Source organism: Pseudomonas sp. O230, from assembly GCF_045447035.1.
Lineage (GTDB): Bacteria > Pseudomonadota > Gammaproteobacteria > Pseudomonadales > Pseudomonadaceae > Aquipseudomonas.
On the sequence record NZ_JBJGXN010000006.1, the window covers coordinates 173,015 to 288,357 of the forward strand.

Here is a 115,343-nt window from a genome sequence, read left to right on the forward strand (position 1 = left end):
GGACCAATATCGGGTAAGGACTCTAATTCAATGGAGACGACACCATGATCATGTCCCGACTGACCGCCCTCGCCCTCGCTACCCTGCTGTCCTCTGCCGCCTTCGCCGCGAACACCGCCTCCGGTACCGGCCCGACCGACCCGGTCGAAAAACCCAAAGCCCCCGCCACTCAAAGCGCACCCGGCATCAACACTAATGGCACCGGCGTCGACAGCAGCCTGCCGCCATCCACGGGCACCGACCCGCGGACCCAGGGCAACGACGCAGGCCGTCAAGGTGGGATGAACATGCCGGACACCCAGACACCCGATAACGCCGGCCCCGGCATCGGCTCGAAAACCACCACCGGTGGCTCGGGTTCCGAAGGCGGCACCAGCCAATAAATCGCCGACGCGAGTGACACCGCAATACCTGTCCACATCCATGAAGAGGTAACCATGAACGTCGATAAAAACCTTGAGAAAGAAGTCCTGACCCGTCTGTTGCACGCCCACCCGAGCGGGCTGGGCAAAGAGGTTCTGGACAATTACCGGGGGGAGAAAGTCGTGGCCAGCGCCCTCGCCACGCTGCAGGATCGCGGGTTGATTCAGCAGGGGCATGTGACCTGCAACGAGGCCGGTGAACACTCGTTGAATTTGCCGATCAAGCTAAGTGCGGCCGGGGTTGAAGCGGCGCGCAAGCTGGACGTGTAAACGTTTGGGGGCCTATCGCCGGCAAGCCAGCTCCTACAAGAATTACGTGATTCCTTGTAGGAGTTGGCTTGCCAGCGATGGCGTCCCGTCAGGCGCCGAAATTCTTGCTGATCAACGCATCCACCTCTGCCACTCCAGGCGAAGTCGCCGGCCCCCAGCGCGTCACTGCCAAAGCAGCAGCCGCATTCGCGCGCCGTGCCGCCTCACGGGCCGACAGACCTTGCGCCAACCCGGCCACAAACACCCCGGCATGCGCATCCCCGGCGCCATTGCTGTCCACCGCATCCACTTTGAATCCCGGCACCTGCTGACGCTCGCCGTGTTGATTTATCCAGCAGCCTTGCGGCCCATCGCGCACCACCATCAACACCTTCGACGGCAGATGCGCGGCCAATCGATCCAGCGCCTCGGCAATGTCCGACGCCCCGGTAAAACGCAGCGCTTCGACGCTGTTGCTGGTCCACAGGTCAATGCGCGGCAACAACGCCTGCATCAACGGCGCATCCGGCGAATCCACCAGCGGCCCCGGGTCGAACACTACGCTGATCCCGGCAGGCAACGCCAGCACCCAATCCACCAACGCCTGAGCCTTGCCGACATGCAACAGGCTATAGCCGCTGACGTAGACATAATCGCCCGCCTCGACCGGCACGCTCGCCAAGTCCTCGGCAGTCACTTCGCCTTCGGCACCGATATAGGAAACAAAACTGCGTTCGGCCGAGGCGTCCGTGATCGCCACGCACAATCCCGTGTCGCGTTCAGCGCTGTGAGCAATGCCGATGCGAATGCCTTCCGCCTTCATCGCTTCCCGCGCCAGATCACCGAAACGACCGGTGCCATGACGGCCGAGGTAAACCACTGGCAAGCCATTACGCTGCGCCGCAGCCATCACATTGAAGCCACCGCCGGCTTCGAAACTGGCGGATTGCGCCAGTACATCGCCGCCGGGCTGCGGCAGTTTATCCACGGCCATGACCAAGTCGATGATGACCTGGCCGGTGTGCAGCAATCTAGGCATGAGCACCCTCGGTCAGCGCGGCGCGGCGATCCTTGGCGCCACCGAGTACGAAGTAAATCCCGCCGGCGACCAGGAACGTGACGATCCAGCCGAGGCCGTTATGCCCCAGCCACGAGTCGGAGAGGAACCCGCGGAACCAGACGGTTTGTTCGGTGGTGCCAATGGTGGTGAAGCTGAAACCCAGCACGATCGCCACGGCCCACGCACCGAATGCACGCCACTCGACGCCGCCGCGATACCAGTAGGCACTGCTCGGGCTGACGTCCAGCAAGTCTTTGGGGCTGTAGTAATGACGGTGAATCAGGTCGACGACGAAGATCCCGACCCACGCCGTGATCGGCACCGCCAGCAGCGAAATGAAGGTGATGAACGGGCCGTAGAAACTGTCGGCGATCAGCATGAAGTAAATCGAACCGGCGAAAATCGCAACGATGTCGACCACCACGGCGTAGACGCGTTTGACCTTCAAGCCGAGTGTCAGCGTGGTCAAACCGGCGGAGTACACCGACAGGTTGTTCGACAGCAGCAGGCCGCCGAACGCAGTGATCAGGTACGGCACGGCCATCCAGGTCGGCAACATGTCGCGGATCGCGATGATCGGGTCAGTGGCCGACGCCAGGTCGTTGTTGCCCACCGACAACAAGCCGCCGAGGGTGATTAGCAACACCAGCGGGATCCCCGCACCAAACGCGGCGGAAGCCACCAGACGCGCCGCTTTGACACTGCGATGCTGATAGCGCGACATGTCCGCACCGGCATTCGCCCAACCGATCCCGGTGCCGGCGGCCATGGTGCCGACGCCGATGATCATCGCGCTAAGCGGCGCAGGCGTGGCGTTGAACACAGCGCTCCAGTCGATGGTGGCGCAGAGGAAACCGCCGACCAGAATGTTCAGCGCGCCGAACACATAAGTCGCCCACTTCTGAATCACCAGCAACGTCGCGTGACCGAGACCGGACACCGACAACGTCAGCAGCACGAAAATCGCGATGAAGATCAGGGTCAACACCGGCGCACTTTTGGCCTCCACCGGCGAACCGAACAGGATCGAGCACAGCGACAGCAACACGAACGCAGCGGTGGTGGTGTTGACGGTTTCCCAACCCAGCCGCGACATCAATGAAACCAGCGTCGGGCCGATGTTGCCGCGCACACCGAAGATCGCCCGCGACAGCGTCAGGCTCGGTGCCCGACCACGGCGACCGGCGATGGAAATGATCCCGACCACCGCGAAGGAACCGGCGGCGCCGAGGATCGCGACGATGATCGCCTGCCAGATCGCCAAGCCGCGAAACGCCACCAGCGTGGCGCCGAGCGGCAGGCCAAGGATGGAAATGTTGGCGGCGAACCAAACCCAGAACAGCTGCAGCGGATGACCGTTGCACTCCGCTTCCGGCACCGGCTCGATGCCACGGGTTTCCAGTTGCCCGGCGCTTTGCCCGGCATTCGATGAACTCATGTGAAATGCTCCTGTTGCCTTTGTTGTGGTTATGGGCAATGACGGAAGACGAAAACAACAGCCCGGCTGTCCTGGCCAAGTCCGTGCGATCCATTGCGGGTGAAAAATTCAAATAAGCGGTGCGCCTATCGCGAGCAAGCTCGCTCCCACAGCTACGGCGTGTGCCGTGAGGTTTGCACTATTCCTGTGGGAGCGAGCTTGCTCGCGATGGCGTCAGCCCAGTCAACGCAAAGCCAACAGCCCCTGCACCAACGGTTCAAGCTCCAACGAGTTAACGGCTTTGACCTTGTCGATCATTTCAACAGGCCAACTCTCCAGCCCCAGACAGGCCCCAAGCATGGCCCCCAGAATCGCCGCGATGGTGTCCGTGTCACCGCCTAAACCTGCGGCCATGCAGACAGCTTCGAACGCATTCATCTTAGCGATGGCCACTTGTTGCGCCAGGGCAAACGAAACCACCACCGACTCCTGTGACGCCACCGAGGTGCCGATCACGTCGTACAGCAGATCCGCGAGCAACGCCTTGTCACTGTCGACGCTGATGGTCCGCGCCCAACTGATGCGCGAAGCGATGCGTCCGCCCGCAACCCAGTGGCCGTGGCTTTCCGCTTGCAGGGCGATTTGCTGTCCGAGGTTCAACGCTTGGCCCAGGTCCATGCCATTGATGCCCGCCGAGACCACTGCCGCCACCGCCGCGGCGCTGGAAATGCCCAGCGTGGTGTTGTGGGTGACCTGACAGGCCTGGACCACGGCGTTGATGAAATGCTCGGGATCGCTGACATCCGCCGAAATCCCGACCGGCGTGATGCGCATCGCCGCGCCATTGGTGGTGCCGTAGCGCCCCGCTTCTTCCGGCGAATGGCCGGCGAGAATCATCTCGATCGCCCGTTTGGTCGACGGCCCGAGCAAATCCTGTGAACCCTTGGCCTGCATCGCGGCTTCCCATTCGATCAGCCGCTGCGCCAGCACCGAAGGTTCGATCTTGCCTTCGCCGTCGATCAACAACTGACCGACCAGAATCGCCTGTTCGGTGTCGTCGGTGATCGAGCCTTTGGGCATGTTCGCAGCGATCGGTTGATCGGGGCCGGCGTCTTGCAGATCGCTGATTTCACCGAAACGCGCCTTGATCTCGGCGCGGCTCAGGGATTGGGTCGGCATGCCCAGGGCATCGCCCAGCGCCAATCCGAAAAACGCGCCCAGCGCACGATTGAGCGCGGTCATTGCGGGTTTCCAAATTGCAAATGCAGGCGAAAGTGCACGGGATCAAGCAGGCTTTCGACCTGTTCCATGAAGCGGTTCTGCCGGTCGTAGGTGGTGCGCAAGGCTTTGAGAAACACCGTACCGACCGGACGACCCAGCAGCTCGGCGTCTTCGGCGTTCAAGGGTTCGGCGCCGATCCATTGATCGCCACGCTCGCCGATGTAGCCGTACGCGGCCAGGGTAATCGTCAGGGAGTTGTCGATCAGGCCGACACGCGGCAGGCTTTCCAGGCCTCCGGTGGCGGGCATCAATGAGCGTTCGAGGGAAACCAGCTTGCCGTCGGTGGAACGGCGGCGGCGGTCGAGGGTGATGAACTGGTCGGTGCCGAAACGCGGCAGCAGGTCAGGACGGGTTACCGCCTCGAGCCGCAGCACTTCGGTATTGATCAGCGCCCCGCTGTCGGCCAGGGCCTGCGCCCAACCACTGCGCTGATCGAGCACCACACCGTCAAAGGTGACGATGGAACCGACACCGCTTTGCGTCGCGATGTAGTGGCGCCGTTTCAACTCGGCCAGAGCTTCACGCAGCGTGCCGCGGCTGACTTTGAATTCCTGAGCCAACTGATGCTCGCCGGGCAACAGAAAGCCGTCCTCCATGAGGCCGCTTTCGATGCGCCGGATGAGCTCGTCGACCACCCGTTGTTTCTTGTCAAATCGTACCTGTCTAATCATGTACAAATTGATAACCGAAACTGGGTTGGGCGAGCAAGAAATATTTCAGGGAGGTGACGGGAGGATGTGGAGTTCTTGATAACAAGGTGAATCAGATACACCGCCATCGTGGGCAAGCCACGCGCCCACAGGTTATGCAAAACCCTGTGGGAGCGGGATCGCCCGCGAAGACGTCAGCCCAAACAGCACAAATCTCAGCGTTGCTTGAGACGGTCGATGACCACAGCCAGCAGCAAAATCGAACCGCGAATCACGTACTGGTAAAACGTATCGATATTCTTCAGGTTCATCGCATTTTCAATAATCGCCAGAATCAACACCCCGGCGATCACGTGCCGGATCATGCCGATCCCGCCGCTCAACGACACGCCGCCCAGTACGCAAGCCGAGATCACAGTGAGCTCGAAACCCTGACCGATCATCGGCTGACCGGAAGTCATCCGCGACGCCAGAATCACCCCGGCCAATGCACCGATCACGCCGTGCACGGCGAAGATGATGATCTTGGTCCGGTCAACGTTGACCCCGGCCAGCAACGCCGCTTCCTGGTTGCCGCCGATGGCCATGGTGTTGCGCCCGTAGGTGGTGTAGTTCAGCAGCCAGCCGAAAAACAGGAAGCAAACGATGGTGATCAGAATCGGCACCGGCACACCAAACAACTGGCCGTTACCGAAGACGAAGAACGACTCCTGCGACACGCCCACTGCTTTGCCATTGGCAAAAATGTAGGCCAGACCGCGAACGATCTGCATGGTCGCCAGCGTGGTGATCAGCGCATTGACCCGCAGCTTGGCGATCACGATCCCGTTGATCAGCCCGACAATCAGCCCCATGAACAGCGCCGCCGCCACGCCGAGAAACACACTGTCGGTGTCGCGCATCACCACCGCTGCGACCACGCCGGCACAAGCAATCACCGAGCCCACCGACAAGTCGAAATGCCCGGACGCCAGGCAATACAACATGGTGCACGCCGCTATCCCGGTGGTGGAAATCGCCAGCCCCAAACCGCGCATGTTCAGCGGCGAGAGGAAGTTGTCGATCAGCAAGGTGCAGAGCACAAAGATCCCGACCGCTGCGAGCAGCATGACCCAGTCATCAAGGAAGCGCCGCAGGTCCAGGGGTTTGCGCTGGGTGGGCAGAGCGTTGTTTTGGCTTGTCATCATAGTCACCTCTCAGTTCGCCACGCCGTCAGCGCGTTGGCGCGGCAAAGCCAGTTGCAGCAGATTGGATTCGTTGGCCTCGTCACGGGACAGTTCGCCGCGCATCGCGCCTTCACAGAGCACCAGGATGCGGTCGGAAATACCCATCACTTCCATCAGGTCGCTGGACACCACGATCACCGCAATGCCGCTTTCAGCGAGGTTATGGATGATCTGGTAGATCTCGGCTTTGGCACCGATGTCGATGCCGCGAGTCGGTTCGTCAAGCAGCAGGATCTTCATTGGCATCGACAGCCAACGGCCGAGAATCGCCTTCTGCTGATTGCCGCCGGACAGGTACATGATTTTCTGCGCTGCGTTGGGCGTCTTCACTTTCAGCGCCTTGATCTGCTTGTCGGCGTTGCCCTTCTCCCACAGGCCGCGCAACAGGCAACCGAAGGTGGAATGAGCGCCGCGCGCGCTGATGTTGATGTTCTCGGCGACGCTGGAGAGCGGCATGATGCCCTCCTTCTTGCGGTCCTCGGGACACAGCAGAATGCCGGCGGCAATCGCATCGCGGGGTGAACGCAGTTTCAGTTCATGCCCGCGCAATTCCAGGCGCCCGGCGGTGTTGCGCTCAAGGCCGCTGAGTATGCGGAACAGCTCGGTACGACCGGCACCAACCAGACCGAACAGCCCCAGGATCTCGCCTTTGTGCGCATCGAAACTCACCGGCTCACGCAAGCCCGGCCCGAGCAAACCGTCGACCCTCAACGCCACCGCACCGCGCTTGCGCGGGCGGTAATCGTAGATGTCCTGAATGTCGCGACCGACCATGCACGTGACCAATTGATCGTGAGTCAGCTCGCTCATGTCCTCGAAGGTACGCACGTAGCGGCCGTCCTTGAACACCGTCACCGCGTTGCAGATACGGAACACTTCTTCCATGCGATGGGAGACGTAGAGCACCACTTTGCCTTCGTCGCGCAGGCGCCCAATGATCGCCATCAAGCGATCGATCTCGCGCGCCGAGAGGCTGCTGGTCGGCTCGTCGAATGCGATCACATGCGCGCCACGGGACAACGCCTTGGCGATTTCCACCAGTTGCCGTTGACCCAGAGACAGGCGCCCGACTTTCTCCTGCGGATCGATTTCATCGGCCAGGCCCTTGAGGCAGGCCAATGCTTGCTGTCGCAGTGCGCCGCGATTGATCAGGCCAAAACTCGCGGGCAGATGACCGAGGAACAGGTTTTCCGCCACGGTCATTTCCGGGACCAGGTGCAACTCCTGATGAATCACCGCGACCCCGCTGCCGATGCTGTCGGCGGTGGACTTGAATGCCATGCTCCGCTCGCCGATCTGCAGGTCGCCACTGCTCGGCGTGTAGGCGCCGCCGAGGATTTTCAGCAGGGTCGATTTGCCAGCGCCGTTCTCGCCCATCAAGGCGTGAACCTGGCCCGGATGGGCGACGAAGCTGATGCCGTCCAGCGCCTTCACCCCGGGAAAGGTCTTGCCGATCCCGTTGAAACGCAGGCTGCCGCCAACGCTGTCGTGTTGTGTCTGTACTTGCGCGTGCATAACCCACCTCATCAACAGATCAGGCAGCCCCGTCGCCGGGGCCACCGATGAAATCAACCGCGCCTCAGTTCCACAGGCCGATCTTTTCCAGTTCCTGCTTGAAGTTCTCGCGGGTGATCAGGGTTACGTCATCCATCGCCGTGTATTTCGCTGGTTCTTTGCCGGTGGTGACCCACTCGAACATCATGCTGGCGGTGTTGTAGCCCTCGATGTGCGGGCTCGGCAGCATCGAGCCGAAGAAGCCGCTGTTGGGCTTTTTCAGTTCGCCGATAGCGTCGGTGCCGTTGATGCCGATGCCGATCACGTTGGCTGCGGCAAACCCGGCGCTCTCGGTAGCGCGCACGCCGCCCAGCACGGTGTTGTCGTTCATGCCGCCGATGATCAGGTTTTTTGCCGCACTCGGCAGTTTCACCAGTGCCGAGTTGGTGGCGTCCATGCTGCCCGGTACGTCGAGGGTTTTAAGGGCCGAGAACAGGATGTGGTCTTTCGGCATGCCGGCGTCTTCCAGCGCCTTGACCGAACCGTCGGTGCGCTTCTTGCCGGTGTCGAGTTCGTTGTAGGTGTTGATGACCGCGTAGGTGTCTTTCCAGTCCCAACCGCGTTTTTTCGCTTCGGTGGCCATCGCCGCGCCCTGCTTCTGACCGACTTCGAACGCCGCCATGCCGAGGTACGGAACCTCTTCCATGAACTTGCCGCTGGCATCGACAAAGCGGTCATCGACGGCAATCACTTTCAAACCGTTGAGTTTGGCTTTGGCCATGATCGCCGGGCCGAGGGACACGTCCGGCGGGCAGATCACGAAGCCCTTGGCGCCGTTGGCCGCCAGGCTGTCGATGGCGGAGAGCGTTTTCTCGCCGTCCGGTACGGCGATCTTGATGACGGTGAAGCCTTTCTCTTTACCGGCCTTTTCGGCGAAGGCCCACTCGGTCTGGAACCAGGGCTCTTCAGCCTGCTTGACCAGAAAACCGATCTTCACTTCCTCGGCCGCCAGCAGCGTACTGCTCAGACTGACCGCGGTGACCGCCAAAGCGGCACAGCACAGGGAACGGATCCCACGACGACGATTCATAAGCTGACTCCTTGTTATTTTTTTTGAGCGTTATTTTTCAAAGCCGGTACAAACGTTGAAGCAAATAGTCATATCGTATGATGATTGGCTTTCAGGCGTAATTCCGCGCCTGAAAGCCCGGTTATTCAGTCGTGGTACATCACCGAGCGCCCGCCATCGATGGTGATGCATGAGGCGTTGATAAACGGCGCCTCATCGCTGGCCAGAAATACCGCCGTCATCGCCACTTCAATCGGCTGGCCAATGCGTCGCGGCGGATGCAGATCGAAAGCCCGCTGGCGTTCGGCATGCGGGTCGGCAAAACCGTTCCAGTAATCGACGTTGAGCTGGGTTTCGATGTAGCCCGGCGCAATGGCGTTGACGCGAATGCCCTTCGGCGCGTATTCGATGCCCAGCGCGCGGGTCAGGCCGAGCAAGCCGTGCTTGGCCACCGGGTACGGGAAGCAGCCGGGGATGATGTGGGAAGAATGGGTCGAGGCGATGTTGATGATGCTGCCGATACCTTGCTCGATCATCTGCGGCAGAACCGCCTTGCAACCGAACCAGGCGCCGTCGAGGTCAATGGCGAAGCAGCGGCGCCAGTCTTCTTCAGTCATTTCCAGCGGATCGCGGAACACGTTGACGCCGGCGCAGTTGACCAGCACGTCGATGCAGCCGTGACGTTCCATCGCCAGATTGGCCATAGCGTCGAGATCCTGCTGCCGGGACACGTCAGCCGTGATCGCATGAACGTTGAAGCCTTGATCACGCCACCGCGCCGCGACTTTTTCGACTTTCTCGGTCTGGATATCACTGATGATCAATTTGGCCTGTTGATGGGCGAAGGCAGCGACGATCGCCTCGCCGATGCCTTGGGCGGCGCCGGTCAGCATCACGACCTTATCTTTCAGGCGCTTGCCCTTGGGCGGTTCGGCCAGCGCCGGCAAGGAGAGTCGTTCAGCCATGCATCAAACTCCCTTTTCCAGGCACGACAAAAACCGGGCATCTGTCGATGTCCGGCCGAAAAAAGTTCTGGAAAATCGCTGCATCACTTCACCTGTTTTGTTTTTTTAAGTGTGAGTGCGTGTAACTGATGGAGCCGACTATAAACCCGACCGCCAAATAATCTCAATATATAATTTTACATCCCATATTTAGGGATTTATCCGGCAAATCTCGTACAGGGTTTTCCGGGCACATCGACCTGAACAGCCAACACCGCGCCGTCCAGTGGATGCTTGAGCGGGCTCGCGGCGCTGGTGATGTAGAGGGTTTTCAGGTCGGCACCGCCGAACACGCAGCTGGTGGGTCGGCTGACCGGCAGTTCGAGCACCCGATCGACATGACCGTCCGGCGTCAGCCTGAGCAGGCAACTGCCGTCCCAACGCGCATTCCAGAGGTAACCCTCGGCATCCATCGCCGAGCCGTCGGGGCCGCCACGTTCATGCGGGCCAAACCAGACTTGCGCGGGCTCGAGGCCGCCGTCGGTGCGAATAAAATACTCGTAGAGCGTGCCATCCAGGCTGTCGGCGAAGTACAGCGTGGTGGCGTCATCGCTCCACAACAACGTGTTTGGAATGCCCAATCCGCGCAGCAGCGGCGTGACCCGGGCATCGCGGTCGATGCGAAACAAGCCACCGGAACGCTGCACAATGGGCAGGTCTTCGCCGTTTTCGCCGATGTTGTTCTGCATGGTGCCGAGCCAGAGTCGGCCCAGGGCATCGCAACGGGCTTCATTGCCGCGATTGCCGGGTTGCGGATCAGCGACACAGAGCAAGGTCAGCCGTGGCTCAAGGCCGGGTGAATCCAGATCGAGCCGATACACGCCACTGTTCAACGTCACCAGCGCGTCGCCGCTTTCGCAGGGAATGAAGGCTGATACGTGCTCCGGCATCTGCCAGATCTGCACGTTGGCGCCGATCAGCCGCAGGGCCTGTTTGCCGGCGATATCGACCCAATAGAGTGCCTGCGTCGGCGCATCCCAGAATGGGCCTTCGCCCAGATGCGCACGGTGTCCGGTAACCGCCTGCCACGCCATGAAACCTCCTTTCTTTTTGCTTTTATGTGGGAGCGAGCCTGCTCGCGAAAGCGGTGGGTCAGGCGAAATCAATATTGAATATGCCGGCCTCATCGCGAGCAAGCTCGCCCCCACAAGGGGCCTGTGTTTTTAGCCGGCTTTTTTGTCGGCCATGACTTTTGGGTAGAAACGTTTGATGGCCAGGTCAGCGTTGTCGATCAGGGTCATGCAGGCCCACACGCCGCGGGCGGCATCGCGGGCGGCGATGGCGTCGGCCATGTCTTTGTGAATCGGTAGCGTACGGCGCAATTCGTCCGGATCGGCGGCGGAAACCTCGAAAGAAACTGCCAGGAGTGCGCCAAGGGCCGGGACCATTTGTTCGATGAATTGATTGTGGCTGGCCGCGAGGATGCACTCGTGGAAGAACTGGTCGGCGCGGTTGTAATCGATCCCGCTGTCCACCGCCCGTTCCAGCGCGTTGTAGGCCTGAAGCACCGCTTGCACCTGCTCGACACTCGCCCGTTCGCAGGCCCAGCGCACGGCCATCGGCTCGATGGTGCGACGCAGGTCGAGCAGGTCGTCGACGAAGTTTTCCGGCAAGCCGCTGCGCGACAGCCAGCCGACGACTTGCGGGTCGAAGAGGTTCCAGCGCCGCACCGGCAACACCCGCGTGCCAACCTTGGGCCCGACTTCGAGCATGCCTTTGGCGACCAGGGTTTTGATGGCTTCGCGGATGACGGTGCGACTGACCCCGAGTTGCTCGCCCAGATCGGCTTCGACCTTGAGGGTTTCGCCGGGCTTTACCTGGCCCGCCGCAATCCAGCAACCCAGCCAATCGACCGTCGATGCGTGAAAGCTGCTGGACATGGGCACCTCGAGGCTGGGACGGCACAACGCCGTTCGCAATGGTTGCCCACGCTAATCATCATACGATTGGGTGTCAATTTGATTTTTCGAAAGAATTCACAATCCCAAATGTGGGAGCGGGCTTGCTCGCGAAGAGGCCTTAACATTCAACATCATCGTCGACTGTCAGGCCGCTTTCGCGGGCAAGCCCGCTCCCACAGGGTTATGTGTTACGGCTCCAGGCCGATGGGGAAGAAAATGCCGCCGCTCCATACGCCCAGCCAGCGTTGCCCATCGATCTCGCGGGTCACCGCCAACTCCACCAGTTGGTAGAACACATTGCGGTGAATCAGCGCTTCAAGGTTGGTGCGCACATGCACGTAGGGCGCAGGCTCTTGTGTCACCGGATCAATCACCACGCGTATCGCATGTTCGGCACCCGCCTCGGCGGTTTCATCGACGTTGGTGGTGAAGCGCAGGACTTGAGCCTCACCCTCGCCTTCCACGTCGACAGCAATCGCCACGAACGGTGTATCGTCGACCTTGATGCCGACTTTCTCGACCGGGGTAATGAGGAAATAATCATCGCCGTCGCGGCGAATGATGGTGGAGAACAGTTTGACCATCGGCTTGCGCCCGATCGGCGTGCCCAGGTAATACCAGGTGCCGTCGCGGGCGATGCGCATGTCGATGTCGCCGCAGAAGTCGGGGTTCCACAAGTGGACCGGTGGCAAGCCTTGGGTCTTGGGGATTTGCCCCAACAGGTCGTTGGCTTTTTGCGGGCCACTCATGGCGTTCTCCTCGGGATTACTGGTCGCTGAGCCCTAGCAGGCTACGCGCGTATTGTTGCAGCGGCGGGCCCATCAGGTCTTCTGGCTTTTTGTCGTGGAACGTCAGTAAACCGCCACGACTCTTGATACGCGCAGTATCAATCAAATACTGGGTGCTGGTCTCGATCAACATGATCTGAATCACTCCGGAGTCGATACCGAGACGATCCAAGGCTTCCTGGTCGAGCCATTCGTCCGAGTTGCCGATACGGTCGTCAGACTTGGCAAAACGGGTGTAAAGCAGGTAATGCGCACCCGCCGCACGGGCTTCGCCCATGGCCTGGTCGAGACCTTCCGGCGCACGTGCGCGGCGGACCATCGGGAAGTATTCGATAAAGCCGTCGAAGGCGACTTCGGCGATCACGTTAGGTCGCGGGTAAACCGCACTGCCCGGCGGCACAAAAGCGCCTTGGGCGATATAGACGAACGAATCCGGCTGAATGCGCAGGTTGTTCGCGCGGCGGCTGTCGCTGTGGTCGAGCAAACCCGCGTCGCTCAAGTGGTAGCGAGTCCCTTCAGCCAGATCGCTGACATTCATGCAGCCACCAAGCGCCAAAACGGCCAGCAGCAAAACCAGGCTACGCATCCTACCCTCCAGAGGCCGGTGACGGAAAACCGGCGAATGGCCATGGGATGCAGCTTCCGCGCCAGCTCAAGAACGTCGCTGCCTCATAGATCGCAATCGCGAACAGGCTCGCTCCCACAGGACTTGCACAAAACCTGTGGGAGCGAGACCGGCTTGCCGGCGATGGGGCCCGATCAGCCGCCAATAATTTTCATGACGGTCGCGCCACCAGAGAACGCTACCTCCTGCTTGTCACCCAAGGCTTTCACCAAGAGTCGCTGCAAGGCCGGCAACGCCTGATGACGCGGTTTGTCCAGCAGATCGCCGACATAGTGGCGGTTGCTCGACGACAGGCAGCCATGCAGCCACCCGGTTGAAGACAGACGCAGCCGCGAGCAGGTGCGGCAGAACGGAACGCTTTCGTTGGCAATTACACCAAAATAGCCCTGACCTGGAATCTCGTAGCGCACCGCAGTGGCGTCAACCGGCGCATCGGCCTGGAGGTACTCATAACGATCACCGATCAGGCTCAGCAGTTGCTGAAGGCTGACGAACTGTTGCAGGAACGCGTTGGAATCGCTGGCCAGGTGGCCCATGCGCATCAGCTCGATGAAGCGCAACTCGTAACCGCGCTCCAGGCAGTAATCGAGCAGCGGCATCACCTGATCGAGGTTCTGTCCGCGCAACGGCACCATGTTGACCTTGATCTTCATGCCTGCGGCGCTGGCCTGATCCATGCCGTCAAGCACCGTCGCCAGATCGCCGCCGCGAGCAATACTGCGGAATGCGCCGGCATCCAGGGTATCGAGGGAAACGTTGATGCGACGAATGCCGGCATCGACCAGCAGGGGCAGCTTTTTCGCCAGCAATTGACCATTGGTGGTCAGGCTGATGTCCTGCAGGCCCATCTGCCCGACGGCGGTCATGAACGCTTCGAGCTTGGGGCTGACCAGCGGCTCTCCGCCGGTGATGCGCAGCCGCTCGATCCCCGCAGCCTCGATCAGATAGGCAACGCCGCGTGCCATGGCGTCGGCCGATAATTCATCCTGCGCAGCGACCAAACGCTTGCCGTTGGGCACGCAGTAGGTACAGGCGTAATTGCAGGCTGAAGTCAGGCTGATTCGCAGATTGCGGAAACGCCTGCCTTGACGGTCAACGATCATGGTCACTCCGGCACTAGGAAATCGAACGGCGTAAAACTTGACTCACAAATCAAGTTTTAGCAAGTCCCATGCCTGAGTATATTCCGGAGGTACTGCGCCATATAGCAAAATCATGGCGCAATAAGGCTACTGAATGGTTCAGGTGCCAGGTGGGATGTCGGTATCGCGCTTGCGCTTGTTGCCCATGCGTACGCCGATGTCCATCAGGAACTGGAAAAAGCCTTCCTGATCTTCCAGCACATTGCTCCAGAACGGCGAGTGGTACAGCGCCACGGCGCCGTGCACCAGCGCCCAGGAGGCGCAGTAATGGAAGTAAGGCGGCACGTCTTCGAGCTTGCCTTCGCTGATCCGGCCCTTGATCAGCAGGGTCAGGCGTTCGAAGTTCGAGGCGCGAATCTTGTGCAGCTCCTCGATCATCTCCGGCACCTGGTTGCCCTTGACCACCTTTTCTTCCAGGCGATCGAACAAGCGGTAACGTTGCGGATCGCGCATGCGGAATTCGAAGTAGGCCCGGGACAGTGCTTCCTTGTCCTTGTCGACGTCGGCCGAATGCAACAGCTCGTTCAAATCGCGCTCGTAATCGAGCATCAGGCGCAGATAAATCTCCGCTTTGGATTTGAAGTGCTTGTAGATCGTGCCTTTGCCGATACCGACGGCATCAGCAATCATCTCGACGGTGACACTGTCTTCACCTTGGTCGAGGAACAGCTTGAGCGCGGTATCGAGAATTTCTTGCTCGCGGCGACGAAACTCACGGACCTTACGAGGTTCTTTATGCATAAGAAAAGGTCTGTCGGGGGTCAAAATTCGAAGCCGCGTATTATGCCTAACTTGCGCCAAAATGCACGGATCATCCGACCATATCTGTGTTTCTTGATGATTTCTCACCGGGTCGCCAGTTGATGAGAACGCTTCCGAAGCGCCCGTATTCCAAAATTGTTTAAAAACCTGGGCCGGTAAACTGGACTCGGCGCAATACTGATCAATACTTCAACTGTCGGCGGGGCATCTCCCCCAAGTGCCGCGCCGATATTGGTACCAACGGACCGCGTACCATTGTTTTACTCCTAATGGTCTTAACCCGGATTCCCCCCCCAGAACCCGGGTTTTTTTTGCCTGCGATTTAACCTTTCACATGCGCAAGCGGGAACAGTCGCTTGAAGTTCTCCGTCGTCTGCTCGGCAAATCGCTCGTAGGATTCACCGCGCAACATCGCCAGGAACTCTGCCACTTCCCGCACATATTGCGGCAGGTTCGGCTTACCGCGATAAGGGATCGGCGCCAGGTACGGCGAATCGGTTTCCACCAGCAATCGCTCGGCAGGCACTTTACTGGCCACGTCGCGCAGCGCATCGGCATTGCGAAAAGTGACGATGCCGGACAAAGAGATGTAATAACCCATGTCCAGCGCCGCTTTGGCCATCTCCCAATCTTCGGTGAAGCAATGCAGGACGCCGGCCTGAGGCAACGCCGCCTCGCGCAGCAGGCTCAGCGTGTCGGCCCGAGCACCACGAGTGTGAATAATCACCGGTTTGCCGGTCTGCTGCGCGGCTTGCAGGTGCAGGCGGAAGGATTCTTGCTGCAGCTCCGCCGCTTCAGGCTCGTAGTGATAATCCAGGCCGGTTTCACCAATCGCCACCACTCGCGGGTGGTTGAGCTCCTGCAGCAGCCAATCCAGCGCTGGCGCAGCGCCCGGCTGCACGTCCAGCGGGTGCACGCCGACCGAACAGTCGACATCGTCATAACGTTCGGCCAGGGCCTTGACGTCGGCGGCGTTGTCGACACTGACGCCGATGCACAGAAAGTGCCCAACCCCGCGCTGGCGGGCCGCATCGAGAGCGGCATCCAGCGAGCCGTCGTGGGCGGCGAGGTCAAGGCGATCAAGGTGACAATGGGAATCTACGAGCATAAAAAGGGCTGCAACTTACATCGTATGAGTGGGACGGTCGGACTTCAGGGCTCCGGCCAGGTGGGTTTCGATTCGACTGCGCGCGGTGTTGTCGCCGTCGTTGAACTGCACGCCGACGCCGGCGGCCCGGTTGCCTTGCGCGCCTTTGGGGGTGATCCAGGTGACCTTGCCGGCGACCGGAATTTTCTCCAGTTCATCCATCAGGTTCAGCAGCATGAAGACCTCATCGCCCAACTTGTAGCTCTTGTTGGTCGGGATAAACAGGCCACCGTTGTTGATAAATGGCATGTAGGCCGCGTAGAGCACGGACTTGTCCTTGATGGTCAGGGACAAAATACCGTTGCGCGGCCCCGGGTTGACGGCTTCATTCATGCTGACCTCCACTGCTGATGTTCAGAGGATAGGCCCAGTCGGTCACTTCTGGGTAGGCAATGACGCCCATTGCACCAGTAATGCTTCCAGCAACAGGACCCGATTGAGGTTGGCCTTGCTCATGACTTTCTGGCGTTGGGCGAGGATCCAGTCCTGGATGTTCAGGACTTTATCCTGAGCACTTTTCTGCGCCAGGTATTGAATCACCTTGCGCATATCGGCCAATCCCAACCCGTCTTCATCCTGAGTCAGCTGATAACGCAGGATCAGGCTCGACCAGTCGCAGAACCAGTCGAACAGCAATAACAGCGGAATCGCGTTCCAGCCTTCGGCCAGTTGCGTCGGCGATTGCTGTTGCTTGAGCAATTTCTTCACACCGTCGACCACCAGCGCTCGCTGTTCGCGCACGCCCTGGGCCTGCAAATTGACCGCGGCCAGCGGCGAGCCGGCGGCCAGGGTCAGCAGTTCGACGCGTTCTTCTTCCGAGCTGTCCGGCAACGCCTTGGCCAGCCACGCAAGACTCATCGCCTCACTTGGCAGTGGACAGGCTTGCTGCACGCAGCGGCTTTTGATGGTGGGCAACAGCCGACTGGTCTGGTGACTGACCAGCAACAACACCGTATCGCCGGACGGCTCTTCAAGGCTTTTGAGCAAGGCGTTGGCGGCGTTGATGTTCATCGACTCGACCGGCTCGATCAACACCACTTTGCGCCCGCCCATCTGCGCGGTCTGGACCACGAAGCTGACCAGTTCACGGACCTGATCGACCTTGATCGCCTTGTCGGCTTCTTCCGGTTCGAGGATGTAGTTGTCAGGGTGGCTGCCGGCTTTGAGCAGCAGGCAGGATTTGCATTCGCCGCAAGCGTCCTGTGCGGTCGGACGCTGGCACAACAGGCTGGCCATCAGGCGCTCGGCAAGCGCTCGCTTGCCGATTCCGGCGGGGCCGTGCAGCAGATAGGCGTGCGCATGTTGTTTGCGACCCGCCAACTGCTGCCAGAGACTGTCCTGCCACGGATAGGCTTCAGGCACGGGTCAACTCCAGCAGACGCGGCAGCAAGGCGTCCAGCGACTGTTGAACCTGCGCCAGCGATTGACCCGCATCGACCAGCACATATCGCGCCGGATCGGCTTCAGCGCGTTTGAGGAACGCACTGCGCACCGCATCGAAAAACGTCCGGCCTTCAAGTTCGAAGCGATCCAGTCGACCGCGAGCGCTGGCGCGGGCCAGCCCCACTTCCACCGGCAAATCGAAGATCAGCGTCAGGTCCGGGCGCAACTCACCCTGAACGAAGCTTTCCAGAGTCGCGATGCGCTCCAGCGACAAACCGCGACCGCCGCCCTGATAGGCGTAGGTCGAATCTTGTTTCGGAATAGATGGCAATGTAAACATCATGATATACTTCGTAATACCTTGATATGTAAACTAACTAGATAAGCGCCAGAACCCAATGGATCCGGGCCATTCAGGAGATTCACCGATGAGAAAGATCCTCGGCCTTGCCGCCAAAGCCCGCTCGGGAAAGGACACTGCAGCCGCCCTTCTGATGGCCCACCCAGAGGTAGCGACCTATGCGTTGGCAGATCCCTTAAAGGAAGGTTGCAAGGCGCTATTCGGCCTCACGGAAACAGAGACTTGGGATGATAACGCAAAAGAGGGAGTTCTTAGCTCTTGGGCCCGGTCACCTAGGCAACTCTTTCAACATGTAGGCACTGAGTGGATGCGAGAGCGTGATCCGTTGCATTGGTTGAAGCGTGCTGACCGCGAGATCAACCATCCGCCTGTTATCTCATCTGAAACGGCCCCAGCCTCCTTAGAGTCCCCGCTCTCCTCGAACATAACGGTTACGCCGAATAATCCCAACTGCCCCTTCATTCTTGCTACTCAAGCGATTTTCGGTCTGTCTGACTCACAGTTGAAGGAAGCCAAGCACATTGAGGACAAGCTGTGGAAGGCTACTCCTGAAGAGCTGGTAGAACAAATCAAGGCACTGGCTCTTCGGGACTTTCCTAATTTCGACGCACAATACCAGGCACACGTGAATCCTCATAATAACACTCAAAACACTAAACCTCATCTTAAAGATGAAAACCAACTAGCCAAGCACCTTATACGCACCACAGAAAAACACATCTACAAAAGTAAGATGAACCTTAATGGCAAATCCTTAATTATAATTAAAGATATTCGATTTGAAAACGAGGCCGATTATATTCGTCAACTCGGCGGTGAAATTTGGCACATAATTCGCCCAAGCGCAGAAGCAGTTAACCCACACCCCTCAGAAAGCGGGATTGCTATCAAAGAGGGTGACCTGACTATTTACAATATAGGCACACTCGACGAGTACGAAATGGCAGTTAACACAGCCTGGCAGGCCATTAAACCTACCCTCTGACGCGGCTGAACCTAATGAGCGAAATAGCGATACCAATAAAGCCACGAAGCGTTCATGGCCAATTTCAGCCAATTACTGAAAGCCCGTACGAATTGGTTACAACCATTGACGGCTTTAATATTGAGTGCAGTTATCAGGGGCACTATTTTTGGGATGAAAACAAGCATATTTGCCTAGCGCTGCACCTTGTGATGACTGTTTTTGCAAGGACTCACAGACGCGGGGTAGCATCGGCGCCTCGTGGTGGCATTAGTATCTTTTTTGATTTCGCTGTAGAGTACAACGAAACTTGCTCAGAACCTTTTAAGCTTTGGCATTATGGGCAGATCACGCACAGCTTGTTTTCTCGATTCCGTAGTTGGGCCATTGAAAATGGGCATCCAGACTCGATAGCCAGCAATCTTGGATCAATGCTTCATGCTGCTGGAAATTTGGGACTTGATTTACCTCAATTGAATTTGGGAGTGGGCCGAACCGAGGCGCGAAACCCGAAAGTAACCAGACCCCTGATAGACGATACGTATGATGCGGTTAAATGCGCACTTACAACGCATGTGGATAAACTGTACGAAAAAATTGAGTTTCGCAAACGTGTCGAGTCCGCTGAACCCTACACAATGGAAGAGGTTCTCGCTCCCGTTTACAAAAAATACTCGCGAGCTGAGTTTTTCGAATGGGTACAAATGCGCCTTGATAACGAGCTGCCGCTTCTGAACTTGCCAATTAGATGGCGCATCAAGGCTAGCAATGATGAAGAACTCCAGGGTCTCCTTCAAGGAAAGCAGATCCGCTCGAAGATCATGAAGATCTACGAAGCCGAAGGCTCGAAATACATTGTTGAAAATCCAAAGGATCATTTCCAATCTAGATTATTCCACCATTGGAACCCAGACCCAGCGAGACTGATTAAGACATTCCTTGATCACGGCTTCCCAATGTATATATCGAAGGAAGAGTTAGCTTCAAGATATACCTTTGAAGCCAATATGTCCTTAAAAACATGCGAAAACATTGTTGACGTTATACTGCTTCGCCTTACGCATTTTCGCCATAAGAAGTATCCTATCCAAGTCAGCAACACTGACGAATTTCTTCGAATGTACTATCCGTCTATCGTTGACATGGCTTGTATAGTCATGTTCATCATGCTGCAATCTAACTGGAACAAGGAAACAGTCCTTGCCATTGATTTTTCGAATCTTGAACACCCATTAACAGGTGCGGTGAAAGAAGCGGTAGCTGTCATTCAGTCAGAAAAAAACCGTTCGCAAGGGATCGGCAAGCCATTTTATGCCCCAAAGGAGATCATCGCGGTCAGCAGCAAAGTCGATGCATACTCCAGCTACAATCTTGTGAAGCTTGCGAACGAGTTGTCAAAGCCATTAGCTGGATTGGCATTTGATGCCATCCCCTTCATTATGGACGAGGATGAGCTTAACCAGTTATTTCTTTGCATTAAGGAAAAGAAAAACTGGGGAATGAGAGGTGGAAGGCATACATCGATTGCTTACAGCAAAGCGTTTAACCAAGGCGTGACTGAATTTTTGCGTGAATATCCCATCTATGAGCGAGGCGAACGTTTAATCAAGACCTCTCAACTAACTAAACGGTTGAGAGCTACCTGGGCGTATCAGCAACAGCAGGCGCACGGGGCGAGCCTGGGCCTGCTCGCGCTCCAAATGGGGCACGCGGATCTATTGGTAACAGATGAGCACTACACCAGCTCCCCAGAAGCCTTGAGGGCGGCTAAGCAGCGGCTACGGTCGGAGCTGGAAACGCTCTTGGATCTATTCCGTCAAGGTCAATATCAGGGATTGCTCGGATACGCTGAAGTCAAGGCAGTAGACCTACCTATGAAGGTTTTTCATATTCCAGGCATGGAGAAGGCACTTTGGGCTTGCATGAATCAACGTAACCCAACGTGGCCTGGAGCACGAAATTATGTGAAACCTGGCGAGCGCTGTTACAGCATCAGGAACTGTCTGCATTGTAAGCAGTGCAATATCTTCGATGACTCCGCTCCATTCCTCATCCAGCGCCAGATCCACCTGGAGGAAATTTTGGACGACCCGCAAGAAGGTGAGTCGGACTATAGCAACACCTTCAGCACGGAACTCACAATCATCAACTCTATCTTGGACAACTGGGATGATCCAGAGCTAATAAGAGAGGCCTCTAGGTACCAACGGCGTAACTCCCCTCTGCTGCCCCGCGACCTTGAAATCCTGCAAGTTATTTTTGAAGAGGAGGACATGCAATGAATCATCCTCCGAAGGACTTTGATGCCAAACACTTACCATTAAGACAAGCTCGGAATGGCGAAAAGTCGATTTCTGCAATGAGTCCCAATGTAGATCACCAAACAGTAGACGGATCCGCTGGATCGACGGGGCATATTATGTCAGGTCATGGAGCAACACCTGAATGTTCACTGAACGCACCAGAGGATCAGCTCGTGACCGCTAGGGACGTTGAAGAGCACTTCGATGATGATGCAATAGATGACAGCGACAACGAAATTGATTACTTCGAAGATGATGAACTTGAAGCCCAACTAGCACTCGAAGAGCTCCTAAAAGACAGTGAGAAATTCGACACTCCTATCAATGATACTCTTGCAGAGCGGCTTCGACACGACCCGGGAGGCAATTTCCCCGTCTCCGCTTACTCACTCTACTGCGAAAACATTTGGGTGCTTTTCAAAGACGAATGGGGCATTGCAACTAAAATTTTATTCAATCAGCCCAACGAGCACCGAGCAGCACTTAAAAAGGCACTAGCATGGTATTTTTTGCCCGAGAATTCACCTTTCCATAACACTAGAAGTTACAACACCTCTAAAACTAACATTAACGCATTTTCGTTACTTTCACGTTATGTGCTAGAGCCAAACTTTCTTAGCGGCGATCCAGAATCGCTTCAAATTATCAATAGCAGAATGCTTGATGCGTCGCTTGACAAGCTGAAAGATGAAGGCTGGCAAAAGTTTTCCGAACTTTTCAGAATCTTAAAGACATGGAGCACGCTGAGCTCTCAAAACCTCCTCCCTAAAGACCTGCACCTCGGCGTAGGCTTAGAGTGCATCAATACAACTGAGCGTCGAAAGCAAGTCGCGCATGCGTTTACCGGAAGGCTTTCAAGCTGGATACCTTATACCGAGTCAGAGCTAGGCAAGCTCCTCGACTATGCGTGCTTTTGGACAGAAAAAGCGCTGCCGTGTCTCTTGCGAGCTAATGCATTCATTATCGAAAACAGGTTGGAAACTTATCATAAGAAGTGTGTCTCCCGAGGGAAGACTGATTCGTTAATCGAGCAAGAATTAAATATCGAGATCGAAGGCCGCACCGTCATGAAAACGACGTGCAAAGATGAAACCGTACTACGGAACGGCCGTCCAGAGCGGAGCGTCTCATATTGGTGGGCGAAGTCCTATGCCGATGGAGTAGATCACGTAAGGAATGCCGTTTTTATTCTAATAGGAATTCTCACGGGCCTGCGCGCCAGTGAAATTCGCATGGTCAAATTTGATGATGTTTATGCGGATCCCGACTCCCTTGAAGATTATGTGTTGCGTGTGACTCGCTACAAGACGGCAAAAGATCCCAACTTCGGTGAGGTAGATGAGCTGCCCCTGCCCCGTTTCCTTGCCCTGAGCATCCTAGGACTTAAAAACCTTCGAGCTATAACGACTTCTCAAGATAACCCTTACGTCTTCCGGTCAGGGAGATCATTCGGCCGCTCCCACCCGAAACAGTCAACCACTGTGAAGTCGATAGGAAAAATCATCAGCCAGATCGAACTGCACACGGGTGTCGATCGGATTCATGTTCATCGCTTCCGGAAGACCATTGCAGAGATCCTTATCAATCGCAATGAACGTAACATTGACATCATTCGGCTACTTTTTGGTCATAAAAGCTACACGATGACCCTCAAGTACATTGGCAGAAACCCATATCTTGTCCGTACGGTGGCAACAGCAATCGAGCAGAATTATGCCGCAGAATTTGCTGACTTGATTACTGCGATTCAGACAGGCACTTCCTCCGGCCCTGGCGCTGAACGCCTGCTTGAACGCATCAATGCTAATAAAGGCGCATTTGAAGGAAGGCATTTAAGACTCACCATTCTTACTTATGTAACGCATCTGTTGTCATCTGGCCAGCCTTTGTTTATCCATCGAACGGCTGTTGGTAGCTTTTGTGTTAGTACGCAAACCTATTCTTCGCCGAACCTACCCCCTTGCCTTTTACATCGAAAAGGCAATGTACAAGGGCTTCCACCAAACCCATCAAGCTGTGACCCAAGTTGTGAGCACGCGGTGATCGTCCAAAAGGCCCAACGTGCCATGGAAGACAACATTAAATTTTATACGAATATCCTTGAGAAAGGCGGTAATTCCCTTAGTGAGAAATCCAGAAAGGCAATACTTGTAAAGATTTCGTCCAACACTAACCATCTCAACAAACTCAGCCAGCAAGCTGAATTAATCCCGGTCATAGAGGTTCATTTATGAGTAGCCAGGATACTCGGAATCGGCTGATCTACCTCATCAAGGAGCATCAGCTGGAACATGGGCTGACGAAAATCCAGATTGGCGTTCTATCGGAGCGCGCCGGCATCACGCGTCAAGCTTTCAACCGTTTTTACAACGATCTCAAGCCCTACAGCCAAGGTCAATCGATTGCGCCTCTGCTAGCCGGTGACAATGGAGCTACTCAAGACCTTCTTGCACGACGTGAACACGATCTAGATCAAATGCGGGCTGAAATTAAAGCAATGAAAATTCAGCATCCGAAAGACATCGAGTCTGCCGTAAGCAGGCATCTAACTACGCTAATGAACAGCGACCTGATGATGTTCGAAGCCAAAGGGATGACTGCCACACTTGAGAACCAGAGTAAACATAATGAAATGCTCAAGCGTCAATTGATGGTAGCGCAGGTAGAAAATACGAGACTAACGACCGATCTCGCAGCCCATCAAATATCAAGCAGCAGCCCTGCCACGCGCCTAATCAAAAACGCAAAAAATTTCTTGGCGCTGACTATAAACTTTTCTGATACAGGCTTGAAAAGTAATGATTATGATGCATTTGAAGACGCCAAGGATAAGCAGTTAGATACCCATATCAAAACCCTTAAAAAGTTTCCAGCCCCTGAACAAATAGAAATCCATATTTTTCAGGAGCGTTATATTTCAGCTTTCAAAATCTTCTGCAGCGAGCTTCCAGAAAAAGAAGACATGCTCATAGTCGCAATTCAGGCACCGGTTTACGCCCAAGCTGAACTTAAAGAACTGCTCCGTAAATTAACAGCATTCGCCTCCGTTACGTTGCACATTCCGTTCTCGAAATCCCTGGCTTCTGCGGCTGCTTTCCAGAAATTTAATTTTAGAGAGGTTCCTGCTCAAGAATTTGAAGAAGCGTCTAAAGCTCGCATCCCTCAGATTGACTGGGGTTTTGACGGTATCCAAGTATTCAGGGCCGAGTGATATGCTAAAAATTAAGATACAGCGCATGACGTACGTAAGTTCGATACTCAGCACAGAGGTTACGCATTACGTTCTCGCTGCCCACCTAAATTCGAAGATTTTTTTGATTAGTATGGTCAATTACTACCTGCACTCGGTGACCCGCTCCTCCGAACAAACTTCTAAACGCTATGCCACCGTGATCGCTGCGTTTTATCGCTTCCTCTCTACGCAGAACAAGTTTAAAAGCACTGACCTAGGCGATTATCACGCCATTGTTTCCAATGTTGATATCAAGAAGTGGCAGATTGCGAGAAAAATTAAAAGGGTAAGTGCTAACAGTACGAAGCCTCACTCAGCCACCATTCTTGAAGATGCAACTATTGTGTACACCTATTTTGCGTGGCTGAAGAAACATGAATTTTCCACACTCGTTAACGTTTCCTACAAAAACTGGATCGCTAACTTTAAGAGCGAATCCCTTTTGAACTATGTAAAGAAACGGGCCAAAATCGTACTTGACGTTGATCCGATCCGTGTTTTAGACAGGCAGCACAGGCAAAAAAGGCACAAAAGTTTGATTACAGACGATGAGATCAAGCTTCTAATTACATCCTATCCGGATAACGTTTACGCGACCCTTTTCTGCTTTGAGCTGGCAACTGCCCTCAGGCCTATGGAGCTTTGCGAATTCCCCTATGCGGGTAAGGGCCCTAATCGACACATCATGCCGTATGACTCCATGCCCAAGGAGCAAAAAAAGTTTGAATACACACTGGTGGGGAAGGGAAGTAAGCCTCGTACTATCCACATCCCGGCGTATGCACTGTCCGACATTTATAAGACCTACACCGAGAAGGAATATCCAGCCCGCAAGAGGAAATTTAAGGAAAAATACGGTCGTCCTTGCCCTCCGGATGTTCTGTTTCTTACAAAAGCAGGGGTGCCTGTGACCGAGAAGATGATCTCAGACGCAACAACATATGCGGTGGAGCTTGCACACAAGCAGGATCAGTCGTTCCGTACGACGAACAATTTTTATCAGGCGCGTCACTGGTGGCCGACTATGATGATGATCCAACACCGAGGAAAGGATTTGCTCAATCCAATTTCCGATGTTTTAGATGCGGCATTCGCGCAGGTGCTGGTCAATCAGATGGGGCATGGTGATATTAGGACGACCTACAAGCACTACCTAGATTTTGCTCGGGTACTGGTGATAACCCAGCAAGGTCGACTGAACGACATCATCACTGAGGAATTCAACATCCATCGGCAGATCGAAGAGTTCGGTAAGATGTCTATTCAGCCTCCTGATGGAGTAAATGATGATGAAGCTGAATAGGTAACGGAATCTTATGCTGGCTCCAGTCTGTTATTAAAAGTGTCGACTGCTCGAGGATCTCTGAAAGATGACAGACGGCATGATGCCTTTGTTCTCTTCGGATTACTCAGTTCGAGCGGCCGCTTCACATTGGCGAATGTCTGAGGTTGCGTCACACCTCCTCGCCACACATTTCGAAGTAGTCAGTGGGCAGTCGATACCCTGATGCTACTCGAGAACGGCTATGCACACTCCAGTCTACCCAGACGATCTGAACCCAGCGCATCTTTAAAAGGTCAGCCAAGAAAATGCAATGAGATTAGCCAGACCAACAGCCAGTCGAACTTGCCGTTGCATGCGGGGTACTTTACAAGGCATTAGGCTTTTACTGCCATCACGACGCGGTGATAGTTGCGGTAGCCATGGGGCACCTAAAGAGTTGAACAGCCCATCCATGTTCTGAGATATCTGGCGGCACGTAAAGCGAGCCGGGCCTCTTCGGCCCAAAATGACGACTTTTCATGGAGCGCGCGTTGAGCCAGAATACGCCCAACTCCCGATCTATGATCAGATGGTGACATCCATTAAAGCGTTGTGAGCATCCGCCAAGTCACTTTGCGCGGCTCAGGCTGTCACCCAATGATACGGCTGGCTACGTCGGTAGCCGTCTCAGCCCATCTTTCAGGTAGACCTAAGAGATTTCGTTGGCGCCTTGAAATCAAAGGTGAGAATGCGTGCGTTCAGTGCAATGTGTAACGAAGTTAGGGAGTTTATGTCTTCAATATTAACTCTCCAATTCGAACTTTGGCCGCGTGACAGAGCTGCTCCTGTCGACATATTGATTGTACGGGAGCGTGAACAGCTCTTACGTTTGCTCGCTGCGCTCTAAGCCTGCACGCAAAAGCGCGTTACCATTGCCCGCTCAAAAGCAACGAAGACCACTCGTGAGAAAACCACCTATGAAAATCATCATCGAAGAATGGGATGGTGACGGTGCGATTCGAATTCCCGATGAAGCATTGCAGGAATTGGAACTGGATGTCGGCGACGCCGTGTACCTGATAGAAGAATTTGTCGGCAACACGAGCTGCCTAGTCATATCAAAAACGCCTCAAATCGCGAATCGAATAGACGAACTCACTGGGGCCTGGAACAGCGGACAAAAATGATGACTGACGCGAATCGTCTCTGGCAACGCGAACGCAAAGGACGCTACGCCATTTGGGATTTAGGAAGACTGCAACCTGGATCTGATCGGGCGATTCAGTACCTTGCGATTCTTGATGAAATTGAGCGCCAAGATCGAGATGACCCAATTGGCGATGCAGTCGCCATGTCGGTTGATCAGCTACGAGAATGCGTTCCAGAAACCGAAATCGTGGGAGTCAGCGGATCCCACTTTGTAGTCGTGCTTGACGAGCACATACCAGAACCGTGGAAGACTCGTTTCGAAGAAGCGAGTACTGGGTCGACCCGTTTACGAGAAGGCAGTTATGCGGGAGATTGGCGCCGATTTTTACGGCTATGGGATCAGCAGATGCAGCATCTCGCAGCACACAGAGAGATGCGTTAAGCCCTGGCCTGACATCTCATACAAGTACCGCCCTCTCCAGTCGACCGATAAGGTCGATAACGGCCTCCGTTTCCGCCCTCGTCCTCATCATGTCCAGAGGACGCTTCGAACCAAGTCCACGCACCGGCGTACTCATCCATTTCGCTGCAGCGGCGACATCGTTTTCGAACAGGGTCAAGGCGTGCTCATAAACAGTGATCAATGCGACAAAGCGGTCGCTTTCTATTGTGTTGAACCGCCCTGCTTTCGCCCTACGGGCCATCGTTGAGGGAGATACACAAATAGCCTTGGTGATATCCCCTCGCTGCATCTGCAGAACGCTCGCTATCCGTTCGAGGCATCCGAAAGGCAGCCCTTCGTGAACCAGGTCATGAAGGCCGGTGCCGCGTGACGGCAACCCAAGGGTCATCCAAATGCTCTTAGGGATTGATGGCCCAGGCTGATACTCCTTGATCGATAACAGCACTTTCACCTCCATCTAAAAAACCTACCAGCAAGCCGGGCCGGGAGGCCGGAACCAGCGACTTCTTCATTGCCTGCAGCACAGGATCTATCAGACCAAGAAGACGTGATATAGATAGTGAGTTCATCCTAGCCTGTGAGCTTTCGTGATTTCCACGAAATGACATGCACTGCTTCGCTCGTTTCGAAATCTACACTTGTTGCATGACAAGCGCTCCAAGCACGGATAGTGTCAGCGCCATGAATGTCTCAAGCCTGGCCCTCCCCGACTCGATTTCTCCGTCAATACTGGCGAGCGCAGACTTGCTTGTAACGAAGACAGCTTACCTGGCCGGCATGATCGCGCCTGAAACCGCAGCGTGTGTGAGCAAGCTATTGATGGACTCTGACGCCCATTATTCCAGGATCATCGACGGGCACCTCACAGAGCCCGAAGTGCTGAAGAATGCACAGAACTCAGCGAACCAGCAGTCCACGCTTCAAAAGATTCCTGAGCTTCGTCGACGTATCGTTGCAGCGCTAGTCCACCACTTTCACCTTCTCCAAACTCAAGCGTCTCCCGAGGCTAACGGGGCTGTTGCGAGAGTCGTCATTCACCAGCATTTGGCTCACCTGGGGTTGCATCCCCACCTGTGGTCGCTTGCTCGGGGCTTGGCCCTTAGGCACGAGGAATATTACGCTTTTGCTCCGATTGATCGAACGCAAGTGAGCGAGCCTACTGGTGGTGTCCAACCGTCAGGTAAATCCACTCTCAGCTTTATTGAATTCATGCTCGAGGTTTGCCTTGGAGAAGTGGATTACGTGACTACTGCGCTGAATCGCCATGGGCTTCGGGAAGCTGTGATGCATGGCTTTAGAACGGACTCGCAGTTAATAGAGGCGGGAATCAGTTCGCAAACAGGGCCGGCAATCCTTGCACTGCTGATTCAGGGCGCACTACCGCGTACCGAGTTTGAAACCTTTACCGGACTTCAGCCTAGCGAAGCATGTGATCAGCTCAGCAAGCTGGTTAATGTTGGCCTGGTGGTGAGTTCAACACCTAATTCCCATACGCTGCGGGTGCGCTTACCGACCTGGTTTGCGCAGAATATTTTTCCTGATTTCTCTTTAGCAGAAAGCGAAATCAAGCCGGGCTAGAAGCCCGAAGGGTCGATCGTTTTTTGGGTTGTTGATGCGGTCGATGTGTTGAATGTCTGGTGATTTGTCTCTTGGTTTTTTGCGCATCTACCCACTGCGCCAAGGTCGAACGGGCGATAGGCAACCCGGCGCGGCCGAAAATCTTTTCCTGCCGATACAGCGGTAAATGGTCGGCGAATTTGGCCACCATGACGTGCGCCAGCAGGCCCGACGTCGGGATGCCTTTGTCGATGACGTGCGCTGGCACCGGTGCCTGGATCAGCGTTTCGCATTGCTCGCAGACCCATTTCCCACGGATATGCCGTTCGACGGACACACCAGGCGTGTAGTCGAGCTTTTCGCTGGCACGGCCACCGGTTGCTGCCTCAATTGCTGAGGCAAAACCCAAGCATTCAATCCGGAAAGGTCAGCGACGAGCAGTGCGCGCCGAGCGGCCCTCTCGCAGAGACTTGACCGACACCCCCTCGACATATCGGTATTTTTTCCTGGCGACCTTCACTGCCTGACCTGACTGTTGGGGTTACGGCTACTGGTACGATCCGGATGCCGGAAAACTGCGTGAATGCTACCTCTGAGGAAGGTAGCGCGGACTGAATCTAGACGTCGGTTTAAAGAGGAAACGCGGCACCTGTTTGGCTACTAGATTCAACACCTAGCGCCATTGCATCCGCTCGAGTATCAAGCTACCCGTTGATCCGCCGCTATAGAGACTCAGCCATGCTCGCTATGGTGGATAAGTGTCCACATAGACGCCTTGATGGCCATTTGATATTGTCCGACTATTCAGCCCTCTTCAAGGACGATCAGTGAAAAAAATCTTTCAGCAGCATCTTGAGCAAGCCGAACTTCTTACGAATGCCTCAGAAAAGCTAACGTTTCTGACCTCGGTGCTCCGGTCTATCCTGCAATTATCAGTCGTAAGCTGCTTTGAGATCGTAAAGACGTATACGCCACATGAAGAGAGTGATCTTGCCGAACTGGCGCAGCGCTTTCAGCGGCCTGCTGACGGGATGCCGGTGCAAGTGATAGATAGTCTCGCTCCTTTTATTCGCGCCTATGTAGATAAGGGTCTCCTGCAAGGATGGTTTGAGCCAACCAAATCGGTTGCCATCCCTCTTTCCAAACAGCTTATTGAATGGGTTGAATTCCGGAATAAACGCACTGGGCATGGTGTACTCGACGCCCCTCATACAATAGCCTGGGCTGAGAAGACTGCCAGCCTGATCAAAACCTGCCTGCACGTATTCACGCCTTTGATTCCGACGGTTACCGAAGCTGAAAGCGTCAGGCTAACGAAGATGCCAGGCGAGCCTCTCTTCGGCACGCCAATGATGCACAAAGGGCAAGCGATCGTTCTTACAAGCGTTACGGCAAAGAAAGGAGTATGGAAGTTAAAAGGCCAAGTTCTCTCCCATAGTAATGCTGAAGAACTCAGCGTTACCTTGCCTGATGACAATGTCTTCTCAACCAGAAATCTCAAGTCCGCAGGGGACTATGACCTTTCATCAATTGTCTCGAAGAATAATGACTATTCTTTCTATCACAACATTCCGGTCAGACAAACCGATACCTTCGAGGGCCGAGAATCCGAATTGGATTTGCTCCATGAATGGTTCGACGATAAGGACTCGAGGTATTGCGGGGTCTACGGCGATGGAGGGTATGGCAAGACGACATTAGTGCTCGAGTTCCTGAATAGGATTCTGGAAAGCGAATACGATCTTGCTGAACCTATCCCTACTATCATCAGCTATCATACTGCGAAGATGACGAAATGGTCTGAAAGTGGTCTCGTCCACTTTACCGGGATATCACCAGTCATGGACGAATGTCTCAGGGACTTGGTGAGGTGTGTTATACCAGTCCTTCCGGCAGACTGGTACGGTGTCAGCGGCCGCCAACTGGTTGATAAGACTGTCACGGAATTAGCCAGCCACAAGCTCAGCCGTGATGACATCCTGCTCGTCATAGACAACACGGAAACCTTAGCGACGACTGCGCAGGAAGTACGAGATCTTGGCGCATTCTTCAAGCAGGTTGGCAAGCTCGTCGGCCGGATGATTATTACCTCCAGGCGCAGAGAATTCCTTCAAGCCGAACCCGTAATGATCGAAGGCCTATCCGAAAGCGAATCTGTGAGCCTCATGCGTCGGTTGGCAGAGGAATACAAAGCAGCTTCGATTCTGCAGGCTGGTGAGCCAAAACTTCGGCGTGTTTCCAATCAGCTCATGCACAAACCAATCCTCTTGGAGGCCTTGGTAAAATACATCGCGCATTCTGGTCTAGGTATCGATCCAGCAATTGAAAATGTTTTCAAGAAATCGAACGAAGACCTTCTGGAGTTTCTATACGAAGATGCCTGGCTTCGGATCAATGAACTGCAGAAGCAGGTGTTCTTGGTCATCATCAATATCACCTACCCGCTTGATAAAAACACCATCAGCAAGGCGTGCCAGGAAGTCGGCATCCAGCACTCCGAGTTTCAGTCGAGCCTGACGGAAACCCATTTCGCAACGATCACCGACTACGGTCGAACCTACTCCATTGAGTTGGTAGAACTGGCTAAGCGATTCTTTCTACATCAATTTGGACGCTTGCCTGACGACGAGAAGGAAAGGCTCAAAGCAATAGCCGCAAGTGCGGACAAGTACGTTGAAGAGCGCGCAAAAATCGAGAAGGAGTACCGAGAAGATCGAGTAGCAGAGGCTTTCCGTAGCGAGTTTGCAAAGGCGGCCAAAGTCCACGCTGACAGAGGGGATATCCCTGGTGCTATCGAGATGTACGACTTAGCCCTTACCGACGATCCGCTGAACTCGGCACTGCATGACCGATTCTCCTGGCTCATGCTCAACAAGGGGCGTGACATTGAGCGGGCGAAAGAACTCTCCGAGCGTGCAGTGGAGCTTGATCAAAACAACAGCGACGCACTCGTTGGGCTGGCGTTGGCAAACTACCGGCTCGGGGACATCGCTCAAGGTGACATTAACATTGACAATGCTGGCCGTAAGGGCCGCGGCCCATCTTTTTGCCACTTGCGCAAAGCGATCGCTCGTTATCATAAAAGCCCTGATGAGCACGATCTCAATGCGCAGATCACCATACTGGAAGAGTCCGAGCTGATGCTTGTCCAAGCACAACGATTCGCCTCCAAAACCGATGCTTATCGCGGGAAAACGCAGCGTGAGATACTGAAATATCAGAGCCTCACCAAGTCTAAACTTGCCACCCTTCGTGGAAAGCGGACGAAACTTTCGAACGCACCATGACCTAGCCTTCCTCACGAGAAGCCGCGAGACTCGACTGGCTTCTCATTTGCTAAGCCGCAACAAACGCTGGCCACCTCATCACATTGCCCCTACGAAGGTCGCGACATGGATGAGCCGAAACTTTGTCTACAGCCGCGGCCCCTAAAAGCGTGGCCAGTGCTAACCCTATAGCGAATGCCCTTTACGTAGACGAAAGATGGCCATGTAGTATCATTCGCCGAACTTCACTCACACCATCAAGGGATTGTTGAAATGATCTGGGTCATTCTGATTGCCGTCGTAGTCGTCGCAGTTTGGTGGGCTCACGCCCAAGAAAAGGCAAAGACAGAAGCACGAGAGGCCTACCAGCGCTCACTGGCGAATCTCAAAGCCGACCCTCGCAACGCAGATTTACGCCAGCAGACCTTGGCACTAGGGCGCGCATATTCGAACCTTATTCGCGACAAGAAAGGCCAAACGGTCTTTGACGAAGTCGCGTTGATGAACGACATCAATGCCGCATGTGCTGGCGCCAGTGAGCGCTCCCTGGATGTCCATGTAGCAGCGCCGCCTGTGAACGACATTGAAGCGCGTCTACAAAAGCTGTTGTCTCTTAAGGAGCGCAATCTCATTGACGCGGACGAATACAGCAGTCGTCGTAGAGAGATCCTTGAGTCGATCTGAGTAAGGATTTGTTATTGCACTGTATTGAGGACGGGCGGCGATTGGATTTCAGAATTCTGGCCGCCTATCCCGTGCCGATCAGCTTCGGTCTGACTCACTAGACGCCATTCTTCAGGCCCTATGAAGCACTCCCCTCAGGGCGGCAAAAGGTTGCCGGCTTCCAATCGCGATGCTGTATGAAATTCCGGAAAACCACATGAATGCAGAGCATCACACCGGCAACGACGCTAAAGCCGTCGTTTCAGGACTAGCATCAGGAATTATAGAAAAGATATGGGACTTCAACTGGTGCTTGAAAGCAGTCTACGTGGGCCTGTTTGCTGATATCTCATTGATTGTCTTAACGGGCCACGACCTAGCCAGTTCCTCTTTTGATACCGAAACCGTCCTCACCAACGCCGGCAAAATACTGTGTGCGTCACTCGTATTCATGTGCTTCGTTTCACTAGTTGTACCGTCCATCGTCCACGTTCTTAATGTCTTGGCGCAGCCTACCCCGGAGCACCATCCGCTCCCACTTGACTGCGTGCGGCCGAGGGACTTGAAAAGGCTGGCGCTTGAAGAGAAAAGTGATTTCCTGCTCAAACTCTGTGTACAGCACAGTTTGGACGTCAGGGAGGGTCAAGTTAAAAAAACCGATGCAAGAACTCTGCTCACAGGGCTGACGATACTGGTCGCGAGTGACTACATTTTGGGCTACCTGCATCACACCCCATCAATCATGAGGCTGCTCCAATCGCACCTGACCTGGGGGGTTGTTGTGGTATCTCTGCTTGCTCTGTACTACGGGATTGTCTGGACGTATGAACAAGAAGTGAAGGATCGATGGATTTGGTATCCGCCCCTCGCCGAGCAACAACGCCAAGCCCAGAAGGAAAATGAAGATCGCCAGCATGACGCTCATAGAAAGTATCAGGAGCTGCAGCGTGCTTTGCACCAGTCTGATGATTGACCCAGATTGCAACTTTGACTATCCCGTCTAGTCGTTACGCTAGCCGGCTGGCGCTTTGCCATATCCGCACCGTCGGTTTTGGGCTCAGCACCCTTGTTTGAGTTTGGCGACGTCAGCAGTCACTGGATCGACTTAACAGATTGAAAAATCCATTCACGATGCCAGGCAAGATAGTACTCATGCCGCTTCTCGATTTGGGACAGCCGCTGGCGTACGTCAAGATTGAGACGTTGGGCGTCCTCAACGCTCAGCATCGGACTGATGACCAGCTCCCCCGACGCCCCGAAAGTAATCAATCCTTGATCGAAGGCAACGTCTAAGTGAGGAGCAAGCAGCAAGCCGTTGAAAAGATCTAGCCGCTCTTCATCATTGGCTCTACTCCAAGGCTTAATATGGGACGCCCGCAGTAGGGATACCTCGAGACAACCTGTGACCGCGCAACCTTTCCAGTAGCTCAAGAGGGCATTTCGATAGCCGCCCTGCCCTATACGCACCTTAATTAGCGCATTACGCTCAGTGTCATTCCGGGCAACCGGGTCTTCAATAGATTGCTGGTCTAAATTTGACGCTAGCTGTGGAGTGCCAGCTTCTGGCCCCGCTGCATTAGCCTGAGACGCCAGCAAGACTTCGAGAAATTGTTTCAGAGCCCCTTCATGGTGAAAACCGAGCGCAATCCCATACGATATTTCCTTTAGGCCTTCATGGAGTCGGGTAGGAAACTCCGATAATCCAGAGTTGTGGTACAAGGCTTCAGTCCCAATTTCCAGTCCGTCTATTCCAAGCCATGAACCCGTGAGATCTTGGTAGTCCGGGTGGACTATCAACGGAGCTCGCATTCTTGGCGCGTTAGCAGTGCTAGTTTTGACGTACACCGGATGCTCGAGCGCAGCGTGTCGAAAAAGACTCGCTTTGCCTCCGGGAGGTTCACCGCCAATGAAACCTGCCTTCCTCAATTCGGAGGTAACGGCGCCAATACCGATCACGCTTGGTTTCTTCGGCTCCTTTGCGCGCTTCAGCGTCCTGTCTACGGGCAGTGCTGTGTCGACCAACCATCCTAGCGCCGTCAACGCCTCTAGTAGCGGAGGATGAATCAGGCCCCTCCGCCGACGCTCATCTGGATGGTCGTCAAAACTGGCCAAAGTGTGGACTTTCCATTTCGGGGAGGGAATAGCGAGAGCGTTGGTAAGTAACGACCCCAAAGCTCCGTAGTGGATGTTTGCAAAACCAAATTTCGCCTGGCCAGCCGCTGCTGCGACCTCTTTCATCGTCAACGCTTCAGGGTAGGCCTTGGCGTGATGTATTAGCATTGCCATCTGAGGCTCCGAAACATCAGGTCTGATTTCCTTCAACGCGCGGGCGTACTCATCGACGGTCGCGGGGTAATTGCGGATCTCTCCTCCACTCTGCTGGTACTCCGCGGTCATCTGCGCCAATAAATCCATGAACTTCGCTTTGTCTTGCATCAACTTTTCCTTAATTGTCGCTCTGCCCGACCTTTCTAAGGCGTTCTGAGTGCAAGAATGCGTAGCACAAGTCACTCAGGAATGTGGTGAGTGCCCCAGCCTGGCGCTTGCTGTAATGGTGAACGATATCCCATCAAATCGCTAAAATCTGACGCCACACCGGCTTAGGTTAGCTCAAACGCACAGGGTGGAAGGCATCCGTCGAACAGGCCTTTTATGTAACTCCTTAGGCGGCACTATCAACCAAGTGCAAGCGACGGTAGTGAACGCCTCTATCGCTTCAATCGGTGCTTGAAAGCCTACCCCGGGACGAGCGACGTCTAGCACACCATTAATCGGCCCCAAATCATCGAAACTGATGTCTGCTCCTAGGTTATGCCCGACTTGGTTACGAAGCGAGTTCAGCTTTAAAATTCCAGGTTTAACAAACGCAGCACTAGAAGCACGGCTAGGAAGAAGCTCTACTTTATTGAAAAAGCCAAGCTTTGCGGCTCGGATATTTTCAATCCCGTAGTGCTCGGCAAGGAAGCGTTCAAGATAGTGTTCTACGACCAGATGGTATTTTAGGAGGCGACCAATAATGTCATGTGGTCTATTCATGAGGTTAATGTAGCTTTCATTTTCCGCATGGAAGCGTGCTTCAATATCCGCCATATGCGGCTGAAGGTAGGCGACAACTTTTTCGATGCCTTCGATTTCTCTCATATCCGTTCCCTACCCCTTCTTCAATTAGGGCCTAAGCATAGTCAACTCTTTCTTATTTTGATCGAGAATGTCTGTAGGTAAAATGCTGCTTGGAAGCCGACCTGCAAGATATGCTTGACCTTCAAACTAGTCAAAATGCCAACAGTGCTTCGCCCCAGCGCGAAGCCAATCAACGCCAAGGAGTACGCCATGCCGGCCAGCTACCCACCAGAATGGTTCCAGATGGCGGACGTCAGGCGGCGTCGATTATCGGCAGCTATCTGGATTCCCTTGCGTCAATCCGAAGTGATTCACAAAGGTGGTGCAGATAGAGAGCTCGGCGCATTCGAAGAATCGCTTTGCGTCGGCTCGCTGGCGGTATACGCAGATCAGCGTGAGATAGGCGAAACACTGGGTTGGAACTCAATTGGGTTGATACATACCCCAGGGCCTTATGCCTTTGGCGACGGCCGCTACAAGCCAGCAGATCAGTATCTCCATGAGGATGAAGAGCCGCCGGTGGGAGTGGAGCTCGTTCTTCTGAACCATTTCAACAGTGATCACGATACGGAATGGCTGGTAAATCAGGATCTACTCCTTGCACTACGATTGATGCAGGAAGGTGACTCATGGGTAAGCCCCAACGAAGGTTACATAGAGGTTATCCGGCAGCGCAGGAATGAAGATGGTCGAGTGATCGCCATCGAAATTCGTGCTGAACATTTGCGAGATTATTTATGTGCACGCGGTCTGGCCCTCAGGCTGGCGCAATACCGGGAGCGTAAGCAATATCTCGCTGATGCTTCTCATATCCCGTGGCATGGTGCTCCTGTCGAAGAGAAGAAGGTCAACGAGCTCTTCAAGTTGCATACCTTTAGTATCAGGGCCGATGGAGGGTTGTTGGGCCGCACGTCGGTCATGAGGGTCTGGCGTACAGATGTTGACCCCGAAGAAGACGTCCCGGCATTCACAGCCGAAAACAACAGCAACACTGACTACGAGCATTTTGAATTCGAACACAAAGGGCTCACCTATGAGCAGGTTGACGGCAGGCTCTGGCGGGAAGAATGGGTAGAGCCCGCATCGAAAAGTGAGCGTGTTCGTGGCGACCTACCTGAAGAGCAGCTGTATTACGCGACGGGAGCCGCCGGCGAAAGACTGCCGGCAAGCGCGCTCGACAATGAAGATGTCGGGCTCTACCTATGGTTTAAGGCAGAAGTGATTGAAGCCCTGTTGGCATTCAAGGGTTCGGCTTTGAAGTGGTACACGTCGGACACTGGCTCGATCAAATGCTCACCAGACTACGAGGTTCATTTTGGAGTCAATGAGCTGAGTCACATCAACGCGTACGCCCACGACATTGCCAAGCTTCCACTTTGGCAACAAAAGATATGGCATGGGTTTAACGTCTCGCCAGACGGCCGCCCCTCGCGCGAGCTCCTTGGATCCCAATTCGAAAGCAATCCCGCGAACACGATGGCGCCGGAAGAGCTGCTCGAAATTGTGATTGCCAAACTCAACTCGTTTTTCACTCAGAACTTCGAGGCTCCGCTATTCAAACCCCATGACAATTCGGCGGACATCCTGCGAAATTGTCACCGCTTCCGAGCTCTCAGCAAAAATGGATTGCTGGCCTTGGCCAAGGACATTGCCAGACTGACTGTGGACTCCATCGATATAGGTCTTCTGAAGCAGAATCTGGAGGTTGACCCTAAGGAAAAACTGGGAAGCCTTAAACTGCTTGAGCGTCTGCTGTTGAAATACTGCGAGAAGGATGCTGCTCGCAAGATGATGATGCCGCTTCATATCGCTTATGGCCTGCGCCTGGGGGATGCTCATCTACCCTCGAAGACCGATCTGGAGGACGCACTGCGTGATCTAAATGCACCCGTTGGCGCTCATCCCGTCACAATCGGAGCAGTTCTCTTAAGCCGGGTCGGCATCAGCCTCTATGAGATAGGGGATACCATTCACGCGGGGCTGAAAGCCGTCAATTCACAGTCCTAGCCTGCCAGGCCAGCCTCCGCTCTGCTGGGCCCCCTGTCGTGTTGTGTCATCGGCGGCTTCATTATCATGAGCCGTACCGCCCCTCTGATGGAGCTTAAGAATGGACGCCACCACATCTGGCCAACCTCGCGTGCTTAACCTCGATGAGCTCGCTGCTCACATCCGCAAAATGCGCGAGGTCTTCCAGTGCGCACTAGAAACCCTCGCCGAACCTGTAGGTTTGAACTTTTGGACAGTCACTCGTAACCTGCTGGCCCGACCTGGGCCATACGATGGTAGCGACTGTGTAATTGCTGCTCAGCCATATTGCCCCCTACAGTTGTGGAGGAGGCCCACGCGCAGTGGTATTGATACGCGGTCAACGACTATTGAGCAGAACGTCAGCGGAGATGATGAATGAAGCATCCAGGCCACCCCACTGATGAGGCTCCGCCGTCGTGGTACCACGATCGCGGCCCATCCTACATCGAGCAGGAGTTTCAGAACGCGATTGAGGATCTTGCTAGTGCCATAGAAAGCGAACATTGGTTCGGTGACACTGAAAAACATCATAGATACAGGGTCGACTTCATTCTCAAGGATGCACGTCTCATTGTTGAACTCGATGGACACGCCTATCACTCGACGAAGGAACAGCTCGAAAAGGACGCGATCCGCCAGCGGTATCTGACCCGTGCTGGTTACTCCGTGATCCGCTTCACGGGACGTGAAATCAACCGTGATGTGCGCCAGTGCGTTGCGGATGTTAGGCAAATCTACCTTGAGCGCATGCAGCTCGCCCCAGCGAAATATCGCGTTATGTACGTCGATTACGCATTCGTGATGAAGCAGATGCACCTGGCACTGAAGTTTTATCGAGAGACTCACCCCCAGAAAACGTTGGAGCCACAATCGATCGAGAGCATCATTCCCCATGCGATTACATGGCTTCAGGAAAAGTCGTTCATCACTGCGTTCGCCTTTTGCTCAAATGATGACCAACATGAAATCGATCACCTAAACACTTTGGTGATTGAATATGAAGCCGGAGAGGTCAGGTTCAATACACTGGCAAGCGACTGGTACACCCTTGATCTAGGTGAGCACATGGAGGCCTATGCTCACCTGTTCGATGAGTTCATCCTGGTCGCAGATGACCCGGTTTACGCGGCCCCGTTCCGAGCTGTCCTACCTCAACAGCTCAGCGATCAAGGTGTAGGTACTTACACCTACACGTATTTGGCCAATGGAAAGCTCCTGCGCCTAGGAAATCATGAGACTCATTTCGTCGGCACCGACCTGGTTCAGGTTAGATGGCAAAATGTCTGGTATGCCATTGGGTCATCATTCGGGCTTGATCCCTATGAGCTTTAACTAGCGTACGGCCGTGAAACACTTACTGGCGGCCCTCAGACTCGAAGCGCTGAGGGCTAGTACCGGCTTGAATGGCGGACTGCCATCGTCCCGACCCTAATTCCATCCATGCCCCTAGCAACGCTACTGATTTCGTTCGTCGGCGAAACGACAGGTAAGTCAATGAAGAATGTCAGGTTAGTGCGTAATGGAGAAAGCGCGGCCAATGCCGGTGCAGCTACCCTTGATCACGCAAATATTCCGCTCACCGAAAAGGGCATCGCACAAGCTAAACGAGTGGCTCAGTCCGTCGGCCGTGCACCTGAATTAATCGTTGCCTCCCCTTTCTCTCGGGCTCGATCGACGGCGGATACGACCATCTCCGTATTCCCTGATGCACCATTCGAAATATGGCCCATCGAGGAATTCACCTACCTAGATCCGACCAGGTGTGTGAACACCACCGTAGGGCAACGGAAGGCATGGGTCGAACAGTATTGGGCGAACGCGGATTCGTCCTACATTGATGGAGGAGGTGCTGAGTCGTTTCTGGAGTTTGTTGGCCGCGCACGATCGTTCCTAGATCGCCTCGCCACACACCCGGCGCAAGACATCCTAGTCTTTTCGCACGGACAATTTCTCAATGCGGTAGCTTGGCTTATCGGGCGCAAGCCACTCCAGGTTGATGCCCAAGCGATGATCGAGTGGCGCAGGTACGAGATCGATAATCACGTCCCTAATGGTTGTGGGTATGTCGTGACCCGTGCTCTATGCGATTCGTCGTGGGCAGTGAGCAATTCAATCGACATAGATGGGGCGGTTAATCTCAACAAGCTCCAAGCAAGGTCTCCCATGCCATGAGCATCCAAGCAAAGTTCCTTCCTCCAAGCAATCCATAACCTCCTCGCGCCATACCGCTACCTCTATTGCGTTGACCTTGAGGCAACCTGTGATGAGGTTGATGATTCGGAATCACCAAGGCCGCTTGCCGTCTTCCCGGATCAAATGGAAACGATCGAAATTGGCCTGGTGGTGATCGATTTGGAAACACTTGAGATCGTCGATGAGTTTCAGCGTTTCGTCCGCCCTCAGATCAATCCCATCCTCACCGGCTTCTGTAAAGAGCTGACATCCATTCTACAAGCGGACGTCGACAGTGCAGGAACCTATGTGGAGGTTGGCGAGGAGATAGGAGCGTTTATTGCGCGATATCCAAACGCTGCTTGGGCATCGTGGGGGGACTATGACGCAAGGCAGCTTGAGCGAGACGCAGGGTTTGCTGCGTGCCCTTCGCTGCTCGAAGGCTTGCCCCATTTCAATACCAGGAAATGGCATGCAGGCATGTATGACAATCGACCGAAATCACTTAAGCAAACGGTAGAGTCGTTGGGCTTAGTTTGGCAAGGTACCTATCACCGAGGGATAGACGATGCGAGAAATGTCGCTTCCATCGTAAAAGAGATTCTTGCCTGACTGCGTTAGCCGGGCCCAGGTGCCCGAAGAAGCGATGTCCCCATCAACAGCATTGCATCAGCAGAGCTGGGTGGTGCTCGAGCTTACTCCATGCTTGATCGTAAGCCGATAAGAGCTGTCAACAGCAGCAAGTTCAGCCTCTTGCACCTAGTGCAAGACCTTTTCTGTTCGATTACCACTATACGACGACATTGTCCGATGATCCTCGGATGATGCTGCGGTTGGCGCGCCGAGATAGTGTCTTCGAAGCACTTTGATAGTCGTGCCTGCCCCGATCCCAGTGATATCATCTTGATGCCGTTTGCTACGCCAAGCCTCCTTACCCAGTAAAGGGGGCCTCAAGGCACCGTATCGGACTGCATTTCGTACGAGCATTGAAGGGAAAAATCAAGCTAGCGTGTACATCGGAGGTATGCTGTGAGTAGCTCAATGGATCGCTTTTCCGCGAGCGAGCAGGGACTTGGCTATATTTACCAGCCTAGATTTGCCCTATTAAAAATGCTGGAAATGCCTGAAAGCACATCTGTACTGATCGAAAAAGAAGATGACTTGGACTTCATTGACGCAAACGGTGTAAAGACCCTCGCGTCACTGAAACACAAGGCCATAGGGGATCGAATTACTAACCTTTCGGTCGACTTCTGGAAGTCGGTTAACATCTGGATCCATCGGTATAATGACCAAGATAGGATCCAGTCCGATCTGAGATTCTTCTTGTTCAGCACGGCCACGGTGTCATCCGACTCATTTCTGCGCCATTTCTCGCCGGACGCCTTGCAGGCTGACCTAGAGCCCAAGCTATGGGTGACGGCTGTTAATGCGTTGGAAAGCAGTAAGTCTCAACTACTGCTACCTATCCAAGAAGCCCTGCGGGACTTTTCCGACTCAGAGAAAGAGGACTTCTTCGCGAGGATCACCATCTTTGATGAAAGCCCGAGGATCGTCGATATACCCCGGATTATCAAAAGTAAAATGAGAACCGTTCGCCGCGAGATCAGGGACGCTATTTACGAGCGACTTGAGGGGTGGTGGAACGATCTGATCGTCCGAATGCTATCAGGCCTGCAGGACGCTCCGATCTACAACCATGAGATATCCGACAAGCTTTCTTCGTATTGTGAAGAGTACGCCTCGGACAACCTGCCGATCACATTCAGGAATGTATCCCCGGCTGAAGAAGTCGATGTGGAGTCTGATTCCAGGATGTTCGTTCAGCAGATCCGAGCTCTGGGCATCAGCTCAATCCGAATCCGAAATGCCATCTTGGACTACTATCGCGCTTTCGAGCAGCGATCTGCATGGGCACGCGAGAATCTTCTCGTTTCGCAGGAAATTGAGCTCTACGAAGATCGCTTGGTTGACGAATGGGAGCGGTACCGCGAGGTAGTCTTCGAGGGATTGAGCGAGAACAGCGCAGACTCAGTCCTTACTGACGCCGGCAAGAACCTCTACAAGTGGGCCGAACTAGGCAGCGGCAGCATGGCCTCATTGCAGATCCGAGCCCGCGTTACCGAGCCGTATGTCCTGCGCGGGGGCTTTCATATTTTAGCCAATCACCGCCCTACCCCTAGGGTCTATTGGCATCCGTCTTTCCTCGCCGGAGTTCAGCGAGTCGTGGGAGTTAACCCATGAAGCGTTGGGACTTGAGGCCATTTGAAACGAAGAACCTCTTCAATCCAGCCTTTTGCGCTCTGCTAATGATGCGCTCGCTTGAGGCTTTTGAGCTCGAAGACGCAAGGGGTATTCCCTTCTCGTTATCCCTATTGATACTACCGTTGTCACTTTACAAGGGCAGCCGGGACGTCCTCGCCCCTAGTAGTCGAAGCTACTTACTCAAGACCATAGAGGATAATCCCCAGCTTCTCATTGCGTTAGCTGAGCGGGTAACCGAGATGCTTCCGTTTACCTTTGAAGCATTCGGGCTGGCCATGCAAATGGGCTGCTTTCAGGTCACGCCAGAAGGTCGACTAATCGGAACGCCCAAAACGACCAAAAAAGCGATCACTGGAACTGAGGAGTCGATTAGTTGCCAGCGAGTGGCCCGCCTTCTGGGCCGCGAATTTGCACGCATTGGCGACAGAGCGACGATATATACAGCATTCGGAATCAGACCATGAAGATCAGCTCCATCCATGTGTATAGCCACGACGGTCAGCGTCGAGATCTCAAATTCAAGGTCGACGGACTGAACGTCATTACGGGGAGATCCTCAACCGGTAAATCCGCACTTTCGGACATCATCGAATATTGCATGGGGCGATCCACGTTCAACGTCCCGGAAGGGATCATTCGTGACAAGGTGTCTTGGTTTGCAGTGATCTACCAGCTGCCTGGTGTCCAGGTGATGATTGCAAAGCCCACCCCCCCGACGGGAGGTGTGAGCTGTAGCACCGCGATGGTGAGATATGGTGACCAGGTAGTTGCGCTGCCCTTCGGCGAGCTAGCAGTTAACGCTGATGACGATACCGTCACGTCCCTGCTCTCACGTTTAATCGGGATTCCGGAAAACCGTACCGACGTCGACGCTGAGCATAGCCGTGTAAGCTTTGACGCGAATATCAAGCATACGTACTACTACATGTTCCAAAAGCAGGGTTTGGTCGCAAACAAAGACCAGCTGTTTTACCGACAGAACGAGCAGTTTCAGCCACAGGCCATTCGAGACACCCTTCCAATTTTGCTAGGCGTGTCGACAAATGAACGGTTTGAGCACGAAGCAAAGCTACGAATTGCAAAGCGAGACCTGAGGCTTCAGGCGAAACTGCTCTCGGAAGCACAGCAGACCCTGGACACCTTTCAACTCAAAGCCATCTCGCTGTACTCAGAGGCCAAGGCTGTTGGCATCATCAGTACCAATGCTACGCCTAGCGGTGAGAATGGATTGATTATGGCCCTGCGCGAGGCTGCTCAATGGATACCTCTAAAGCGGGTGGTTGACGACGGCGACAGGGTGACAAAATTAGAGGCTGAGCTCGCTAATCTGCGTAAGACGCGTCGGGAGATAAAGAGCCGGATCGATGCTGGTAAGCAGTTTGAGAAAAGAGCTGGCGGCTTTTCGAATGAAGCTAGCCAACATATCGATCGCTTGGCCTCAATCAAATCGCTTCCCAAAAACGTCGCTACTGGCGAGTGGCAGTGGCCGTTCTGTGAAAGTAACCTGGCAATGGATACCCCGATTGCCGCATCTCTCCTGCAGGAACTAGCCTCGCTAGAAGAGGAAATGACTGTCGTAGCCGGACAGCGGCCGAAGTTGCAGGCCTACTTGACTACGGAGGAGGAAAGTTATCAAAAAATCTCCGATCAGATCGCCGAGAAAGATGCCGAGTTGAGTGCTGCAATCGCCGCAAATGTCGCGCTCGCTTCAGCAGAAGCTCGTACCACCGCTGCCGCTGTTGTTGTCGGCAGAATCAGCTGGTTTTTGGAACAATTGATCCCTGATGCTGACTTGAGCAATCTCCGCGCTGAGCACCAGCGTCGCGAGCTGCGTGTCAAGGATCTAGAGAGTGCGATTGGGTCGGATGACAGTGATGATCGCCTAACATCGATCTTGAATAATATATCCGCGCAGATGTCGCGATACATCACACGCTTTGGGGCGGAGTTTAGTGATTACCCTGCACGCTTCGATCTGAAGCAACTGACAGTGGTGTTCGACAAAACAGAACGCCCGGTGCCGATGGCCAGGACGGGGGGCGGTGAAAACCATCTTGCTTACCATCTCAGTGCGCTGCTCGCACTTCACTGGTTCGCGGCCAAGAGCAATCGCCCTCTTCCACGGTTCCTGATGATCGATCAGCCAACGCAGGTCTACTTTCCCTCCGAAAAGGTTTATCAGGAGGCCGATGGCTCGGTACAGATGACCGAGGCAGATGCTGACATGGTGTCCGTGCGAAAATTGTTTGAGCTACTTCTAAAATTTACCCAGGATGAGGTTCCTGGGTTTCAAATTATCATCACCGAGCACGCGAACCTCCGAGATCAGTGGTTCCAGGATGCACTGGTAGAGGATCCATGGTCTAAACCTCCGGCTTTGGTACCAGAGGAGTGGCCGCTCAAAGCGTAAACGCTCTAAGACACCCGTACGTGTTGCTCGTTGAACGTCTCAAAGCGGCGGGTTTTCTGGCCCATCGAGTCGATTTTTGAAAGCAACTGCAAGGCCTGTTCGGCCAGAGCGCGCAGCTGTTCTGGTGTCATTCGGTCGAGATTGGGCGAGGAACCCATGCTGCCAATTGTGCCAGTGCCCGAAGTCAGCGGTGATAATCGACGAGCTAAGTGCTACAGCATTGTGATTAGGCTGCACGCACTGATGCGCTGCCAAGGCATTTGCTCACTACCAAGTTCGACTTGTGAGCCGCGTTGGATTCCGGGGTAGGAAATTTGCCCTGGGTTATCTATGAAGGGGACGATTACTTTTGTCGGCGAGCGCCAACGCAATGTGCCGTTAAGGTCATAAAAGCCAAAAACAACACCTGTGAAGCACGAGATTTCTTATGAAACGTTATGGGCTGGTGATTGGAAATAATAAATATGCCGTTGACCCTCTTAATAATGCGGCAAACGACGCTCAAACTATTCACTCTATTTTAGAAGCGCGTGGGTTCGATTCGCAACTGATCATCGATGCTACTCGGTCACAAATCTGCGACGCAGTGTCATCACTGGATCAAAAGATAAATAAAGGGGATTTATTGTTTTTCTTTTTCGCCGGTCATGCCATTGAGCATTTGGGCTATGGATATATCTTCCCCATTGATATTGACACATCGTCACCGGGCGCAATCCAGTATTTTGGTTACTCGGTAGAAGAGCTGCTTCAAAAAACTCAGCCTTATAATGCGACGCGCATAGTTGTGCTTGATGCTTGTCGAAATTCAGTAGACCTAAACAATTTCGATGTACGACCATTCATTGAGAGCATTCATGAGCAAAGAGCTTCTACTGAGGCTACACAGCGAGATCTATTAGTAGCCTACTCTACCAGTTACGGAATGAAAGCATCGGATGGCAACAACAAAAACAGTCTTTACACAGAGGTTCTTGCAGAACTAATGCCCAGCCATAATTTAACAGCGGAAGAGCTATTCAAAGAGGTCGGGCATAGGGTTATAAGCGGGTCAAAATTAGGGCAGCGCCCCTGGTTCTACTCGAGTCTAGAAGCAAAGGTTAAGATCTCAGATTTGCCAAACTTTACATTCATACATAGCTTTGTTTCTCCAGCAGGAGGAAGTGATTTTGCACTATGTGGAGGGCGTGACCAAGGTGCACTGCTGCTGTTGGGAAATAACTCAACTATATTTAAGTTAAATGCTGCCGGACATAGCAGCTTTGGCAGCCTTGCAGGTGGTGTCAAGGCAGCTGCCATGAGCAATAATGGAATTATAGTTTTTCTTAGCAATAAAAATCATCTGATAGTTTCCAGCTTGAAAGTTGGTTTTGATCTTGGGCGAACTAAGCTAACCGGCCTGACTATCAGTAGTGACGGTCAATACGTCGTAGTATTTGGCGACCGATCTTTCAGTGTTTTTCAACTAAACAACGGTAGTGCATCTTGCATTTCTTCAAAGAAAAACTTAAAACATACATTTTATTGCGCAGAGTTTGTCACAGACAAGGAAATTTGGCTAGGCGGCAGCGGCAATTGCCTGACCATCATAAAATTAGAAAAACCCAATGTTGAGTACGTAGTTGTCGAACTTCAAATCAGAGGCTATATATATTCCATCTCTAAATTCCACAACAATTTAGTTCTTCTCACGCTATCATCGGGCGATGTGTATCTATCTTATAGAAACACCCTAATCACAGGGCTTGCAATTAACCTTGGGAAAACCGTCAGAAAGCCTTCCTCTCGCAGATCTTCTATATTAAACCGAGTCGGTGAAGATGAGATGATTCGACAGTTTTTGTTTTCCCCAAAAGTCCTAGACGACGATATAATTTCTGACATATCAGAAGACCTACAATCGAATGACCTTATGTACAGCTCATTTACTAATAATTTACCTGTACTCGCTATTGGGAGCACTGAAGGCCTCATATATTTGATTGACACAAGAAACTGGGATAATTTTCAGTGCATCGATGTTGGTGGGGGACGCGAAACAGAACTGACCGGATTAAAATTCACTGCAGATAATCTTTTGGTCGCGGTAACTCGAGACAATCATGTATTTTACTACACTCCAGTAACACACAACTACTTAGCTTCTCTTGATTATGTTGATTCAATATTGTCATAATGGTCGTTTTTATATACCCATATAATAAGCCGACACAAAACTGAGGCCTCTCGCCTACCACAGCGCTCGCACCTTCCGGGTCAGCCGACGACGGGTTGCAGACGCATAGTCCACGCAAACCTGCTTTCGGAAAGGTAGACGCAGTCGAAGGATTCCAGTGGATGTTTGACCTAGGGTGATCCAACATTTGCCGTCCCTTAGAGCGTAGTACGCTTACTACTACTTTTCAGGATTGAGACAGCGTTGATGCGATTTTTTTTGGATACAAACATCTGGAGCTACATCGCGAATGAGGATGCTGGCGACGAGCTTGCCACCCACGCCAGGGCAGCAGGGGTTGAGATTGTCGTTTCCCCTGCTGTGGTTGATGAGGTACAGCAGCTGCCGGTGCCGGAAGCCCGGCGAAAGGTAATCCAGCTATTGACAAAAAAGGACTGGAAGCGACTGATGCCTGAGGTGTTCAGCGAATGCGCTGAGCTCAAGGCAGAGATAATCAAGCTACGGCCAGAATGGTCATAGCTGAGCCGAACATGAGGGAGTTCAACCGGGTCAGGTACGACTGGGTACGACGTACCGGTGGCTATTGGGATCGTGCGCGCCGGGGAGTAGAAACTCCACCAACGAATGAAAGCGTTCGACGGGAGCAAGAGGAGCGCCTGGCTGTCGAGCAGTCATTCGCCATCAGGGAGCGTATGCAGAAAATCAAGCCTGGCGGTGAGACACATCTACAGTATGTCGGACACATCCCAGAAGCCGGCACGCTAGGCTGGACTGGCAAGCCCGTGCACTACTGGCGGGTGCCCAGTCTGCACATGTTCAAGTCCGAACTGCAGGTGTACGAGAGTGCTGTCAGAGAATGGCTCGACAGCGAAATCGACGTGCCCGCCATGCTTTCATCGCCGGAATCGATGAATCGGCTATGGTTTCATGAATTAGACCCAGCAGCGGTTCCGCGGCAATGGCTGCGTGGGTCGTTTGAGTTTCTTCAAGCATGGCACAAGGTCACTACCGGCACGCCTGGCGACACTCGACTGGCGACACACCTGGTTGATGCGGACATCATCATATCTGCCGATAAAAATTTCGTCCGGTTTGCAGAACGCTGTAGAACGGACGCGCCATTTAAGATTGGCAAGACCCTGCGTGCGCAGGCTAATCGTGCAGGCGTCGACGAGGTAATGCAATGGATTGCCAAGGCGAACACTCTATGACGTCCTGTCACGAGGGCATGGTGTAGATTTCTAGCTCTTTTGCGGGGCCAAGGCCCCGCCCTCTTAGTCTGCAGAAATAAGGTAACCATTGTGAACGACCACCATGAGCTTTCAGGTGACGAGCAACAGCTTGAGGACTTTCTGCGAAATCAGCGAGCGGACTTCGACGAACGCAGCTACTGGCTTCAGCAATCTTTGGGCGCAGAAAGTCATTGGCTTTTCATCCAGGCGTATGACGCCCTGAAGCAGGAACTTTACCTGCCAGCCTGTACTGGATTTCTGACCGGTATCGAGGGCTCGCTTCGCAATACGATGGCTCAAGTGAAGATCCCTGCCCGAATCGACAACGTTGACGATATCTCACTGCTCAGTAACTCACTGCTGCGCCAAGCTAGGGCCAATGGCATGTCAATCGACGCCTTAGCATTTCCAGGTGAGCAAGATTTCGAAGCCAATCTCCCTACCCGCCAGAACGTTGAACTCGTCAGGGTTCGGCACACCCTGTGCCACGGCAACATTCTTGAGTATGTCCGTGCCCAAGATGATTTGCCGCCATTCTTCACACCAGAGTGCTGCCGTGACCTTGCCAATAAGCTTCACATGATCTCGCGTAACTGGGTGGCGAACCTTGGCGCGTTCAGAAAGCAGACTATGGGCCTGCAATGATCGATCTTCCAGGCCCGGCCTCTTTTGGCCCAAAGGAGCGACCTCTTCATTGACGCCACTCCACACCGCAACTTAGCGTTGGCGAGCAATGACTCAAGCGCAGAATGATTTGAACACAACTTCCCCTCTCACCGCCCGCGAGGTCTACCAGGTACTGAAGGACGTCGCGCTGGGCACACGCACCATGCATCGGGCCTCTCAGCAGACTTGGAATGAGATTTACAACGGTCTCATGACTGTTGAGATCGACGGCTGGCACCTCACGCTCTTCAATGACTGTGACACCTTGGACTACTGCGAGAACTGCAGGTCGCCTAATGGCCGTGGAATCCGCAGCCGAGTCGGTACACTTGCACTCTGGCATCGCGGCGGAGCTGATCCTGTCAAGCTATTGAGCGCCTGGGGGAGAGAACAGCTTGAGCGAGTGCTCGCTAGGCTCTGAGCATGTAACCAACTCGACGATGAGCCGGGCCGCGAGGGCCCGAAAATAGCGATCGGCGGATGGCATTCTCTAGATAGCCTCGAACATTCGTGCTGCCACTAGGTGATCACTAGAGGATTGCTTCCGGCATCTCGAGGCATTCGTCGGGACGCGATATCAGGGGCGGGCCATAATGCGGTAGAACAACAGTAAACCAACCGCTCCAGCAAATGAGCCTGTGCTATGGAAAGCCCATCAATCAGCGCTTCAGTCGAAACTCTTTGTGACTATATCCAGGCTTTGGATAACGAGCAGAAATGCGTTCGTGGGATCAATAGCAACGCATTGCTGATGCCCATAGAAACTGTCATGACCTTGCTCCATACCTCCTTGAGAGAGATATTCGTTGCGGCTCGTCAGCTCAAGCCTTTTTTGCCGGTCGATAAGACAGTTGCGAAATTGCTTGCGACACCCGCCAAGATTCCAACTCGAGGGACTCTCCTGCGCCTGTTAAGGGAGGTACCGCACCAAGCTTTTCTCGAAAATCTCATTGAGCAAGGAAAAGAGGACTTTGTCTGGCTGACGGGAAACGGCTGGCACTCACTGTTCAGCAGCCAACTCTTTATCAATCAAGTATCTCGAGATTTCTGGATTAGTTTTTTGCAGAAGGCGAAGGCGCTTAACGTCGTTGAAATGCGCTCTGATAAAAACTTGGCATTACGGCTCCACGCCTATGCGAAGGCACCCGTAGTCGAGCGTTTCGGCTGTTCAACCGTACGCACTATTCTGGACGCCCGCTTAGATAGAATGCGGGATGAAGAGGTATCGCTCTCAGATGCGGTAATTCAGCATGCTGTCGTTGCTGATAGGTTCGCAGTGCTACTGCGCGTAATCGCGTGGGTCGTTGCTGACATGGTTGTAGACATCTGGGAGATGATTGAGCGAGATGGTATGCAGGACATCACCCCACTGGAAAGCCTGCTGCCTGCCTTCGACTCGGTTTCTGGTGAGTGGAGCAATCCTACAACTCGGGCACTTGAACAGTTGGCAAAAAGAGCAGGCTGGCAGCAAAAGCAGAGGGCAATCACTTTCCTCGGCAAACTATGGGCTCGACACAGTTCAGGGGACGACGCTGAGCCAAGCTCGCGCATCAGGTTATTGCGAAACTGGGAGCAGCGTAAGAAGGGACGTCCTCGGTTTGAAACCTTTCGTAGCCTGGCCCAAGCGGTAACCATCGAGCAGGCGTTTCTGAGCAATGAGCCATATGAGGGTCATGAATATGACACGTGGATGCAAGCTGTGATTCTTCGCGTGGGAGAGACACTTTCCGAAATCCTCCATGCGCTGATCACCCTTGGCCTCGACGCAGGCCATATTGTTGGAATCATGGATGCTTACAGAGAGGAGTACCGTTTTGCTCGCAAGGCTCTAGGCAAGCCCATGAGCTCGTAATGATATCGAGGCCGCGTATACAGCCTCGATCTTCAACGAACTCAATTCAGTGCCCCTTACGGCCACTCTGGTTCGGGTTTAGTTGCTTACCACGGTTACCTTGTGCCTTATCCCAGAGGAGGTTCGTACCAGAGGTATTAGGGTTACGGTTCTTCTGATCCGATTGAGCGTCCTGAGGTGCCTTGTATGGCTTCGACATTTTAGAGATCCTCATCGGAACGATCTTGCCAATCATCTGGTCGCTCGTCCTCACCACGTGATTGCCAATATGCGTCGTTGTTCTCGTTAAGTTGATTTGCACGGTTGTCATCATCGCTCTTGGTGCTCATGGTGTTTCCTCAAATAGCTGATTCGCCCCGCATGACGGATGCCCTCGGGTAAGGCTATTTTTGGCGGATTGGTCGTATAGGAATAGGGAACCAGCGAGGAAATTTTTACGGTCACATGAGTTGAGTCGCCCGACACTAGACCCCGCCGGCAGGTGAACAACGGATGCGCTAATTCTTAGGTTGACCCACGAACCAAACTGGTTGGTCAGCTTGTAAAATCTCGCCAGCACCACATCCCCCACGAGAAATCACATGAACCCAGAATTGACTGAGGAAGAGATGCGCCGAGCGCTCTTCGGCAGCCCCGCGCCAGTAGAACAAATTGTCTTCACTCCGGTAAAAGCTCCTTCGCCGGAAATCGAGCCAGCTCAACCGGGAATACCCCCACAGAAAAAGAAGGCAGCGAAGACATTCACGCCCCGCTTGAAAGTGACCCTTCGCGTCGGCAACGAGTTTGAAGGCAAAACATCAGAGATGATCCACGAGGCGGATACTCTAAGCACCCTACTGGCAGAGCAAGAAGCTGTTAAAGCCGCGAGGAGGAAATATAGGTATGTGGAAGTGGTTTCGGTCAAATCGATGTAAAGCGGGTTATGGCACAAATAGTTTAAGGGGGGATGTCTGGACTGCCCCGCCGTTTGACGGTGCAAAGCCTAAGACCTCGAGTCTTTGCAGGCATACCAGCCGCTAGTTACCGCGCTTTGGGCCTGCTGCCAGCTGAATCTATGAGAAGTAAGTAGTGGTTGGACTGTTAACTCTGATGCTCCGCGTCCCGGCGTGGCCGTCGTGCTCACGCACAAATCGATTTGCGCGCTGCCATTTCAACTCTGAGTTCGCCAAGCAAACTTGAAATCGCCCGACTGGACGTAAGATCCCTTGCCAGCACGCCAGGAGCAAACAGTTCGACACGGCCCGAGGAAGGCTCAACCATCTTGATCAAAAGCGACCCTTTTGCGTTCACGGTGCAGGTACAAGTGCGAGGTAGTAAGCCGCTCTCAATGATATGTCGGAGCTCAAGAGCTGAAATCATGATGTTTGTCCGAGAGGGAAAATTCTTTCTCAGTTTTGTCTATGTAACCCAGTAGTCAAGGAACGCAACGATACAAAATTCACGACCAATTGTGTCTGCTCTCTTGGGCATCGTACTGCGTCGCAAAGACACAACATTTTGGTACTCCGGGACGACCGGTGTGGGAACCGCTCGAAGCTGGTGAGCAGCCAGATGCTGGGTGACAAATGGCACACGTTGAGATTTTCATTCATGCGGCGTCACCTGCCGAAGAAGCGGGCAAATGCAGACGCTAAGGCTTGCTCCCTTCGCCATCCCTAGCGGGTAATAGCCATGCTCGGCGTCAACTGCGCAGCCCTAGCTTTGTCATAAATTGTCGCAGCAAAATCCTGCCTCATTGTTGAAATCGTAATGTGCTGCCAGTATTGGTAGGTCACCTACCTTTAGCAGGGAACGCGTCATGAAACCGAGATTCAAGGTGATTGAAACCACCTGCATGGACGACCGCAGTAAGCGATATCGAGTGGTAGACCTCGTACAAGGAGGCCCTGCGAGCAAGCATGGCGTGTACAAAGACCGAGCGGAGGCTGACGCTGTTTGCTCGACCTTGAACGCAGAGCATCCAAAGGAGTTCGACTGAGTCGCGGCGAGTGCTTCACGCTAAGCAGCTAGCAATCATCGCTGGACGAGCATGAGCCTAGCCTTTTACTCGTCATCGAGCGATCGACGTTAGCTTGGCTCTTTTACATCGGCCAAGAAAAGGAGCATGGGTATACTGCGCGACCGAAATCTGAAATTGCTCTCCCATGAAAAAATTGCTGTCCGTTCTAACGTTGACTATCTGCGTTATCACCCCCGCCTTCTCAAGTCCTCCCTCAACCTTTTCCGAAGCCAAGGTCATTGCCAAGCAGAAGATTTATCTCGACCAGGCTAACAGCGCCATGGGCGAGCTTTATTGCGGCTGCAAGTGGACATGGGTAGGAAAGTCGGGTGGCCGAATCGATCCCGAGTCCTGTGGCTATCAAACCAGGAAGCAACAGAGCCGTGCTGAACGGACTGAGTGGGAGCACATCGTTCCAGCCTGGACATTTGGTCACCAACGTCAGTGTTGGCAGAACGGCGGTCGCGAGCACTGCGAGAACGATGATCCAGTGTTTGCGGCCATGGAAGCTGATCTGTTCAACCTCTACCCATCTGTAGGTGAGGTGAACGGAGACCGAAGCAACTTTAATTACGGCATGGCCTCCGGGGTAGCGCCCCAGTACGGACAGTGCAAGACCAAAGTTGATTTCAATCAGCGTGCTGCAGAACCGCGTGATGAGGTGAAAGGTTTAGTCGCCAGGACAACCTTTTACATGTTTGACAGATACAGCTTGAGCATGTCTCGTCAGCAGCAACAACTACTGATGGCGTGGGACAAGCAGCACCCAGTGACGGCTTGGGAGAAAGAGCGCGATAGGCGCATCACGGCAATCATGGGGCACTCCAATCCGTTCGTGACCGGTGATCGTAGCTGGACACAAGGGTATAAGACGATTGGTGACGGTTTAGTTAGCCCTTTTCCTGTGAAAACATCGCAAGCAGCAGCACAACCAACACTGGCTAGCGCAGCCGCGACAGGTGTGATCATCGGTAACCGGAACAGTCATCTGTATCACCTCCCGGAAGGCTGTCCAGGCTACAAGCAAGTGTCTGCAAAAAACCAAGTGTCATTCAACTCTGAAACTGAAGCTCAGGCGCAGGGATACCGTAAAGCAGGTAACTGCAAGTAAACAATGGTAAGCCAAATTCGATCGCCGGCGCCCACAAGAGAAGAAAAGTCTGCTGTACTTAATAATCTTGGTGCCAGGGTCAAAGGAGATTACGTGATGCCAATTCTTCGGCGTTCGGCATTAATAGCAATGATGTGTCTGATGGCCTCGACTGAAACATCTTGGGCTACTGAACAAGGACAGCAGCGTCGTGCCGCACGAGATGTTCGACAGGAAACGCGCCAAGATGCGCGCCAGACCAAGCAAGATTGTCGTGCAGCCGATCAGAAGAACAATCCCCAATGCCGGCAGGACAAGCGGCAAACAAAACAACAAGGTCGAGAGCACGCTCGGGATATCAAATACTGAAATTCAATCTGTGGAAGCGGCATTCGAATCTGATTCCGACGCAGCTATCGGGGCGGGCTAGGATTCTCTCGCCACTAGAACCCGCCCCGCTAGCTAAAGCTGGACGGGCAATCTCTCAGTTTAAGGACGACAAATGTTCTCCCGGTGGCGAACCCCAATCTCGAAATCACAGCCGCCGAATTTGAGCGGTTGGTCAGGGACTGGATCTTCAAACAGGGTGGAGAGCTTACCTCACTCGAGGTGATACACGGCGTGAAGGTACGCGCGGGCAGGTGGCGGACGCTTTACGAGGAACAGAACTGCAGTGATTCGGCACCGTGAGTGAAGCCATGGACAGCTGGGACAACGACATTTGATCGGCAGCGGAGAGGCATGATGAGAGTGCGGTTGATTAGGCATGCGGAAAGTGCGGCGAACGCCGGCATGGCGACTATAAGTCCTCACTCGATACCGCTTACCGAGCTCGGGAAACAACAAGCGCGAATACTTGCTGACAGCATCAGGTGGCCTCCCGATCTCGTCATCTCCTCCCCATTTGAGCGTGCCCTCCACACCGCTCAGCCTACCGCGTTGCGCTTCCCTGACGCACCGGTGGAAACGTGGGCAGTGGAAGAGTTCACTTACCTGAACCCAGGTAGGTTTGAGGCTACCACTCAAGCAGAGCGAAAGCCGATTGCCGAAGCCTATTGGCATACTTCGGATAAAACGGCTGTTGACGGCCTTGGTGCAGAGTCGTTTGCCCAATTGCTTGGCCGTGCGCAGAACATGCTTGATCGACTTGCAAGTCTCAACACTGCGCAGGTGTTTGTTTTTAGCCATGGGCAATTCATTCGCGCCGTGGCATGGTTTATTAGGCATGGGGAGGCAGCCGGCACCCCTGAACTAATGCGCGAATTCCGCAGACTTGATACGCAAGAGCCGCTGGCGAATTGTTCTGGCTACGATCTTGCTCTGCGGGATGGGCGTTGGTTTATTGATTACCAGGTCAGCCCAGATGGGAATGTGAGGTTCATAGACCAGTTCTGTACTGACCAGGCCTTCGGGTCTTTACCTATTGCTCCTGTTACAGGAGAGATTCGGAATGCTATGAAGCATTTCAAGAAACTGCACTTAGAATCAATGCGGGCCCCTGTGCGGGGACGGCTGTCGTAAACCAAGCCCTCGCGGGTACCCGCGATGTCTCGGCCCTCCGGGCTTCCATCCTCCCGCCTTCGGCCAGATCGGCCTGCGCGCTCCGCTTGCCTATTGCTCGCATGAAAGAAGTGGCATGGCGCAGCGAACCTGGTTTCTGACTGCGCTTTCTAGCGGGTGAGGCAAGCGTTGCTCTCAGCTCGCAGGGAGCCCACTTTTTGCTACAACTCAGATGAGTTAAATCCAGTCTTCTTCACGTAAGTTACACATGTGATCTCTCCATTGAACGTAGTCGTTGGCACTAACCTAGCGCAGGATGCGTCACAATCCAGCCCAGGAAGGTCTGAGGCTGGATTGACTCGAATGCTTGAAGGATCAAATGCGCAAAAAAATCAGAAGATTTATGACGTCAACTCCCCTGCAGGCTATCTACGATGGGAGTTCAAGGACGCCACGAAATCCGAAAAGGTGGTCGGTTTTCTCAGAGAAACAGACGCGGATGACGATCACAGAAATCATTCCGACGCATTTAGCAAGAGCGCGCGGATATACTGCGCTTTACGTTTGATAGGGCCAGCTTATGAATTTGACTGATGCCACGCTCATACTGCTCCTTGCGGCACGTATCCATGGAACAGACGAAGCTATCAAAGCGTCGGCGAAAAGTGTGGTGAAAAAGCTACCGCGCAGTAAGCGAGATTTGATCTACAAGGTGATCGAAAGTGGAAGTCCGCTCGCTCTGGTTAACTATCTGGCAGAGCATTTGGACGACTGATCCTGGAACCCTCTAGTACGACGGTTGCCTGCGACCTAATTGTCGAAAGATGGAGGCGGCGAGGAATTCCTTGTCGTTCTGGGTGTGCCCCGCCGGGGACGCCTGTCGTAAACCCAGCCATAGCGGTGCCCGCTACTGTCTGGGCCCTACGGGCTTCCACCCTCACACCTGCGCGCGCTGCTTGCTGGAGCAGCCTGACGAAGCGCCCTGTATTCCTGCTGCGCTCAGGTCTCAGCGGTTTGATGGGTGACGCCGAAGGTTTCCATTCTCCCGAAGGACTGCTCTACGGGTAGAATGAGACCAGCTCCACATCACCCACCGGAAATCGAATGAACCCAGAACTGACTGAAGAAGAGATGCGCCAAGCGCTCTTCGGCATCCCCGCGTCAGCAGAAGAAATTATTGCCACTCCAGCACAAGCTCCTGCGCCGGAGATCGCGCCAGCTCAACCGGTAATACCGACGCTAAAAAAGAAAGTAGCGAAGACATTCACGCCTCGCTTGAAAGTAACCCTGCGCGTCGGCAACGATTTTGAAGGCGAAACATACGAGATGATCCACGAGGCGGACACGCTGAGCACTCTCCTGGCGGAGCAGGAAGCTGTTAAAGCTGCCAAGAAGAAATATCGATACGTGGAAGTGGTTTCGATCAAGTCGATGTAAAAGGGCTTTCCGGCTTATTCGCACTGGAACGACTGGCTCACTTCAGGAAGATCCTATGTCACTCAAAATTGCATTCGCCGCTGTGCTGAAAGCGATGCGTGCCAATCGCGGGCTTACCCAGAGAAATCTCGCGGAAGTCAGTAGCCGGACATATGTCTCAAAACTGGAGCGAGGCTACTCCAGCCCTACGCTGGAGATGCTCACCACGCTGAGCGTGCCATTGAATGTGAACCCTCTGACCCTGATAGCCATTACGCTTAGTGCTGAATCGGGGGAGTCCGTGACCACTTTGCTGCGGCGCGCACAGGAAGAGATAGCAGATTTAGCTCAGGCGGGTGTGCTCAACGCGTTGCAAATCCCGCCCAGCGATGTACAGATAATGATAAGCCGTGTTTCTCAACACACGAGCAAGCGCTCGACGGACACGTCTCCGCAAACTGAATTCAGCTTCGCCGAATAGGTGCTCCGGCAGCCTCGATTCGTCCTGACAGTGACGCACAGAAAGCCTTGGCTATAGATCAGAAGGCACGCAGTGCATAGCAATCTAACCCAGGGCACAATTGCGCTAGGCGCACGCGGTGGCTATGGCGAGCTTGCTGGGGCTGTGGAGTTTGTTCGAATGTTGAGCGAGCATCTTCAAGGTTATTGATTGATGCGAGTGGCCGCGTCTGAAATGAAACACCTCAGCTTTCACCGCATACGCCAGGTTCAGATGGGCCTCCTCGCACAACCGTCGCTCAACGCGAATGCCATAGCAATAGCCCACGGCCGGCATAGGGATCATCAGTTCAGGGTCAATCGATGGACGCCTAATCGGCCTATATACATCAGCGAGGTAATGGCGCTGGAATAGGGTTTTACAGGCTTGTCTGAACTTCATTAGATTGAAGCTCGGCGACTAACTGCATCCATCTACCTCGTCTTGGATATGGACATACCGTTCAGGGGCCCGGTACAAACTTCAAATGCACCATTGCAGTGAGCTCTGGCGGCGATTCAAGCATAGGGGTGGTACATCTGGGCTGCCGTGCTGCAATAACTTGTCTCAGCTTAGTGTTACCCGAATGTTGAAATCGTAACGTGCTGCCGGTATTGGTAGGTCATCTACCTTCAGCAGGGAACGCACCATGAAACCGAGATTCAAGGTGATTGAAACCACCAGCATGGACGACCGCAGTAAGCGATATCGAGTGGTAGATCTCGTACAGGGAGGCCCAGCTAGCAAACATGGCGTGTACAAAGCTCGAGCGGAGGCTGACGCTGTTTGCTCGACATTGAATACAGAGCATCCAACGGATTTCGAAGGAGTCGCGGCGAGTGCTGCACGCTAATCTCGTAATAACCATCGCTAAGCAACCTGTCTGGCCTATTTATGAAAATGGCACTCCCGATCCCAATCAAAGATTTGTGCGGCGGTTGTGGTCACCTACAGCCTGACTCGCTTTAGGCGCTGATTCACCAATTCGCAGTCAACGGTGGTGAGATCGAACACTGCACCGTGCCAGTTCACCATTTCATCATGTTCCGGGTGCTCAGGATCTGCCATGGCTGGCTTCGAGGAAATCGCTGTAGCCGCCCTCTCCGCCTACGTCTTCCGGAGGGCAAGCGTTTGCAGCATCGTGGCAATAGGCGAGTTGGGATAGTGCCATTGCTGGGATGCCGCTCTCGGCTTGGACAGTGTGCTCCCAGTTGTCCCCGAAGTCGTACAGGTAGTCGAAGACTTTCTTGCCTTGCAGCGCTGCAAGTAGTGAAACTCCGATCTCAGGTTTGATCGAGTCTTCCCATCCGTCTGGATCAGGCTGGCCATATTTTTCCCCTACAATTTCAAACTCGTGGAGATGGTTGTCGTCCCAGCCCATAGCTGCCTGGATGATCTGGTGCAGTTTGTCGAGGGTGATGGTCTCTTGCACCACAACGCGTCTCCAGACTGGAGGTTCGATGCGTTCAAGTTGAATGTGGAGAAGGATTAGGTCTGATGCAGGCGTCAATGCTTCTGTTTTCTCGACCATGTGCCGTGTGCCGTGTGCCTCTCGTGATCGTTGCGAAGCAGAGCTTCGTTGTTCGATAGTGTGCCCGCTTCGCGGGACGGCTGTCGTGAACTAAGCCCGGCGGTTACCGCCGTTGTCTTGGTGTTGGCGCTGATACGCTATTGACCCTGGTTCAAAATCCCATCAGCGCCAACAGTGCTAAGCAGCGTTCCACCGCGATCAGCCCCTCCTCTACCTGATCCTCCGTCGAACCGATTTGGCAAAGTTGCTCGAGCTCAGCGGCAGCCTGAGTCACCGCGCTCGCTCCGATATTTCCAGCAGTACCACGTAAGCTATGGGCCAGGTGGGCCCGCCAGCGTAATCCCGCCACTGGGCTCATGAGATATCGATCTGGTACCTGAACCCCTCAGCCGCCGCCCGGGAAATTCGGTATTCAAGCGGGGAGCGGTCATAACCGAGGGCAGTGCGCTCGATGGTGACGACCGGGGCGCCTTCTTTGATCGAAAGGATTTTGGCGATGGCCCGGTCGGCTTGCTCCACGGTGAGTGTCTCTGTCGCCGAGCCGATGCATTGGCCGCACTGGGTTTCATAAAACGGGTAGAGCAGTTTGCCGAAGCTTTCGGAATTAATGTCCAGCAATACGCCGAACCGTGTGATGGGGAGCCAGATATCCTCGTGAAACAGTGTGCGGCTTTCAACCATCCGCAGCCGTTCTAAGTGCACGACGTCTTCGTCGTCCCGCAACTTCAGTGCTGTTGCCACTGGCTGTGAAGGTTTTTGCCGGTTCTTTGCCAAGATGCGGCTGGTCGGTATGTCGCGCCCACCTGCGGCATTCACTTGCCTGAAGAATCGCGCCAGTGAGCCATCGAAGTTAGGGCGGCGTACGTAGGTGCCACGGCCCTGGCTGCGCAGGAGCAGGCCTTCATTGACCAGCGTGTCCACCGCCTTTCGTACCGTGCCGATGGCCACACCATAGTGTTTGGTGAGCTCGGCTTCCGTGGGGATGGGCGAGCCTGGCATCCATTCGCCGGTGGCGATCTTGGCGAGCATTTCTTCTCGTAGGCGCTGATAGAGCGGCAGGCGCTCGTCGTATCCGAGGGTAGAGGCGTTCATTTTCTTTTAATCCTTTTCGGCAGACTGAGCCACTTTATCACCTGAGGGAGGTTTGACAGATATCCATCGCTGAATATATGGTGATCCAGTCATATATATGAATTTAGGATTTCTATATACCTGCTGACGATGGCCAACTAGGCCACAGTCCCTGATTTCTCAAGGGCTACAGGTGATTTTCCATAACAACAAACGATCGGGGTTATCTGTTTATGACCAGCCTCCACCCGCCTGCCTTCACTGGTGTGGACACGCACGCCCACATCTTCCGCCAGGATCTGGCGATGATTGCCAACCGTCGCTACAGCCCACGTTACAACGCTTTGGTGGAGCAATACCTGGATCACCTGGATCACCATGGCTTTTCACACGGCGTGTTGATTCAGCCGAGCTTCCTGGGCACCGACAATCACTTCATGCTCGACGCGTTGCGTCGTTATCCGCAGCGCTTGCGTGCGGTGGCGGTGGTGGATGTCGACGTCAGCGAAACCCAGTTGGACGAATTGGCCGAAGCCGGTGTGGTCGGCATTCGTTTGAATCTCATTGGTAAGGCGCTTGCGGATTACAGCGGCCCATCTTGGATCGCTCTGTTCCACCGATTGGCGCTGCGGGGATGGCAAGTGGAAATTCAGCGCGGCATCGATGACCTGGCGCTGATCGTATCGGCTATCAGGGCCTGTGGTGTGACCGTGGTCATCGATCATTTCGGCCTGCCGACGGGGGGCATCGATTCCGGGAACCCCGATCATCTGGCGTTTCTTGAGTTGCTGAGCGATGACGGGGTGTGGCTGAAGCTGTCCGCCGCGTACCGCAGTCAGTCCGATCTTGCCCAGGCATCGCATGCGCTGGGGCTGGTGCGCGACGCGTGTGGCGGTCTCCAGCGACTAATCTGGGGCAGCGATTGGCCCAACACTCAGTTTGAACAGCAGACGGACTATACCCGGCAAGTGGCTTTCCTCGAAGGCTTGCTGCCGGACGCGGCCGAGCGGGCGCATGTGCTCAAGGACAACCCAGCGAAGCTGTTTGGCTTCGACATTTCCCGCTGAACAATCAATAACAACAATAGGACTTCCATCATGATGAGTCTGCTCGTCGTCGCGGCAATCGTTGTCGCCGTCGCCTTGGGTTACAAGACCAAAATCAACATCGGTCTGTTCGCCATCGCTTTTGCTTACCTGATCGGCTGTTACGGCATGGGATTGAGCCCGTCCGAAGTCATCAGCATGTGGCCGCTGAAGATTTTCTTCATCATCTTCTCGGTTTGCCTGTTCTACAGTTTTGCCACCGTCAATGGCACGCTTGAAAAACTGGCGGAGCATCTGATTTATCGATGCCGGTCGATGCCTCAACTGTTGCCGTTCGCGGTCTTCTTCACGGCAACCACCATCTCGGCGATGGGGGCGGGCTACTACACAGTGCTGGCGTTCATGGCGCCCATCACTCTGCTGCTGTGTGAGCGCACCGGGATGAGCCTGATCACGGGCGGCATGGCGGTCAACTATGGGGCCTTGAGCGGAGCCAACTTCGTCTCCAGCCAGAGCGGTATCATTTTTCGTGGTTTGATGGTCAATGCCGGCATCCCGGAAAACGAGGCCTTCATCAACGCGGCAGCGATTTTCGCCAGTACCCTGGTGATACCGCTGATGGTGATCTCGGTATTGGTGTTTCTCACCGGCCATGGAAAGGCGATGAAGGCGTCCGCTTATGCGGTCGCCGTGCCTACGCCGCTGAACCGCGAGCAGACAATCACCCTGTGGCTGACGTTAGCGATGATGGTGATCGTGCTGGCGGCGCCCATCGCGCAAATTCTCTTCCCGGGCAACACCACGGTGAGCTACATCAATTCGAAGATGGACATCGGCTTGATCGCCAGCCTGTTCTCGGTGATCGCGCTCTTGCTGAAACTGGGCGACGAACGCAAGGCCATGGCGTCCGTGCCCTGGGGCACGCTGATCATGATCTGCGGTGTGGGAATGCTGATCTCAGTCGCGATCAAAGCCGGGACAATCGGCTTGCTGGCATCGTGGATGGGCAGTAGTATTTCGCCGATCATGGTACCGATTGTCTTCGGTGTGGTGGCGGCGTTCATGTCGCTGTTCTCCAGCACGTTGGGGGTGGTGACGCCGGCGCTGTTCCCGTTGGTGCCACCGCTTGCCACGACGCTGGGGCTCGATCCGATGATCCTGTTCGTGGCCATCGTCGTGGGCGCTCAAGCCACCTCAATCTCGCCGTTCTCCTCGGGTGGCAGCTTGATATTGGGCTCATGTACCACCGAGCAGAGCCGCAGCTCACTGTTCCAGCAGCTGCTGTTTCGCGCAGCGCCTCTTGGCTTTGTCGCGGCACTGGTGTTCAACGCTGTCCTGACGTTCGTCTAATCACGGCTCTCTATGGCCCGGCACCTTTGCCGAGCCGTTGCGTTTGGCACGTCGATCAACAAATGGGGGAAAATACCCCTCATTGATGAATTGGGAAGTGTGTAGGCCAACCGATGACGCTCAAATCGAATGGGATTACTTGCCGTCTCCCATCACGCTTAGGATCGCGATATCTGAAACCGGACACTGAAGCTCATGCCCGTTGATTTACGAGCGCTCTATCCAAAATTGATCCACTTGATGCTGGATACGGTGTTCGTCGTCAACCGGGACAACATTGCATTTGTCAGTGATGACTGTGAGGTATTGCTAGGTTATGGCGCCGAGAAGTTGAGGCTGCTAACAACCGCCGCCGTAATCTGACTGCCTGGTTAGGGCCGATTCTGTTGAAAAAGTCGGGGGTGGTTTTCACGGCAGAAAAGTACGCGCCTGAGATTGAAATCTAGAATCGGCGCAGGGGTATTGGGCTTCAGATTTCACGTAGCAGCGCACAAAAAAGATGCTCTCGCCGATCAGTATTCTGGCAGTTTGAGAAAACCGACTTTTTCGACAGAATCGGCCGACTTCAGCCGGTCGAGGGTTCGAACTGTGCTGGTCAAATTCTTTGCAAACACCTGGTCAGCTGGCATGCAAACGGGTGGTCAGGTACGGTGCAATTTCCCATGAGGTGATTCGCACCCTCCAAGAACGAGCCGGAAACAGATACTCCGCGCCTGACTGCAGAAAGTTAACGACTGGCCCCAATTTCAATCCTGAAAAAGCAACGCGGATCGGCGTCGGCGCTCACATTACAGCCGCTGCTTATGGCGGCCCTCGGTTTGATGAGTCACGTTCTGGTTAGCATGAAGCCTCAATCATCTGAGGCATCAGCACCCAACCAGTCTAGGATTTGTGAGACGAATCCATTCTGCATGCTTTCCGGACAATTTGGTCGCCCCCGACGACGTCACTTTTGGGAGCGCGATCCAAGCAAGTCAGGCTATTTTGAAGAACGGCTGTCCTACGCCCTTGGGGGCTAGCTTAGGCTGGGTTTTGGCAAATGCCTCGGACACCGCCTGATACATGCAAGGTTCCATTTTGACAGCTCGCCGTGCAGTCGTATCAACATGGAGCAGCATATGTTCACCGGTTGCGACAGTGATTTGCCGTTCGATATCCACTGCGTACTGATACAAGTGCAGCCTCAAATCATCGAAGCCAATGATCTCTGAATACACTGCCAGCTCGCTTCCGATTCGACATTCGCGCAGGTTGCGCTGCTGACCCTGGACATTAAAAAAGCTATAGCCTTGATGCCGATAATCCTCGGTGAAACCAATCGCCCTGAGGAACACATCTCCAGAATCGGCAAAGAGTTTATAGTACTGCCATTCCGTCATATGGCCATTGTAGTCAATCCACTCGTCTGGAACGGTGATCACCATCGTCTGCATTGCTGAGAGTTGCGGTGCATCATCCTTAGCAACATTCAGTAGTGAAGAATCGCTCATCAATCTACTCCCATGATGTCAGCGCCCATCTCAATGAATGCGCCTTTTTCAACATTGATTTTGGCCACCACACCGGCAACCTCTGCAATGATAGCCTGCTCCATTTTCATGGACTCCATAATCGCAACCACTTCACCTACCTGGATCATGTCGCCCTCGTTGACACATATATCCAAAATCATTCCGGAAAGCGGTGCATGGACACCGTGGGTGTAGGTTGGCAGCTCCTCTTGTGCTGCACCTTGAACCTGGTAGGTCGTGCCGAATGATCCCTGTTCGTCCGTTTCAAGCACAGTGAATTGCTCGAACGCTTTCGCCTCGGCGCAAAGCCCACTTAACTCCTGATCAATCCATCGGGTATGTACTGTAAAGTCCGACTCCTGGGTCGCCGAAAATTCAGCTCGCTCAAGAATCGCTCGATGTAGAGGAACGATTGTTTTTATACCCACGGCAGCAAACTCTGCCAACGCTCGCCTGGCGCGCTGCAGAGCATCTGCTCGGTCACTTCCCGTAATGATCAGCTTGCCAATGAGAGAGTCGTAATAAGGCGGAATTGTGTCCCCTTGCGCGTAACCAAAATCAATCCTCACCCCTGGGCCGCCTGGCAATCGAAGAGCCCTGATCTTGCCAGGTATAGGCGCAAAATCCGCCCAAGGATCTTCGGCATTGATACGAAACTCGATGGAGTGACGGCGAAGCTGCGGTACCTCTATATCAAGCTTCTTGCCTTCTGCGATGTTGAACATTTGCCGGATGATGTCTATGTCTGTGACTTGCTCGGTAACCGGGTGCTCGACCTGTACACGCGTGTTGACCTCGAGGAAGAAGATCGCGCCGTCCTGCGTGATCAGAAACTCGCAGGTAGCGGCTCCCCGATAATCCACCGCCTTAAGGATATCGACTGACGAAGCGGTCAACTGGGCTATCTGCTGCTCGCTCAAAAAAGGAGCCGGCGCCTCCTCGACAAGTTTTTGCTGCCGACGCTGAAGTGTGCAATCACGAGTAGACAACACCAATACATTGCCGAAGGCATCGGCCAAACACTGAGTCTCTACGTGACGGGCGTGCTCCACGTAGCGCTCAATGAAGCACTCGGGTCTTCCAAACGCGATCTTCGCCTCGCGCGTTGCAGCGGCCAGTTGAGGCTCTAGATCCTCAGGCGTACGAACTATCCGCATGCCACGACCACCGCCTCCGTTCTGCGCTTTGATGATTACTGGAAAGCCATGCTGAGCAGCGAACGATTGAGCAGTTTCCAATGTTAGGTGGGCCTCATCGTAGGAAGGTAATAAGGGCGCGCCGACTTTTTTGGCGACACTTCGCGCTGCGACTTTATCGCCAAGCATTGCGATCGCCTTCGCAGAAGGGCCGATCCAAATCAGACCTGCTGCTTCAACCGAAGCGGCGAACTGCTCATTTTCTGACAAAAACCCGTAGCCAGGATGCACTGCATCTGCACCAGATTGCTTCGCGATTTCAAGAACTGCCTCCTGATTCAGGTAGGTGTGCAATGGGGATGTTCCGCTCAACACATGCAATTCGTCTGCGGCAAGTGCATGCAGCGCTTTTGTGTCGGCTTCTGATGCAATGGCAATGGAGACATAACCCGCGTCACGGCACGCGCGGATGATTCGCAAAGCAATTTCGCCCCGGTTCGCAATCAGTATTTTTTTCACACTTATCTCCAATTTTTTATTAATTCGTAACCAACACTGCAGCGGAGCGCTTCCAGGTGACCCATGTCGGCTGGTCAGGCGGGGGGATTTGAGCTTTGGTGCATTCGACGAGGAGCTTTTGTTTGGCCGGATAACCAGTAACGGTTACTAGGCTTCTGCTTCCGAGAAATAGCTCCTTTTCTATCATTACTTGGATTGGAGTGATGCAGTCAGACGGCGCTTGCGCAGTAGTCAAAAACATCAAATGCTCTGGCCTCACCACGACAGTCAGGGCAGCATTCTCGGTTACCTGGGGAGGCGAGATAACTGGAATGGGGCCGAAAGCAGTTTCCACCACTGCACCTTCCGGAGTCTGGCGGAGGCTGGATACCTCAAGCAGATTCACCTCCCCCAGAAACTTGGCAACAAAACGAGAAGAGGGCCGAAAGTACAGGTCGCTGGGAGAGGAGTATTGGAGAATCTTTCCTTGCTCCATGATCGCGACCCTGTCGGAAAGAATGAAAGCTTCCTCTTGATCATGAGTCACGTAGACCGCCGTGATTCCGGTTCGCTGCTGAATCTCCCGAAGTTGGGCTCCCAACTGCTGGCGCAACCGCCTATCCAGCGCCCCCATCGGTTCATCAAGAAGCAGGAGAGAAGGCCGATATGCCAGCGCACGCCCAATAGCAACGCGTTGTTGCTGACCGCCACTGAGCTCTCCAACCAAACGTTCAGCCACGTGTGACAGCTCAATAAGCTCCAGTACTTCTTTAACGCGCTTGCTTCGCTCCTCCGAAGTCCAACCATGAAGCTTCAACGGGTACTCAAGATTCTGCGCAACGTTCATATGGGGGAACAGCGCGTAGTTCTGAAACACGAATCCAATATTGCGGGCTTGGACAGGAAGATTCGTCACCTCGCTCTTCCCGATAAAAATCTGTCCAGTGGTCGGCGCGATCAATCCCGCAATCGTTCTGAGAAGTGTGGTTTTCCCCGAACCGGATGGCCCCAGCAGCGTGCAGAACTCACCTCCATTAATCTCAAGACTTGTAGCCTTCAGACCGACATGGCCATTGAGAAAGGTCAAACCTACGCCTTCGACACGGATGTTATTCGCCGAATCGACAGCGCTTGATTTGCCGCTCTGCGCCTCTGGAAGAGGGTTAAGTGCACGCTGATGCGTGGATAGCGAAGCTGCCATGGATACCCCGATTATTTTGTCTTATGAGGTCGAGCATTTCGGACAGCAGAGGCTTGTGGAGACCTTTGCATTCTGCTCTTGTACGCCTCCTCAAAAATTTTTTCAAGACAGCCGTATTAAATTAACGCATATTCATTGTCAAATCTGTTTTTATTTGATACACCTGTATTTAATAAAGCAACGCCACTGATGAGGAACTCGCGCCATGCAAAGGCTTTTCTCTAAGATTCAAACAGTTACGCTTTCATCTGCGATAGTTTGGTCGATGGCGTCCACTGCCATAGCCGCCGTACTACCTGATGCTGTGCGAACTTCCCTATCAGGAACAGTCGTCTGGCATGACACCTCGGGAGGCGCCACCTCTCGAGCCCGTGAAGAAACCGTGCTCAAAGACTTCACTGCGGAGACAGGGGTCAAGACTCGCGGTGATTTCAATTCGGACATGACGAAATTCTTCGCCGCAATGGACGGTGGTGGCCGCATTCCTTGGAGCATGATCGAATTCCCAACCCGAGGGGACTACATCAAGGCCAGAAATGCTGGCTATCTGGAGAAATTGGATCCGGCGGTAGTAGATGTACAAAAACTCGAGAAAGGCTCCTATGACGACTACGGCGTGGACGTCATGCGATATGGCATTGTCTTTACCTTCAACACGAACAAGTTTTCCCAAACCTCCCCCGAGTCTGTTCGCGACCTCTATGACACGAAGCGCTTTCCTGGAAAACGTTGCTTATTCAAATACCCACAATTCGGGGGTGTTCTCGAATCCGCATTGCTGGCCGATGGGGTAGGCCGCGACCAGCTTTATCCACTGGATGTAGACCGCGCACTGAAAAAACTGGACAGCATTAAGTCCGACATCATCTGGTGGTCGAATGGGGATGATGCTATCCGCTTGTTGTCAAGTGGCGAATGCACAATGGGCATAGCATGGAGCGGCCGCGTCTACGGTGCAGCCACCAAAGATAAGGCGCCGCTGGCAATCAAATGGCCAGACTCCCTTTATGCTGAAGCGGTCTACGCAGTACCCAAGGGCGCACCAAATGCCAAGGCAGGACAGGCATTGATTGGACATTTCATCAGTGATCTGGAAGGACAAAAGGAATTTGTCAAACGGATTCCTTACACTACCGATATTCAAGCTCTAAAAGCTACCGACTACGGTGCAGCACTAACACCTTGGGTGGTTGCGGGTGAAAACCAAAAAGCCGCTATCCATGAAGATGCTGAATATTATTCAAAAAACATCGCAGCATTGGCCGACCGATTCAATCGATGGATTTCTAAGAATTGAGAGTAAATTGATATGCCGAAAATAGTGGATCATGAAGAACGACGTCGCCAGATCTGTGACGTACTGCTGGATTTAGTTGCTGAAGTCGGCGTGCCGGGAGCAACTATTCGTGAAGTAGCAGCGCGTTCTGGTCGATCGGTCGGTGTTATTGGCCACTACTTTCACAACCGTCATGATTTGTTGCTGGGTGGTTTGCGACGCGCAGCGGAAATTCTGGCGGAACATAACTCAAGAATCATTACAACACTGCATGGGCTTCAAGCACTGGAGCAAATACTTGAAGGCAGTATTCCTTTAGATAAACGCCGACTGGCGCTGAGCAGGATGTTTTTTTTCTTTTATATTGAAGCCATGAATGATGATGTGCTTCGTCAAGAAGTTGAGAGCTATCTTTTAGGTTGGCGAAAATCTGTCGCACGGGCCATTCACCAGGCCCAAGACATAGGAGACTTGCCTTCAGGGCTTGATGCTAAACAAATTTGCGCAGATTTGGTGGGATTAGCTGACGGACTCAGCATGCACGCCTTGCTAGATGCTGGAATCATGTTGCGATTACGAGAGCAGTCGCCAGTCAGATTTTGGATTCGCCGCTTAATAAATAAATCCGCGTCAGATGAGTTGTACTCAGCTGGTTTGAACGTGGCCTCATAATACAATTCGTATCACGAGATCAGCGACATGACGGATACAAACAATCCAACACCTGGATGGACAGTCTCGTCTGTACTTGGTGACTCTGGGATGCAGGCGCTGCACGATCCCAATAAAACGGCACTACTCTGGGAGCATGGCTCTCGCACCTACTTTGAACTCAGAGAAAGAGCGCTAAGACTCGCCAAGTCATTAAAAGAGCTAGGGCTCCAAGAGGGTGATCGTGTCGCTACTTTGTTATTTAACCGAGGGGAAATTTTCGAGCTTTATTTTGCTTGCGCCTATGCAGGGCTGACATTAGTCCCGGTGGGGTTCCGTCTGACGCCACATGAAATTTCATCGATTTTACAAGATTGCGAAGCAAAGCTGGTTTTTACCGAAACCGAACTTTCTAGCGGCCTTAGCGAAGCGCTGAGCACACTCCGTTTTGAGCTCACTGTAGTTACTCTGGAGACCACAACTGCTGGAGAGGCTTACGAAAAGCTGGCCACCGTAGGCGAGAAGCTCGCCACAGTCATTGCAACCGATATTCAGATGATTCTTTACACATCGGGTACCACGGGGAAACCCAAGGGTGTCGCGATGAGGGGTACTGCGATCGTTTGGGCTGCAATGCAACAGGCGACGCAATTTCGCGGCCTCGATGACAGTGCGGTCATGCTGATTAATGCGCCGATGTACAACACGGCAGCAATGAACGAGAGCTCGATTCCAACCTTTTTGAAGGGGGGAACAGTTGCAATTTTGCCGAGTCGAGGTTGGACAGCTGAACGTTTCGAACATTTTGTGGCGATGTGGAACGTCACTCACTCGCTAGTGTTTCCCTCGATGTATCGGCTGCTAATCGAAGCGGACGCAAAAAAATCGCTGGCGTTGCCATCAATGAAATGGTGGTACACCGGCGGTGAAAATTGCCCTCCTGCATTGATGGCGGAAACCCGACGGCGCTGGCCTCATGTTCATTTGATGATTTCCTACGGCTCGACCGAGTCTGGCATGGCCACCCTCATCGAAGGAGATGACATTGAGCAGCACCCTGGCTCAGTTGGTCGCTGCGTCCCTGGCCAGAGCATTCGATTGCTGGACGCCGCCGGCCATGATATTGCCACCGGAGACATTGGGGACGTCTGGACGTCAGGCCCGGCGGTGATGCAAAGCTACTGGCGTGCTCCAGAGCTAGATGCTGAAACGTTACGCAACGGCTGGCTGAAGATTGGAGACCTTGCTCGCATGGATCGGGAAGGCTGGATCTACATAGTTGGTCGCAGCAAAGACCTGATCATTTCCAAGGGCCAGAACATCTACCCAGCAGAGATCGAAAATACCATCCGGCATTTCCCGGCAGTGCTGGACGTGGCGGTCGTGGGCCTCCCTGATGAGGAGTGGGGAGAAAGCGTCTGCGCCGCAATCATTCTGCGCGATGGCATTGCTACGACGAAAGAGCAGATCCTTGAGTTCGTGCTCAAAAGTCTCGCTTCGTACAAGAAACCTAGAAGCATCGTTTTCGTCGACAGCTTTCCGATCCGGAACTCCACAAAAGTAGACAAAAAAGAATTGGCGCTCATCTGTGCCAAACAACTTACTGCGTGCGCGAGATAGTACCCATGTCCAAAACTATGCATCCGGAATGGCAGCAATTGCTTGACGAACTTGAACGTCGGCGTGAGGTTGCAATGGCCGGCAGTGGCCCCGATAAAATCGAGCGAGAACATCGCTACGGTCGTTCGACTGCACGCGAACGGATCCACAAGTTAGCCGACATTGGCACATTTCTCGAATTCGGTACTTTCGTACTGACGCCGAGTGAAGATGGATCTCCATTAGCCTCTACGTATATTTGCGGCATCTGCGATATTGACGGCCGTACCGTTGCAATCGGTGCTGAAGAATACAGCATCGAAGGTGGAGGCACGGGTGTCCACCTAGCGAAATACAAGGGAGGCTGGAGCGGTTTCATTGAAGAATTGGCGATCGGTTACAAGCTACCGCTTGTGATGCTCATTAACGGTGTCGGCGGCTCCGTATTATTGCAAGATGAGATTGGATATCCCGAGCTTCAATCCGCCAATCCGACTTTCCCTATGTTCGACCTGCTCGAGCAGGTGCCGGTAATCGCTGCGGTACTAGGCCCAAGTGCTGGCAGCTCAGCTGCTCGCGCCAACATTTCGCATTTCTCAGTGATGACCAAGGATAATGGTTGTCTCTTCGCTGGCGGCCCACCAGTAGTGAAACAAGCTCTGGGCCTGGAAATTGACAAGTTTGCCCTTGGCGGAGCCGATGTTCACACACGTCATTCAGGGTTGATCGACAATCAGGTCGCGAACGAAGACGAAGCGCTTGCAGCAGTGAAAAGCGTGCTGAGCTACCTTCCCGACAACATTTGGAATCGCACCTCCATTAAGGATAAGTGGTCGGCTGGAGATCAAAACGACTTGCTGAGTATCGTCAAGCCTGGCCTGCGCCATGCTTACGATACACATGCCTTAATCAACTGCGTCGTTGATGAGGAAAGCTTTTTTGAAATTGCACCTGATTATGGGCGGTCTTTACGCGCTGGCTTAGCTCGCATCGAGGGTCATACGGTAGGAATTCTGGCCTCTGATTGTCGCTTCATGGCGGGCGCCCTAGACGTACCTGCCTCTTTGAAACAGCAGAAGTTCGTAGAACTATGCGACCGCTTTCACCTACCGATTGTTTATTTCGTAGACGTACCCGGGTTCTTGGTTGGCCCTAAGGCTGAAGAGGCAGGAGTCCTGAAGTTCGGCTCATTGGCCCTCAAAGCGATCCAGCAGGCGAAAGTACCCGTCTATACCGTCCAGGTTCGCCGATCGTACGGTTTGGGAGGTGTTGCCACGGGATGCAGCAATCCATTAAGCGTTCGGCTGGCATGGCCAAGTGCGGCCTGGGGAGACATGCCTATCGAAGGCGGCGTTGAAGCCGCTTTCAAAGCCAAACTTAACGCGGTGGAACCCGAAGAGCGCGCCGCGCTCAAGCAGGAGCTCACAAAGAAATTCGAGGCCCAGACTTCTATTTGGCGTACCGCCGAGAGATTCGGTATCGAGGAAATGATAGATCCTCGCGACACGCGCAAATACCTCGCTCGGCTGACTCGCCTAGCCTATCGGATTCCGCTGGTACAGCGTTGAGGGCAATGAGATGACAATCGTCTCTACCATGGCAAAGCCTCGCTCGGCGCTCACCAGGCTTAGCCTTTTGGGCCTGCCTGTAGTGATCAGCTTTTTTGCGCTGTTTTGGCCATTGTTCAATGTGCTTTTACGTAGTCTGAATGAGAAAGGCCGTGCGGCTTTCGAAGGCTTTTACTTCGGACACTACCTAGCATTGATGCAAGATGAATTGCTTCGGCAAGTCGTGGCTCAGAGCCTGAACCTCTCTTGGATATCCACGGCGGTGACCGTCACGTTGGCCTTCCCGGCAGCGTACGTGATCTCTCAACTTTCCAAGCGCGCGTCATCATTGATGATGGTGCTGATCCTAATGCCGTTCTGGGTCTCGATCATCGTCAGGCTTTTTGCTTTCACGACCATCTTGGGCAATGAAGGCATCGTAAATTCGATTGCGTCGGCATTCGGCGTCGGGCCTTTTCCTCTAATGTACAACGCCTTCGCGACCATCGTGGGCATGGTTGCCTATTTGTTGCCGTACATGATTCTCATCCTGGTGTCAGCAATGAGCTCCATTGACACATCGCTCCTCACCGCCGCACGTACCATGGGCGCGTCGGAGAAAAGGGTGTTTTTCGACATCTACTTCCCTCAGGTGAAAGCCGCACTGTTGGGAGGAAGCGTGATTGTGTTCGTCCTATCCCTGGGTTTCTTCCTAACACCTGCCATTCTGGGTGGCCCGCAGAACATCACGATTCCGGTGTTCATTCAGCAGCAAGTTCAGGTCTACCAGTGGGGCAAGGCGGCCGCTATGGGAATTGTTCTGCTGCTGGTGTCGGTACTGGGGTACATGCTCGCTTTGCGCATCGGCGGAAGGGGCATGCTCTCCCCTGTCCAACAAGGATCCAGAGGAGCAACCGCTAAAGAACCGCTCAAGCTCACCAAAGTGACGACTTTGTGCCTAAGCGTTCTTGTCATTGACTTAATTATGTTGATCCTACCGTTGCTAGTAGTTATTCCAACGGCGTTCACCGAAAGCATGCAAATACAGTTTCCGCCTGTAGGTTTCAGCCTAAAGTGGTTCCATGAAATATTCACTTCCGAAATTTGGCAAGAGTCATTTTTTAAGAGCGTACGCGTTGCGTTCATGACTGCGATTTGCGCCACTGGTTGCGGTTTAGCTCTGGCCCGTGTTGCAACCCGTACAGGCTCGAGAACGCTTAAATCGACCATTCAAATTCTAGCTATCACGCCGTTGATTGTGCCAGTGATTCTGTTGGGCATCGGCATATTTGACGTGCAGAACAGGACAGGCCTCATCGGTACCGATCTCGGTCTTGTCATCGCCCACACCGTCCTATGCATGCCATTGACATTCCTCGTTCTAGGCAACGCCATATCTGCTGTAGACATCTCTCTGGAACAGGCAGCTTGGACGATGGGCGCCGGTAACGCGCGCGCATTTTTCTCTGTCGTTGTCCCCAGCGTTACCACGGCACTGATTGGCTCAATGATCATTTCTTTCGTTACGTCCTGGGACGAAGCGGTACTCGCGATGTTCCAGACAGACATCGATAAAACACTACCAGTTGCGATCTACTCGTTCTTAAAGAGCGGTATTACACCTGCCGTCTCTGCTGTCGCAGCCACCGTTATATCGCCAGTTCTGATCGTGATTACGATCATCGCAATTAAGACAATGACGACTAATCGTCGCGGATAATTTCTGAGGACAGCCATGCCTATCGAGAATTTCCCCCGTGGTAAAGCTTGCATAGTCGGAGCGTTCGAATCTCCCCGACGCAAAGCACCAGGAATTCATCCCTACCAGATTCACGCCGAGGTCATCGCCGGGGCGTTGGAAGACGCGGGGCTCTCCCTAGAGGACGTAGATGGCTTTGCTACTACCGCAACCTTTCCCTCTGAAGCCGGCTGGCAGTTGAGTGCCCTGGAAGTAGCGGAGTATGTAGGCATTAAACCAAGCTGGGTGTGCAGCACCGACAATGGTGGTGCCGCCCCCCTCAATCACGTCGGTAACGCCGTCGCGGCTATTCAGGCTGGGCTCTGTGAAGTGGTTGTGATCAGTTACGCGTCTTCGGGACGCTCCTGGCCACTGCCCGCTTCGGATTTCAATACAGGCCCTACCGGGCCCGGTCAGTATGAAGTCCCTTACGGCATGTCGACGATCTCGGCTTACGCCCTGGCCGCAACCCGCTACATGCACGACCATAACGTGCGCCCCGAGCAACTTGCACATATAGCTGTTCAGGCTCGGGCCAACGCACACAACAACCCCCATGCGATGTATCGCGACCCCATAACGATTGACGATGTAATGACGTCCACAATGATTTCAAGCCCGCTTCGCAAGCTGGATTGTTGCGTCGTGACCGATTCCGGTGGGGCAATCGTCGTTACCTCTCGCGACCGCGCAAAGCACACTCGTCGCGGCGGGCCAACAGTTCTGGGCTTTGGTGAAGCCATCAGCCATACACAGATGAATCAAATGGCCGACTTCACCACAACCGCTGCGGAACATTCCGGTCGACGTGCTTTTGCAAGTGCCGGAGTGTCCCCTGAAGACATTCGCGTGGCCCAGATTTACGACTCCTTCACCATCACCGTTGCACTCACACTGGAGGCTCTCGGATTTGTTCCTAAAGGCGAGGCAGGGAATTTTGTAAGCTCTGGGGGCATTAGTCCGACTGGCCGCTTGCCTATCAACACCGACGGAGGTGGCCTCTCTTCTAACCATTCCGGCCGGCGCGGCATGTACGCAATTATCGAGGCTGTTCGACAATTACGTGGTGAGAGCCCCGGGGTGCAACTCGTCTCTCCAGAACTTTGCCTTGTCAACGGAACTGGTGGCTGGCTCTCTGCCGCAGCCACCCTGATTCTCGGGAGGGACGCGTAATGCACAACCAAGAGATTTTGCCAGTGTACGACTCGATCTCATCTGTGTGGTTTGAAGGGGTCAAGCACGGAAAACTGCTCATTCAGAGAAATCCAGTGACCGGATCCTGCCAATTCTACCCACGTGCTCACCTGGTGGGACTTCCCGAAGTACAGCCCGAATGGATCGAGGCATCGGGAAAAGCGACGCTTTACACGTACACAACCGTACACCGCTCGGTTCATCCACAGTTCGTGGCTTTGGCGCCCTTTGTCATTGGCGTAGTCACGCTTGAAGAAGGCGTGCGCATGACCGCGTGGATTGTAGATGTGCCGCAAGAGCGACTCGCGTGCGACATACCGTTGAAAGTAGTTTTCCGCGAAGTCCACCCTAACCTGACACTGCCCTGCTTTACCGAGGTTTGAAATGGAAGTGACATTCGATGCCATCCAGATTGGCGCAACGTATCAGTCCAACGGTCGAACCATTACAGAAACGGACATCGTTAATTTCGCGGGCTTAAGCGGCGACTTCAATCCTCTCCACATGGACGAAAAATGGGTGCACGAAAACACCCAGTATCCGTCACGGATTGCACACGGCCTGCTAATCCATTCCGTAGGAGAAGGGTTGGCCGTGCCTGAAATGGGCGAGTGGAAAATATTGGCTTTTCTCGAGACTCAACGACGCATGGTCAAGCCGGTGATGCCAGGCGACCGAATCGCCCAGAACTATACCGTCACCAACAAAACACCAAGCTCCAAAAATCCTAATCGAGGCGTCGTGGAGGTGTCGGTTTCGATTACCAACGCAGACGGTGAAATCGTGCAAGAAGGCTACAACAAATATTTGATCGGAGGATCGAAATGATGCGTGGGCTCAAGGATAAAGTCATCATAGTCACTGGAGCAGCTCAAGGCATCGGGCGAGCCATTGCCCTGCGCTTGCACGAGGAAGGGGCAAACGTTGTAGTTGCCGACCGAAACAAATCCGGCGCAGAAAAGGTCGCTCTTGAGATTACCTCCCAAGGAGGAAACGCCTTGGCTGTCGGTCTTGATGTGGCTGAGCGAGACGAATGGAAAGGCGCTCTCTTGGAGGTAGTGAACCGGTTTCATCGGATCGATGGTCTGGTCAACAACGCCGGAGTAACCAGAGACAGCACTCTACTCAAAATGAGTGATGAGGATTGGGATTTAGTGATCGATGTCAATCTCCGGGGCGCCTGGCTGGGATGTCAATTGACGGTGCCTTACCTGAAAAACAACGGCGGCTCCATTGTGAACTTGTCGTCTGAATCCCGTTGGGGAGCGTTCGGACAGTCTAATTATGCTGCTGCAAAATCAGGCTTGGTAGGCTTTACCCGGACGGTTGCTATTGAGCATGCGCGCCACGGTATTCGTGCTAACGCAGTCGCTCCGGGATCGACAAACACACCGATGCTGGAGGCGGTTCCGGAAGGAGTTCGTCAAAGCTGGATTCCCAACATTCCATTGGGTCGCGAAGCAGATCCCAAAGAAATTGCTGCTGCTGCAGTTTTTCTACTTTCTGAGGATGCCAGTTATATCACTGGGCAAATCATCGGAGTTAACGGTGGCTCATCGCTGTAAGTTAAGTTCGACAGTAACACCCATTTCTTAAGACCTACGCATTTATCCATGAATGAACTTTCATTGTCATTCACGGGCTGTGCACGCCTGGGAGATCCTTATTAGGAGAGCTTTCAATGCCAATTTGGTCTCCGCCGAAGATATATGTATGTGCGTTACATTCCGTTGTGTGCGCAATGTGAGGTGTGAAATGAAACTAAAAGCAACCGCACCGCTCAAGCGGAGCTTCTGGATGCAGCAGGCTGAACCCTCGGTACAGGCAGAGAACCCCCTTCATGGTTTGAAACACGCTGATGTTGCGATCGTCGGTGGTGGATTTGTAGGACTCTGGACGGCGTTGACCATCAAGCAGCACGAGCCGGACTGCAAAATCGTCATCCTTGAGCAAGACGTATGTGGGGGCGGAGCTTCAGGACGAAATGGCGGTTTCGTAATGTCTTGGTGGCCAAAGATCCAGTCGCTACTTTCCTTCAGCAGCGACGACCAAGCGCTATTTCTCGCCCATTCAGCTGAAAAAGCGATTTATGAACTCGGCGATTTCTGCGAAGAACACGATATCAACGCGGCATACCAGCAGGCCGGGTGGCTATGGACTGCAACCTGCCGCGCTCATGTAGACGCCTGGGAAGGCACTCTTAAAGTGTGCGCCCGTCTCGGGGCTACGCCCTTCGAACGGTTGCCTCCATCGGAGATTGCACGCCTAACGGGTTCGAGCTCACATTTGGCGGGTGTCATTGAAAAAAGCAACGCTACTGTTCAGCCGGCTGCTCTCACCCGAGGAATGCGCCGCGTGGCGCTGAAACTTGGCGTTGAGATTATGGAAGGCAGCGGTGTTGAAGAAATTATCCCAGGGAATTTGGTACAACTGAAGTCACGCAACGGAACTGTCATAGCCCCTAAAGTGGTGTTAGCGACCAATGCCTGGTCTTCCGCCATCCCAGAACTTGCAAAGAAGATAGCGACTGTGGGTAGCTCGATCGTCGTCACCGAACCCATTCCAGAAGAACTCGTTGAAATGGGTTGGAGCGGTGGGCAATCGATCACTGACTCTCAGCTCTTCGTGGACTATTACCGCACCACCACCGATGGACGAATCGCTTTTGGGAAAGGCACCGGAACACTCTCGTTCGGCTCGAAGATCAATGAGGTCTTTAGCTATCATGCCGAAGGGATACTTCTGACGGAGGCTGACTTCAGACGCACGTATCAAAATCTAAAACAAACCAGACTGACGCACAGCTGGTCGGGGCCCATCGATCGCACATACGACAGCTTGCCGGTATTCGGTAATTTGAAGGATGCGCCGAACATTCACTACGGCATTGGCTGGAGCGGCAATGGCGTTGGCCCGAGTCGTCTGGGTGGCCGCATACTGGCGAGCTTGGCTCTGAACCGTAATGACGAGTGGTCACAATGCAGCCTGGTCAATCGCACCACTCGCACATTTCCTGTCGAACCTTTTCGATTCCTGGGCGGACAACTGGTACGTAGCGCCGTAGTCCGCAAGGAAATGGCCGAATTTCAGGGTGGATCGGCGTCGATACTGGACAAGTTTCTTGCCGGCTTTGCACCGGCGGGCCTTGAAGACAAATCCTAAGGATCAACTATGAGCCCAATTCTGATCTCAGCTGCTACGAAAACCGACTTCACACAAGTTGCCTTGGCCCGCGCCCCCTTTGCAGAACCTGTCGCACATACCCGTACTAGATTCGTGCCGGAATCCGATTCCAGACCTAGTTATCTATCGAGAGGGTGAGCGGATCCATTACTAAGCCCGACGTCAGTCAGCAATGTCGGATCGACGCCATGAAGGCACCCAACGTTGTACCCGCATACTAGCGAGTTAGAACGGCGGATATTGTGAGTATAGATTCCACATTCTGAGCAAAAGTAGTGGACTGCGATCTTAGTGTGGAATCGATAGGCCTTGAGCACCTCCGCTCCCTTTACCACGCGTATACCTGTCAGCGGAACGGTGCCCATCAGTGCGCCTTTTCGGATACAAAGTGAACAATTACAACGCTTGGGGTCAACGATGCCATTAGGCAGCGCCAACTCAAGCACTACAGCTCCGCAATGACAGGAAGCCATATGCAAAGCGTTGATTACTGTTTGCCCAACCCTTTTAATCATCCGATGCTCCAGGGACATGCGCAGCTCTACAAAAGCGTTGCCGGCACTCACCGATAAATCCAGCGCGAAATGCTTTTATAGAGAGGCGTCCCTGAAGCAGGATGAGACAGCACTGCCGGAGAGCCTCGTCAGGTGAGGATTAGCCAAAGTGCCCGGCCGTAACGCCACCGTCAATGGAATAGATTGCGCCATTGGTATATGAAGATTCTGCAGACGCCAGATGAATTATCACCTTGGCAATCTCCAAGGGAAGGGCAAATCGTCCAAGCGGCACTTCCTTCGCGTAAGCACTCATTTCCGCAGCAGGGTCAGCCGCCTCTTCGAACAACTTATCCATCATTGGCGTTTGAACGAATCCAGGACACACAATATTGGAGCGTACACCAAGGTGACCGTAATCGAGCGCCAGGCACCGAACCAACCCTAGTACTGCGTGCTTGGAGGCACAATAAGCACCATACCCCGAAGCGCCACGTAGAGATGCATCAGAGCCGATCGCAATGAATGCTCCACTCCGCTGCGCTACGAAAATGGGCATAGCATACTTAGCGGTGAGCCAAACTCCTTTCACGTTGACATTCATTGTGAAGTCCCAATCGGTTTCAGATAGGGTGTCAACCACCCCGCTCCGCGCTACACCTGCGCAAGCGGCGACTGCATGTAACAGAAGTTTGCTTTGCTTAACATAAGCGAAGACAGCCTCCATATTAGACTCATTCCTGACGTCAACTTGAATTGAATGAAAATTTCCTTCCCCCCCAGCAAGCTCTGTTGTGCGTTGCAATCCAAGAATATTTTGATCAGCCCCCACAACAAAGTATCCAAGCTTGGAAAATTCTATCGCCACAGACTGACCAATACCCGAACCAGCCCCTGTGACAACTACTACGGATTTAGTATCGTTTGACATGATAAACTCCAATTGACCAACATTCGATTGAGAATCATTTTTTCCAGGCTGGATTGTCTTATCACCTAGTGTCCAGCTGACTTGGAAAAAAGCTGAATTACGACTACCCCCGCAACAATTAATGCCATTCCTAGCACAGCAGGCGTATCCAACTTTTGGCCGTATATGAATAACGCTGCCACGCTGATCATTACGATCCCCATACCTGCCCATACTGCATAGGCGATACCGACAGGAAGGGTACGTACGACGATTATAAGCATCCAAAAAGCTATACTATAGCCAAGTATTACCAGCATGAGTGGGAACGGAGTGCTGAAACCCTTCACTGATTTCATAGAAACAGTGGCTATCACCTCTGAACATATAGCGATAGCTAGGTAGTAATACGCGCTCAAGAGTAACTTCCTTATAAAAAACTAACGCTGACTGCTATAGCCTGTATATAGGCGCGCATTCAGCGTTATTAGTTTCACAAAATCGGCTTCGCGACCAAATCGAGCTTGCCAGTTTCCTTAGCAATGAGTGAATTCTCATTACTCAGATTCTGATTTAAACAAAACAGCCAATACAAACCTGCGCCAACTGGGATACCTACAAAAAAAGCGTAGTCGACACCGCCGAAGTAAACTGCAATAGGCCCCTGATAGAATGATAGATACATAAACGGAATCATGGCGATAAAGGCAATTACGTAAGCACCGATACCGCGCCAGTTCCAGTCACCGTAAACGCCCTTCGGATTGAAGATTTCTTTGATTGAGTATCTGCCTTTGCGAATGAAAAAGTAGTCAACTAGGTTAATAGCTGTCCACGGGGCCATGAGATAAGCCAATACCGCAAGAACTGTGTAAAACGTGGTATTGAGAAAATCTTCTGGAAGTAGAACACCAAGGATAGTTGCCGATAATCCGACAACCATAATTGCCTTGATTCTAAGACCAAGAGTCGGCGCATTCGGTTTGATACTGTCCAGTGCTGTGATTAGTGTAAGCGCCCCCCCGTAGACACACATACCATTAAAAATGAGCAATGCAAGTGCGCCCACGACTAGGAGTACCGTGCCGAACCCAGGATAAATAAGATTACCAGAATCAACTAATGCAGTAGTAAGGCTGGCAGTTGGATACAACGCCGCGCACATTGCGCCCACGGCTTCCATGGAAAGCACTCCTAGCCCTGCCCCCATGCCAGTACAAATAATTATCGAACGATGGCTTGTGCTCGGCGGCATGTACCGTGAATAGTCAGATACGAAAAATGCCCAAGACAACTGATAGGCTAGCGCTGCTGAAGTCACCATCACAAAAGGAGTGAACTGAAAAGCTCCAGCCAGCCGGAGCATCTCATCACTCAGCAAACCATTATATATAAGGCCACCAACATATATGAATAATACGACGACGAGCAATACAGTCGTGTAGCGCTGACCAACATGTAGTAAATTATATCCAAAGATCGCAAATGCAATCGAAACTGCGCCCAGAACTAAACCGCCGACCGTAGCGGAACTCAGGTTGAGCTGAGCAGATGTTGCGCCCAACAAATTCACATCTAGAACGATGTAGCCCCAGTAAACCATCGCTGCGACAAGCCAGATGAACAACGCCCCGTAACGACCGAATTGAGGCCTTGTCTGCACCATTTGCGGCAGACCGAGATGTGGGCCTTGGCTGGCGTGCGCTGCTACCGGAATAGTTCCCAGAAAAGTGCCCAATGCTAATGCGATCAGTGTCCAGGCTAAATTCAAACCTAATGTGATACCGATAGCACCAGTGGCCAAACTAAGTAGATGAGCACTACCCGCAAACCAGATCGTCATTTGATCCGACAACCGCCCATGACGCTCAGAGAGTGGAACATAGTCTATAGACCGACTCTCGATTGCAGTAGCGCTCTTGGTTATAGGCTGATTGTTTTGCTGGTCAATCACTTCCATGGGCAAACCTCTCGTTTTATTCGAGTCGAATAGACGGTGGTTACGTACTACGCGTGTTAACGCGGCTGACGTGATCGCACCTACAAGTCAAGCTGCATTGCAGGGATTTGAGCATCGCCCAGTCCCTGCGACTTTTAGATGTAAATCTTAGAAAATTGCCAACGGATAGGAGAGGACTAGACGAGTTTGCATTACGTGGCCACCTACGCTGTCATCGCCAGAGTGCCAAGATTGGAACAACTTAGCCGTCAAGTCCTTAGCCGGCCCCGCTTGAACGATATATTGCGCGGCAACGTCAGTTTCATGCTCTTTCTCGGACTTGCCGTAGAACCCAAAATACGCAGAACTTTCGTCAACTTTAGTTCCGTCAATATCATCGCCCCGGACGTGCTTAGCAGAAAGGGTCATTCCAGGGATTCCGAACTCAGCCATGTTCAGGTCATATTTCAGTTGAAGCGACTGCTCATTTGGCGCGTTAAAATCGGAAATCTCTGCTGCGTTGGCAAGAAAAATACCATTACTGAAAGCTCCTGCATTTACCCCAGGACTGCGCCCCCCTAAGCCGGCGTAGTCCTGAGGCTGATCACCATGATTGCGTTGACCAGCAATGGTAAACGTATGTGCACCTGTAGCATACGCCACAGATATCGACGCCGCTGTGACATTGATGTCACCGGCATTTGCCGAACCAGAATCTAAACTGCGGTACAAATTGAAATCGAAAGTGAGAGAATTTGAATCGGAGAGAGGCATCGCGTAATTAAGGTTGGTGTAATACTGATCCATCAGGTCTTCGTATCTGGATCCGTAAAGCGTGACTGATGCATGCTCACCGAAAGCATAGACACCGCCGAGATAGTCGACCTGCCGTGTATTTACACCAGCGTAACTTAGACCTAGCTCACCATCATGCGCGGTAGATATGTAGCCGGTGCCTGACGTGAAATGGCCCGCAGAAATTGACGTCCCCGGCACATCAGTAGTATCGAACATAAAACCTGTCGCAGTTTGGTTCAAGAGGTAATAATTCCCTACTGCAAAAACGGGCACTTGCGGCTGCAAATCGCCATATTTCAAAGTGGAATTTGAAATTCGCACCTTAACGCTAGCACCTGCCTTACTGTAACTGTCAGAAGGCTCACCCTGGCTGTCAAAAGGCTGGATCATCGAGCCCGTGCGACCCTTTTGGCCATCTAGCTTCACGGCGCCATAAGCAAACGCGTCAGCACCCAGCCCCACCAACCCTTGCGTAAACCCAGACGTGAAATCCAACATCTCACCCTGAGTCCAATCTCGCTGATGCCCCAGATCGCCCGTTTGATGCCAGTAATAATTTCGAGAGATTAGATTGAGGTGACTGTCCTCGACAAAGCCGTTCGATTCAGACTGAGCATTTGCGTACACAACACTGAACGGAGTCAACACAACCATCGCACCAGCAAGCATGTTCAGTGGAAAAATATTTTTCATTTCGAGCTCCCGCATCAATAATTAGTGAAAACAAGGGAAATATATTATTAAAATTAGGCCACAGTGTTTTGCTGCACTCACCAACTATCAGCTATGAGAAGTTCCTTTATAACTAGCTAAATTTACTTGTTAACGACGCGCTCCGTAGTCGCAAACTATCAAACCCTTTATATTGCGCTTTGACGTTAATGCGCCCTTGAGCTGTCATTAGTACAAGCAAGCTTTCGTATAATTAATTAGACTGCTTCTTTTTACGCACGATGTTGAAATCTGCTCGCGTGCGGCCAAATCCTTAAACCATCATCAAAAATTTGGACTTTTCTATTGCAAGCCTGCGCGACTATCCGTAGTCATCGCAGGCGTTTACATGCATCGCCCCCACAGAACGTGCGCGACTATATTTTACGCATAAGTTGGCTTAGGACTTGATACGTGCTCGCGCGCAAATAGCGTCGCAACGATATTAAGGACTACCAGAGATATAGAAGCAGCAATAAATCCATTCGTGTAATGGCCTGTAGCATCTTTGATCATACCCAGTACAAGTGGATAAACGACGCCGCCTAAAAGAAAGCCAATGCTCATGATGATGCCGTTGGCCGTTGCCGCTAGCTTAATGCCGACGGTATCCGCCGCCAGGCAATATGCAAGCGGGATACCACCGTACGCAAACAGACCGGACAGGGGTAACATTGCGGCTAACAGGGTGTAGTTGTTCATCGACAGTGCCGCCGCTGCTCCGAAAAAAGCAAGAGTCATGCCTATGCCAGATAGCAGCATGAGCGGCTTACGACGTCCGAATCTATCCGACATCAATCCAAATGAAACCGCACAAATCATTCCGACCAAGGGATAGAGGGCGCCAATAAGTCCAGCATCACTTTCGCTCCATCCATTTTGCTCCATCAAAATCGTGGGCACCCAGTAAATCGCAACAGCGTAGGATCCCCAAACACCGACCAAAAAGACCGACGCAACGAGTACATTTCGCTCCTTGATGACCGCCAACAGATCCCTGAACATTGACTGAGATGATGACGCCGGGACTGCTTCAGAAAAAGTCTTAGGCTCTTTCAAAAAAAACAGTGTTACAAGCATCATCGCAACTAATGCTAATGCGCCTAGTGCAGAACCATCTCTCCAGCCATACGCGTTTAATACGTGAGAGTAAGCGTAAAGCGCAATCAATGTCCCGATGCCATCAGTAGCGAGCATCGTACCCATTGCGACACCGGTTTTCCCTGATTGCTCGAACCAACGAAGTGCAAGTGTATATGGCCCGATGAATAAAAGCGGAATGCCGGCACCCAAAAAAATTCTCGATGCGAGCATGGCTTCATACGTGGGTACGTATGCGAATGCTACTTGGCCAACTGCCGAAACGAGCAGGCCAAGTACTGTGATTTTCTTAGCGCCCCACCGATCAACCAAAAGGCCTGCGAATGGGAGGATAATACCGCCTGCGACAGCCGATGCTGAAGCGAGGGTGCCTACCATGGTGTATGTCATGGATAGGTCAGTCATCATGGTGACGATTTGAGTGGAGTAGCCTACGTAGGGGATGAAGATCGCAACTGTTGCCAAAAAACATAAAAATAGTGCGGCCCATTTTCCTTGATCTGATGCGGGAGCGTAACTAGACATATTTTTCTCCGGTTTATAGGAAGGTTGGCAGAAATTTAATTCAGGTGCCAAAAGCCTTTGAGAATGAACTCAAAGGCCTTAGATTTCACACTTTCCTTCGCTTCTTATTATGATGAGAAGTCGTGGGGCTGGACGTGTTATTGAAAACGCTTAGCTTTCGGGAAGAAACGGAAGTCGTCGTACTTTTGCCCATAGATGAAAGGCACGTAGGCATCGCGGTCTGGCAACTCGTCGAACCAAGGCACAGTCCAGGAAGATTCACCCTCTGCGTAAAACGCCGCGCCAACCGATACTACAGGGATAGTATCCAGAGGATCCATAACAGAACCGGCAAGCTTCAGAGTAGCTGTACCCGATCGAGTTACCCGGTAATTTTCTTCGGTTTTCATGCAGTTGAGCACTACATCGTTCTGAAGGCCAATACCCGTGACATGCGGCTGAGCTTTGATTTCAAAGTCCAGATTGCTAGTCGACATAGGCCCCATATCAGGGCCGAACTCGGCCGAAATTTCGATGAGACGCACGCCATTGCGTTCGGCGTAGCCGTATGCATCATCACCGTCAAAGTAAAGCTGGCAGTTGGCAGTTTTTTTGCCTTCGCCCCACATTTCGCGGCCGATTGATACCGGCATATCATTGCTTACATACAGCGCCAGCATAGTAGTACCAGCTTGGCCTTTATATTTGCAGTTGAGCAAGATCATCCCGCAATCAAATTCGCCACACATAGCACTCTGCCAGCGAGAGACGTTCGCAATAGCTGTAGGCTCATCTGGCAATTCGAAACATGGTGGCAAAACAGCGCGAAGAAATTCAAATGTCGTTTGGAACTCCACGGATACTGACTCTGTAGTAAATCGCCCCCCGGCCAACAGGGCTTCGATTTCTTTTACTTCTTGAGGGGTTTTAACAAAGCTCATAACTAATTCCTTCGGTCAGTGGTAGAAAATACACGTGCCGCGTTGAAACTTTGATCTTCGACACTTAGTAATATAATCACTCCTCCAAGCAACCTGTTCAATGGTGCGAACATCAGAATATCTGAAACATCGCTGTATGATCGTACAGGCACAAAAAAGACCAAATGGATTAATTTTTTACAAACTAGAGCCCTAACAATAAAAAGATCACACACATCACCTTTTTATACGCAAAAAGAATATTAAATTTGAGAAGTTGCAGATGTTTGAATAGACGTTGTAAAGTCGAAGTTTTATTTTCGTCGATTGATATTTTCAGGTACAGCTTGCGACCAGAATTTGCCTCGCATAGCAAATTTATAACAAGTTGACCCAAATCATGCCCAGAATAATAGAGCTTTCGCTGCGGTGGTAGATCACGATGAAGATTGAGCGTGGTGCGATCCAGCGACGGCAGCGCTGGAATCGTCTTGATGCGGGATATTGCGGAAGCAATTGACCTGCCGTTTTTAAAATATAAGTAAACATTTATAGTTTTTTTTAGCGCGCTGGAAATTGATTCCACCTGAAAAGCCAGGAAACAAATCCCGAAATAACAGGCTGGCTTTGCAAACCTGCGAATACCAAAACGTTAGTTTAAAGTATGGAGACTACGAGTCTGTACTGCTTGAAGTGGAGGACAGTGAGAATCACAATCAATTCCTGCGATGTCAGCCGATCGAACAGCAAACCAAAGGATTGCAACATCATCGGTAGAATCAAGGGAGCGCCCGGTAATTTCCTCAATGCGCCGCATTCTGTATACTAAGGTTTGCTTATGGATATAAAGTTTTTTAGAAGTATTTATCCAGGATCTGTTGTTTTCCAAAAAAAGACGAAGCGTATGAACAAGCTGGCTTCCCTGCGATTGGTCATAATCTGTAAGAGCACCTAGCACCTGTCGAAAAGCTTCACTTGCGTCATGCAAGCTTTGCGGTAACCAAGGTGAAGTTACTCCAGCCTCAGTGTAATAACTTAGCGGGTGATCTTCCGATGCATGAGCCAAAGCAAGCCGTGCTTCACGCAAAGCGTTCGCACAGTCATCGACATCAGAAAAAACATCACTTACTCCCATCTTCTCATCTAAATACTGTTGAAGCTTCAGAGCAACTGCGCCGTCCGACAGCAGAAAAAGTGCCTCCCCCCCTTGCAAGCGGAAAATTACATCCATTCCACGGTGGGCCAGGATCGAATCGATGTCATCTTTAGAAAGCCGCGCACCAGAAACCACTCCGATTCGCAATTGAGCGATGTCAGCACCGTAGGACATCAGTTCATCTTCTGCGCGTCGTGGCGTCACTCGTTTGTGTAACAAGTCATCAAAAAGCTCACTACCATGGCGCATCTTAGTCTCGCGTTCCAACTTAATGCGCTCTAACTCTACGACAATGACCGCAACAATATGATGAAGCACCCCGTAATCGAGAGCCTGAGAGCTGCGCGCAATCAGCATGCAAGGTCGGTGAGATGGTACGCAGATGATCAGCAGTTCCTCATCACCAACCGAGAAACGCTGAACGACAGAATTATTTCGTGATGACCGTGGACGCTGCAGGAGTACCTCACGGTAAACACATGGCAACTCCAACAGATCAGCGCGCCACGAGTCCAGCGATTTTGGGTCAACCAGATACAGACAAGCGGATATGTCCTTTTCCAATCGCCCCAACAAGTGAGTCAGTCCCATCCCCTGAAAGCTCATCCGGGCTGTCTCATAAACCCGAGTGATCGCGTAGCGCCTTTCAGCCTCCTGCTGCTTGTATGCTTCTACAACTGCCTTGCTGACGGCAGAAAATGGAACCTCGTATGCAGTCATCAGTACCGGAAACCGGCACGCCGTCCCTGCCTGTAGGAGCGCATCTAGGTTACCTGGCGCCTGCATGGACTCTCCGATAATCATGCCAACCAACCCCCCTGTATGCAGTCGCTCAATGTAGAGCCGCTGCTCTTCAGGCTCCGACGGAATTCCCATCCCCGTCGTCATCAGAAGATCCCCCTTGCCCAACCACTCAGCCGGGCTCTTGAGCTCGCATACATGCGCCCAAATAACTAAGGTTTCAGACCACTCTTCGCCACAAAGAAAGCGCGTGCGGAGCTCCGGGATCAAGGTGAGGTCATTCAAGGTTATAGGCATTATTTGTGCTCGAATGTCGTTTAGGAGAAGGGCAGCGGATCTGCAATGGCAGTGGATCTTCACCTAGGTATATCTAGGAGTAAGCAAATACTGCGCCAAAGTTGCCGCTCATGGCTCTCCTGAGCCATGCCTTTACACAGCAGAGCGTCTACCAGAGCCCGCAAACAGTATGGCTGGAAATTATTCCGTTAAGATTATTCATTTTTATCAGTAACTTGAGAATTTTTTGAGTTCAGCGAGCAGAATGTGAAAATAGTCCCCTGAGGCCCCTGATCTTCACTGACTGAGCCAGTCAGCATGGGTTAAAACTACTCAATATCAGAGGAAAAGTGTGTAGAAATGCACCATAGTAGGTCGGGTGACATAATTGTGCGCTTCTAAGGACGGCTGGGTAATAATCGTTTCGTTCCCCTCCCCGCGCCTCGGCTACTATCAGACCTCACCTTCTCTAAAGTCGTTGCCGACGGCTATTCGCATCCACCATGATCATTGGTAGGATTGCATCAACTTTACGATTCGGACATCCGCATGATCGAACTAGATGATAATCAGAGCGTGGATAACGATTCACCCGCTCATACGGATCCCTCGCCACCCATCCGCTATGGTCGCGAAGAGAAGCGGTCTCGGAAGATTGAAGAAATCAATAATGCCGCTGCGGCCGTTTTTATACGCGACGGATACGCGGAGTTTTCAGCTCGAAAAGTTGCCAAAGAAATGGGGATCAGTCTCAGCAACTTGCAGCACTATTGCGGCAACACAGACAACTTGTGCGTACAAATGGTAAAAGACAAGCTCGAGTATTATATACATCGATTTGAAGAAGTTTACCGAGACAAATCCCTTCTACCGATCGAACGTCTTGCTGTAGCAATCCGTGAGAACGTCATCGCAACCTACGACCCATATGCAACTCGGCTTTTTTTTCAAATGGCCGCACTAGCCACCCAGGACGATCGAATAAAGGAAGTTATGGTCAACCAATACGAACAGTTTCTATCGGGATTGCGAAGTTTGGTTGCAGAGATCAATCCGCTCCTTACTCACGATCAGGTCGCCACCTACAGCGGTTTAATCGCGACTCAGATTGAAGGGAATTTTTTCTACCAATGGCAGCCCAGTTTTACCCCCGCGCTTCGCGAGCAGATGCTGGAGGAATTTATAGTTATATGGCAGAGGATGTTGTCTAGTGCAGTGCTTACACCAAATATACTAGGCTCCCACGTCGAAGACCTTTGAGAGTCGGCAGTAAATGTGCAAGGCACAGGGGCCAAACCCTTCGATGATTTTCTGGGCACTCCCTACAAAAATATTGTGCTTTAAACAGCTGAAGAATGGATTTAGATAAAAACAACAATGAACGTTACCATGCAATAGCCATATAAAAATAAAATATCGCTCAATAATACTAAGCGACTAACTTACACTGACGACTTTTATCATCATACAATAGCCAGCAAAGAGCAGCGGGCCGATCGACCACGCCGCAGACATTGCCTGAATCTATATCACTTTCTAAAATAGTCCGCTAAGCAAAAAGCAAAAAATACAGTCACTGTCAAGACAGCCATAATGTAAGGTAGGGCGCCAAACACACCACCGACATTAGCGACAAAGTTGTAGATCAGCAGCGCGATAAATACCGCAACGCCTATGAGTATCGCAAAGACCGTGAACGGTCTAGGAATGCCATCCAACCTTATTTCTTTAATAGCGCCAACACCTAATAAAATGTAGGGAACGATCCAAAACAATGAGTACAATGTTGACAAGTATGCTGTCGATTGGAGAGGAGGAGTTTGCGCGATTATCTGCAACGCAACTGGAATGAATGCTGCAGCTGCTGTCATGAGCACGGTGGAGCCTGTGGGAGATCCGTAAACAGGGTGAATTCTTGAAAAGACCTTTGGAATGAATTTATCAACTGCTGCTGTTGCGAACACGCGACTGCCATAATTCAAAAAAGCGACTAGGCTGGCGAACGTCGCAGCACCCAGGAGCAAATCAATGGGAAACTGCAAAAACTCCATATTTGCTGCTACAGCCAAAATACGCGTAGGGGACTCCCCACTATTTAAAAGCTCAAGATTTTGATTCATCAAAGGAGCACTTAGTAGAAGAATCCCAATAAAAGCGACACCGGTAATGAGTAATACATTACTCAGAAGACGAGGAACGTTTCTTTTGGGGTTATCGGTTTCGGCTGCGAGTGCTGCTAGTGCGTCACAACCTACGAAGTATGCCAGGGCGACCAAGGTGCCCTCAACCAAGCTTGATAGAGAAGTGCCAGCCAATGTAAGTTGGGCCTCGAGATCAACCCCTACGTTCATTGCCGCCCCTACAGTAATTATCGCGAGGAGCGGAACAGGTATGAAGGATAGCCAAATAACCGCTTTAATCGAAGAATCTAGCCCCCTCCAAGTCAATATCCCGGCCAGCACTGAAATCAGGATCGCGGTTGTAGCTTGAAACCAACCATCTAATGCGAATGTAATGCCTAACGCGTGCAGCAAACTGCTGCTGAATGTTACGAATGACGCCGAGAGTGCAGCACACACAACTAAGAAAGCGACCAAATATGACGCAGCGACTAGACGTTGTGGTATGCGGCCCAGGGATATTCCTACATAGGAAAGCAGTGAACCTGTTACTACGTATTTTCGTGCAAAGATGTTCACAGCGGCGGTCATACACAGCGCTGCAACAAGGGCCATAGTCATGGCAAGCCACGAGGCGTTTCCAGCGTACAAAGGGATGGATCCTGCGGCAATAGCGGCGCTTGGGCCTACCTGCTGGCCCGATAAGCCTAGAAGAGTAACTCTAGTCAGAGACACTGGCTGGCCAGTGCCTGGCACCGCAATCTCTAATGTGTGTTCCTCAGGCTCGTAGATGGCGTTTGAGTCGGTCATATTTTTTACCCTTTTTGTAGAGATCCGAAGCAAAACTTGCAGAAAAATCTTGGCGTTTACCCATGTACCGAATACAAGAAGCGAATAATCCACACATAAAAAATAACACTAGATCCTGTCTTACGTAGTGACTCCTCAATTAACTCTTTCACAAAAAATTAACCCCGCGAAAAATTGTCATCCGCGAGGTTAATTAAAAACAAAAGTATGGTAGAAAAATTATCGACGCACGTCAGGCCAGTCATCGTAGAGCCGCCCCATCAAATACGGAGCGTAGTCGACGCCGTCTCGAGACAAATCTACGACCTTCTCAATATTGTAGAAAGTTTCACCCCCCAAGTGGCCGCCTTCAATATAACTACCTACGGGTATCGTTCCGACACCTGGATCGCAAGGAGAACCTTTCAACTCTAGTTTTGGATCAGTAATTTCTTTAAAGCGATTGACCTTTGTGTAATTCTTGAAAATTACGAGCTCTGGACTTCTAACAGAGCGAGCATTTACTTCGTAATTTCCACGCAGGTCAAAATAGTATTCTGGTACTTCATCTGATCCACCTTGCTCGTCTCCTAGAGAAGCATTCAGCTCGATAAGCTGTTGGTTTTTCCGGCCGGCAATCCCGTGGAACTCTCGACCATCTTCAAAATAATCGATAGTGCCGAGCTTCTTGGGCATTCCCCAAAACTCACGACCGGTGACGATATTAACCTCTTCTGTCTCAAGCACGGTTAGATAATAGCTCCCAACCAAACCTTGATATTCAGCATTTACACTAATGATGGCTGCCCGATCTCGGCCATCACGGTTAGATACGCCATTGACCCACTCCATAAAAGAAAGGAATGACACAGTGACAACGGGATTTTCGCAAACGCCAAGGCACGGAGGGAGCACACTGAGCACAAATTCATCAGTTGTTGAATAGGAAACATAACTGTAGGTGTGATGAGTCCGGATATTGTCGTAATAACTGCGATAGCGCACGACTTGATCTTGAGTCCATACATAGCTCATTATTATTCTCCATTAGTTGACTTATATTAATGCTAACCCAATGTGTAGTGTTTACAGTACATTCATCGTTCTTTTCCTAAACCCGTCGCTGGATTAAGCGCAAAGCCACCCGCCATCAACCGGATAAATCGCGCCAGTACAAAAAGACGATGCTTCTGAGGCGAGAAACAGCGCGATCCCTTGAATCTCATCAGGCTCACCAAATCTGCCCATCGGCGTCCTGGTCAGAACCTGTTTTTGAAGTGCCTGGATTTCTGGATCTGGGTTGTCAGGCATTTCGGCCTCTGACATACCAGTATTAATGAAGCCCGGAGCTATGGCGTTTACTTGGATGCCGTGCTTGGCCAGCATGAAGGCGAACTGTCGGGTGAGCTGGACTACCCCCCCTTTTGATGCGGTGTAGCCAATAGTTCCCCAGGCAGGATCTGCTGCAAGCCCCATGATTGAAGCGATATTGATTATTTTGCCAGATCCATTGGCTTTCATAAGTTTGGCTGCCGCCATATTAGTGTTATATACACCGTTAAGATTTACACTGATAACCCTATCCCATTGATCGTCGGCATACTCAGAAATATCGCGAACTGGAAGGTTTGTTTCAGCAATACCCGCATTCGCTACGCAGATGTCCAACTTCCCAAACTTGGCGACGCAAAGTTGCATCGCATCCTCTACTCCCTTTCGATCGGTGACATCTAATTTCAACGCCAACGTTTCACGACCGCTTTCTTTGCTCACAGCCGTCGCAGATTTATTCACCAAATCGATATTAATATCGGTGAGGGCTACTTGCGCACCCGCTTCCGCTAGAGCTTTAGCAATTGCGAGACCAAGCCCTTGAGCAGCCCCAGTTACAAGCGCTACCTTACCGACCAGACTAAATTTTTCAAGCACTGACATATTTACCTCACTCATTTTTTGTCCAACTCTGCATAAGGTTAAACAAGACGTCGTGAAGTAGACATGTCTCACTAGGAATCCTCAAGACTGCAAATAATAGAGCTGGACGCAAGATCTATGAATAAATTTAAGATTGCAAACATTCAGCTTTCTAGACTTTCTTGTCTGAAAATTAAGATGATTGCAATCGAAAAATTAGGCGGTCGCGCAAGTAGCGGCCTGCTAGCCAATAATTATATAACTTTTTCGCACCCGTTCACTGATCTTCCAAAGCCCATTGGTATTTGCGCTGAAGAAAACAGAGTCACCTGCTTTGAAGTCGATTGGTTCCTCTCCATCAGGAGTGAAACTTCCTGCACCTTCAATGAAGTAACTATATTCAGCTTGCATGATTTGCCTTCTAAAACTTCCTTCCGTACATTCCCAAACACCAACACTTACGCCTGAATTTTCGACAACAGTATGATGAGCAGTCCGCGATGTAGCGACGACCTCCCCAACAGGCACGCCCACAGGAGCGAAAGGAGTGAACTCAGACGCGGTTTGAGGTGGAATCAAAATCATCGACATAAGAACCTCAGGATTTATCTTCCAGACCTGCCGGCGCAAGGCTTGAAAGATAGTGGTCAATTTGATGAGCAGGCCTGCCGGTCAATTCCGCTGCCTCTTTCCGTAAAACAGCACTTCTTACCAGCATCCCGCCGACATATCGAAATGGTTCACCTGGAAATGATTTGCTTGGTCGATTGACCAGAGCGCATGTTGCCCACTGATCCGATCTTCCAAGCGCCAAACTGGCCAAAATGCGCCCCCCTAGACGGCTTGGCCCAACACCGTTACCGCTCCAACCAATGCCGTAGAATATGTTGTCCGTATTCTTCAACGTGCCAAATATCGGCAGGCTGTCATATGTTCTGTCTATAGGCCCTGACCATGAATCAGCTATAGAATCTGCACTTAACGCCTCGTACGTAGATCGCAAACTATCTTCGGTAAGTGCAACTCCCGATGAGTCTTCGCTGAATACAGAGTTGATTTTTGAGCCATAGGATAGGTTCCCGGTACCTTTCCCAAATACAATTCGGCCATCAGCGGTTGTTCGATAGTAGTTGACCATCATCTGCGAATTAGTAATTCCTTCTCCACCCGACCAACCCATCTCAATCAGTTTTTCAGGCATCGGCTTTGTCGCGACAATAGAACTTCCAACCGCAACTATTTTCTGCCCAAGTTGGGGGATAGCCGTAGACCACGCATTAGTCGCCAGCACAACTCGCTTCGCTTTGACCGATCCTCTGGGCGTCACCACCTCGACAATCGACCCAGGACGTAACTCAGTGACGCCAGTCCCTTCCTTTATGACAACTCCTTTCTCAATAGCTACCCGCCGCATTCCGCGAACTAACGCTGCAGGCTGCACCGTTGCGTTGCTTTTTTCCAGTACACCACCAATATGAACCCTTGAGCCGGTTCGCTTACCGACTTCAGCTCTGGACAGCCTTTCGAATGGCCGCTCCCCCAATCGAGCGCACGCGTTTAGCGTTCCCTCCCATGAGTCAAGGTGCGCCAAGCAAGTAGCCGTCCATAGCCAGCCGCGCTGAGTGAAAGAAGCATTGATCGAATGAGTGCTGCAAAACTCGCCCAATTCGAAAATGGCTTTTTCCGCAGCTTTAGCCAAAAACAGTGCTTGGGTGTTATCGCAAAATTTTAACAGCGATTGCACTTTCGGCCACCACGACATTACAAAACCACCGTTTCGTCCGGAAGCACCGCCACCACATACGTCTTGTTCCAGCACTACTACTTTGCAATCAGGTTCCAGCTCTTTGATGGTCAAAGCCGTCCACAAACCAACAAAGCCACCTCCAATTATTACGACATCTGCGGAAATATTTTCAGTCAGTGGAAACTCAGGACGAACACCAGGTTCGACCTGCTTCATCCAGAGACTTCTTTTTAGAGGAGGTGTAGGGGATAACTTCATATTCAGCCTCGCGTGTTTAGCTGGGTGCGCCGATCCGTTAGTGGTCGGCGCACCGCACTAAGCGCTCAGATCCTTGAGAGTTCGAGCAGGTGGAAAGTTACCAACCGCCTTCGATACGGCGGTCATCTTCCGGGCCACCCAGATCAAATACGATGAGCTTCGGCTCGGTGAAGCTATCCAGGAACCAGTGCGACAACTCACGGCCCACACCGGATTTGCCAGCCCCCCCAAATGGGGCAAGCTGATCCCAGTAGTTTGAGGTTTCGTTGATGTTGACAGACCCGTGAGGCAATGCCTCAGCGATGCGCCAAGCTTTGGCCAAGTCTTTGCTCCACAGAGAAGCAACCAGTCCAAGCTCCGACTCGTTAGCGATCTCGACCGCTTCTTCAGCAGACGCAATTTTCAACACCAGGGCCAATGGCGCAAATGACTCGCCCTTGCCCTTGATCATTTCTCTGGTGAGACCGGTGACGATAGTCGCTGGGAAGTAGAGACCCTCCTGAGGGCCATATTGGTCGATTATTGCGCCCTTGCTGCGCATATCTTCTACGTGGGTTTGAGCACGCTCTAGAACTGCTGGGTTGCACAACGGGCCCATATCGTTGCTAGGATCGCTTGGATCGCCAACTTTCAGGGCTGCGGTTGCAGCCTTGAACTTGGTCACGAATTCGTCGTAAACAGCTTCGTGTACGAAAACTCGCTCCGAGGATGTACAGACCTGGCCTGAGTAGTAGAAAGCGCCAATAACCGCAGCCTGTACGGCACGATCAATGTCGGCATCTTCTAGTACGATCTGCGGGCCATCACCTCCTAGCTCGAGCAGCATAGGTCGCAATGGGTTAGCCCGGGCGATGTCCTCACCAGTTTTAGTTGAGCCAGTGAAAAATACACCCTTCACATCCTCATTTCGGACGAGGTGCGCTCCAACGTCGCCGAAACCCTGGATCAGGTTGATCACACCTGGCGGGAATCCAGCTTCCTCGAAGAGTTCGGCTACCATTGCGCAGGCAACGGGGCAATATTCGGTCGGCTTCCAGACGATGGTGTTCCCAGCTGCAGCAGCATGAGCAATTGCAATGGAGGAAATGTCAGTTGGGAAATTGAATGGAGAAATCACTGCTACAACACCCAGTGGGCGATGCGTGAGTACTAAGCGCTTATTTGTGGTTTTTTCTTGGGTAGACGGCAGACTGGAACCGCGATACCGCAGGATTTCTTCAGCAGCTTTGCTATATGAAGGCCCAGAGTATTCGAAGGTTTCTTCCCGGGCCGCCATAATTGGCTTACCGACTTCCTTCGTCACCATCTGCGCCATCACCTCGGCACGATCCTTGAACAACTCATGCATCTTGCGAAGGATCTTTGCCCGCGTTTGTACGGAGGTCTGAGACCAGCTGGAGAAAGCCTTTTTCGCAGCCTCGACAGCTTCGTCGACATCACTTCCATTGCATCGGCCAACCTCGTGCAAGGCTTTGCCGGTATGAGGATCGTACGCGGTAAAACGACCAGCGGAACCTGGTAACCACTTACCGTTAATAAGCGCGCCGCTCAACAGCTTTTCGTTGAACGAAAGACCCGAATCATTGATTAACTTCGACATTTTTTATTACCTTCTTATACACAAGCTTAAATGAGTGGACAAACAAATGTCCAAAAACGGCAGCCAAGCAAGTTTTATCAGTCAATATAGTGAGTTGCAGATTCTAAACATCGCAAAACCCTAAGCTCGTGTCGATATTATTGAGCGCAGGGAGGGCTAGCAATTGGACTTTTATAAGAATCACCGCAATGCTCTGTACGTTCATACAATTTGACAGTGGAATTGGTTCCCCGAGTGTTGCTTCCCGGGCTATGAGCAGGCTGCTCCGATCATATGTGCCTGATAGCCAAGCATAATAACCGGGTGAAAATACTCGCCTGGGTTGCGCAAGCTGATAGCCATTCGTCCATCAGTTACCAAAAATATGCCAATTTAGGTGTACAGACCGTAGGGCCATTGCTCAGGGATCATGAAACGCGGCGCGGCGCATCGCCACACAATAGGCAGCTCTCAAAGGTCGTGGTCACTACAGTAAGATCGAATGTCTTTGGCGGCTGCCTGACTTGAGCCTACGCCACCTGACAGAATTTCCAATCGGATTTGAATGCACCTAAGGCAACGAAGAAAAAAAGCAGTCACCACTCGATAGCTGTCTTGCAAAAAACAATCAAACTTATAGCAGATGGTAGTGAATTGGAAAACTTACCAGGCAGGAATACATCGATACTTTCAGAATTAACAAAAAATCTTCACTTATAGGTAACGACAGGATTTAATTGCGTTCTTGGATTTATATGTAAAGTAGAGCCACTAATGCTTCGCCCGGGCTGATTATCCAAGCTTTCGCTTCTTACAACATGAAAAAACCATTGCGAATATTCAGACAGTTATTCTCAAGGGAAATATCGAACTTACTTGAACTATAAAATTTAGTTAATGCATCGCTATACTGGTACCGAGTCGCCTAGACTTGGCGCTGCTCACCCTGTCCATCACACTAAAAACAATGCGAAACCAGCCGAGGAGTTAATGCCGAAAATCGGGGTGAAGAGCAATGCCGGTAGTGAACTTTTGGATTAGAGCCAGTCGGATTTAGCCACAAAAGCCGTCACTAACAATGACTATGGTTTGGGGCAACAGCAGCGCGCACTTCCGCCCGGAAGAGAGCGCTTGCCGGCCCCATATAGCCAACAGGGACGATCAAACCCCTATACAGAGGTATTTGATTTCAAGGTAGTCCTCGATGCCGTATTTAGAGCCCTCCCTGCCGGTGCCGGATGCCTTAATACCCCCAAACGGAGCCACCTCATTCGAAATGATCCCAGTGTTGATACCAACAATGCCGTATTCAAGCGACTCAGCTACACGAAATACACGGCTCAAGTCCCGAGCATAAAAATAGGCGGCAAGACCAAACTCAGTATCGTTGGCCTGGTCGATGACATCCGCTTCGTCAGTAAAGCGAAAAATTGGAGCCAGCGGGCCGAATGTCTCTTCTCTTGCGACTTTTGCTCCCTTTGGTACATCGACGAGTATAGTCGGCTCGAAGAAATTACCACCTAGACTGCAGCCACCGGCAACTACCCTTGCCCCAAGGGATACGGCGTCAGCGATGTGCTCCTCTATCTTCTTTACTGCATTGCCATCGATCAATGGGCCTGTTGTCACACTCGCCTCTAGCCCGTTACCTATCTTCAAATTGGCGACGGCAGCTTTGAGCTTACACACGAAAGCATCGTAGACATCGCTCTGCACATATAGGCGATTCGCACAAACGCAAGTCTGCCCTGCATTCCGAAACTTAGATGCAAGTGCGCCCTCCACTGCGGCGTCTAGATCAGCATCTTCAAAAACGATGAAGGGAGCGTTACCGCCAAGTTCCAGCGAAACTTTTTTTATGTCCTTCGCACACTGAGCCATCAAAAGACGCCCAATGTTCGTAGATCCGGTGAATGTGAGTTTTCGAACAATTGGATTGGATGTCAATTCGCCGCCAACAGCCTCTGCGTCACCTGTTACAACACTGAGCACCCCTTTCGGAATCCCTGCCATCTCAGCTAGCGCAGCAAGTGCCAATGCCGTGAATGGAGTCTGTGGAGCAGGTTTAATAACCATCGTACACCCGGCTGCCAAAGCCGGCCCAGCTTTGCGCGTGATCATGGCGGCGGGAAAATTCCATGGGGTAATAGCCGCCGTTACACCGATGGGTTGCTTGAGTACCAAAAGGCGCTTGTCAGGCTGGTGGCCAGGTATCACATCACCGTAAATCCGCTTTCCCTCTTCAGCAAACCATTCAATAAAAGATGCCGCATATACCACTTCTGCCCGCGACTCCGCTAACGGCTTACCTTGCTCAAGCGTCATCAAACGCGCTAAGTCCTCTTGGTTAGTGAGGATCAAATCAAACCAACGACGCAGGATAACCGCTCTCTCTTTCGCAGTGCGCACGCGCCAACCAGGTAAGGCGGCGTTCGCCGCCTCAATGGCACGACGTGTTTCATCACCGCCCATAAGAGGAACCGTACCGATCACGTCTCCGGTGGCTGGATTGGTTACGGTGGATGTGAGCTGATTATCAGCATCGAGCCAGACACCGTCGATGAAGGCTTGCTGACGAAAAAGAGGAGAACTTTGAATGAGCATGATTTGTTCCATTGCAGTTGATCCTATGGCGGTAGATGATTTGCGCATGTGAGCACATGATTCGCCCAGCGGTTCGTCATTCCCTCAAAGTGTTAAGAGAATCCTTGTAGGTGCGCTCTTAACCGAACAATGAGGGTTACCGGCATCCGCGCTCACGTTTGGATTGTGCGCGGGTGCAACTTAAGCTGAGCCGTCCACAGTAATGGGAGGCCGTTGTGCAGCCGTGGAAACAGCGAAAAATGGTTTGTTTCCTATCTGCTCTTTCACCTTGCCTATAATATGCGCCCCTATTGGAATTGCTGACGTCGCAGCAGGTGATGGCGCATTGCAGACGTTTACACTTCGCTTGGTATTTACAAAAAGAAAATCATCGATAAGTTTTCCGTCGTTTGAAACTGCCTGCGCACGCACTCCTGCAGGATAGGGCTTCAAATCTTCCTTATTGATCGACGGGCAATATTTCTGAACCTGTTTGAGATAACCGCCCTTGAACAAAGAGTTTCGCATTTCAATCAACCCAGGTTTAAAGTTCGCCTTGAGAACCTTTAAAATGCCGGGAGAGGTAAAAATTTCAAAAATATCTGCCAGCGAAAAATCTGTCTTCTTGTATCCTTCTCGCTTCAGGGCGAGGACAGCATTTGGCCCAACAGTTACAGTTCCATCAATCATGCGCGTGAGATGCACGCCGAGAAATGGCATGGTTGGATCGGGTATAGGATAGATAAGGTGGTTTACTATTTGGTTATGCTCTTTTGGAAGTAGATAGTATTCACCTCGGAACGGGCAAATCTTGAATTCTGGCTCCAGACCTAACATCCGTACAATTCGGTCGGCCATCAAGCCTGAGCAAGAAATGAGGAAACGTCCTTGGTAATCTCCGGTTGATGTGGAAACAACCACTTCATCAGGGCGCTCATCAATTGCCTTCACTTCGGAGTTGTAACGTATCTCCCCTCCACTTTTGATAAATTCGTGAGCCATCTGCCGCGTTATTTCAGCGTAGTTAACAATACCGCTTGATGGGACGAATATTCCTCCAAGCCCCACAATATTGGGCTCCCTTTCCCTAAGCTCGGAAGCTGACAACCACTCTCGCTCCAGTCCATTGGCTTCGGTTCTCACCCACAACGCTTGCATACGTTGCATTTCGACCTCATTGGTCGCAACTAGCATCTTCCCGCAAGCGTCATAGCGAATATTGTGTTTATCGCAGAAATCTTTCGTCGCGCGGTTACCCTCAAGGCAAAATTTGGCTTTCAGACTCCCGGGGGTGTAATACACGCCAGCATGAATAACGCCACTATTGTGGCCGGTTTGGTGCTGAGCGGGACTGCTCTCTTTTTCGATCAATAGAATTTTCGTGTCTGGGTATTCAACGGCCAACTGCATGGCCGTCGACATCCCTACAATGCCGCCACCAATGATCACAAAGTCGTACACAGCTATCACCTCACAGGGATGGCGGACAGAAAAAATCAGCCGCACAGAGGGCGGCTGACTGATTAGTTAGCGGTCTGCCCGTGATGGTGACCGATTTTTGGGTAACTGAAGTAGCCACGCTGACGCATCAGTTCACGGCGCAAGCCTGGATGAGCTGTAAAACGATCACGGCCGTGGAGCCAGAAAAGATTGTTGATTAGCAAAAACGAACCTACAGGGACAGGCACTGATAACGTGCCTTTGCTAGTCTCTAACGATTCGCCGAGCTCGAACAACCAAGTCCCCTCCTCAAAGTTCTCAGGCTGAACGAATTGGTCGATGTAACGCATGGTAGGGCGACCTTCGGCATCTGTGTCAAAGATAGAATGGAATACATCTTCTTTCACATTTTTACTGGGCGGTGCAGTCCAGCGAAGCGAGCGTCGCGCTAACGGATGTTTGTAGAACTTATCCAGGTCGGCCCAATCGTCTAGGTGAAGTATTAAAGAGTTCCCCCCCTCAATGTTTTGCTCATCGATCTTCATCATCAACACGTAGTCGGTGATCTGATTCACGAAGGTGCCATCGTTATGTAATTCCATGACCCGATGTGGAGCACGCAGATAACTATCAGAGTTATCAACGTTTTCGACAACAAATCGTGCGTAGAACTGACCGCTCATAGCATCGTAATTCGAGCGACCCAGAAGGTGAGCCACAGCAGTTGAAAGCTTGACCATATCTTCAGCTTGGGAAACATGATCGAAACCTTCCGGAGTAATCAGGAAACCACCGGTATTACGATCCATCAATGTATTCACAAGCACTGGGCGCAAGGTTTCTGCACAGATGCCGTCCAGAATTTTCCCCATCTGAAATCGCAGGAACGATTTGTATTCCAACGCTTGCACTGGCCACTTCGCCACTGCAGCAACAAAGGCTTCGACGGTTGCTTTTGGAAATTTCAGTTCAAGTAAACGGCTGGACTGCGCCGATGGCTGCACGGAGAACCCCACGAATTCCGTGGGCTGCTGCAAAACCGTAGTGGACTGGGTAAACGCGTTCATTTGTTTATCCTGGCATCGTTAGAGAGGGCGCTTTCCAGGGCGACTGGTGAAGCGTAAAGCAAAAATATCGCCAATTTTGTAAAATGTCTACATTATTTGTTTTTATCGTAATAATTAACCTGTCTGGATGTTTTCCTCTCAAACAGCACAAATTGGTTATGATGAGCCTTTTACTCGTGAGGACGCTGAATGGACGTGCTTAAGTCCCCGCTGAAATCCGCTTCGGACGGCTACCTACAGCTCAAAAAAGACATCATCCGAGGTGTGTTCCCGGCTGGCAGGAAGCTTTTGATGAGTGCTCTAAAGGAGCGCTATGACCTAGGTGTAGGCCCCCTACGTGAGGCTCTTTCCCAGCTGGTTGCAGAACACTTGGTGGTGGCCGTGAATCAAAAGGGTTACCACGTAGCGCCGATGTCTCTCGACGAAATGCGCGACATCTACGATGCGCGTGCAAACCTTGAGGCAATGATTCTCTCACTCGCTATAGAACGCGGCGATGACTCGTGGGAGGCAGAGATATTGGCCCGAGCCCATACGCTCTCCAAGGTCGTCGAAGTGAAGACTCAAGAACAAATGCTCGACACATGGGATGCACGCCACAAAGCTTTTCATAGCGCTATAGCATCCGGCTGCGCATCAAAGCATCTGCTCCAACTACGCTCTCAGCTTCTGGATCAAGCTGAACGGTATAGGCAGCTCTGGCTTAAAAGCACGGTATTTTCCGAAGAAGCCCTGGTTCAAAAGAGACAAGAGCACTCAACTCTCGTGGAGTTGATTCTTGCTCGCGACGCACCCCGAGCAAGCCACATGATGAGAGAACACCTGCTCACCCCGATCCCAATTATTTCGGAAATAATCAGAACTACCTCACCATTTTCTTGACCAATGAAGCTTTATTTAAGTCGCTGAAGTGGCCAATCGGCCACAGCAGCTGCGCAACGGCTTCCAGCGAGCGCACTCCCCATTTATCAAAAAGCTTTCAAGTGCTCAGCAGGTTACCTTTCGATACGCACGTATGGGATCCACCACCCCGCACATTCGACTTGAACTGATGCGGACATGTTTTACATCGGCTGAGGCGTTGATGCCGTCGAGGCCAGGTTCGCGACGTAAGCCGGACTTTCTTTGCCGACAAATGAAGCTGCAACATTGTCCTCAAGTGAGTCATTGATCTATACGTGAGCGCTATCCATTTCGGTTGCCGCACGCATCGCATACTCAAGGCTTAAGGTAAAGATGCGGCTATGCGCTTACGCTGATCATTCTGCGTCGGCGAAAATCTCGACCAACTATTCGCCCACATCAGTGTTTCCACCGTTTTCCTGAATATGAAATTACGCAGTACCGCACACGCCAACAATCGTCCGAAGGTAAAGAATTAAATTGGAAGTCATATGATCGTACGACAATAGACAACCATCGTACTTCTGTACCATGCCTCTGCCTCCCATCCAACGTAAGCTTTCAAATCCATTTCGCATTTTAATAAGGCGGGTTGCTCGGTGCATTTGAAACCCCAATACGAGACTTCAAGTACCAGCCCTCACCACTGGAAATGCTCGAGGATTCGAAAGCTACATCCAGATCCTCCAATGCAGTACGATCAACGCATGCGATAATCGACCTCACCGCACATTCGCAGCACCGCTCCGTCAATTTAGACGCTAAACTTTTTAACCAAATTTGTTTGACCGTCCGCTTGTATCTTGAGTGAATTACTGATCTGTGCCGACTCAGTCGCTTGAGCGTTGAGCGCTTCCGTCACTGTCCGAATTGATGCCACGTTCCGGTTTACTTCCTCAGCTACCGCACTTTGCTCTTCAGCTGCACTAGCAATCTGCACGTTCATATCGGAAATAATTGACACGGCATCTCGGATACTGCTGAGGGAATTAGCGGCATCTGATATTTGGCGAGCGCTTTCCTGCGCATTCGCATGGCTATTCGTCATTGTCACTACAACACCCTGCGTGCCACTTTGTATCTGCTCCACAACATGGCGAATCTGTTCTACAGACGCTTGCGTTCGGCGTGCCAAATTACGGACTTCGTCTGCGACAACTGCAAAACCTCTCCCACTTTCACCTGCCCTTGCAGCTTCAATGGCTGCGTTCAAAGCCAGCAAGTTAGTCTGCTCCGCTATGCTGCGAATGACTTCCAGGACACTGCCAACCTCTTCGCTATCTCTGGCAAGCTTGTTTACCTCATTCATCGCCTGTGTAACATCAGACGCGAGCCGATTGATATTAGCTTGACTAGACGCGATTACTACCATCCCAACATTGACAGAGCCATCCGCGCCTTTTGCGGCAGAAGCTGCCGAGGCTGCACTACCTGCCACCTCATGTGCAGTAGCACTCAGCTCATTAGATGCTGTCGCGAGCTGATCTATCTCGCGAAATTGAGTTTCCATCCCTTCACTCGTCGCAGTAGCAATCTGGGCTGATCGCTCCGCTGTCTCAAGCGCATCCAGGACACTGACCTTGATAGATCTAATGATTGGATGGAGTTGTTCGAGAAATTGGTTTACGCCTCGCGACAACCTACCAAGCTCATCTTGACCAGAATACTTGAGTCTGACGGTTAGATCTCCTTCACCACTGGCGATTTCCTCCATCATGATCGCAACGTTGTTGATCGGACGTGTAATGCCACCTGCTACAAACCACATAGCTATCAATCCGAGCGCTATTGCGACCAATGACACCGTAGTAGCCATTACCGTACCGTCGTGTTGCGACTGTGTCAGCAGAGATTTTACCTCGTCGATATCGGCCCCTATGACCTCCTGCGGCACGCGAAGAGTCAGATACCATGGTTTGATACTGGCCAATGGATTAACGGCCAGCACCGCTTGGACTTGCCCATCAATATGTTGAACGCTGGGTCGGTGAGTACTTTCGAGTGTATGACCTTCTACCCAACCAGAAATCACTGAACCGATCTTTGCGGCTGAAGAAGTATCGGCACCGATCACACCACTATTACTGGTAATTTGCATATTACCCGCGCCCCCGAAAAGACTATTTTTCGCCTGGAGAGCATTCTGTTGCAGTAGATCCAGCGCGATATCTACCCCGGCTACACCCACCACTTCCCCGTTGTCTATGAGAGGGATGGACAAGGTTGTCATGAGTTTGGAGACCCCGTTCTGAGAATCTAAAAACGGCTCTTGCATGCATGCTTCAAGTGTTGTTTTTGGACAAGTAAACCAAGTGTTATAAGGTGTTCCGGTTAGCCCCGGAGTGACATCGAGGATGTTAGCTTCAGTAATAGCCGAATTCACCCCAGTTCCTGTGAGTCTGCCCCAGTAGTTTGACAACCTGCCGGATTCGTTTCCCCCTCTGGCCAAATCTGCCTTGTACTTTTCATTGTCGCCATCGATGGCATTTTTCTCAAAGACTACCCAAACCCCAAGTAAGTTTGGGTTTCCATCAAAGGTAACCTTAATTGCTCTTTGGATTTCTTCACGCACCAAACCCGCTTCATATCCCCGACCAGCCTTAAGTCTTCGCAGCTGCAGGACTTGATCCCGCAGAGCATTGGCAGTTTGCAACCCTTCACTGAAAACCCTTTGCAAACCATGGCTTTGCTCCACCGCCGCCCCTTCCATGATGTCCTTCACTTTCTGGGTGAGCACAGTGGACATTTTTTCACCAACGACGACCCTGCTTTTGTCGCCCTGGAGTAAATTTACATAGACCGTTGTGAATACAACCGCAAAAAGGCAAATACCGGACAGCATTACGATTTTTGCTTTTATGGATATATTATTAAACATGCTACAGCGCTCTATAGTTTTTGGAGTATTAGACGGGCAGGGCTGATCAAAATCACTTACAAATTAGTTACTACTATCGCCTTACCCATCCGGAATTTAAACGGCTAAGTGTTCCAGTAAAACCCCGATGCTTGAATACCAGCTAGGCAGTCGCAACAATCAAGCTTATACAGCCCAAGAACGCTTGGGAGCAATAGATAAATTGAGGCATCGACTAAATTTTCGCATCTGAATTTTCGACAAAAATTAGTCTCGTACTAACGAATAGCTCATAAGAGTTTTTTATTACGATCGCACGATTCCTGTCAGCTGGCTTTTATGTTCAACCTGCTCGAATCCTAGAATCAAACAACATTAATGCTAACGCTTAGCATGCATCTTACTTGGCCATTTAACGCTGTCCAAGCTTTGGGTTAAGCAAGCTAGGAGCTCTAACAAGCCGTCAAGCTACGACACAATTTTGATAGTGGGCAATTATTTTATTAGTTTGAATATGAGCGCCGCAAACGCGACACAAGATTGGATGCATCGTATTAGGTTTGGCCCTCACACTGAATTTTCTAATCTGAAAGGTGCGCATACTGGCCGGCTAAACACTATTTGAGAAGAGATGCGCCGACTCAAAGATTGAAGCTTCTCATAAAGTATGGAATCTGCAGTATGGACTATGCAAATGGGAACTGAAGAAAGATAGGTATAAACCCGGGCAAGCTAGCTTCCAATATGCATCGAACTTAGATCCACCCGACTGCAGTAGTTACGCTTGACGGAGGTGACTGTTTTCGGCGACAGCTTCGACGCCACCCCAGACAAGCATATTGCAACTGGTTCCAATCAGTATTGTTGCTTGCCCGGAATCCAGCTAGTCCCGGCCAAGGGAACGCGTGCCATGGCCGCCGATTCTATCGTCAGTGCCACCAGATCCTCTGGATCGAGGTTGTGCAGATGAGACTTACCGCAGGCGCGTGCCATGGTCTGAGCCTCTAGTACCAATACACGCAGGTAATTGGCCAGGCGGCGACCGCCCTCAACTGGATCAAGACGTTTGGACAACTCAGGATCTTGCGTGGTGATGCCGGCAGGGTCGCGGCCGTTTTGCCAGTCATCGTAGAAGCCTGCAGCTGAACCGATTTTCTTCAATTCTTCGTCCAGACGCGGATGGTTGTCGCCCAGCGCGATTAGCGCAGCCGTACCAATCGCAACAGCATCAGCACCCAATGCCATTGCCTTGGCCACATCAGCACCATTCCGAATGCCCCCAGAAACGATCAACTGCACTTTGCGGTGCATACCCATTTCCTGCAGTGCCTGAACTGCCTGCGGGATGGCGGGTAAAATTGGAATGCCGACGTGTTCAATGAACACTTCCTGGGTTGCAGCTGTGCCGCCCTGCATACCATCTAGCACGATTACATCCGCACCGGCTTTCACCGCCAGCTTGACGTCGTAATAAGGGCGACTAGCACCGATTTTTACGTAAATCGGTTTTTCCCAATCGGTAATCTCGCGGATCTCGGCAATCTTGATCGCCAAGTCATCTGGCCCTGTCCAGTCGGGGTGACGGCAAGCTGAACGCTGATCTACGCCGATCGGCAAAGTACGCATGCCTGCGACACGCTCCGTCACTTTCATGCCAAGCAGCATACCGCCGCCGCCCGGTTTAGCGCCCTGCCCCAGAACAATTTCGATTGCATCCGCCTTGCGCAGGTCATCCGGGTTCATTCCGTAGCGCGAAGGCAGGTATTGATAGACCAAATGCTGGGACTGCCCACGTTCTTCTGGAGTCATTCCCCCGTCACCTGTAGTAGTGCTGGTACCGGCGATCGTGGCGCCACGACCCAAGGCCTCTTTGGCATTGGCCGACAAGGCACCGAAGCTCATGCCCGCGATGGTCACCGGTATCTTAAGGTGAATGGGCTTCTTGGCGAATCGGTTTCCGAGGATTACATCAGTGCCACACTTCTCTCGGTAGCCTTCCAACGGGTAACGGGAAACGCTAGCACCCAGCAACAGCAGATCGTCGAAATGCGGCAGCTTGCGTTTGGTGCCGCCACCACGGATATCGTAAATGCCGGTTTCTGCGGCACGCTGGATTTCCTGAATAGTCAGGCGATCAAAGGTGGCCGACTCGCGCAGGACTGGAGGGGTTTTCTCGCTCATATTTTTGCTCCTGGATCAGTACGCTGAGGCGTTATCGACTTTGAAGTTGTACAGCTGACGGGCCGAGCCATAGCGCTTGAAGTCCGACGCTTTCTCGTTGAAGCCGGCTCGGTTCAGAAGCTCCTGAAGCTCCTCGATGTGTTCGGCTCGCATCTCTTTGGCAATGCAGTCCGAACCCAAGGATTCAACATTGCCTTTAACGTAAATGCGGGTTTCGTACAGCGAATCGCCCAACGCGTCACCAGCGTCCCCGCAGACCACCAATCGCCCGGCCTGGCCCATAAAGCAACTCATGTGACCGATGCTTCCACCGACAACGATGTCGATGCCCTTCATGGAAATACCACATCGGGCACCAGCATCGCCTTCGATCACCAGCAGCCCGCCGTGGGCAGTGGCGCCGGCCGCTTGCGAAGCGCTACCTTTGACTCGAACGTAGCCCGACATCATGTTTTCGGCGCAGCCTACCCCGACATTGCCATGCACAGTCACCGAGGCTTTCTGGTTCATTCCCGCGCAGTAATAACCTGCGTGTCCTTGAATATCGATGGATACCGCCTCATTGACGCCAACCGCAAGATTGTGCGCGCCGTTGGAGTGAGTCACTACCCACTCGCGATCTTCGAGATTCTTGACTTGATCGTGCAAAGCCTGATTGAGGTCACGCACGGTGGAGGTGGAAAGATCGATGGTTTTCATTTGAGTGCTCCTTAAGCCGACTCACGTTCCCAGATGTACATGGTGGCGGGAACGGGTTCCCAGACTTTGGCTTTCTCGATACCTGGCAGGCTCGACAACGCCTGATACTCCGAGGCCATGGCTACGTAGTCATCGGTCTCGGCAAGAATCGCAGGCTTGCAGGCGATCGGATCTCGAATCACTGCGAAACCGTTGCGAGTGCCAATAGCGAAGGTGAAAAAGCCATCCAACGCTTCCAGCGAACTGTCCAACGCGGTCTTCAAGGAGTCGCCTTGTTGCAGGCGCCAAGCCAAGTAACCGGCGGCAACTTCAGTGTCGTTTTCGGTGTCGAAATTGATGCCTTCTCTGCGCAGTTCCTGCCGCAGTCGGAAGTGATTGGACAGCGATCCGTTATGCACCAGACAAAGATCGGAGCCGGTTGAAAACGGATGGCTGCCTTCCATCGTGACGGCACTCTCAGTGGCCATGCGTGTGTGACCGATGATGTGACTGCCCTTCATGCTGCCCAAGCCGAAGCGCTCGGAGATTTCCTTAGGCAATCCCATGCCCTTGAGAATTTCGATACTCCTACCAGCACTCATGACGCGCACAGTCGGTGCCAGTTCCCCCAATGCTGCGCGCACGTCAGACTCTTCAGCCTTGATCTTCAAAACAACCGCGCTGGCGTTCTGAAACCACTCCATCGATGCGCTGAGCTTGCCCTCAAGGGCCGCAATCAGATTATTGAAGTCGTACCCTTCAGTGGTGGCCTGTAGGGTGAACTTGACCCAGTCATCCGCGACCTCATCGCCATAGATGGCAAAGCCTGCGCTGTCCGGCCCACGGTCGGTCATGGCTTCGAGCATCGGCTCAAAGAGCTTTCCGAGCTGTGATTCCAGCGCTGGGTTTTTCAGGTAAAGACCCACGATTCCACACATATTCATATCTCCTGGGCAGAAGACGCCCAACCCATTGGCTGGGCGTCAGAAACAGTTGGTTAAACCGGTAAGATTAGAAAAACTCGGTGTAGCGCTTCACTTCCCAATCCGAGACGTGGCGGCTGTACTCGACCCACTCCATGCGCTTGAGCTTGATGAACTCACCGACGATCTCCTTGCCCATCACTTCGGCAAAAAGCGGATCGGCTTCCAGCGCATCGCAGGCTTCCTTGAGCGACTGCGGCAAGGTTTTAATGCCCTTTGCCGCAATGGCTTCCAGCCCAAGGCTGTAAAGGTTTTCATTGCAGATTTGATCGGGCATCAACTGGCGCTCAATTCCGTCGAGTCCCGCAGCGATGATTGCGGCACTGACTAAATACGGGTTGCAGCCGGCATCAGGCAGACGGAATTCGAGACGGCCATAAGGCACGCGAACCATGGCCGAGCGGTTGTTTGCGCCAAAAGCGATGAAGGCTGGCGCCCAAGTTGCGCCGGACAACGAATTGCCGACAACAAGACGCTTGTAAGAGTTAACGGTCGGAGCAGCAAAGGCGCACAGCGCTGGGCCATGGGCTAGCAGTCCGGCGGCGAAGTGATAGGCCAACTTCGACAACCCCATGCCGTTCTTGTCGGAAGCGTCGAAGAACAGGTTCTTGCTCTCGGCGCCGGCAATGGAGAGGTGAAAGTGCATGCCGTTACCAGCACGCTTAGGATCGGGCTTCGGCATGAACGAGCAAATCATGCCTAGATCATTGGCGATCTCACCGGCGGCCATGCGAAAGAATGTGAACCGATCAGCCGACTCCATCGCGTCGCTGTAGGTGTAGTTGATCTCGAACTGGCCATTGGCGTCTTCATGGTCGATCTGATAGATATCGAAGCCCACCGGCTGGAGCGCTTCGGTGAGTTTTTCGAGAAACTCCCTGGAACGCGACAATCCTTTATAGTCATAACAAGGCTTGTCCAGAGTATCGCTGGCGTCGACCAATTGGAGCTTGCCGCTTTCATCTCGACGCATAAGATTGAACTCGGGCTCCAGGCCCGTATTAAGCGTCCAGCCTTTGGCCTTGAGCCGTTCTACTTGCTGCTGCAGGACGTAGCGAGTGTCATAGGGCCATGGCTCGCCATTGACGTGGCCAATGCAGACGATGCGTCCATAGCCTGGTTGCCACGGAACTGGCGTAAGCGTTGAAAGATCGCCCTTGGCCATAAAGTCTGGGCCGTGTGGCTCCATACCCATTCCGCTGATCGCAAAACCGGCGAAACCCGCACCACCTTCTGCAACCATCGGCAGACCGGAGATCGGCACTGACTTTGTTTTGGCCGAACCATGAATATCCACGAACTGCGCAAGCACGTATTTGATCCCGTGCTGCTCAATCAAGCGCTGAGTCTCTGCTGGTAACATTTTGCCTACGCTCCGTATTCCGAATAGGAAATTTACTTTCCTGCAAGGAATGCAAACTGCTTGCCAAAATTGTGTTTCTGTACGATTTCAGTGATTACGTAAGTTTTTTTTCTGTTTATATGGGAATATTGTTTTCCCTACAGGAATACCCATCGAGCTACCTTACACACAGTTTCACGTTTCGCACATTCCTAGTGCGAAATATTTTTTACTGAGCGGAAATAGTGCGCACACAATGAATACGCCAATCGACAAGAAACCAAAATTGAAGCTCGAGCAGTACCTAGGTATTGAGATCAAGCGGCAGCGCCAGGCTCAAGATCTGAAACTTTCAGACGTTGCAAGGATTGCAGGCATCAGCCAAGGGATGTTGAGCAAGATAGAAAATGCTCAAGTATCCACCAGCCTCGACAATCTAAGCCGGCTCTGCGACGTCCTGGGTATGCCAATGTCCAAGCTATTTAGCCAGTATGACCAACCAGGTAGCAGCGCTTTGCTGGTCAAAAACGATGAAGGATTGGAGGTCGTGCGCAGAGGTACAGAGAAGGGGCACACCTATCATTTGCTCAACCACACTCGCGGGCCGAGAAAGAGTTTCGAGGCGTACATGGTCACCATGGACGATGCTAGTGAAGAGTTTCCAACCTTCTCCCATCCCGGGACGGAATTTCTCCACCTGCTCGAAGGCGAACTTGTATATCGCCACGGCAACCAGCTGTATCACATGGAGGCTGGAGACAGCTTGACCTTCGATGGCGACATCCCTCATGGCCCGGAGGAGCTGGTGAGGGTGCCGATTAAGCTGCTGTCGATCATGAATTATGGTACTCAGACCGAATAATCCAACCTCCTGACTATCAAAAAAAACACCAACAGCACTGGTCTTCTTCAGCCATTGTCCGGGAGTGTTCACACCCGCATTGCGGGCATAGAACGCCTCTGGCGCCCCTACAGAAACAAGCGAAGATATTCCTACCAGTTAAAATAGTTTCCAGATTGTTCTGGACTCATCGAATTCTTTCACTTATAAATCCCACACAAGAATAAATATTTCCCAGCAGGAATTATTGTTCGCACTCAAAAATTCAACGCTGCACATTCGCCTTGCTTTCTGCTGCCGCCATTTTTCTGAGGACACGTGATGCAACACGAAAAGAACCATTTCATTCTCAAGATCAGCTGCCCCGCGACCTCCGGCATCGTCGCTGCGATTACCTCATACCTTGCAGGCAACTCATGCTACATCGGTGAAATGGCTCAGTTCGACGATGAATTCAGCGGCAAGTTTTTCATGCGTGCCGTGTTCCGTTTCAACGACGGTCACAGTGGCGATATAGAGCAGTTAAAGGCCGGCTTGGATGACGTTGCCAAAGGTTTCGACATGCAGTGGGAACTGCACGATACCCGCAAGCCAATGCGGGTGCTGTTGATGGTCAGCAAGTTCGATCACTGCCTCACTGATCTCCTATATCGCTACCATAAAGGCGAGATGGACATGAACATCACCGCCATCGTCTCCAACCACCTCGACCTGCGCCCGATGGCCGAGCGTGAAGGCATTCGTTTCATCTACCTGCCGGTGACCAAGGACACCAAGGCTCAGCAGGAAGCTGCGCTGATGAAAGTGGTCGACGAAACCGGCACTGATCTGGTTGTGCTCGCCCGTTACATGCAAATCCTCTCCGACGATCTATGCAAGCAGATATCGGGTAAAGCCATCAACATTCACCACTCGTTTCTGCCCGGCTTCAAAGGCGCAAAGCCATATCACCAAGCGTACGAGCGTGGTGTAAAACTGATCGGCGCAACCGCTCACTACGTTACCAGCGATCTGGACGAAGGGCCGATCATTGAACAAGAAGTACAGCGAGTTGATCATGCCTACCTACCAGAAGATCTGGTAGCCATTGGGCGCGACACCGAAACTGTGGCGCTGTCCAAGGCGGTGAAATACCACCTTGAACACCGTGTCTTCCTCAACAAGGACAGAACGGTGATCTTCCGATGAACACTTCAAAACTGATCGATGGAAAAGCTGCCGCCAATCACGTCATGACACTGGTCAAAGCCGATGTGCAACGCCTCAAAGCCGATGGCATCGAACCTGCGTTGGCGGTAATTTTGGTTGGCCAGGATCCCGCCAGTCAGGTCTACGTTCGCAACAAAATTCTGCGCGCCGAAGAAGCCGGCATCCGCTCACTTGAATACCCCCTGAGCGCTGACACAACCCAGGCGCAACTGCTCAAGCTTATAGCCGAGTTGAACGCTGACGATAGCATCAACGGTATCCTTCTGCAGTTGCCGCTGCCCTCGCATATCGAAGAAACCATAGCGTTACAGGCCATTGCTCCGGTCAAGGATGTGGATGGTTTTCACAGCGAAAACGTAGGTGGCCTGAGCCAGGGTCGCGACGTTCTGACGCCTTGCACCCCAAGTGGCTGCATGCAGTTGCTGGAAGATGCCTGCGGAGACCTGAGCGGCAAACACGCAGTGGTCATCGGCCGCTCCAACATTGTCGGAAAGCCCATGGCAGCCCTGCTGCTCAAGGCTCATTGCTCGGTCACCGTACTGCATTCACGCAGCGTGAACGCCAAGTCCCTGTGTCGTCAGGCAGACATTGTGGTCGCCGCCGTTGGGCGCCCACGGATGATCGATGCGAGCTGGCTAAAGATCGGCGCGGTGGTCATCGACGTCGGCATCAATCGCATTGAAGAGGATGGCCGCAGCCGCTTGGTGGGCGATGTCGATTTCGAAAGCGCCCTGCCCCAAGTTTCGGCCATCACCCCGGTACCCGGTGGAGTTGGCCCGATGACCATCGCGTTTTTGATGAAAAACACGGTGACCGCAGCCGTACAGCAAGCCCACACACAACGAAGCTTTTTGGAGGCCCCATGCCTTTCAATCTCCTGAAGTACGGGCTCAGCTCGGAGTATCCCGTCGAGGTGGATCTGCCTGCGCCGAAAGAGCTTAAATCTTCATATGACGTGGTGATCATCGGTGGTGGCGGTCACGGTTTGGCCACTGCCTATTACCTGTCGAAGTACCACGGCATCACAAATATCGCGGTATTGGAAAAGGGCTATTTAGGCGGAGGCAACACTGCACGGAACACCGCCGTCATTCGATCCAACTATCTGACGATCGAAGGCGTGCGTTTCTACGCGGAGTCGGTTCGGATGTTCGAGAGCCTATCCAATGAATTCGACTTCAACATCATGTACTCCCAACGCGGCCAACTGACCTTGGCGCATACCGACGCAACGGTGCGCTCGTTCCGCCAGCGTGCTGAGGTCAATAAGCATTTTGGTGGCCGCTCCGAGCTGATTGATCGTCAGCAGATTCGGGAACTGGTGCCATCACTGAATCTCGATCCAGGACACATCCCAGTGCTCGCAGGCTTGTGGCATATGGATGGCGCCACAGCTCGTCACGACGCTGTTGCCTGGGGTTACGCCAAGCAGGCGGCCAAGCGCGGTGTGGAGATTCATCAGCTCACTGAAGTGCAGGAGCTGGTCATCGAAAATGGCACCATCACTGCCGTCAAAACTAATCGTGGCACCATCAAATGCGGCTGTGCAGTACAGGCCGTGGCGGGCATGAGCTCCCAGCTAATGAAAAAGGCCGGTATCCGTTCACCGATCCAGACCTTTCCGCTGCAAGCCATGGTCACTCAGCCATTCAAACCTTTCCTTGACCCACTGGTGAGTTCGTCGGCCCTGCACTGCTATGTGCAGCAGACCAGCCGTGGCGAAGTGGTCTTCGGTGGTGGCTCTGACCCGTACCCGTTGTTCAACACTCGCTCTACGCTGGATTTGAAGGAGAGCCTGTTGGCTCACGCTATCGAAATGTTCCCGTTCCTCGCCAACGCCAAGCTAATGCGTCAATGGGCTGGCATCACCGACATGACCCCTGATTACAGCCCGATCATGGGCCTGTCGCCGGTTAAAAATTACTACCTTGATGCCGGTTGGGGCACTTGGGGCTTTAAGGCCACACCAATCTGCGGGAAGACCATGGCAGAACTTGTGGCAAGCGGCGGTAAGGTGCCAGAACTGATCAAGCCATTCGGCCTTGAGCGCTTCTCCACATTCCAACAGGTTAACGAAATGGGCGCGACAGCGGCCAGCCACTGACGGAGAGCGACAGATGAAAGTCATGACTTGCCCGCTCAACGGGCCGCGCAATATCAGTGAATTCACCTATGGCGGTGAGTTCAAGCAGATGCCCGATCCTCAGACCTGCACCGACACCGAGTGGGCCGACTACGTATTCAATAGCGAGGACGCCCTGGGCGTCGTGCGCGAATGGTGGATGCACAATCCTTCCAGCTACTGGTTCCTAGCAGAGCGCCACACTGGCAGTGATGAAATCCTTCGCACCTTTGATCCTAAGGAAGTGTTCAACGCCCGCGTCGACTTCCATGCCGCCACCGCCAAGGAGACCGCCAAATGAGCCGCCTACCCGCTCCCATGGGCCTTCTAATCGACCGTAATCAGCCGCTTAATTTCAGTTTCGACGGCAAGCCATATCAGGGTTTCGAGGGCGATAGCATCGCCAGCGCGTTGCTCGCAAATGGTCGGTTTCTACTGTCCCGCTCGTTCAAATACCACCGTCCTCGCGGCCCGCTGACCATGGCTGGACAAGACGCTAACACGCTGGTGCAGTTGCCGAGTGAGCCCAATGTACTGGCCGACACCTATTCGTTGGAAAGCGGCATAGAAGTTACCGGGCAAAACTTCAACGGCTCTCTGGATAATGACAAAGACGCTTACCTCGGTAAGTTCTCCAAGTTCATGCCGGTGGGCTTTTACTACCGCTCGTTCTACAAGCCTAAAGGCATGTGGAAAGTCTGGGAGCCGATCATCCGCAAAAAGGCCGGTCTGGGTGTGCTCGATCTGAAATTCCAGCCGGAGTACTACGACAAAGCCTACCTGTTTGCTGACCTAGCAGTAATTGGCGCAGGCCCGGCGGGTTTGCAAGCCGCTTTGACCGCCGCCAATTCCGGTGCCAAGGTGCTACTGGTCGAGCAACAGCCGGTGCTCGGTGGTTCACTGACTTATGCCCGCTTCGATCTCGATGGAAGCCGCGCCGAAACCCTGCGCCGAGAGTTGGTTAACGCAGTCGAAGGCCACGCAAACATTCATGTATTGAAAAAAGCCACCTGCAATGCCTGGTTCACAGACAATTACCTGCCCGTAATCCAGGGCAAACGTATGTTCAAAGTCCGCGCGACCCAGTGCCTAATCGCCAGCGGCTCGTTCGATCAGCCTGTGATCTTCCGCAACAATGACCTTCCCGGTGTAATGCTGACCAGCGCCGCACAGCGTTTGATGAAACTCTATGCAGTCAAACCGGGTAATCGCGCAGTAGTACTGACAGGCAATGATGACGGATACCTTGCAGCGCTGGATTTGCATGAGCAAGGAGTGGAGGTTGCTGCACTGGTAGACATGCGCACCAATCCGGCCGATCGCGCACTGCTGCTGGCTCTAGAGAAACGCGGAATCACCTGTCACCTCGGGAGCACGGTGT

Annotated in this window: 101 protein-coding genes and 6 pseudogenes (1 of these 107 cut by a window edge); 53 read left to right on the plus strand and 54 right to left on the minus strand. The window is 52.6% G+C overall.

The annotated features are described in order from the left end of the window. Positions 1 to 44: 44 nt before the first annotated feature. Both ACI77H_RS14370 and ACI77H_RS14375 read left to right on the plus strand, forming a co-directional pair. Positions 45 to 383 (plus strand): hypothetical protein, encoded by a 339-nt coding sequence (locus ACI77H_RS14370; RefSeq protein WP_407012466.1) that lies wholly within the window; start codon positions 45 to 47, stop codon positions 381 to 383. 54 nt (positions 384 to 437) lie between these two features. Next, complete coding sequence (locus tag ACI77H_RS14375; protein WP_407012467.1) at positions 438 to 692, plus strand: hypothetical protein; 255 nt, start codon at positions 438 to 440, stop codon at positions 690 to 692. An 88-nt stretch (positions 693 to 780) separates the two neighbouring features. Here ACI77H_RS14375 and ACI77H_RS14380 read toward each other — a convergent pair whose 3' ends face one another. The 18 genes and pseudogenes from ACI77H_RS14380 to ACI77H_RS14465 all read right to left on the minus strand — a co-directional run. Next, on the minus strand, positions 781 to 1,710 hold the full coding sequence (locus ACI77H_RS14380; protein ID WP_407012468.1) for a PfkB family carbohydrate kinase: 930 nt from the start codon (positions 1,708 to 1,710) through the stop codon (positions 781 to 783). Beyond that, the gene (locus tag ACI77H_RS14385; protein WP_407012469.1) at positions 1,703 to 3,169 is read right to left on the minus strand and encodes a purine-cytosine permease family protein; all 1,467 of its coding nucleotides are present in this window, start codon (positions 3,167 to 3,169) and stop codon (positions 1,703 to 1,705) included. Before ACI77H_RS14385 ends, ACI77H_RS14380 begins: the two co-directional genes overlap by 8 nt. A gap of 222 nt (positions 3,170 to 3,391) precedes the next feature. After that, on the minus strand, positions 3,392 to 4,390 hold the full coding sequence (locus ACI77H_RS14390; protein WP_407012470.1) for an ADP-ribosylglycohydrolase family protein: 999 nt from the start codon (positions 4,388 to 4,390) through the stop codon (positions 3,392 to 3,394). After that, entirely contained in the window at positions 4,387 to 5,100 is a 714-nt protein-coding gene (locus ACI77H_RS14395; protein WP_407012471.1) for a GntR family transcriptional regulator, read from the minus strand. Before ACI77H_RS14395 ends, ACI77H_RS14390 begins: the two co-directional genes overlap by 4 nt. A 194-nt stretch (positions 5,101 to 5,294) precedes the next feature. Then, a complete protein-coding gene (gene araH / locus ACI77H_RS14400) occupies positions 5,295 to 6,263 on the minus strand; it encodes an L-arabinose ABC transporter permease AraH (protein ID WP_407012472.1) in 969 nt (322 codons plus the stop codon). A 12-nt stretch (positions 6,264 to 6,275) separates the two neighbouring features. Further along, positions 6,276 to 7,820 carry an L-arabinose ABC transporter ATP-binding protein AraG gene (gene araG / locus ACI77H_RS14405; protein ID WP_407012473.1) on the minus strand — a complete coding sequence of 515 codons (1,545 nt, stop codon included), beginning with the start codon at positions 7,818 to 7,820 and terminating at the stop codon, positions 6,276 to 6,278. A gap of 64 nt (positions 7,821 to 7,884) precedes the next feature. After that, the gene (locus tag ACI77H_RS14410) at positions 7,885 to 8,889 is read right to left on the minus strand and encodes a substrate-binding domain-containing protein (RefSeq protein ID WP_407012474.1); all 1,005 of its coding nucleotides are present in this window, start codon (positions 8,887 to 8,889) and stop codon (positions 7,885 to 7,887) included. Between the two features lie 125 nt (positions 8,890 to 9,014). Then, the gene (locus tag ACI77H_RS14415) at positions 9,015 to 9,833 is read right to left on the minus strand and encodes an SDR family oxidoreductase (RefSeq protein WP_407012475.1); all 819 of its coding nucleotides are present in this window, start codon (positions 9,831 to 9,833) and stop codon (positions 9,015 to 9,017) included. Between the two features lie 197 nt (positions 9,834 to 10,030). After that, positions 10,031 to 10,906: an SMP-30/gluconolactonase/LRE family protein gene (locus ACI77H_RS14420; RefSeq protein ID WP_407012476.1), complete on the minus strand. Its 876-nt coding sequence runs from the start codon at positions 10,904 to 10,906 to the stop codon at positions 10,031 to 10,033. Between the two features lie 129 nt (positions 10,907 to 11,035). Next, on the minus strand, positions 11,036 to 11,752 hold the full coding sequence (locus ACI77H_RS14425) for a FadR/GntR family transcriptional regulator (RefSeq protein ID WP_407012477.1): 717 nt from the start codon (positions 11,750 to 11,752) through the stop codon (positions 11,036 to 11,038). Positions 11,753 to 11,961: 209 nt separating this feature from the next. Further along, on the minus strand, positions 11,962 to 12,522 hold the full coding sequence (locus tag ACI77H_RS14430; RefSeq protein ID WP_407012478.1) for a DUF1285 domain-containing protein: 561 nt from the start codon (positions 12,520 to 12,522) through the stop codon (positions 11,962 to 11,964). Positions 12,523 to 12,538: 16 nt separating this feature from the next. Further along, the gene (locus tag ACI77H_RS14435) at positions 12,539 to 13,147 is read right to left on the minus strand and encodes a DUF4823 domain-containing protein (RefSeq protein WP_407012479.1); all 609 of its coding nucleotides are present in this window, start codon (positions 13,145 to 13,147) and stop codon (positions 12,539 to 12,541) included. Positions 13,148 to 13,320: 173 nt separating this feature from the next. Then, positions 13,321 to 14,289 carry a GTP 3',8-cyclase MoaA gene (locus ACI77H_RS14440; RefSeq protein WP_407012480.1) on the minus strand — a complete coding sequence of 323 codons (969 nt, stop codon included), beginning with the start codon at positions 14,287 to 14,289 and terminating at the stop codon, positions 13,321 to 13,323. Between the two features lie 138 nt (positions 14,290 to 14,427). Further along, positions 14,428 to 15,069: a TetR/AcrR family transcriptional regulator gene (locus ACI77H_RS14445; RefSeq protein ID WP_150631723.1), complete on the minus strand. Its 642-nt coding sequence runs from the start codon at positions 15,067 to 15,069 to the stop codon at positions 14,428 to 14,430. A 343-nt stretch (positions 15,070 to 15,412) separates the two neighbouring features. Then, positions 15,413 to 16,198 (minus strand): TatD family hydrolase, encoded by a 786-nt coding sequence (locus ACI77H_RS14450; RefSeq protein ID WP_407012481.1) that lies wholly within the window; start codon positions 16,196 to 16,198, stop codon positions 15,413 to 15,415. Positions 16,199 to 16,213: 15 nt separating this feature from the next. After that, positions 16,214 to 16,570, minus strand: coding sequence for a PilZ domain-containing protein (locus ACI77H_RS14455; protein WP_407012482.1), 357 nt, complete (start codon positions 16,568 to 16,570; stop codon positions 16,214 to 16,216). 42 nt (positions 16,571 to 16,612) lie between these two features. Further along, a complete protein-coding gene (locus tag ACI77H_RS14460; protein WP_407012483.1) occupies positions 16,613 to 17,599 on the minus strand; it encodes a DNA polymerase III subunit delta' in 987 nt (328 codons plus the stop codon). Next, a pseudogene (locus ACI77H_RS14465) lies at positions 17,592 to 17,930 on the minus strand (dTMP kinase); the annotation flags it as partial. The pseudogene ACI77H_RS14465 and the gene ACI77H_RS14460, both read right to left, overlap by 8 nt. 118 nt (positions 17,931 to 18,048) lie before the next feature. On the opposite strand from ACI77H_RS14465, the gene ACI77H_RS14470 reads away from it, so the two are divergent. The 7 genes from ACI77H_RS14470 (at position 18,049) to ACI77H_RS14500 (ending at position 27,335) form a co-directional block, all read left to right on the plus strand. Then, entirely contained in the window at positions 18,049 to 18,966 is a 918-nt protein-coding gene (locus ACI77H_RS14470; RefSeq protein ID WP_407012484.1) for a deoxynucleotide monophosphate kinase, read from the plus strand. A gap of 14 nt (positions 18,967 to 18,980) precedes the next feature. Beyond that, positions 18,981 to 21,227, plus strand: a complete 2,247-nt coding sequence (locus ACI77H_RS14475) for a hypothetical protein (protein ID WP_407012485.1) — start codon at positions 18,981 to 18,983, stop codon at positions 21,225 to 21,227. Further along, positions 21,224 to 23,482 (plus strand): tyrosine-type recombinase/integrase, encoded by a 2,259-nt coding sequence (locus tag ACI77H_RS14480; RefSeq protein ID WP_407012486.1) that lies wholly within the window; start codon positions 21,224 to 21,226, stop codon positions 23,480 to 23,482. The genes ACI77H_RS14475 and ACI77H_RS14480 overlap by 4 nt, the downstream gene beginning before the upstream one ends. Next, on the plus strand, positions 23,479 to 24,459 hold the full coding sequence (locus tag ACI77H_RS14485; RefSeq protein ID WP_407012487.1) for a hypothetical protein: 981 nt from the start codon (positions 23,479 to 23,481) through the stop codon (positions 24,457 to 24,459). Before ACI77H_RS14480 ends, ACI77H_RS14485 begins: the two co-directional genes overlap by 4 nt. A gap of 112 nt (positions 24,460 to 24,571) precedes the next feature. Then, a complete protein-coding gene (locus tag ACI77H_RS14490) occupies positions 24,572 to 25,783 on the plus strand; it encodes a hypothetical protein (protein ID WP_407012488.1) in 1,212 nt (403 codons plus the stop codon). A 938-nt stretch (positions 25,784 to 26,721) separates the two neighbouring features. Then, positions 26,722 to 26,931 carry an AbrB/MazE/SpoVT family DNA-binding domain-containing protein gene (locus tag ACI77H_RS14495; protein WP_407012489.1) on the plus strand — a complete coding sequence of 70 codons (210 nt, stop codon included), beginning with the start codon at positions 26,722 to 26,724 and terminating at the stop codon, positions 26,929 to 26,931. Next, positions 26,931 to 27,335, plus strand: coding sequence for a hypothetical protein (locus ACI77H_RS14500; RefSeq protein ID WP_407012490.1), 405 nt, complete (start codon positions 26,931 to 26,933; stop codon positions 27,333 to 27,335). The genes ACI77H_RS14495 and ACI77H_RS14500 overlap by 1 nt, the downstream gene beginning before the upstream one ends. Before the next feature lie 16 nt (positions 27,336 to 27,351). Here ACI77H_RS14500 and ACI77H_RS14505 read toward each other — a convergent pair whose 3' ends face one another. After that, the gene (locus ACI77H_RS14505; RefSeq protein ID WP_407012491.1) at positions 27,352 to 27,813 is read right to left on the minus strand and encodes an antitoxin Xre/MbcA/ParS toxin-binding domain-containing protein; all 462 of its coding nucleotides are present in this window, start codon (positions 27,811 to 27,813) and stop codon (positions 27,352 to 27,354) included. 224 nt (positions 27,814 to 28,037) lie between these two features. Between ACI77H_RS14505 and ACI77H_RS14510 the strand changes: the two genes are divergently transcribed. Continuing rightward, positions 28,038 to 28,934: a hypothetical protein gene (locus ACI77H_RS14510; RefSeq protein ID WP_407012492.1), complete on the plus strand. Its 897-nt coding sequence runs from the start codon at positions 28,038 to 28,040 to the stop codon at positions 28,932 to 28,934. 88 nt (positions 28,935 to 29,022) lie between these two features. Here ACI77H_RS14510 and ACI77H_RS14515 read toward each other — a convergent pair. Then, positions 29,023 to 29,289 (minus strand): annotated as a pseudogene (locus ACI77H_RS14515) (transposase); the annotation flags it as partial. Positions 29,290 to 29,740: 451 nt separating this feature from the next. On the opposite strand from ACI77H_RS14515, the gene ACI77H_RS14520 reads away from it, so the two are divergent. From ACI77H_RS14520 to ACI77H_RS14530, 3 genes are all read left to right on the plus strand, one after another. Next, a complete protein-coding gene (locus ACI77H_RS14520) occupies positions 29,741 to 32,200 on the plus strand; it encodes a hypothetical protein (protein ID WP_407012493.1) in 2,460 nt (819 codons plus the stop codon). Between the two features lie 252 nt (positions 32,201 to 32,452). Next, positions 32,453 to 32,863, plus strand: coding sequence for a hypothetical protein (locus ACI77H_RS14525; protein WP_407012494.1), 411 nt, complete (start codon positions 32,453 to 32,455; stop codon positions 32,861 to 32,863). Between the two features lie 196 nt (positions 32,864 to 33,059). Then, positions 33,060 to 33,815, plus strand: coding sequence for a hypothetical protein (locus tag ACI77H_RS14530; RefSeq protein WP_407012495.1), 756 nt, complete (start codon positions 33,060 to 33,062; stop codon positions 33,813 to 33,815). A gap of 119 nt (positions 33,816 to 33,934) precedes the next feature. Here ACI77H_RS14530 and ACI77H_RS14535 read toward each other — a convergent pair whose 3' ends face one another. Together ACI77H_RS14535 and ACI77H_RS14540 are read right to left on the minus strand one after the other, a co-directional pair. Beyond that, positions 33,935 to 35,278 (minus strand): HNH endonuclease, encoded by a 1,344-nt coding sequence (locus ACI77H_RS14535; RefSeq protein ID WP_407012496.1) that lies wholly within the window; start codon positions 35,276 to 35,278, stop codon positions 33,935 to 33,937. 174 nt (positions 35,279 to 35,452) lie between these two features. Then, positions 35,453 to 35,983: a hypothetical protein gene (locus ACI77H_RS14540; protein WP_407012497.1), complete on the minus strand. Its 531-nt coding sequence runs from the start codon at positions 35,981 to 35,983 to the stop codon at positions 35,453 to 35,455. A gap of 189 nt (positions 35,984 to 36,172) precedes the next feature. Between ACI77H_RS14540 and ACI77H_RS14545 the strand changes: the two genes are divergently transcribed. From ACI77H_RS14545 to ACI77H_RS14575, 7 genes are all read left to right on the plus strand, one after another. Continuing rightward, positions 36,173 to 37,969, plus strand: a complete 1,797-nt coding sequence (locus ACI77H_RS14545; protein ID WP_407012498.1) for a hypothetical protein — start codon at positions 36,173 to 36,175, stop codon at positions 37,967 to 37,969. 396 nt (positions 37,970 to 38,365) lie between these two features. Continuing rightward, positions 38,366 to 39,322: an endonuclease domain-containing protein gene (locus ACI77H_RS14550; protein ID WP_407012499.1), complete on the plus strand. Its 957-nt coding sequence runs from the start codon at positions 38,366 to 38,368 to the stop codon at positions 39,320 to 39,322. 162 nt (positions 39,323 to 39,484) lie between these two features. Next, on the plus strand, positions 39,485 to 40,162 hold the full coding sequence (locus ACI77H_RS14555) for a histidine phosphatase family protein (RefSeq protein WP_407012500.1): 678 nt from the start codon (positions 39,485 to 39,487) through the stop codon (positions 40,160 to 40,162). A gap of 30 nt (positions 40,163 to 40,192) precedes the next feature. Continuing rightward, a complete protein-coding gene (locus ACI77H_RS14560; protein ID WP_407012712.1) occupies positions 40,193 to 40,774 on the plus strand; it encodes an exonuclease domain-containing protein in 582 nt (193 codons plus the stop codon). A gap of 429 nt (positions 40,775 to 41,203) precedes the next feature. Then, positions 41,204 to 42,406, plus strand: coding sequence for an ABC-three component system protein (locus tag ACI77H_RS14565; RefSeq protein WP_019579112.1), 1,203 nt, complete (start codon positions 41,204 to 41,206; stop codon positions 42,404 to 42,406). Further along, on the plus strand, positions 42,403 to 42,891 hold the full coding sequence (locus ACI77H_RS14570; protein WP_019579113.1) for a three component ABC system middle component: 489 nt from the start codon (positions 42,403 to 42,405) through the stop codon (positions 42,889 to 42,891). Before ACI77H_RS14565 ends, ACI77H_RS14570 begins: the two co-directional genes overlap by 4 nt. Further along, the gene (locus ACI77H_RS14575) at positions 42,888 to 44,837 is read left to right on the plus strand and encodes a DUF3732 domain-containing protein (RefSeq protein ID WP_407012501.1); all 1,950 of its coding nucleotides are present in this window, start codon (positions 42,888 to 42,890) and stop codon (positions 44,835 to 44,837) included. Before ACI77H_RS14570 ends, ACI77H_RS14575 begins: the two co-directional genes overlap by 4 nt. A 5-nt stretch (positions 44,838 to 44,842) precedes the next feature. Here ACI77H_RS14575 and ACI77H_RS14580 read toward each other — a convergent pair whose 3' ends face one another. Beyond that, positions 44,843 to 44,995, minus strand: coding sequence for a hypothetical protein (locus ACI77H_RS14580; protein ID WP_407012723.1), 153 nt, complete (start codon positions 44,993 to 44,995; stop codon positions 44,843 to 44,845). Between the two features lie 269 nt (positions 44,996 to 45,264). Here ACI77H_RS14580 and ACI77H_RS14585 point away from each other — a divergent pair, with 269 nt between their 5' ends. The 5 genes from ACI77H_RS14585 (at position 45,265) to ACI77H_RS14605 (ending at position 50,763) form a co-directional block, all read left to right on the plus strand. After that, the gene (locus tag ACI77H_RS14585) at positions 45,265 to 47,013 is read left to right on the plus strand and encodes a caspase domain-containing protein (RefSeq protein ID WP_407012502.1); all 1,749 of its coding nucleotides are present in this window, start codon (positions 45,265 to 45,267) and stop codon (positions 47,011 to 47,013) included. Positions 47,014 to 47,259: 246 nt separating this feature from the next. Further along, positions 47,260 to 47,532, plus strand: coding sequence for a hypothetical protein (locus tag ACI77H_RS14590; protein ID WP_407012503.1), 273 nt, complete (start codon positions 47,260 to 47,262; stop codon positions 47,530 to 47,532). Positions 47,533 to 47,543: 11 nt separating this feature from the next. Next, the gene (locus ACI77H_RS14595; protein WP_407012504.1) at positions 47,544 to 48,224 is read left to right on the plus strand and encodes a hypothetical protein; all 681 of its coding nucleotides are present in this window, start codon (positions 47,544 to 47,546) and stop codon (positions 48,222 to 48,224) included. 90 nt (positions 48,225 to 48,314) lie between these two features. Next, complete coding sequence (locus tag ACI77H_RS14600; RefSeq protein WP_019579118.1) at positions 48,315 to 48,890, plus strand: hypothetical protein; 576 nt, start codon at positions 48,315 to 48,317, stop codon at positions 48,888 to 48,890. A 664-nt stretch (positions 48,891 to 49,554) separates the two neighbouring features. Beyond that, complete coding sequence (locus ACI77H_RS14605; RefSeq protein WP_407012505.1) at positions 49,555 to 50,763, plus strand: hypothetical protein; 1,209 nt, start codon at positions 49,555 to 49,557, stop codon at positions 50,761 to 50,763. A gap of 200 nt (positions 50,764 to 50,963) precedes the next feature. On the opposite strand, the gene ACI77H_RS14610 is transcribed toward ACI77H_RS14605, so the two are convergent. Then, positions 50,964 to 51,092, minus strand: coding sequence for a hypothetical protein (locus tag ACI77H_RS14610; RefSeq protein WP_407012506.1), 129 nt, complete (start codon positions 51,090 to 51,092; stop codon positions 50,964 to 50,966). Positions 51,093 to 51,344: 252 nt separating this feature from the next. Here ACI77H_RS14610 and ACI77H_RS14615 point away from each other — a divergent pair, with 252 nt between their 5' ends. After that, positions 51,345 to 51,677 carry a hypothetical protein gene (locus ACI77H_RS14615; protein WP_407012507.1) on the plus strand — a complete coding sequence of 111 codons (333 nt, stop codon included), beginning with the start codon at positions 51,345 to 51,347 and terminating at the stop codon, positions 51,675 to 51,677. Between the two features lie 205 nt (positions 51,678 to 51,882). Here ACI77H_RS14615 and ACI77H_RS14620 read toward each other — a convergent pair whose 3' ends face one another. Continuing rightward, entirely contained in the window at positions 51,883 to 52,122 is a 240-nt protein-coding gene (locus ACI77H_RS14620; protein WP_407012508.1) for a DUF1652 domain-containing protein, read from the minus strand. Positions 52,123 to 52,907: 785 nt separating this feature from the next. Here ACI77H_RS14620 and ACI77H_RS14625 point away from each other — a divergent pair. The 6 genes from ACI77H_RS14625 to ACI77H_RS14650 all read left to right on the plus strand — a co-directional run bounded on the left by ACI77H_RS14625 (position 52,908) and on the right by ACI77H_RS14650 (position 57,249). Then, a complete protein-coding gene (locus tag ACI77H_RS14625) occupies positions 52,908 to 53,873 on the plus strand; it encodes an endonuclease (RefSeq protein WP_407012509.1) in 966 nt (321 codons plus the stop codon). Positions 53,874 to 54,063: 190 nt separating this feature from the next. Continuing rightward, on the plus strand, positions 54,064 to 54,282 hold the full coding sequence (locus ACI77H_RS14630; protein WP_407012510.1) for a hypothetical protein: 219 nt from the start codon (positions 54,064 to 54,066) through the stop codon (positions 54,280 to 54,282). Between the two features lie 314 nt (positions 54,283 to 54,596). Beyond that, complete coding sequence (locus ACI77H_RS14635; protein ID WP_407012511.1) at positions 54,597 to 55,373, plus strand: histidine phosphatase family protein; 777 nt, start codon at positions 54,597 to 54,599, stop codon at positions 55,371 to 55,373. Between the two features lie 559 nt (positions 55,374 to 55,932). Continuing rightward, positions 55,933 to 56,127 (plus strand): hypothetical protein, encoded by a 195-nt coding sequence (locus ACI77H_RS14640; RefSeq protein WP_407012512.1) that lies wholly within the window; start codon positions 55,933 to 55,935, stop codon positions 56,125 to 56,127. Between the two features lie 329 nt (positions 56,128 to 56,456). Then, positions 56,457 to 56,789, plus strand: a complete 333-nt coding sequence (locus ACI77H_RS14645) for a hypothetical protein (RefSeq protein ID WP_407012513.1) — start codon at positions 56,457 to 56,459, stop codon at positions 56,787 to 56,789. A gap of 55 nt (positions 56,790 to 56,844) precedes the next feature. Next, positions 56,845 to 57,249: a helix-turn-helix domain-containing protein gene (locus ACI77H_RS14650; RefSeq protein WP_407012514.1), complete on the plus strand. Its 405-nt coding sequence runs from the start codon at positions 56,845 to 56,847 to the stop codon at positions 57,247 to 57,249. A gap of 237 nt (positions 57,250 to 57,486) precedes the next feature. Here ACI77H_RS14650 and ACI77H_RS14655 read toward each other — a convergent pair. The 4 genes and pseudogenes from ACI77H_RS14655 to ACI77H_RS14670 all read right to left on the minus strand — a co-directional run. Then, a pseudogene (locus tag ACI77H_RS14655) lies at positions 57,487 to 57,633 on the minus strand (transposase); the annotation flags it as partial. 582 nt (positions 57,634 to 58,215) lie between these two features. Next, positions 58,216 to 58,798 (minus strand): annotated as a pseudogene (locus ACI77H_RS14660) (plasmid pRiA4b ORF-3 family protein). Positions 58,799 to 58,949: 151 nt separating this feature from the next. Further along, entirely contained in the window at positions 58,950 to 59,156 is a 207-nt protein-coding gene (locus tag ACI77H_RS14665) for an Hpt domain-containing protein (RefSeq protein ID WP_407012515.1), read from the minus strand. Then, the gene (locus tag ACI77H_RS14670) at positions 59,153 to 59,890 is read right to left on the minus strand and encodes a GntR family transcriptional regulator (RefSeq protein ID WP_407012516.1); all 738 of its coding nucleotides are present in this window, start codon (positions 59,888 to 59,890) and stop codon (positions 59,153 to 59,155) included. Before ACI77H_RS14670 ends, ACI77H_RS14665 begins: the two co-directional genes overlap by 4 nt. Before the next feature lie 212 nt (positions 59,891 to 60,102). Between ACI77H_RS14670 and ACI77H_RS14675 the strand changes: the two genes are divergently transcribed. The 3 genes and pseudogenes from ACI77H_RS14675 to ACI77H_RS14685 all read left to right on the plus strand — a co-directional run. After that, on the plus strand, positions 60,103 to 60,936 hold the full coding sequence (locus ACI77H_RS14675; protein ID WP_407012517.1) for an amidohydrolase family protein: 834 nt from the start codon (positions 60,103 to 60,105) through the stop codon (positions 60,934 to 60,936). A 30-nt stretch (positions 60,937 to 60,966) separates the two neighbouring features. Then, positions 60,967 to 62,265 carry an SLC13 family permease gene (locus ACI77H_RS14680; protein ID WP_407012518.1) on the plus strand — a complete coding sequence of 433 codons (1,299 nt, stop codon included), beginning with the start codon at positions 60,967 to 60,969 and terminating at the stop codon, positions 62,263 to 62,265. A gap of 195 nt (positions 62,266 to 62,460) precedes the next feature. Further along, positions 62,461 to 62,598 (plus strand): annotated as a pseudogene (locus tag ACI77H_RS14685) (diguanylate cyclase); the annotation flags it as partial. Between the two features lie 641 nt (positions 62,599 to 63,239). On the opposite strand, the gene ACI77H_RS14690 reads toward ACI77H_RS14685, so the two are convergent. From ACI77H_RS14690 to ACI77H_RS14700, 3 genes are read right to left on the minus strand one after another with little or no spacing between them, the layout of a single operon-like run. Then, on the minus strand, positions 63,240 to 63,755 hold the full coding sequence (locus ACI77H_RS14690) for a thioesterase family protein (RefSeq protein WP_407012519.1): 516 nt from the start codon (positions 63,753 to 63,755) through the stop codon (positions 63,240 to 63,242). After that, positions 63,755 to 65,431 (minus strand): acetyl/propionyl/methylcrotonyl-CoA carboxylase subunit alpha, encoded by a 1,677-nt coding sequence (locus ACI77H_RS14695; protein ID WP_407012520.1) that lies wholly within the window; start codon positions 65,429 to 65,431, stop codon positions 63,755 to 63,757. The genes ACI77H_RS14690 and ACI77H_RS14695 overlap by 1 nt, the downstream gene beginning before the upstream one ends. A 19-nt stretch (positions 65,432 to 65,450) precedes the next feature. After that, the gene (locus ACI77H_RS14700; RefSeq protein ID WP_407012521.1) at positions 65,451 to 66,611 is read right to left on the minus strand and encodes an ABC transporter ATP-binding protein; all 1,161 of its coding nucleotides are present in this window, start codon (positions 66,609 to 66,611) and stop codon (positions 65,451 to 65,453) included. Between the two features lie 205 nt (positions 66,612 to 66,816). Between ACI77H_RS14700 and ACI77H_RS14705 the strand changes: the two genes are divergently transcribed. From ACI77H_RS14705 to ACI77H_RS14750, 10 genes are all read left to right on the plus strand, one after another. Further along, on the plus strand, positions 66,817 to 67,908 hold the full coding sequence (locus ACI77H_RS14705; protein WP_407012522.1) for an extracellular solute-binding protein: 1,092 nt from the start codon (positions 66,817 to 66,819) through the stop codon (positions 67,906 to 67,908). 12 nt (positions 67,909 to 67,920) lie between these two features. Next, positions 67,921 to 68,559 carry a TetR/AcrR family transcriptional regulator gene (locus ACI77H_RS14710; protein WP_407012523.1) on the plus strand — a complete coding sequence of 213 codons (639 nt, stop codon included), beginning with the start codon at positions 67,921 to 67,923 and terminating at the stop codon, positions 68,557 to 68,559. A gap of 27 nt (positions 68,560 to 68,586) precedes the next feature. Beyond that, positions 68,587 to 70,158, plus strand: coding sequence for a class I adenylate-forming enzyme family protein (locus ACI77H_RS14715; RefSeq protein WP_407012524.1), 1,572 nt, complete (start codon positions 68,587 to 68,589; stop codon positions 70,156 to 70,158). Between the two features lie 5 nt (positions 70,159 to 70,163). After that, positions 70,164 to 71,705 (plus strand): acyl-CoA carboxylase subunit beta, encoded by a 1,542-nt coding sequence (locus ACI77H_RS14720; RefSeq protein WP_407012525.1) that lies wholly within the window; start codon positions 70,164 to 70,166, stop codon positions 71,703 to 71,705. Positions 71,706 to 71,715: 10 nt separating this feature from the next. Beyond that, positions 71,716 to 73,404 carry an ABC transporter permease subunit gene (locus tag ACI77H_RS14725; RefSeq protein ID WP_407012526.1) on the plus strand — a complete coding sequence of 563 codons (1,689 nt, stop codon included), beginning with the start codon at positions 71,716 to 71,718 and terminating at the stop codon, positions 73,402 to 73,404. Positions 73,405 to 73,419: 15 nt separating this feature from the next. Next, positions 73,420 to 74,595 carry a thiolase C-terminal domain-containing protein gene (locus tag ACI77H_RS14730; RefSeq protein WP_407012527.1) on the plus strand — a complete coding sequence of 392 codons (1,176 nt, stop codon included), beginning with the start codon at positions 73,420 to 73,422 and terminating at the stop codon, positions 74,593 to 74,595. Continuing rightward, a complete protein-coding gene (locus tag ACI77H_RS14735) occupies positions 74,595 to 74,999 on the plus strand; it encodes a Zn-ribbon domain-containing OB-fold protein (RefSeq protein WP_407012528.1) in 405 nt (134 codons plus the stop codon). Before ACI77H_RS14730 ends, ACI77H_RS14735 begins: the two co-directional genes overlap by 1 nt. Before the next feature lies 1 nt (position 75,000). Next, positions 75,001 to 75,444 (plus strand): MaoC family dehydratase, encoded by a 444-nt coding sequence (locus tag ACI77H_RS14740; RefSeq protein ID WP_407012529.1) that lies wholly within the window; start codon positions 75,001 to 75,003, stop codon positions 75,442 to 75,444. Next, the gene (locus ACI77H_RS14745) at positions 75,441 to 76,181 is read left to right on the plus strand and encodes an SDR family NAD(P)-dependent oxidoreductase (RefSeq protein ID WP_407012530.1); all 741 of its coding nucleotides are present in this window, start codon (positions 75,441 to 75,443) and stop codon (positions 76,179 to 76,181) included. The genes ACI77H_RS14740 and ACI77H_RS14745 overlap by 4 nt, the downstream gene beginning before the upstream one ends. 190 nt (positions 76,182 to 76,371) lie before the next feature. Beyond that, entirely contained in the window at positions 76,372 to 77,778 is a 1,407-nt protein-coding gene (locus ACI77H_RS14750; RefSeq protein ID WP_407012531.1) for an NAD(P)/FAD-dependent oxidoreductase, read from the plus strand. A 675-nt stretch (positions 77,779 to 78,453) separates the two neighbouring features. Here the strand turns inward: ACI77H_RS14750 and ACI77H_RS14755 are convergent. The 7 genes from ACI77H_RS14755 to ACI77H_RS14785 all read right to left on the minus strand — a co-directional run bounded on the left by ACI77H_RS14755 (position 78,454) and on the right by ACI77H_RS14785 (position 87,370). Next, positions 78,454 to 79,224, minus strand: a complete 771-nt coding sequence (locus tag ACI77H_RS14755) for an SDR family NAD(P)-dependent oxidoreductase (protein ID WP_407012532.1) — start codon at positions 79,222 to 79,224, stop codon at positions 78,454 to 78,456. 65 nt (positions 79,225 to 79,289) lie between these two features. Continuing rightward, a complete protein-coding gene (locus ACI77H_RS14760; RefSeq protein ID WP_407012533.1) occupies positions 79,290 to 79,622 on the minus strand; it encodes a DMT family transporter in 333 nt (110 codons plus the stop codon). 74 nt (positions 79,623 to 79,696) lie between these two features. Further along, positions 79,697 to 81,163, minus strand: coding sequence for a purine-cytosine permease family protein (locus ACI77H_RS14765; RefSeq protein WP_407012534.1), 1,467 nt, complete (start codon positions 81,161 to 81,163; stop codon positions 79,697 to 79,699). Positions 81,164 to 81,310: 147 nt separating this feature from the next. Then, on the minus strand, positions 81,311 to 82,633 hold the full coding sequence (locus tag ACI77H_RS14770) for an OprD family outer membrane porin (RefSeq protein WP_407012535.1): 1,323 nt from the start codon (positions 82,631 to 82,633) through the stop codon (positions 81,311 to 81,313). A gap of 402 nt (positions 82,634 to 83,035) precedes the next feature. Continuing rightward, positions 83,036 to 84,277: a nitrate/nitrite transporter gene (locus tag ACI77H_RS14775; RefSeq protein WP_407012536.1), complete on the minus strand. Its 1,242-nt coding sequence runs from the start codon at positions 84,275 to 84,277 to the stop codon at positions 83,036 to 83,038. Positions 84,278 to 84,414: 137 nt separating this feature from the next. Further along, positions 84,415 to 85,197, minus strand: a complete 783-nt coding sequence (locus tag ACI77H_RS14780; RefSeq protein WP_407012537.1) for an acetoacetate decarboxylase family protein — start codon at positions 85,195 to 85,197, stop codon at positions 84,415 to 84,417. 631 nt (positions 85,198 to 85,828) lie between these two features. Then, entirely contained in the window at positions 85,829 to 87,370 is a 1,542-nt protein-coding gene (locus ACI77H_RS14785; protein ID WP_407012538.1) for a PucR family transcriptional regulator, read from the minus strand. 528 nt (positions 87,371 to 87,898) lie between these two features. Between ACI77H_RS14785 and ACI77H_RS14790 the strand changes: the two genes are divergently transcribed. After that, positions 87,899 to 88,609, plus strand: coding sequence for a TetR/AcrR family transcriptional regulator (locus tag ACI77H_RS14790; protein WP_407012539.1), 711 nt, complete (start codon positions 87,899 to 87,901; stop codon positions 88,607 to 88,609). A 269-nt stretch (positions 88,610 to 88,878) separates the two neighbouring features. Here ACI77H_RS14790 and ACI77H_RS14795 read toward each other — a convergent pair whose 3' ends face one another. The 9 genes from ACI77H_RS14795 to glaH all read right to left on the minus strand — a co-directional run bounded on the left by ACI77H_RS14795 (position 88,879) and on the right by glaH (position 100,846). After that, entirely contained in the window at positions 88,879 to 90,279 is a 1,401-nt protein-coding gene (locus tag ACI77H_RS14795) for an APC family permease (protein WP_407012540.1), read from the minus strand. 219 nt (positions 90,280 to 90,498) lie between these two features. Then, the gene (locus ACI77H_RS14800) at positions 90,499 to 91,293 is read right to left on the minus strand and encodes an acetoacetate decarboxylase family protein (protein WP_407012541.1); all 795 of its coding nucleotides are present in this window, start codon (positions 91,291 to 91,293) and stop codon (positions 90,499 to 90,501) included. A 93-nt stretch (positions 91,294 to 91,386) separates the two neighbouring features. Further along, positions 91,387 to 92,208 (minus strand): SDR family NAD(P)-dependent oxidoreductase, encoded by an 822-nt coding sequence (locus tag ACI77H_RS14805; protein WP_407012542.1) that lies wholly within the window; start codon positions 92,206 to 92,208, stop codon positions 91,387 to 91,389. A 207-nt stretch (positions 92,209 to 92,415) separates the two neighbouring features. Beyond that, positions 92,416 to 92,763, minus strand: a complete 348-nt coding sequence (locus ACI77H_RS14810) for a cupin domain-containing protein (RefSeq protein WP_407012543.1) — start codon at positions 92,761 to 92,763, stop codon at positions 92,416 to 92,418. Positions 92,764 to 92,770: 7 nt separating this feature from the next. Beyond that, positions 92,771 to 94,177: an NAD(P)/FAD-dependent oxidoreductase gene (locus ACI77H_RS14815; RefSeq protein ID WP_407012544.1), complete on the minus strand. Its 1,407-nt coding sequence runs from the start codon at positions 94,175 to 94,177 to the stop codon at positions 92,771 to 92,773. A 97-nt stretch (positions 94,178 to 94,274) separates the two neighbouring features. Next, entirely contained in the window at positions 94,275 to 95,777 is a 1,503-nt protein-coding gene (locus ACI77H_RS14820; RefSeq protein WP_407012545.1) for an aldehyde dehydrogenase family protein, read from the minus strand. Positions 95,778 to 96,917: 1,140 nt separating this feature from the next. Then, a complete protein-coding gene (gabD, locus tag ACI77H_RS14825; RefSeq protein WP_407012713.1) occupies positions 96,918 to 98,360 on the minus strand; it encodes an NADP-dependent succinate-semialdehyde dehydrogenase in 1,443 nt (480 codons plus the stop codon). Between the two features lie 180 nt (positions 98,361 to 98,540). After that, on the minus strand, positions 98,541 to 99,800 hold the full coding sequence (gene lhgO / locus ACI77H_RS14830; RefSeq protein WP_407012546.1) for an L-2-hydroxyglutarate oxidase: 1,260 nt from the start codon (positions 99,798 to 99,800) through the stop codon (positions 98,541 to 98,543). Between the two features lie 62 nt (positions 99,801 to 99,862). Continuing rightward, positions 99,863 to 100,846, minus strand: a complete 984-nt coding sequence (glaH, locus tag ACI77H_RS14835) for a glutarate dioxygenase GlaH (RefSeq protein ID WP_407012547.1) — start codon at positions 100,844 to 100,846, stop codon at positions 99,863 to 99,865. A 189-nt stretch (positions 100,847 to 101,035) separates the two neighbouring features. On the opposite strand from glaH, the gene csiR reads away from it, so the two are divergent. Next, positions 101,036 to 101,728: a DNA-binding transcriptional regulator CsiR gene (csiR, locus tag ACI77H_RS14840; RefSeq protein WP_407012548.1), complete on the plus strand. Its 693-nt coding sequence runs from the start codon at positions 101,036 to 101,038 to the stop codon at positions 101,726 to 101,728. 775 nt (positions 101,729 to 102,503) lie between these two features. Here csiR and ACI77H_RS14845 read toward each other — a convergent pair. The 6 genes and pseudogenes from ACI77H_RS14845 to glnT all read right to left on the minus strand — a co-directional run bounded on the left by ACI77H_RS14845 (position 102,504) and on the right by glnT (position 109,811). Continuing rightward, positions 102,504 to 103,259 carry a methyl-accepting chemotaxis protein gene (locus tag ACI77H_RS14845; protein ID WP_407012714.1) on the minus strand — a complete coding sequence of 252 codons (756 nt, stop codon included), beginning with the start codon at positions 103,257 to 103,259 and terminating at the stop codon, positions 102,504 to 102,506. Positions 103,260 to 103,361: 102 nt separating this feature from the next. Beyond that, positions 103,362 to 104,627: pseudogene (locus ACI77H_RS14850) on the minus strand (HAMP domain-containing protein); the annotation flags it as partial. Positions 104,628 to 105,461: 834 nt separating this feature from the next. After that, positions 105,462 to 106,787 carry an FMN-binding glutamate synthase family protein gene (locus ACI77H_RS14855; RefSeq protein WP_407012549.1) on the minus strand — a complete coding sequence of 442 codons (1,326 nt, stop codon included), beginning with the start codon at positions 106,785 to 106,787 and terminating at the stop codon, positions 105,462 to 105,464. A gap of 15 nt (positions 106,788 to 106,802) precedes the next feature. Continuing rightward, positions 106,803 to 107,486: a protein glxC gene (locus ACI77H_RS14860; RefSeq protein WP_407012550.1), complete on the minus strand. Its 684-nt coding sequence runs from the start codon at positions 107,484 to 107,486 to the stop codon at positions 106,803 to 106,805. 11 nt (positions 107,487 to 107,497) lie between these two features. Next, positions 107,498 to 108,403, minus strand: coding sequence for a glutamine amidotransferase family protein (locus ACI77H_RS14865; RefSeq protein WP_407012551.1), 906 nt, complete (start codon positions 108,401 to 108,403; stop codon positions 107,498 to 107,500). A 73-nt stretch (positions 108,404 to 108,476) separates the two neighbouring features. Then, positions 108,477 to 109,811, minus strand: a complete 1,335-nt coding sequence (glnT, locus tag ACI77H_RS14870) for a type III glutamate--ammonia ligase (protein WP_407012552.1) — start codon at positions 109,809 to 109,811, stop codon at positions 108,477 to 108,479. A gap of 235 nt (positions 109,812 to 110,046) precedes the next feature. On the opposite strand from glnT, the gene ACI77H_RS14875 reads away from it, so the two are divergent. The 6 genes from ACI77H_RS14875 to ACI77H_RS14900 all read left to right on the plus strand — a co-directional run. Beyond that, on the plus strand, positions 110,047 to 110,652 hold the full coding sequence (locus ACI77H_RS14875; protein ID WP_407012553.1) for a helix-turn-helix domain-containing protein: 606 nt from the start codon (positions 110,047 to 110,049) through the stop codon (positions 110,650 to 110,652). A 300-nt stretch (positions 110,653 to 110,952) separates the two neighbouring features. Continuing rightward, a complete protein-coding gene (gene purU, locus ACI77H_RS14880) occupies positions 110,953 to 111,819 on the plus strand; it encodes a formyltetrahydrofolate deformylase (protein WP_407012554.1) in 867 nt (288 codons plus the stop codon). Next, the gene (gene folD / locus ACI77H_RS14885; protein WP_407012555.1) at positions 111,816 to 112,721 is read left to right on the plus strand and encodes a bifunctional methylenetetrahydrofolate dehydrogenase/methenyltetrahydrofolate cyclohydrolase FolD; all 906 of its coding nucleotides are present in this window, start codon (positions 111,816 to 111,818) and stop codon (positions 112,719 to 112,721) included. Before purU ends, folD begins: the two co-directional genes overlap by 4 nt. Then, positions 112,703 to 113,944 carry an FAD-dependent oxidoreductase gene (locus ACI77H_RS14890; protein ID WP_407012556.1) on the plus strand — a complete coding sequence of 414 codons (1,242 nt, stop codon included), beginning with the start codon at positions 112,703 to 112,705 and terminating at the stop codon, positions 113,942 to 113,944. Before folD ends, ACI77H_RS14890 begins: the two co-directional genes overlap by 19 nt. A gap of 13 nt (positions 113,945 to 113,957) precedes the next feature. Continuing rightward, positions 113,958 to 114,263: a sarcosine oxidase subunit delta gene (locus ACI77H_RS14895; RefSeq protein WP_407012557.1), complete on the plus strand. Its 306-nt coding sequence runs from the start codon at positions 113,958 to 113,960 to the stop codon at positions 114,261 to 114,263. Beyond that, on the plus strand, positions 114,260 to 115,343 hold the 5' portion of the coding sequence (locus ACI77H_RS14900) for a 2Fe-2S iron-sulfur cluster-binding protein (protein WP_407012558.1). It continues 1,814 nt past the right edge of the window; the window shows 1,084 of its 2,898 coding nt (coding positions 1–1,084); its start codon is at positions 114,260 to 114,262; the stop codon falls past the right edge of the window. The genes ACI77H_RS14895 and ACI77H_RS14900 overlap by 4 nt, the downstream gene beginning before the upstream one ends.

What these genes read in the sequence shown, in the direction of transcription:
- ACI77H_RS14370 (WP_407012466.1), top strand. Translation starts at nt 45, where the DNA reads ATGATCATGTCCCGACTGACCGCCCTCGCCCTCGCTACCCTGCTGTCC.
- ACI77H_RS14375 (WP_407012467.1), top strand. Translation starts at nt 438, where the DNA reads ATGAACGTCGATAAAAACCTTGAGAAAGAAGTCCTGACCCGTCTGTTG.
- ACI77H_RS14380 (WP_407012468.1), bottom strand. Translation starts at nt 1,710, where the DNA reads ATGCCTAGATTGCTGCACACCGGCCAGGTCATCATCGACTTGGTCATG.
- ACI77H_RS14385 (WP_407012469.1), bottom strand. Translation starts at nt 3,169, where the DNA reads ATGAGTTCATCGAATGCCGGGCAAAGCGCCGGGCAACTGGAAACCCGT.
- ACI77H_RS14390 (WP_407012470.1), bottom strand. Translation starts at nt 4,390, where the DNA reads ATGACCGCGCTCAATCGTGCGCTGGGCGCGTTTTTCGGATTGGCGCTG.
- ACI77H_RS14395 (WP_407012471.1), bottom strand. Translation starts at nt 5,100, where the DNA reads ATGATTAGACAGGTACGATTTGACAAGAAACAACGGGTGGTCGACGAG.
- araH (WP_407012472.1), bottom strand. Translation starts at nt 6,263, where the DNA reads ATGACAAGCCAAAACAACGCTCTGCCCACCCAGCGCAAACCCCTGGAC.
- araG (WP_407012473.1), bottom strand. Translation starts at nt 7,820, where the DNA reads ATGCACGCGCAAGTACAGACACAACACGACAGCGTTGGCGGCAGCCTG.
- ACI77H_RS14410 (WP_407012474.1), bottom strand. Translation starts at nt 8,889, where the DNA reads ATGAATCGTCGTCGTGGGATCCGTTCCCTGTGCTGTGCCGCTTTGGCG.
- ACI77H_RS14415 (WP_407012475.1), bottom strand. Translation starts at nt 9,833, where the DNA reads ATGGCTGAACGACTCTCCTTGCCGGCGCTGGCCGAACCGCCCAAGGGC.
- ACI77H_RS14420 (WP_407012476.1), bottom strand. Translation starts at nt 10,906, where the DNA reads ATGGCGTGGCAGGCGGTTACCGGACACCGTGCGCATCTGGGCGAAGGC.
- ACI77H_RS14425 (WP_407012477.1), bottom strand. Translation starts at nt 11,752, where the DNA reads ATGTCCAGCAGCTTTCACGCATCGACGGTCGATTGGCTGGGTTGCTGG.
- ACI77H_RS14430 (WP_407012478.1), bottom strand. Translation starts at nt 12,522, where the DNA reads ATGAGTGGCCCGCAAAAAGCCAACGACCTGTTGGGGCAAATCCCCAAG.
- ACI77H_RS14435 (WP_407012479.1), bottom strand. Translation starts at nt 13,147, where the DNA reads ATGCGTAGCCTGGTTTTGCTGCTGGCCGTTTTGGCGCTTGGTGGCTGC.
- ACI77H_RS14440 (WP_407012480.1), bottom strand. Translation starts at nt 14,289, where the DNA reads ATGATCGTTGACCGTCAAGGCAGGCGTTTCCGCAATCTGCGAATCAGC.
- ACI77H_RS14445 (WP_150631723.1), bottom strand. Translation starts at nt 15,069, where the DNA reads ATGCATAAAGAACCTCGTAAGGTCCGTGAGTTTCGTCGCCGCGAGCAA.
- ACI77H_RS14450 (WP_407012481.1), bottom strand. Translation starts at nt 16,198, where the DNA reads ATGCTCGTAGATTCCCATTGTCACCTTGATCGCCTTGACCTCGCCGCC.
- ACI77H_RS14455 (WP_407012482.1), bottom strand. Translation starts at nt 16,570, where the DNA reads ATGAATGAAGCCGTCAACCCGGGGCCGCGCAACGGTATTTTGTCCCTG.
- ACI77H_RS14470 (WP_407012484.1), top strand. Translation starts at nt 18,049, where the DNA reads ATGAGAAAGATCCTCGGCCTTGCCGCCAAAGCCCGCTCGGGAAAGGAC.
- ACI77H_RS14475 (WP_407012485.1), top strand. Translation starts at nt 18,981, where the DNA reads ATGAGCGAAATAGCGATACCAATAAAGCCACGAAGCGTTCATGGCCAA.
- ACI77H_RS14480 (WP_407012486.1), top strand. Translation starts at nt 21,224, where the DNA reads ATGAATCATCCTCCGAAGGACTTTGATGCCAAACACTTACCATTAAGA.
- ACI77H_RS14485 (WP_407012487.1), top strand. Translation starts at nt 23,479, where the DNA reads ATGAGTAGCCAGGATACTCGGAATCGGCTGATCTACCTCATCAAGGAG.
- ACI77H_RS14490 (WP_407012488.1), top strand. Translation starts at nt 24,572, where the DNA reads ATGGTCAATTACTACCTGCACTCGGTGACCCGCTCCTCCGAACAAACT.
- ACI77H_RS14495 (WP_407012489.1), top strand. Translation starts at nt 26,722, where the DNA reads ATGAAAATCATCATCGAAGAATGGGATGGTGACGGTGCGATTCGAATT.
- ACI77H_RS14500 (WP_407012490.1), top strand. Translation starts at nt 26,931, where the DNA reads ATGACTGACGCGAATCGTCTCTGGCAACGCGAACGCAAAGGACGCTAC.
- ACI77H_RS14505 (WP_407012491.1), bottom strand. Translation starts at nt 27,813, where the DNA reads ATGGAGGTGAAAGTGCTGTTATCGATCAAGGAGTATCAGCCTGGGCCA.
- ACI77H_RS14510 (WP_407012492.1), top strand. Translation starts at nt 28,038, where the DNA reads ATGAATGTCTCAAGCCTGGCCCTCCCCGACTCGATTTCTCCGTCAATA.
- ACI77H_RS14525 (WP_407012494.1), top strand. Translation starts at nt 32,453, where the DNA reads ATGATCTGGGTCATTCTGATTGCCGTCGTAGTCGTCGCAGTTTGGTGG.
- ACI77H_RS14530 (WP_407012495.1), top strand. Translation starts at nt 33,060, where the DNA reads ATGAATGCAGAGCATCACACCGGCAACGACGCTAAAGCCGTCGTTTCA.
- ACI77H_RS14535 (WP_407012496.1), bottom strand. Translation starts at nt 35,278, where the DNA reads ATGCAAGACAAAGCGAAGTTCATGGATTTATTGGCGCAGATGACCGCG.
- ACI77H_RS14540 (WP_407012497.1), bottom strand. Translation starts at nt 35,983, where the DNA reads ATGAGAGAAATCGAAGGCATCGAAAAAGTTGTCGCCTACCTTCAGCCG.
- ACI77H_RS14545 (WP_407012498.1), top strand. Translation starts at nt 36,173, where the DNA reads ATGCCGGCCAGCTACCCACCAGAATGGTTCCAGATGGCGGACGTCAGG.
- ACI77H_RS14550 (WP_407012499.1), top strand. Translation starts at nt 38,366, where the DNA reads ATGAAGCATCCAGGCCACCCCACTGATGAGGCTCCGCCGTCGTGGTAC.
- ACI77H_RS14555 (WP_407012500.1), top strand. Translation starts at nt 39,485, where the DNA reads ATGAAGAATGTCAGGTTAGTGCGTAATGGAGAAAGCGCGGCCAATGCC.
- ACI77H_RS14565 (WP_019579112.1), top strand. Translation starts at nt 41,204, where the DNA reads ATGGATCGCTTTTCCGCGAGCGAGCAGGGACTTGGCTATATTTACCAG.
- ACI77H_RS14570 (WP_019579113.1), top strand. Translation starts at nt 42,403, where the DNA reads ATGAAGCGTTGGGACTTGAGGCCATTTGAAACGAAGAACCTCTTCAAT.
- ACI77H_RS14575 (WP_407012501.1), top strand. Translation starts at nt 42,888, where the DNA reads ATGAAGATCAGCTCCATCCATGTGTATAGCCACGACGGTCAGCGTCGA.
- ACI77H_RS14580 (WP_407012723.1), bottom strand. Translation starts at nt 44,995, where the DNA reads ATGGGTTCCTCGCCCAATCTCGACCGAATGACACCAGAACAGCTGCGC.
- ACI77H_RS14585 (WP_407012502.1), top strand. Translation starts at nt 45,265, where the DNA reads ATGAAACGTTATGGGCTGGTGATTGGAAATAATAAATATGCCGTTGAC.
- ACI77H_RS14590 (WP_407012503.1), top strand. Translation starts at nt 47,260, where the DNA reads ATGCGATTTTTTTTGGATACAAACATCTGGAGCTACATCGCGAATGAG.
- ACI77H_RS14595 (WP_407012504.1), top strand. Translation starts at nt 47,544, where the DNA reads ATGAGGGAGTTCAACCGGGTCAGGTACGACTGGGTACGACGTACCGGT.
- ACI77H_RS14605 (WP_407012505.1), top strand. Translation starts at nt 49,555, where the DNA reads ATGGAAAGCCCATCAATCAGCGCTTCAGTCGAAACTCTTTGTGACTAT.
- ACI77H_RS14610 (WP_407012506.1), bottom strand. Translation starts at nt 51,092, where the DNA reads ATGAGCACCAAGAGCGATGATGACAACCGTGCAAATCAACTTAACGAG.
- ACI77H_RS14615 (WP_407012507.1), top strand. Translation starts at nt 51,345, where the DNA reads ATGAACCCAGAATTGACTGAGGAAGAGATGCGCCGAGCGCTCTTCGGC.
- ACI77H_RS14620 (WP_407012508.1), bottom strand. Translation starts at nt 52,122, where the DNA reads ATGATTTCAGCTCTTGAGCTCCGACATATCATTGAGAGCGGCTTACTA.
- ACI77H_RS14625 (WP_407012509.1), top strand. Translation starts at nt 52,908, where the DNA reads ATGAAAAAATTGCTGTCCGTTCTAACGTTGACTATCTGCGTTATCACC.
- ACI77H_RS14635 (WP_407012511.1), top strand. Translation starts at nt 54,597, where the DNA reads ATGAGAGTGCGGTTGATTAGGCATGCGGAAAGTGCGGCGAACGCCGGC.
- ACI77H_RS14640 (WP_407012512.1), top strand. Translation starts at nt 55,933, where the DNA reads ATGAATTTGACTGATGCCACGCTCATACTGCTCCTTGCGGCACGTATC.
- ACI77H_RS14645 (WP_407012513.1), top strand. Translation starts at nt 56,457, where the DNA reads ATGAACCCAGAACTGACTGAAGAAGAGATGCGCCAAGCGCTCTTCGGC.
- ACI77H_RS14650 (WP_407012514.1), top strand. Translation starts at nt 56,845, where the DNA reads ATGTCACTCAAAATTGCATTCGCCGCTGTGCTGAAAGCGATGCGTGCC.
- ACI77H_RS14665 (WP_407012515.1), bottom strand. Translation starts at nt 59,156, where the DNA reads ATGAGCCCAGTGGCGGGATTACGCTGGCGGGCCCACCTGGCCCATAGC.
- ACI77H_RS14670 (WP_407012516.1), bottom strand. Translation starts at nt 59,890, where the DNA reads ATGAACGCCTCTACCCTCGGATACGACGAGCGCCTGCCGCTCTATCAG.
- ACI77H_RS14675 (WP_407012517.1), top strand. Translation starts at nt 60,103, where the DNA reads ATGACCAGCCTCCACCCGCCTGCCTTCACTGGTGTGGACACGCACGCC.
- ACI77H_RS14680 (WP_407012518.1), top strand. Translation starts at nt 60,967, where the DNA reads ATGATGAGTCTGCTCGTCGTCGCGGCAATCGTTGTCGCCGTCGCCTTG.
- ACI77H_RS14690 (WP_407012519.1), bottom strand. Translation starts at nt 63,755, where the DNA reads ATGAGCGATTCTTCACTACTGAATGTTGCTAAGGATGATGCACCGCAA.
- ACI77H_RS14700 (WP_407012521.1), bottom strand. Translation starts at nt 66,611, where the DNA reads ATGGCAGCTTCGCTATCCACGCATCAGCGTGCACTTAACCCTCTTCCA.
- ACI77H_RS14705 (WP_407012522.1), top strand. Translation starts at nt 66,817, where the DNA reads ATGCAAAGGCTTTTCTCTAAGATTCAAACAGTTACGCTTTCATCTGCG.
- ACI77H_RS14710 (WP_407012523.1), top strand. Translation starts at nt 67,921, where the DNA reads ATGCCGAAAATAGTGGATCATGAAGAACGACGTCGCCAGATCTGTGAC.
- ACI77H_RS14715 (WP_407012524.1), top strand. Translation starts at nt 68,587, where the DNA reads ATGACGGATACAAACAATCCAACACCTGGATGGACAGTCTCGTCTGTA.
- ACI77H_RS14720 (WP_407012525.1), top strand. Translation starts at nt 70,164, where the DNA reads ATGTCCAAAACTATGCATCCGGAATGGCAGCAATTGCTTGACGAACTT.
- ACI77H_RS14725 (WP_407012526.1), top strand. Translation starts at nt 71,716, where the DNA reads ATGACAATCGTCTCTACCATGGCAAAGCCTCGCTCGGCGCTCACCAGG.
- ACI77H_RS14730 (WP_407012527.1), top strand. Translation starts at nt 73,420, where the DNA reads ATGCCTATCGAGAATTTCCCCCGTGGTAAAGCTTGCATAGTCGGAGCG.
- ACI77H_RS14735 (WP_407012528.1), top strand. Translation starts at nt 74,595, where the DNA reads ATGCACAACCAAGAGATTTTGCCAGTGTACGACTCGATCTCATCTGTG.
- ACI77H_RS14740 (WP_407012529.1), top strand. Translation starts at nt 75,001, where the DNA reads ATGGAAGTGACATTCGATGCCATCCAGATTGGCGCAACGTATCAGTCC.
- ACI77H_RS14745 (WP_407012530.1), top strand. Translation starts at nt 75,441, where the DNA reads ATGATGCGTGGGCTCAAGGATAAAGTCATCATAGTCACTGGAGCAGCT.
- ACI77H_RS14750 (WP_407012531.1), top strand. Translation starts at nt 76,372, where the DNA reads ATGAAACTAAAAGCAACCGCACCGCTCAAGCGGAGCTTCTGGATGCAG.
- ACI77H_RS14755 (WP_407012532.1), bottom strand. Translation starts at nt 79,224, where the DNA reads ATGTCAAACGATACTAAATCCGTAGTAGTTGTCACAGGGGCTGGTTCG.
- ACI77H_RS14765 (WP_407012534.1), bottom strand. Translation starts at nt 81,163, where the DNA reads ATGGAAGTGATTGACCAGCAAAACAATCAGCCTATAACCAAGAGCGCT.
- ACI77H_RS14770 (WP_407012535.1), bottom strand. Translation starts at nt 82,633, where the DNA reads ATGAAAAATATTTTTCCACTGAACATGCTTGCTGGTGCGATGGTTGTG.
- ACI77H_RS14775 (WP_407012536.1), bottom strand. Translation starts at nt 84,277, where the DNA reads ATGTCTAGTTACGCTCCCGCATCAGATCAAGGAAAATGGGCCGCACTA.
- ACI77H_RS14780 (WP_407012537.1), bottom strand. Translation starts at nt 85,197, where the DNA reads ATGAGCTTTGTTAAAACCCCTCAAGAAGTAAAAGAAATCGAAGCCCTG.
- ACI77H_RS14785 (WP_407012538.1), bottom strand. Translation starts at nt 87,370, where the DNA reads ATGCCTATAACCTTGAATGACCTCACCTTGATCCCGGAGCTCCGCACG.
- ACI77H_RS14790 (WP_407012539.1), top strand. Translation starts at nt 87,899, where the DNA reads ATGATCGAACTAGATGATAATCAGAGCGTGGATAACGATTCACCCGCT.
- ACI77H_RS14795 (WP_407012540.1), bottom strand. Translation starts at nt 90,279, where the DNA reads ATGACCGACTCAAACGCCATCTACGAGCCTGAGGAACACACATTAGAG.
- ACI77H_RS14800 (WP_407012541.1), bottom strand. Translation starts at nt 91,293, where the DNA reads ATGAGCTATGTATGGACTCAAGATCAAGTCGTGCGCTATCGCAGTTAT.
- ACI77H_RS14805 (WP_407012542.1), bottom strand. Translation starts at nt 92,208, where the DNA reads ATGAGTGAGGTAAATATGTCAGTGCTTGAAAAATTTAGTCTGGTCGGT.
- ACI77H_RS14810 (WP_407012543.1), bottom strand. Translation starts at nt 92,763, where the DNA reads ATGTCGATGATTTTGATTCCACCTCAAACCGCGTCTGAGTTCACTCCT.
- ACI77H_RS14815 (WP_407012544.1), bottom strand. Translation starts at nt 94,177, where the DNA reads ATGAAGTTATCCCCTACACCTCCTCTAAAAAGAAGTCTCTGGATGAAG.
- ACI77H_RS14820 (WP_407012545.1), bottom strand. Translation starts at nt 95,777, where the DNA reads ATGTCGAAGTTAATCAATGATTCGGGTCTTTCGTTCAACGAAAAGCTG.
- gabD (WP_407012713.1), bottom strand. Translation starts at nt 98,360, where the DNA reads ATGCTCATTCAAAGTTCTCCTCTTTTTCGTCAGCAAGCCTTCATCGAC.
- glaH (WP_407012547.1), bottom strand. Translation starts at nt 100,846, where the DNA reads ATGAACGCGTTTACCCAGTCCACTACGGTTTTGCAGCAGCCCACGGAA.
- csiR (WP_407012548.1), top strand. Translation starts at nt 101,036, where the DNA reads ATGGACGTGCTTAAGTCCCCGCTGAAATCCGCTTCGGACGGCTACCTA.
- ACI77H_RS14845 (WP_407012714.1), bottom strand. Translation starts at nt 103,259, where the DNA reads ATGGAAACTCAATTTCGCGAGATAGATCAGCTCGCGACAGCATCTAAT.
- ACI77H_RS14855 (WP_407012549.1), bottom strand. Translation starts at nt 106,787, where the DNA reads ATGAGCGAGAAAACCCCTCCAGTCCTGCGCGAGTCGGCCACCTTTGAT.
- ACI77H_RS14860 (WP_407012550.1), bottom strand. Translation starts at nt 107,486, where the DNA reads ATGAAAACCATCGATCTTTCCACCTCCACCGTGCGTGACCTCAATCAG.
- ACI77H_RS14865 (WP_407012551.1), bottom strand. Translation starts at nt 108,403, where the DNA reads ATGTGTGGAATCGTGGGTCTTTACCTGAAAAACCCAGCGCTGGAATCA.
- glnT (WP_407012552.1), bottom strand. Translation starts at nt 109,811, where the DNA reads ATGTTACCAGCAGAGACTCAGCGCTTGATTGAGCAGCACGGGATCAAA.
- ACI77H_RS14875 (WP_407012553.1), top strand. Translation starts at nt 110,047, where the DNA reads ATGAATACGCCAATCGACAAGAAACCAAAATTGAAGCTCGAGCAGTAC.
- purU (WP_407012554.1), top strand. Translation starts at nt 110,953, where the DNA reads ATGCAACACGAAAAGAACCATTTCATTCTCAAGATCAGCTGCCCCGCG.
- folD (WP_407012555.1), top strand. Translation starts at nt 111,816, where the DNA reads ATGAACACTTCAAAACTGATCGATGGAAAAGCTGCCGCCAATCACGTC.
- ACI77H_RS14890 (WP_407012556.1), top strand. Translation starts at nt 112,703, where the DNA reads ATGCCTTTCAATCTCCTGAAGTACGGGCTCAGCTCGGAGTATCCCGTC.
- ACI77H_RS14895 (WP_407012557.1), top strand. Translation starts at nt 113,958, where the DNA reads ATGAAAGTCATGACTTGCCCGCTCAACGGGCCGCGCAATATCAGTGAA.